The 114,734-nt window shown below is 67.1% G+C and carries 99 protein-coding genes (2 of these 99 only partly in view); 60 read left to right on the forward strand and 39 right to left on the reverse strand.

Annotation, left to right across the window (positions count from 1 at the left end; all coding sequences use genetic code 11):
* The 3 genes from C7416_RS17760 to C7416_RS17770 all read right to left on the reverse strand — a co-directional run.
* Positions 1-390 carry the start of an MBL fold metallo-hydrolase gene (locus C7416_RS17760; protein ID WP_111520244.1) on the reverse strand. The gene continues 543 nt to the left of window position 1, outside the view, so the window shows 390 of its 933 coding nt (coding positions 1-390); the start codon lies at positions 388-390; its stop codon lies off the left edge, out of view.
* A 254-nt stretch (positions 391-644) separates the two neighbouring features.
* The gene (locus C7416_RS17765; RefSeq protein ID WP_111520136.1) at positions 645-1,823 is read right to left on the reverse strand and encodes a chromate transporter; all 1,179 of its coding nucleotides are present in this window, start codon (positions 1,821-1,823) and stop codon (positions 645-647) included.
* A gap of 18 nt (positions 1,824-1,841) precedes the next feature.
* Positions 1,842-2,804, reverse strand: coding sequence for a chromate resistance protein ChrB domain-containing protein (locus C7416_RS17770; protein WP_111520137.1), 963 nt, complete (start codon positions 2,802-2,804; stop codon positions 1,842-1,844).
* A gap of 70 nt (positions 2,805-2,874) precedes the next feature.
* Between C7416_RS17770 and C7416_RS17775 the strand changes: the two genes are divergently transcribed.
* The gene (locus C7416_RS17775; RefSeq protein ID WP_111520138.1) at positions 2,875-3,324 is read left to right on the forward strand and encodes an isochorismatase family protein; all 450 of its coding nucleotides are present in this window, start codon (positions 2,875-2,877) and stop codon (positions 3,322-3,324) included.
* A gap of 114 nt (positions 3,325-3,438) precedes the next feature.
* Here the strand turns inward: C7416_RS17775 and C7416_RS17780 are convergent, their stop codons facing one another.
* From C7416_RS17780 to C7416_RS17790, 3 genes are all read right to left on the reverse strand, one after another.
* Positions 3,439-4,005 carry a DUF6036 family nucleotidyltransferase gene (locus C7416_RS17780; protein ID WP_111520139.1) on the reverse strand — a complete coding sequence of 189 codons (567 nt, stop codon included), beginning with the start codon at positions 4,003-4,005 and terminating at the stop codon, positions 3,439-3,441.
* Entirely contained in the window at positions 4,002-4,667 is a 666-nt protein-coding gene (locus C7416_RS17785; protein ID WP_111520140.1) for a helix-turn-helix transcriptional regulator, read from the reverse strand. The genes C7416_RS17780 and C7416_RS17785 overlap by 4 nt, the downstream gene beginning before the upstream one ends.
* A gap of 332 nt (positions 4,668-4,999) precedes the next feature.
* Entirely contained in the window at positions 5,000-5,230 is a 231-nt protein-coding gene (locus C7416_RS17790; protein WP_111520141.1) for a DUF1484 family protein, read from the reverse strand.
* Between the two features lie 481 nt (positions 5,231-5,711).
* Here C7416_RS17790 and C7416_RS17795 point away from each other — a divergent pair, with 481 nt between their 5' ends.
* Entirely contained in the window at positions 5,712-7,283 is a 1,572-nt protein-coding gene (locus C7416_RS17795) for an MFS transporter (protein WP_111520142.1), read from the forward strand.
* 223 nt (positions 7,284-7,506) lie between these two features.
* Here C7416_RS17795 and C7416_RS17800 read toward each other — a convergent pair whose 3' ends face one another.
* Entirely contained in the window at positions 7,507-8,526 is a 1,020-nt protein-coding gene (locus C7416_RS17800; protein WP_111520143.1) for a Bug family tripartite tricarboxylate transporter substrate binding protein, read from the reverse strand.
* 47 nt (positions 8,527-8,573) lie between these two features.
* Complete coding sequence (gene uxuA, locus C7416_RS17805) at positions 8,574-9,614, reverse strand: mannonate dehydratase (protein ID WP_111520144.1); 1,041 nt, start codon at positions 9,612-9,614, stop codon at positions 8,574-8,576.
* Positions 9,615-9,869: 255 nt separating this feature from the next.
* Between uxuA and C7416_RS17810 the strand changes: the two genes are divergently transcribed.
* Complete coding sequence (locus tag C7416_RS17810; protein WP_111520145.1) at positions 9,870-10,610, forward strand: FadR/GntR family transcriptional regulator; 741 nt, start codon at positions 9,870-9,872, stop codon at positions 10,608-10,610.
* A 127-nt stretch (positions 10,611-10,737) separates the two neighbouring features.
* Here C7416_RS17810 and hchA read toward each other — a convergent pair whose 3' ends face one another.
* Positions 10,738-11,619 carry a glyoxalase III HchA gene (gene hchA / locus C7416_RS17815; protein ID WP_111520146.1) on the reverse strand — a complete coding sequence of 294 codons (882 nt, stop codon included), beginning with the start codon at positions 11,617-11,619 and terminating at the stop codon, positions 10,738-10,740.
* A 193-nt stretch (positions 11,620-11,812) separates the two neighbouring features.
* Positions 11,813-12,778, reverse strand: coding sequence for an enoyl-CoA hydratase/isomerase family protein (locus C7416_RS17820; RefSeq protein WP_111520147.1), 966 nt, complete (start codon positions 12,776-12,778; stop codon positions 11,813-11,815).
* A gap of 713 nt (positions 12,779-13,491) precedes the next feature.
* Here C7416_RS17820 and C7416_RS17830 point away from each other — a divergent pair.
* Both C7416_RS17830 and C7416_RS17835 read left to right on the forward strand, forming a co-directional pair.
* The gene (locus C7416_RS17830; protein ID WP_111520148.1) at positions 13,492-16,266 is read left to right on the forward strand and encodes a winged helix-turn-helix domain-containing protein; all 2,775 of its coding nucleotides are present in this window, start codon (positions 13,492-13,494) and stop codon (positions 16,264-16,266) included.
* Positions 16,267-16,298: 32 nt separating this feature from the next.
* On the forward strand, positions 16,299-16,715 hold the full coding sequence (locus C7416_RS17835) for a nuclear transport factor 2 family protein (RefSeq protein ID WP_111520149.1): 417 nt from the start codon (positions 16,299-16,301) through the stop codon (positions 16,713-16,715).
* Positions 16,716-16,783: 68 nt separating this feature from the next.
* On the opposite strand, the gene actP is transcribed toward C7416_RS17835, so the two are convergent.
* The 3 genes from actP to C7416_RS17850 all read right to left on the reverse strand — a co-directional run bounded on the left by actP (position 16,784) and on the right by C7416_RS17850 (position 20,463).
* Positions 16,784-18,355, reverse strand: coding sequence for a cation/acetate symporter ActP (gene actP / locus C7416_RS17840; protein ID WP_181461259.1), 1,572 nt, complete (start codon positions 18,353-18,355; stop codon positions 16,784-16,786).
* The gene (locus C7416_RS17845) at positions 18,352-18,666 is read right to left on the reverse strand and encodes a DUF485 domain-containing protein (RefSeq protein WP_111520151.1); all 315 of its coding nucleotides are present in this window, start codon (positions 18,664-18,666) and stop codon (positions 18,352-18,354) included. Before C7416_RS17845 ends, actP begins: the two co-directional genes overlap by 4 nt.
* A gap of 66 nt (positions 18,667-18,732) precedes the next feature.
* Positions 18,733-20,463 (reverse strand): fatty acid--CoA ligase, encoded by a 1,731-nt coding sequence (locus C7416_RS17850; RefSeq protein ID WP_373425139.1) that lies wholly within the window; start codon positions 20,461-20,463, stop codon positions 18,733-18,735.
* 214 nt (positions 20,464-20,677) lie between these two features.
* Between C7416_RS17850 and C7416_RS17855 the strand changes: the two genes are divergently transcribed.
* From C7416_RS17855 to C7416_RS17875, 5 genes are all read left to right on the forward strand, one after another.
* Entirely contained in the window at positions 20,678-21,466 is a 789-nt protein-coding gene (locus C7416_RS17855) for an SDR family NAD(P)-dependent oxidoreductase (RefSeq protein ID WP_111520153.1), read from the forward strand.
* A gap of 40 nt (positions 21,467-21,506) precedes the next feature.
* A complete protein-coding gene (locus tag C7416_RS17860) occupies positions 21,507-22,562 on the forward strand; it encodes a phosphotransferase family protein (RefSeq protein WP_111520154.1) in 1,056 nt (351 codons plus the stop codon).
* 983 nt (positions 22,563-23,545) lie between these two features.
* A complete protein-coding gene (locus tag C7416_RS17865) occupies positions 23,546-24,133 on the forward strand; it encodes a hypothetical protein (RefSeq protein WP_111520155.1) in 588 nt (195 codons plus the stop codon).
* Between the two features lie 58 nt (positions 24,134-24,191).
* Entirely contained in the window at positions 24,192-25,784 is a 1,593-nt protein-coding gene (locus C7416_RS17870) for an aspartate:alanine exchanger family transporter (protein WP_111520156.1), read from the forward strand.
* A gap of 52 nt (positions 25,785-25,836) precedes the next feature.
* Positions 25,837-26,832, forward strand: coding sequence for a 2-hydroxyacid dehydrogenase (locus tag C7416_RS17875; RefSeq protein WP_111520157.1), 996 nt, complete (start codon positions 25,837-25,839; stop codon positions 26,830-26,832).
* 158 nt (positions 26,833-26,990) lie between these two features.
* Here the strand turns inward: C7416_RS17875 and C7416_RS17880 are convergent, their stop codons facing one another.
* The 7 genes from C7416_RS17880 to C7416_RS17910 form a co-directional block, all read right to left on the reverse strand.
* Positions 26,991-27,623, reverse strand: a complete 633-nt coding sequence (locus C7416_RS17880) for a glycine-rich domain-containing protein (RefSeq protein WP_111520158.1) — start codon at positions 27,621-27,623, stop codon at positions 26,991-26,993.
* 68 nt (positions 27,624-27,691) lie between these two features.
* A complete protein-coding gene (locus C7416_RS17885; RefSeq protein ID WP_111520159.1) occupies positions 27,692-31,072 on the reverse strand; it encodes a bifunctional diguanylate cyclase/phosphodiesterase in 3,381 nt (1,126 codons plus the stop codon).
* A gap of 311 nt (positions 31,073-31,383) precedes the next feature.
* Positions 31,384-31,947 carry a J domain-containing protein gene (locus C7416_RS17890; RefSeq protein WP_111520160.1) on the reverse strand — a complete coding sequence of 188 codons (564 nt, stop codon included), beginning with the start codon at positions 31,945-31,947 and terminating at the stop codon, positions 31,384-31,386.
* 69 nt (positions 31,948-32,016) lie between these two features.
* Positions 32,017-32,760, reverse strand: coding sequence for an acetoacetyl-CoA reductase (phbB, locus tag C7416_RS17895; protein WP_111520161.1), 744 nt, complete (start codon positions 32,758-32,760; stop codon positions 32,017-32,019).
* A 131-nt stretch (positions 32,761-32,891) separates the two neighbouring features.
* Complete coding sequence (phaP, locus tag C7416_RS17900; protein WP_111520162.1) at positions 32,892-33,455, reverse strand: TIGR01841 family phasin; 564 nt, start codon at positions 33,453-33,455, stop codon at positions 32,892-32,894.
* Positions 33,456-33,613: 158 nt separating this feature from the next.
* On the reverse strand, positions 33,614-33,859 hold the full coding sequence (locus C7416_RS17905; protein ID WP_111520163.1) for a hypothetical protein: 246 nt from the start codon (positions 33,857-33,859) through the stop codon (positions 33,614-33,616).
* A gap of 330 nt (positions 33,860-34,189) precedes the next feature.
* Complete coding sequence (locus C7416_RS17910; RefSeq protein WP_111520164.1) at positions 34,190-35,014, reverse strand: substrate-binding domain-containing protein; 825 nt, start codon at positions 35,012-35,014, stop codon at positions 34,190-34,192.
* Between the two features lie 130 nt (positions 35,015-35,144).
* Between C7416_RS17910 and C7416_RS17915 the strand changes: the two genes are divergently transcribed.
* Entirely contained in the window at positions 35,145-36,047 is a 903-nt protein-coding gene (locus C7416_RS17915; RefSeq protein WP_111520165.1) for a LysR family transcriptional regulator, read from the forward strand.
* A gap of 74 nt (positions 36,048-36,121) precedes the next feature.
* On the opposite strand, the gene C7416_RS17920 is transcribed toward C7416_RS17915, so the two are convergent.
* The 3 genes from C7416_RS17920 to cysD form a co-directional block, all read right to left on the reverse strand.
* A complete protein-coding gene (locus tag C7416_RS17920; RefSeq protein WP_111520166.1) occupies positions 36,122-37,261 on the reverse strand; it encodes a helix-turn-helix transcriptional regulator in 1,140 nt (379 codons plus the stop codon).
* Positions 37,262-37,474: 213 nt separating this feature from the next.
* On the reverse strand, positions 37,475-39,412 hold the full coding sequence (gene cysN / locus C7416_RS17925; RefSeq protein WP_111520167.1) for a sulfate adenylyltransferase subunit CysN: 1,938 nt from the start codon (positions 39,410-39,412) through the stop codon (positions 37,475-37,477).
* Positions 39,412-40,440 carry a sulfate adenylyltransferase subunit CysD gene (gene cysD, locus C7416_RS17930; RefSeq protein WP_258401118.1) on the reverse strand — a complete coding sequence of 343 codons (1,029 nt, stop codon included), beginning with the start codon at positions 40,438-40,440 and terminating at the stop codon, positions 39,412-39,414. Before cysD ends, cysN begins: the two co-directional genes overlap by 1 nt.
* An 81-nt stretch (positions 40,441-40,521) precedes the next feature.
* Here cysD and C7416_RS17935 point away from each other — a divergent pair, with 81 nt between their 5' ends.
* The 4 genes from C7416_RS17935 (at position 40,522) to C7416_RS17950 (ending at position 44,750) form a co-directional block, all read left to right on the forward strand.
* Positions 40,522-41,634 carry a DUF1214 domain-containing protein gene (locus tag C7416_RS17935; RefSeq protein ID WP_111520169.1) on the forward strand — a complete coding sequence of 371 codons (1,113 nt, stop codon included), beginning with the start codon at positions 40,522-40,524 and terminating at the stop codon, positions 41,632-41,634.
* Entirely contained in the window at positions 41,631-42,809 is a 1,179-nt protein-coding gene (locus C7416_RS17940; RefSeq protein WP_111520170.1) for a sulfotransferase family protein, read from the forward strand. The genes C7416_RS17935 and C7416_RS17940 overlap by 4 nt, the downstream gene beginning before the upstream one ends.
* 134 nt (positions 42,810-42,943) lie before the next feature.
* Complete coding sequence (locus C7416_RS17945; protein ID WP_111520171.1) at positions 42,944-43,735, forward strand: SDR family oxidoreductase; 792 nt, start codon at positions 42,944-42,946, stop codon at positions 43,733-43,735.
* 19 nt (positions 43,736-43,754) lie between these two features.
* A complete protein-coding gene (locus tag C7416_RS17950; protein ID WP_111520172.1) occupies positions 43,755-44,750 on the forward strand; it encodes an acetyltransferase in 996 nt (331 codons plus the stop codon).
* On the opposite strand, the gene C7416_RS17955 is transcribed toward C7416_RS17950, so the two are convergent.
* From C7416_RS17955 to C7416_RS17965, 3 genes are read right to left on the reverse strand one after another with little or no spacing between them, the layout of a single operon-like run.
* Positions 44,725-45,825 carry a 3,4-dihydroxy-2-butanone-4-phosphate synthase gene (locus C7416_RS17955; RefSeq protein ID WP_111520173.1) on the reverse strand — a complete coding sequence of 367 codons (1,101 nt, stop codon included), beginning with the start codon at positions 45,823-45,825 and terminating at the stop codon, positions 44,725-44,727. The genes C7416_RS17950 and C7416_RS17955 overlap by 26 nt on opposite strands.
* Positions 45,822-46,796, reverse strand: coding sequence for an alpha/beta hydrolase (locus tag C7416_RS17960; RefSeq protein WP_111520174.1), 975 nt, complete (start codon positions 46,794-46,796; stop codon positions 45,822-45,824). The genes C7416_RS17955 and C7416_RS17960 overlap by 4 nt, the downstream gene beginning before the upstream one ends.
* 47 nt (positions 46,797-46,843) lie before the next feature.
* Positions 46,844-47,659: an SDR family NAD(P)-dependent oxidoreductase gene (locus C7416_RS17965; RefSeq protein ID WP_111520245.1), complete on the reverse strand. Its 816-nt coding sequence runs from the start codon at positions 47,657-47,659 to the stop codon at positions 46,844-46,846.
* A gap of 406 nt (positions 47,660-48,065) precedes the next feature.
* Here C7416_RS17965 and C7416_RS17970 point away from each other — a divergent pair, with 406 nt between their 5' ends.
* On the forward strand, positions 48,066-49,250 hold the full coding sequence (locus tag C7416_RS17970; protein ID WP_025583301.1) for a helix-turn-helix transcriptional regulator: 1,185 nt from the start codon (positions 48,066-48,068) through the stop codon (positions 49,248-49,250).
* Positions 49,251-49,259: 9 nt separating this feature from the next.
* Here the strand turns inward: C7416_RS17970 and C7416_RS17975 are convergent, their stop codons facing one another.
* Entirely contained in the window at positions 49,260-49,604 is a 345-nt protein-coding gene (locus C7416_RS17975; RefSeq protein ID WP_111520175.1) for a VOC family protein, read from the reverse strand.
* Between the two features lie 207 nt (positions 49,605-49,811).
* On the opposite strand from C7416_RS17975, the gene C7416_RS17980 reads away from it, so the two are divergent.
* The 9 genes from C7416_RS17980 (at position 49,812) to C7416_RS18020 (ending at position 60,343) form a co-directional block, all read left to right on the forward strand.
* Positions 49,812-50,960: an LLM class flavin-dependent oxidoreductase gene (locus C7416_RS17980; protein ID WP_111520176.1), complete on the forward strand. Its 1,149-nt coding sequence runs from the start codon at positions 49,812-49,814 to the stop codon at positions 50,958-50,960.
* Positions 50,961-51,119: 159 nt separating this feature from the next.
* Positions 51,120-52,349 carry a flavin-dependent monooxygenase gene (locus C7416_RS17985; protein ID WP_373425072.1) on the forward strand — a complete coding sequence of 410 codons (1,230 nt, stop codon included), beginning with the start codon at positions 51,120-51,122 and terminating at the stop codon, positions 52,347-52,349.
* A gap of 26 nt (positions 52,350-52,375) precedes the next feature.
* Complete coding sequence (locus C7416_RS17990; protein WP_111520177.1) at positions 52,376-54,130, forward strand: FAD-dependent oxidoreductase; 1,755 nt, start codon at positions 52,376-52,378, stop codon at positions 54,128-54,130.
* Complete coding sequence (locus tag C7416_RS17995; protein ID WP_111520178.1) at positions 54,127-54,687, forward strand: flavin reductase family protein; 561 nt, start codon at positions 54,127-54,129, stop codon at positions 54,685-54,687. The genes C7416_RS17990 and C7416_RS17995 overlap by 4 nt, the downstream gene beginning before the upstream one ends.
* Before the next feature lie 18 nt (positions 54,688-54,705).
* Positions 54,706-56,406 (forward strand): FAD-binding protein, encoded by a 1,701-nt coding sequence (locus C7416_RS18000; RefSeq protein WP_111520179.1) that lies wholly within the window; start codon positions 54,706-54,708, stop codon positions 56,404-56,406.
* Positions 56,390-57,154: an SDR family oxidoreductase gene (locus C7416_RS18005; protein WP_018009071.1), complete on the forward strand. Its 765-nt coding sequence runs from the start codon at positions 56,390-56,392 to the stop codon at positions 57,152-57,154. The genes C7416_RS18000 and C7416_RS18005 overlap by 17 nt, the downstream gene beginning before the upstream one ends.
* A gap of 36 nt (positions 57,155-57,190) precedes the next feature.
* Positions 57,191-58,246 carry a ferredoxin--NADP reductase gene (locus C7416_RS18010; RefSeq protein ID WP_111520180.1) on the forward strand — a complete coding sequence of 352 codons (1,056 nt, stop codon included), beginning with the start codon at positions 57,191-57,193 and terminating at the stop codon, positions 58,244-58,246.
* A 1-nt stretch (position 58,247) separates the two neighbouring features.
* A complete protein-coding gene (locus tag C7416_RS18015; protein WP_111520181.1) occupies positions 58,248-59,879 on the forward strand; it encodes a FadD3 family acyl-CoA ligase in 1,632 nt (543 codons plus the stop codon).
* 14 nt (positions 59,880-59,893) lie between these two features.
* Positions 59,894-60,343 carry a nuclear transport factor 2 family protein gene (locus tag C7416_RS18020; protein ID WP_111520247.1) on the forward strand — a complete coding sequence of 150 codons (450 nt, stop codon included), beginning with the start codon at positions 59,894-59,896 and terminating at the stop codon, positions 60,341-60,343.
* Positions 60,344-60,618: 275 nt separating this feature from the next.
* On the opposite strand, the gene C7416_RS18025 is transcribed toward C7416_RS18020, so the two are convergent.
* Entirely contained in the window at positions 60,619-61,485 is an 867-nt protein-coding gene (locus C7416_RS18025) for an SDR family NAD(P)-dependent oxidoreductase (protein WP_111520182.1), read from the reverse strand.
* Positions 61,486-61,718: 233 nt separating this feature from the next.
* Here C7416_RS18025 and C7416_RS18030 point away from each other — a divergent pair, with 233 nt between their 5' ends.
* From C7416_RS18030 to C7416_RS18040, 3 genes are read left to right on the forward strand one after another with little or no spacing between them, the layout of a single operon-like run.
* Complete coding sequence (locus C7416_RS18030; RefSeq protein ID WP_111520183.1) at positions 61,719-62,138, forward strand: nuclear transport factor 2 family protein; 420 nt, start codon at positions 61,719-61,721, stop codon at positions 62,136-62,138.
* A 2-nt stretch (positions 62,139-62,140) separates the two neighbouring features.
* The gene (locus tag C7416_RS18035) at positions 62,141-62,989 is read left to right on the forward strand and encodes an SDR family NAD(P)-dependent oxidoreductase (protein WP_111520184.1); all 849 of its coding nucleotides are present in this window, start codon (positions 62,141-62,143) and stop codon (positions 62,987-62,989) included.
* Between the two features lie 25 nt (positions 62,990-63,014).
* Positions 63,015-63,773, forward strand: coding sequence for an SDR family oxidoreductase (locus tag C7416_RS18040; RefSeq protein WP_111520185.1), 759 nt, complete (start codon positions 63,015-63,017; stop codon positions 63,771-63,773).
* A 43-nt stretch (positions 63,774-63,816) separates the two neighbouring features.
* Here C7416_RS18040 and C7416_RS18045 read toward each other — a convergent pair whose 3' ends face one another.
* A complete protein-coding gene (locus tag C7416_RS18045) occupies positions 63,817-64,716 on the reverse strand; it encodes an NAD-dependent epimerase/dehydratase family protein (protein WP_111520186.1) in 900 nt (299 codons plus the stop codon).
* Positions 64,717-64,758: 42 nt separating this feature from the next.
* Positions 64,759-65,589, reverse strand: coding sequence for an SDR family NAD(P)-dependent oxidoreductase (locus C7416_RS18050; RefSeq protein ID WP_111520187.1), 831 nt, complete (start codon positions 65,587-65,589; stop codon positions 64,759-64,761).
* 199 nt (positions 65,590-65,788) lie between these two features.
* Here C7416_RS18050 and C7416_RS18055 point away from each other — a divergent pair, with 199 nt between their 5' ends.
* From C7416_RS18055 to C7416_RS18160, 22 genes are all read left to right on the forward strand, one after another.
* The gene (locus C7416_RS18055; protein WP_111520188.1) at positions 65,789-66,976 is read left to right on the forward strand and encodes a helix-turn-helix transcriptional regulator; all 1,188 of its coding nucleotides are present in this window, start codon (positions 65,789-65,791) and stop codon (positions 66,974-66,976) included.
* A 207-nt stretch (positions 66,977-67,183) separates the two neighbouring features.
* Entirely contained in the window at positions 67,184-67,900 is a 717-nt protein-coding gene (locus tag C7416_RS18060) for an EthD domain-containing protein (protein WP_111520189.1), read from the forward strand.
* Positions 67,901-68,006: 106 nt separating this feature from the next.
* The gene (locus C7416_RS18065) at positions 68,007-68,903 is read left to right on the forward strand and encodes a VOC family protein (RefSeq protein WP_111520190.1); all 897 of its coding nucleotides are present in this window, start codon (positions 68,007-68,009) and stop codon (positions 68,901-68,903) included.
* Positions 68,904-68,918: 15 nt separating this feature from the next.
* The gene (locus tag C7416_RS18070) at positions 68,919-69,809 is read left to right on the forward strand and encodes a CoA transferase subunit A (protein ID WP_111520191.1); all 891 of its coding nucleotides are present in this window, start codon (positions 68,919-68,921) and stop codon (positions 69,807-69,809) included.
* 15 nt (positions 69,810-69,824) lie between these two features.
* Entirely contained in the window at positions 69,825-70,625 is an 801-nt protein-coding gene (locus C7416_RS18075) for a CoA-transferase subunit beta (protein WP_111520192.1), read from the forward strand.
* Between the two features lie 7 nt (positions 70,626-70,632).
* Positions 70,633-71,523: an enoyl-CoA hydratase gene (locus tag C7416_RS18080; RefSeq protein ID WP_111520193.1), complete on the forward strand. Its 891-nt coding sequence runs from the start codon at positions 70,633-70,635 to the stop codon at positions 71,521-71,523.
* Positions 71,524-71,531: 8 nt separating this feature from the next.
* Positions 71,532-72,611 (forward strand): NAD(P)H-dependent flavin oxidoreductase, encoded by a 1,080-nt coding sequence (locus tag C7416_RS18085; RefSeq protein WP_111520248.1) that lies wholly within the window; start codon positions 71,532-71,534, stop codon positions 72,609-72,611.
* 211 nt (positions 72,612-72,822) lie between these two features.
* Complete coding sequence (locus tag C7416_RS18090; protein WP_111520194.1) at positions 72,823-73,608, forward strand: enoyl-CoA hydratase family protein; 786 nt, start codon at positions 72,823-72,825, stop codon at positions 73,606-73,608.
* Entirely contained in the window at positions 73,598-74,764 is a 1,167-nt protein-coding gene (locus tag C7416_RS18095; RefSeq protein ID WP_025583317.1) for an acyl-CoA dehydrogenase family protein, read from the forward strand. The genes C7416_RS18090 and C7416_RS18095 overlap by 11 nt, the downstream gene beginning before the upstream one ends.
* A 19-nt stretch (positions 74,765-74,783) precedes the next feature.
* A complete protein-coding gene (locus C7416_RS18100) occupies positions 74,784-75,857 on the forward strand; it encodes an acyl-CoA dehydrogenase family protein (RefSeq protein ID WP_111520195.1) in 1,074 nt (357 codons plus the stop codon).
* A gap of 29 nt (positions 75,858-75,886) precedes the next feature.
* Positions 75,887-77,038, forward strand: coding sequence for an acetyl-CoA C-acetyltransferase (locus tag C7416_RS18105; protein ID WP_111520249.1), 1,152 nt, complete (start codon positions 75,887-75,889; stop codon positions 77,036-77,038).
* A 10-nt stretch (positions 77,039-77,048) separates the two neighbouring features.
* The gene (locus C7416_RS18110) at positions 77,049-77,924 is read left to right on the forward strand and encodes an SDR family oxidoreductase (RefSeq protein ID WP_111520196.1); all 876 of its coding nucleotides are present in this window, start codon (positions 77,049-77,051) and stop codon (positions 77,922-77,924) included.
* Positions 77,925-77,935: 11 nt separating this feature from the next.
* Positions 77,936-79,084 (forward strand): acyl-CoA dehydrogenase family protein, encoded by a 1,149-nt coding sequence (locus C7416_RS18115; protein WP_111520197.1) that lies wholly within the window; start codon positions 77,936-77,938, stop codon positions 79,082-79,084.
* The gene (locus C7416_RS18120) at positions 79,081-80,283 is read left to right on the forward strand and encodes an acyl-CoA dehydrogenase family protein (protein WP_111520198.1); all 1,203 of its coding nucleotides are present in this window, start codon (positions 79,081-79,083) and stop codon (positions 80,281-80,283) included. Before C7416_RS18115 ends, C7416_RS18120 begins: the two co-directional genes overlap by 4 nt.
* Positions 80,280-81,083, forward strand: coding sequence for an SDR family oxidoreductase (locus tag C7416_RS18125; RefSeq protein WP_111520199.1), 804 nt, complete (start codon positions 80,280-80,282; stop codon positions 81,081-81,083). Before C7416_RS18120 ends, C7416_RS18125 begins: the two co-directional genes overlap by 4 nt.
* Before the next feature lie 234 nt (positions 81,084-81,317).
* Positions 81,318-81,773, forward strand: a complete 456-nt coding sequence (locus C7416_RS18130; protein WP_111520200.1) for a MaoC family dehydratase — start codon at positions 81,318-81,320, stop codon at positions 81,771-81,773.
* A gap of 13 nt (positions 81,774-81,786) precedes the next feature.
* On the forward strand, positions 81,787-82,989 hold the full coding sequence (locus C7416_RS18135; protein ID WP_111520201.1) for an acetyl-CoA C-acyltransferase: 1,203 nt from the start codon (positions 81,787-81,789) through the stop codon (positions 82,987-82,989).
* Positions 82,990-83,166: 177 nt separating this feature from the next.
* Positions 83,167-84,129, forward strand: coding sequence for a WD40/YVTN/BNR-like repeat-containing protein (locus C7416_RS18140; protein WP_111520202.1), 963 nt, complete (start codon positions 83,167-83,169; stop codon positions 84,127-84,129).
* Positions 84,130-84,157: 28 nt separating this feature from the next.
* Entirely contained in the window at positions 84,158-86,620 is a 2,463-nt protein-coding gene (locus C7416_RS18145) for an efflux RND transporter permease subunit (RefSeq protein WP_111520203.1), read from the forward strand.
* A 22-nt stretch (positions 86,621-86,642) separates the two neighbouring features.
* Positions 86,643-87,884 (forward strand): NADH:flavin oxidoreductase, encoded by a 1,242-nt coding sequence (locus C7416_RS18150; protein ID WP_111520204.1) that lies wholly within the window; start codon positions 86,643-86,645, stop codon positions 87,882-87,884.
* A gap of 75 nt (positions 87,885-87,959) precedes the next feature.
* Complete coding sequence (locus C7416_RS18155) at positions 87,960-89,036, forward strand: 3-ketosteroid-9-alpha-monooxygenase, oxygenase component (RefSeq protein ID WP_111520205.1); 1,077 nt, start codon at positions 87,960-87,962, stop codon at positions 89,034-89,036.
* Between the two features lie 2 nt (positions 89,037-89,038).
* Positions 89,039-89,830, forward strand: a complete 792-nt coding sequence (locus C7416_RS18160) for an SDR family oxidoreductase (RefSeq protein WP_111520206.1) — start codon at positions 89,039-89,041, stop codon at positions 89,828-89,830.
* Between the two features lie 175 nt (positions 89,831-90,005).
* On the opposite strand, the gene C7416_RS18165 is transcribed toward C7416_RS18160, so the two are convergent.
* Positions 90,006-92,399 carry an arylsulfatase gene (locus tag C7416_RS18165; protein WP_111520207.1) on the reverse strand — a complete coding sequence of 798 codons (2,394 nt, stop codon included), beginning with the start codon at positions 92,397-92,399 and terminating at the stop codon, positions 90,006-90,008.
* Positions 92,400-92,629: 230 nt separating this feature from the next.
* Between C7416_RS18165 and C7416_RS18170 the strand changes: the two genes are divergently transcribed.
* The 4 genes from C7416_RS18170 to C7416_RS18185 all read left to right on the forward strand — a co-directional run bounded on the left by C7416_RS18170 (position 92,630) and on the right by C7416_RS18185 (position 99,419).
* The gene (locus tag C7416_RS18170; RefSeq protein ID WP_181461260.1) at positions 92,630-93,823 is read left to right on the forward strand and encodes a helix-turn-helix transcriptional regulator; all 1,194 of its coding nucleotides are present in this window, start codon (positions 92,630-92,632) and stop codon (positions 93,821-93,823) included.
* A gap of 147 nt (positions 93,824-93,970) precedes the next feature.
* Positions 93,971-95,485, forward strand: coding sequence for a DUF1254 domain-containing protein (locus C7416_RS18175; protein WP_240988255.1), 1,515 nt, complete (start codon positions 93,971-93,973; stop codon positions 95,483-95,485).
* 10 nt (positions 95,486-95,495) lie between these two features.
* Entirely contained in the window at positions 95,496-96,977 is a 1,482-nt protein-coding gene (locus tag C7416_RS18180) for a DUF1254 domain-containing protein (RefSeq protein WP_181461261.1), read from the forward strand.
* Between the two features lie 141 nt (positions 96,978-97,118).
* The gene (locus C7416_RS18185) at positions 97,119-99,419 is read left to right on the forward strand and encodes an arylsulfatase (protein ID WP_111520210.1); all 2,301 of its coding nucleotides are present in this window, start codon (positions 97,119-97,121) and stop codon (positions 99,417-99,419) included.
* A 38-nt stretch (positions 99,420-99,457) separates the two neighbouring features.
* On the opposite strand, the gene C7416_RS18190 is transcribed toward C7416_RS18185, so the two are convergent.
* The 4 genes from C7416_RS18190 to C7416_RS18205 form a co-directional block, all read right to left on the reverse strand.
* Positions 99,458-100,771 carry an anaerobic sulfatase maturase gene (locus C7416_RS18190; protein ID WP_240988256.1) on the reverse strand — a complete coding sequence of 438 codons (1,314 nt, stop codon included), beginning with the start codon at positions 100,769-100,771 and terminating at the stop codon, positions 99,458-99,460.
* Between the two features lie 131 nt (positions 100,772-100,902).
* Positions 100,903-102,282 (reverse strand): DUF1329 domain-containing protein, encoded by a 1,380-nt coding sequence (locus C7416_RS18195; protein ID WP_111520212.1) that lies wholly within the window; start codon positions 102,280-102,282, stop codon positions 100,903-100,905.
* A 337-nt stretch (positions 102,283-102,619) separates the two neighbouring features.
* On the reverse strand, positions 102,620-103,747 hold the full coding sequence (locus tag C7416_RS18200; RefSeq protein ID WP_111520213.1) for an acyl-CoA dehydrogenase family protein: 1,128 nt from the start codon (positions 103,745-103,747) through the stop codon (positions 102,620-102,622).
* Positions 103,748-103,760: 13 nt separating this feature from the next.
* Entirely contained in the window at positions 103,761-104,954 is a 1,194-nt protein-coding gene (locus C7416_RS18205; protein WP_111520214.1) for an acyl-CoA dehydrogenase family protein, read from the reverse strand.
* Between the two features lie 360 nt (positions 104,955-105,314).
* On the opposite strand from C7416_RS18205, the gene C7416_RS18210 reads away from it, so the two are divergent.
* The 6 genes from C7416_RS18210 to C7416_RS18235 all read left to right on the forward strand — a co-directional run bounded on the left by C7416_RS18210 (position 105,315) and on the right by C7416_RS18235 (position 111,368).
* Positions 105,315-106,835 carry a class I adenylate-forming enzyme family protein gene (locus tag C7416_RS18210; protein WP_111520215.1) on the forward strand — a complete coding sequence of 507 codons (1,521 nt, stop codon included), beginning with the start codon at positions 105,315-105,317 and terminating at the stop codon, positions 106,833-106,835.
* A gap of 52 nt (positions 106,836-106,887) precedes the next feature.
* The gene (locus tag C7416_RS18215) at positions 106,888-107,859 is read left to right on the forward strand and encodes a Bug family tripartite tricarboxylate transporter substrate binding protein (protein WP_111520216.1); all 972 of its coding nucleotides are present in this window, start codon (positions 106,888-106,890) and stop codon (positions 107,857-107,859) included.
* A 584-nt stretch (positions 107,860-108,443) separates the two neighbouring features.
* Complete coding sequence (locus C7416_RS18220; RefSeq protein WP_181461262.1) at positions 108,444-108,956, forward strand: Imm42 family immunity protein; 513 nt, start codon at positions 108,444-108,446, stop codon at positions 108,954-108,956.
* Between the two features lie 32 nt (positions 108,957-108,988).
* A complete protein-coding gene (locus C7416_RS18225) occupies positions 108,989-109,222 on the forward strand; it encodes a colicin E5-related ribonuclease (RefSeq protein WP_240988334.1) in 234 nt (77 codons plus the stop codon).
* A 6-nt stretch (positions 109,223-109,228) separates the two neighbouring features.
* On the forward strand, positions 109,229-109,552 hold the full coding sequence (locus C7416_RS18230; RefSeq protein ID WP_111520218.1) for a colicin immunity protein: 324 nt from the start codon (positions 109,229-109,231) through the stop codon (positions 109,550-109,552).
* A 112-nt stretch (positions 109,553-109,664) separates the two neighbouring features.
* A complete protein-coding gene (locus C7416_RS18235) occupies positions 109,665-111,368 on the forward strand; it encodes a ShlB/FhaC/HecB family hemolysin secretion/activation protein (protein ID WP_240988335.1) in 1,704 nt (567 codons plus the stop codon).
* A 31-nt stretch (positions 111,369-111,399) separates the two neighbouring features.
* On the opposite strand, the gene C7416_RS18240 is transcribed toward C7416_RS18235, so the two are convergent.
* From C7416_RS18240 to C7416_RS18255, 4 genes are all read right to left on the reverse strand, one after another.
* Positions 111,400-112,266 (reverse strand): HTD2 family dehydratase, encoded by an 867-nt coding sequence (locus C7416_RS18240; protein WP_111520220.1) that lies wholly within the window; start codon positions 112,264-112,266, stop codon positions 111,400-111,402.
* A gap of 42 nt (positions 112,267-112,308) precedes the next feature.
* On the reverse strand, positions 112,309-113,133 hold the full coding sequence (locus C7416_RS18245) for an HpcH/HpaI aldolase/citrate lyase family protein (protein WP_111520221.1): 825 nt from the start codon (positions 113,131-113,133) through the stop codon (positions 112,309-112,311).
* Positions 113,134-113,141: 8 nt separating this feature from the next.
* Positions 113,142-114,524 carry an MmgE/PrpD family protein gene (locus tag C7416_RS18250; RefSeq protein WP_111520222.1) on the reverse strand — a complete coding sequence of 461 codons (1,383 nt, stop codon included), beginning with the start codon at positions 114,522-114,524 and terminating at the stop codon, positions 113,142-113,144.
* 73 nt (positions 114,525-114,597) lie between these two features.
* Positions 114,598-114,734, reverse strand: partial view of a CaiB/BaiF CoA transferase family protein gene (locus tag C7416_RS18255; RefSeq protein ID WP_111520223.1) — the final stretch only. Its footprint extends 1,060 nt past the window's final position; only the last 137 of its 1,197 coding nucleotides appear in the window; the start codon falls outside the window, past its right edge — the gene reads right to left on this strand; its stop codon occupies positions 114,598-114,600.

Raw genomic sequence — 114,734 nt, forward strand, 5'->3', positions numbered from 1 at the left:
CGTGATCACGATATCGGTGATCGCAGCCAGGTCTATTCCCGCCGATTCCAGGCGCATCACCGACCGACCGGCGCGCGTGAAATATTCGAAGCCGTCGCCGACGCCAGAGTCGATCAGGATCAGGCGTTCGCCGCTGCGCACGAGCGCGATATTCAGCGCCCAGTCGAAGGTGTCGCGTTGCAGGAAGCGGCCATCGCACCAGGCGTTGCGGTCAGCCTGGCTTACGTTGGTGGACATGGTCGAGGTCGGCAGCGGCAGGATGCCATCGCTGACCAGTACGACATCGACGTCACCCACGCGCACGGCATAGCGGGAGGGCACGAGTTCGCCGGCACCATCCTTGCCAAGGTTGGCGGTAACCGGCTGCACATTGCGGGTTGTTTCGCTCATCATCGGGAGTCCTGTCAATGGGTGGGAAAACCGCACTCGGCGGCAGGCATGTTCCGCTGCGTTGCGCGGACATCCTTCTCCGACCGTCGCGCGTTCCGTGCGACCATCGTTGCAACCGATTCTAGGCAGGGGGAGCGATTGCCAGTAGCGTCGCGAAGGCCTTCAGTATGTTGAGCGAAGGGCAACAATTTGGCGCCGTGCGGGCGATGAGCGGGGAGTGACAGGGTTTGCAGCCAGGCTGCCTTGTCAGGGGCTCAGTGGTGCAGCATTGGATAAACGGCCAGGCCGATCAACGCGGCGCCGGTGATGATGACCGGCTCAGGCAGCTTCTTGAACTTCATCAAGAGTGCGACCGTGACCAGCGCCAGCACCAGGGTGGGACCATCGACGATCGAACGTTTGGCCAGCACGATCACGGCCCCGGTAATCGCGCCAATCGCTGCCGCCGTGACACCATCGACAAAGGCGAGGATGGCGGGAAGCTTCCCGTATTTCTTGAAGTATGGGGCGGGCAGTACCGTGAACAGGTAGCACGGCAGGAAGGTCGCCAATGCCGCCACGCAAGCCCCGGGCAGTCCGGCCACCAGGTAACCGATGAATCCCACCGTGATGACCACGGGGCCGGGAGTTATCATGGCCACCGCCACCGCATCGACGAATTGCTTTTCGTTGAGCCAGTGGTATTCCGTTACCACGCCGCCGTAGAGAAACGGCACGATCGCAAGACCCGAGCCGAATACAAAGGCGCCCGCCTTGGCAAAGAACACGCCGAGCTGTGACAGCAGCGGCCAGTCTAGCGCGCTGAACAGGCCACTTGCAGCCGGCATCTGCGTGGCCGCCAGCGCATTGGCGCCGCTTTGGCGCACCCACTTCGGGGGCGCACGCCAGAACCAGACCAGTACGCCGGCGGCGAGAAACAGCCAGGCGATCTCGGATTCCGTGATGACGGTCACGGCAGCCAGCGTCAGGTAGATCGCCCACAACAGCTTGTCGCGGCCCACGCTTTTGGTGGTGAGCTTGTATGCGCTGATGGCAATGATGCCGATGACGGCGGCGCCAACTCCATAGAACACGGACTGCATCCAGGCCAGTCCGCCAAAACGGACATAAGCCCAGCCCAATCCCAGCACCATGAGAAATGATGGCAGCACGAATGCCAGACCAACCAGCGTTGCACCCCGGATGCGGTAGTGCACGTAGCCGAGATAAATGGCTAGTTGCGCGGCCAGCGGGCCTGGTGCCAGTTGCGCCAGCGCCAGGCCTTCCTTGTAGTCGCCATCGGTGATCCAGCCACGCCGCTCCACCAGGTCGCGGTGCATATAGCCGGCCAGAGCTACCGGGCCGCCGAAGCCCAGGGTCCCCAACCGAAGGAAATAGGCCACCAACTGCCAGAGGATATAGGCGGGACGGTCAGGGCCTTGCTGTGGTGCCATGGTTTTGGAGAGATCGAGTCAGGGTCTGTTGTTGGCTGAAAAATGCGCGTAGAGCGAATCCAGCACCGAGCTGATTTCCGCCAGCAACGCGTCGTCATCCTGTAGCCGCGCTCGCGCGCCGGCCAGCACGGCTTCGAAGCCGCTGGCTTCCGGCGCCGAGATACCGCCGATATCCAGTGCATGGACAACTCTGGCAAGCCGGCTGAGTCCTCGGTTGGCCTCGAGTCCAAAACTGGCCAGTAGCACTTCAAAGGAAACGCGATCGCCCACATGGGTAAAGGTCGCCCCGTCGAAGTCGAAGCCCAGTGCATCGTCCGGGCAATCGGCGGGGCTTTCCAGCCAGAGGAACCGGGCATGGGGATCGATGAAGCGCCGGATCAGCCAGGCGCTGGACACGCGGTCCGCCCACAGGTGGCGGCGCGTGGCCCAGCGCCGCCCCTGATACTGCGCGGCATCACGGCGCGGGATCGTACGTGTGAGCGGCTGGGGCTCGCCTGGGGACTGAATTGCCTCGACGGCCCGGCTGAAATCATTCCATCCGGCTTCTGCGCGGCGCGACGCCTCATTCGGAAAGAAGTCGATCCGGCGGATCGCTTCATAGGCGCGCTCATGGCGGCGCAGCAGTCGATTCAGTTCGGCGCCGTTCTGGTCGGAAAGCGCCTCAAGCGCTTCGGCCAGCGCAGTCTGCAGTTCGTCATAGTCAGCGCCGCGGTCGAACAAGGCGCGCAACGCGATCTCGTCGTCCGGATTTCCGGCACTGACTTGCAGCAGCCAGGCCTGGCCGTTTTCCTGCCGGGTTTCGTCAGCCAGCTGGTGCAACTGGCCGACCTGCTCCACGCCTCCGGGCAAAAGATAGGCCCCGTCACGCAGGGCGGCGCAACCCATGCTCTTGATCGCACGCCAGATCCGCATGCGCGCGGTGGCGCCGGACGTGGGAAGCGTGACGATCAGAAGCGCCCAGGATGGAGTGGTTGCGGTCATGGGCGGATGTTAGAAGCCTATAACGGCTATTTCAACGTTGTAGAGATATCTACAGTGAGATGTCTTTCGAATCACGTTAGCCGACCGCCCCAACACCGCACTTGTCGTTATCGATCTTCAAAATCAAGTCGTTGCGAACGCATATCGACGTCATGAAGTACTGGGCGCTGTCAACATGCTCATCGAGCGGGCACGCAATGCCGGCGTACCAGTTGTATGGGTTCGCCACGCCGACGAAGAACTAAAGGCGGGCAGCGAAGCCTGGCAGATTGTTGCCGAACTCGCTCCGGCGCCGGGTGAAGCGATTGTCGAAAAAAGCTATCGTGACGCGTTCGAAGGGACCGATCTAGAGTCGGTGCTATCGAGTCTCCGCGCTGGCAAACTGCTTGTGGCCGGCGCGCAGACGGACATGTGTGTTCGCTCAACGATGCATGGTGCGCTGGTGCGCGGCTATGACGCAATTTTGGTGAGCGATGCACATACCACAGATGACAGCGACTTCGTGTTTCTTGGTGCTTGAAGACATCGAACAACCAGTGGAGCCGATGGATGGTCGGCATCCGGCGCAATTCATTGCGTCATCAGAGAAAGTGTGAGCTCGCTGGCGCGCCGATGGCTACCGCTGAAGGGCAAGCTAGGCGTCGTCAGCGGGCACCACATGCCCCTGGTCGCGCAAGGCCTTCGTCCAGCGCTTGATGCGTGCGCGCAGTCGTCCCTGTGCGGCTTTCTCTATTGGCATGTCGTCGACGCGACTGATTGCTGTACGCGGCAAGACATAGCCATGCTGTATCAGGGCCATACAGAAGACTCGGTCCTTGTCACGATCCGCTGCGGCCTTTGCCATGAAGAGGTCAACAAGATCAAGGCAATAGCCGACGCGTCCATTCGTTCCCGTTGTCTGGATGCGCTGCAAACGGCTTTCCCACCCGGCCGGCAGACACGCTGTTTCTGGCCCGACGCCTTGCGCGTAATACCCATACGTCTCGTGAAAGCGTGAGCCTTCGCCAATCGCCGCATCGATCGCATCGGCCTTATGGGTGGCATTGAGTGGATAGATGTCAGCCTCCGCGGACATCGTGAAAACCGCCGGAGGATTGGGAATGGGTCCCAGGATGGATTGGCTGCCAACGACAACGAACTCATATTCATTCGTGATCTCGGCCGCCGCCCGAATGATGTGCTCCAGGTCTTCCCGCTTCATTCCTGGTCCCCAAGGACAACACCTTTTTTCAGCGCCTGCATCTGTGCCAGCACTTGTTGCCGAACGGCATCTGGTAGCAGCGTGGGCAGCGGAGACGCCTGGCGCAGTTCCTGGGCACGCCGGGTTCGGCCCAGCGCTTTGCGCCACGACTGCTTCGCAAGAATCGTTTCCCACTCCGCCCAGAGTGAGTCAGACCGCGAGTCTCCCCGTGCACGCCATCGCCTGAGGACTTCCCGTGCCCGGTTCAGTAGCGCGGGGTCATCCTGAATCAGGCGGATCGCTTCCTTGTGCAGCGCCAGGCTCTGCAAGTCCTGAGCCTCATGCCGGCCTGGATCAGTCCTGACCCGAACCTGAACCTGAGGGATGGCGCGCCTGGATGAGGCGGCGGCCGAGTCCGCTGGCGCCGGTTGGAACGTATCGCTGACCAGCAGGGCAAGGTCACCGGCAACCCCCAACACGGACATGACACGCAGATATGTGCCCATGGTTGGTGCGGGGTCGCCTGCTTCAACGGCAGCAAGAGTCGTCCGGGAGATGCCGACGCGTTTGGCCATCTCGACCGTCCCAAGACCTTGGGCCTTCCGCAGGCGTTTGATGCGGTCGCCCAGTTGCAGGAGCAAATGGCGCTCCAGGACGGAAGTGGTATCGGTAAAGGCTGGCATTTGTCCAGTATTCTAGGCAATTCGCGAAGTTTTGCCTAGAATAATGAACAAAGAGACGTCCCTGAGATCCTGACAGCACAATGCGCCGCAGCCTCACGGCATCGCCGCGCAATCGCTGATACCCGCCCCGCATTCGGTCGAATACAGGACCGGCAAACAAATAGCCCGTCGCCGACGCGACGGGCCTCATTGCTTGCGCGACCGTCAATCAGTCATCCCATTGCACCGGCACGGACCGGAAGCCTGCGCCGTGTTCTGCAACATGTCCGGTGGACGGGAACGCGCCCTGCGGCGTGTCAGCACGGCGCAGGCAGCGCCATGAAGGCCGGGTGTCATAACGTCTCAGCCTCAGGCTGCAACGCCTCGGCCATCTGATCCACCTGCATCTTGATCATTGCCAGCAGGCAATGGACGCCGTGGCATCCCTCGGACCGTTCGCTTTCTACTTCCAGCAGCGACAGGACGCTGCCCAGGCCGGCCTGGATCCGGTCGAGCGATTCCAGGGTTTCGGCCGGAATGCCGACGAAGATGGTGTCGTGCTGCGGATGGGGTTTCTCTTGCATTGCGTTCTCCTGAAGAAGGTTGGGAGACCCGCCTGATGCAAACAGTAGAGGGTGGCGGGCCTGACAGCGGGGGTCGAAGTACCGGATCACCAACGAAGCCCGGCCAGCCTGACGGCTGCCCCGCCCGGCCCGCCATAGTGGAACGACGCGCGCGTGCGTGTGGGGATGGTCGCCTGAGCGACCATCCGTTGATGATAAGCGGGCTTCGACTCCCGATCACCGTTGTTTCGGTGATAGCTCTAGTTTTTGCCTTTTCAGTGTGGATGGCGATCAGACGATTCGCAATTTTTCTTTGGAGCGCGTCGAGGGAAGCGGGACCTCGTCTGGAAAGGAGATGGCCGGAAACGGCGCGCAAGACCTGGCGACGTTTCGTAAGCTAGCCAAGCGATGGATCAGACAAGCGGAGCCGGTTCCTTGCGGGCCTCTGCAATCGTCTACATCCGCTGTGAACATGCGGCTGCCCCTTTCACCCACACTTTCCATGACCCTCGTCCGCCTTCCCAAAAACATACTTGCGCTAGCTGCGGTCTGCCTGACCTCGCTGATGTTCGGTCTCGAAATATCCAGTGTCCCGACGGTCCTCGCGACCATTGAGCATGTGCTGAACGCCGATTTCAGCCAGATTCAATGGATCATGAACGCCTATACACTTGCCTGCACCGCGGTGCTGATGGCGACTGGGGCGCTGGCGGACCGCTTCGGACGCAAACGCATCTATGTGGCCAGCATCGTGCTGTTCGGGCTCACGTCCCTGGGCTGCGGGCTCGCGCAGAGCGCGCCGGTCCTGATCGCCAGTCGGTGTCTTCAGGGAATTGCCGGCGGCGCCATGCTGATCTGCCAAGTGGCAGTGCTTTCGCATCAATTCCCGGAAGGGAGGCAACGCAGCAAGGCATTCGGCGCCTGGGGAATCATCTTCGGCATCGGCCTTGGCTTTGGTCCGATTATCGGCGGCCTGATCGTCGCAGTTGCCAACTGGCAGTGGGTCTTCCTGGTTCATTCGCCGGTCTCTATCGTCGCACTGGCTCTGGTGCTGGCCGGCGTACAGGAATCCCGGGACCCAAATGCGCAACGTCTGGACGCTCTTGGCATCCTGACTCTTTCCGTGTCGTGCTTCGGGCTCGTCTACTTCATCACGCAAGGCTCGGATCTGGGATATTCCAGTCCCGCTGCATTGAGTATCGTCGCCGCGACGGTATTGAGCTTCGTTGCATTTATCTTTGTCGAGAAGCGCAGCCCTCGACCCATGTTCGACTTTTCGGTGTTCAAGATCCGCTCGTTCTCCGGCGCGCTGTTCGGATCAATCGGCATGAACTTCAGCTACTGGCCGTTCATGATCTACCTGCCGATCTATTTTCAGGGCGCCCTTGGCTACACGAGCGTGACCGCCGGATTGTCGCTGCTCGCCTATACGGTACCGACGCTTGTCGTGCCACCGTTTGCAGAGCGACTTGCACTCAGGTTTGAGGCGCGCAGGGTCATTCCGCTCGGCATGTTCACCATCGGCCTTGGCTTCCTGCTGATGATGTTTGGCGCACGCGCGGAGGGCGCGAGCTGGCTCACAATGCTGCCGGGTTGCCTGTTGTGCGGAACGGGGCTGGGCCTGACCAATACACCGGCCACCAATACAGCCATGGGTTCAGTCTCGCCAAACCGCGCAGGCATGGCGTCGGGTATTGATATGAGCGCGAGACTGATCAGCCTGGCGATCAATATCGCGCTGATGGGCCTTATTCTTCTCGAGGGCGTGCATGCTTATCTGACCCGCGCACTTTCCAGTTTTCCAGAAACCTCGTCGCTTCGTTTGCTCGCAGCACAGGTAGCCGGAGGCAATATCGGACATTTCACGCAGAGCGGCGCTGAAATCGCGGCTGTCGACCCGCACGGCGTGATCGCTAATGCGGCTCTCGTACACGGCTTCGGGTTCGTGATGCTGTACGGGGCGATCGGTGCGTGGGCTTTCGCCCTGCTCAGTGTCGCAGTGTTTGACGCTGGCACGCGCGCACATCGCCGGGCACCTGCAGTGGATAACGGTGTCCGCCATCCAACTTCGTAGAGCAATCATTGGAGCGGAAAAGGTTAGCGGCTCACCAGCAAGTTCAAACTCCACTTGCCCGCAAAGGCAGGCGCCCTGGTGCGACGATGCGCGCCGATTCATTTTGCGTCACGAAGACTTACATGAATAGTGGTTCCGCGCATCGCTCATCCTGCGGAGGCTGGTCAACCCTAAAGCCCTCGCGACGCTGGCGACAGGCCGGCATTCACCGGCCTGCGTAGCCTTAATCAGCCGTGATGTTGTTGGCCTTCACCACCTCGCCCCACATCTTGTAGTGGGTGCGGGTCAGCGTTGCGAGCTGCTCGGGCGTGCCGCCGCCGGGCTCGTCGCCGCGGTCGACGATGCTCTTGACGACGGCCGGATCCTTCAGCGCCGTATTCAATGCACCGTTGGCTTTCTTGACGATGTCAGGGCTCAGGCCCGGGGGTCCGTACAGACCGATGAACGAGATGATGGTGAAGTCCTTGATGCCGCTCTCGGTGGCCGTTGGCACGTCCGGGATCATGGCCACGCGCTTGGGTCCCGTGACCATCAGCGGCCGCAACTGGCCCGACTTGATGAAAGGCGCGACGACCGAGGTGGCATCGAACATCGCATCAAGGCGCCCGGCCATCAGGTCGATCATGGCCGGGCTGCTGCCCTTGTAGGGCACATGGTTCATCTTCGGGCCGCCCATGCGCTCGCGCAGCAGTTCCATCGTGACATGCGGCAATGCGCCGGTACCGCCCGAGCCATAGTCGATGGTCTTGCCTGACTTGTCGCGCGCCTTGACCTCCTCGACGAACTGCGCGTACGTCTTGATGGGCGAACTGGCGGGCACGACGAGGACCAGCGGCGACTGCAGCATCACGCCTATCGGCGTCAGCTTCTGCGGATCGACGATGCCAAGCTTGGTGTAGACGTGCGGCATGATCGTCATCGAGCCGTTGCCTACCAGCAGCTTGTTTCCGTCGGGCGCCGCGCGCATGACCTCAATGGAGGCGATATTGCCGTTCACGCCGGCCTTGTTGTCGATGACAAACGACTGGCCGAGCGAACTCTGCAGGCCGTTAAGCAGTGCACGTCCCGCGAAGTCGGTCTGGCCACCGGGCGGAAAGCCCACCAGCAGCGTTACTGGCTTGGTCGGCCAGTTGGTCTGCGCCCAGGCGGTGGTCGTTGCCAGCGCACCAAGGCCAAGCGCTGCGACGCCCAGGATCAACGCGGAACGGCGCGAATTCACGGGCGATTTCTTAGTGATTGTCATGACAGGTCTCCGATTATGTTTTGACTGGGCCGCAGCCCCACGGCGCTTCAGGCCGTCTTTTCCATCGCTTCCCACATCCCGTTGATATAGACCGCGCCGAGTGCGCGGTCATAAAGGCCGTATCCCGGTTTGCCCGTCTCGCCCCAGATCATGCGGCCGTGGTCGGGGCGGTAATAGCCCTGGAAGCCGACGTCGTGGTACGCCTTGACGATCGCGGCAATATCCAGCGATCCGCAGCTCGACAGGTGGGCGGTTTCCTCGAAATCTCCCTCCGGCGTGATCTTGACGTTGCGGATATGGGCGAAGTGGATGCGTCCCTTGCCGCCGAACTCGCGCACCAGCGCCTCGACATTGTTTTGCGGGCCGGCGCCAAGCGAGCCGGAGCACAGCGTCAGGCCGTTTGCCGGCGTGTCGACGATCCCCAGGATGCGTGCCAGGTCGTCACGGTTCTTGACGATGCGCGGCAGTCCGAAGATGGGGCGCGGCGGATCGTCCGGATGAATGGCCATCTTGATGCCGAACTCCTGCGCCACCGGAATGATCGCGCGCAGGAAATGCTCCAGGTGCTCCCATAGCCTGCCTTCGTCGATGCCACGATATTCGGCCAGCAGCGACTGCAGTTCTGCTGGCGCGTAGCTGGAATCCCAGCCGGGCAGGGCGATACCCTGGCTGACGTCGACCTGTTCTACCTCGCGGGTGCTGAAGGCAAGGCAGGTCGAGCCGTCATCGAGCTTCTTTGCCAGTTCCGTACGGGTCCAGTCGAACACCGGCATGAAGTTGTAGCAGATGACCTCGATGCCCGCTGCGGCCAGGTTCCGGATGTTCTGCTGATAATTGGCGATCAACCGGTCGCGCGTCGGCTTGCCGAGCTTGATGTCCTCATGGACCGGGACCGACTCAACTACCCTGAACTGCAGCCCCGCCGCCTCGATGGTGGCTTTGAGCGCCAGGATCTTGTCCAGCGGCCATACCTCTCCAACCGGTTCGTCGTAGATGGCCGAGACGATGTGGGTCATGCCCGGGATCTGCCGGATGTATTCGAGAGGGATGGGGTCGGTCGGGCCAAACCAGCGGAACGACATCTTCATGGGTGGGCTTCCTTGAGGCGATTCTGATGCGGCAGAAGAGAGTGGAATATCCGGTCTGAACCAGCGCGCGTCATGGCCGGTAGGCACGCGCATTGGTGTACCGGATTGGGTAATCTGGTACACCAATTATGAAGAGGTTGCCCAATTTTGCCGTCATGGTTTACCATGGTGTGCATCAGGCACTGTCCAGCCACCCCCTTCTAGTGGCGAGTGGTCAACCGGTGACCACGTTGGGTAGCCGCCGCCTCACCTGCGATGCCACATTCCACCAGCGATCTAGTAACCCGTCCGACAGTCGAGAACTCGGCAGCGGCCAGCGACCGTTCGTACCTGAGCCTGGCCAGCCAGGTGCAGGCATTGATCGCATCCGGAGAGTTCTCCGCCGGCATGCGCTTGCCGTCCGAACGCACGCTGGCCGAGCGGTTCAGCGTCAGCCGCACCCTGGTGCGCGAGGCCATCATCGCGCTGGAGGTGCAAGGACTGGTCGAAGTGCGCGGCGGCTCCGGGATCTACGTCTGCGCAGAAGCGCCCGCGTCCGGTCGCGAGCCGTTCGAGATGCCCTGGCGGCCGGGGCCGATAGAATCGCTGCGCGCCCGGGCGCTGATTGAATCGGAAATCGCCGGCCTGGCGGCCAGCGAGCGCAAGGACGGCGACCTTGATCGTATGTTTGCGGCCCTGAGCCTGATGCGCGAGCACATGGACGACAAGCAGGCCAACGAGGCGGCGGACCGGCAGTTCCACCTGTGCCTGGCCGAATCGACCGGCAACCGGGTCCTGCTGCATATGGTCACCGCACTGTGGGACAGCGGGCGCAGCGATCCGCTATGGGGCAAGATCGAGGAACACTTCCATACCACGGAGCTGCGGGAGGCATCGCAGGAAGACCATCAGCGCATCTTCGCTGCGGTGATGGCGCGCGACGCGACAGCGGCGCGGGCGGCAATGCGTAACCACCTGGAGAGGGTGATCAGCGAGTTTACGCAGGCGTGGCGTTGAGGATAGCCCGTTGGGCGTCGCGCCCGAACCCATACCTCAACAATTGGCGCCGACCACCAAACGGTGTCGGCGCCCTTGCGCGCATGTCCCGACCTGCGTCAGGAGATAACGTCTTGACGACTCACAACTAGCGCCCACCCGTACTCTGCACTTCATCGAGTAGCGCGCGCGCAGCCAGCTTGCCAAGATTGTTGCCAGCGAACGGGCTGTCACCTGTGAGGAGCTTCCGGTCACGGAAAGTACTCCCATCGATTTTGGTGTTTACGATCTCGACTCCCATCGCTGCAAGCTTCTCGCCAAAGAACCAACGCAAGGGGCCGGGCATATAGCCAATATCCGGGGTCTGCTTGTCCATGGAATCTGGAAATGCGCAGATGCGGTAGCCGCGGAACAGATCTCCACCGTTAGGTTCGTCGACGCTTGCGGAAAGCAGGGCGGCAGGCCCATGACAAAGCGTGATGATGAACCTGTCGTTTTGCATGGCCCACTGAAGCGTTGCCTTCATATCTGCGCTGAAGGGTAGCCCCATCAGGGCACCATGTCCACCAGGGATGAAGACGGCAATGTAGTTTGCATCCGTGTTCAAGGAACTGACCACGTCAGCAAGCTTGAGGGGCTGCTGGAACTTTTGCTCGTACTTTGAGTAGAGGGACTTTATCTCGGCGTCCTCGGAAGGGAACGCCCACCATTCGAACTTGGCCGGGTTGCCGGATAACGTGGCAATGTCGAACTCGAAGCCTGCGCGGTCCAGGTGATACATGGGCAGCAGGGTCTCGACGGGATGGTTGCCAGTAGAGAAGAAGGTACCGTTTCCGGTGAGGAGATAGCGCTCGTCCGCAGCGACGAGCAGAACTTTCCAGCGGCCGCCCTGATAAGCGTCCGGATAGTCGGCGTCGGAGAGGTCCGACTTTGGCGAAGTGAATTGTGAGAGTGAGTATGGGGAGGGGAAGAATGCGTTGCGCTCGGCTTGATCAGGCGTCGGCTGCTTGCTGTCGGTCTGGGACGTCATGATGGGCTTCCTTCTAAGGATGAACGGGTTTTTGGTGCTTAGTTTCCACCGGCTTTAAGGATGAGGGGAAATCCCCCAATCACCAGCAGGAGCCATGCATTCCGGCACCTTGCTATGTGCACTGCACTCTCTCGCTCGTATCAACGCTTTTTCGCACCGGCGGGCGATGACCGTTCGGAGGCAGGTAGATCGCCTAATCGGCGGGCGGCAGGTTGGCAGAGAGGTCGGGGAAATGGAGTTCGCCTTCGTAGGTCTCGGCGCCCGCTTTGAGTATCGCCTTCACACGCGCCTGTATCGCTTCGTTGGCTACGCAAAGATCGGCTTCATGCGCTTCGACCAACAACCCTTCGGAGAACGATACGTCTGAGCCCATGTCCACCGCCTTTTTCAGGTGTGCGATGGTGGTGGTGGGGAAGGTCGCAATGCGGCGTGCGAGCCTGTCCACGAATGGCCCCAGTTCATCGGCCGGCAGCGCACGATTGATATAGCCGTAGTGGTCGGCCAGTTCTGCCGAGAAGTCTTCGCCGACGAGCAGCACCTCAAGGGCACGTGCGCGCCCCATGCGCCGCGGCAATCGCTGTGTGTTGCCCCCGCCAGGGACCAGTCCGCAAACGACTTCGGGCTGGCCGAACACAGCCTTGCCGATCGCGGCGAAGCACATGTCCGCGGCCAGCGCGATCTCGCAGCCGCCGCCACGGGCGATGCCCTCAACCTTGGCGATCACGGCTTTTGGCATGTTGCGCAAGCGCTCGCCGAGCATTTGGGTCAGGCGGAAGGTACGTGTATTCGAAGTCGTTTTCGGTGCGGAGCCGACACGGCGCAAGCCCGAGTGAGCGATAAAGAACTTCGGAACGGCGCTCTGCAGGATGATGACGCGCACCCCCGCATCCTGTTCCAGTTGGCGGGTCACGCGGTCGAACTCATCCGACAGTACCTCATCGAGCAGGTTGAGCGGCGCATAGTTCAATGTAACGGTGGCGACGCCGTGGCGGTCCTTGGTGACCTGGATATGCTTGTAATCGGCGTAGTTTGCGCCGGCCCCTTTGGGCAGTGCGGAGCTTTCGGACGCTCCAGCCTCGGCCGAGGCGAGCAACATTCCCGGCGCGAGTGTTGCGGCGCTGATGGACTGGACAAAGGAGCGTCTTGAGATAGTCGACATGGCAGGTTCCTTGGATTCATCTCGCGCTTGCCGAGCCAGGCCTGGCCCGTAGCTGGCGGCGCCGGAGTGCTTAAAGATGCGCGAACCAATCTATGCCTTGCGATTCCCATTTGCGAGAAACTATTAGTGGAAACGCGAGACACGCCGTTCGCATCGCTGACGCAATCATTCCCGTATCGCTGCGGTGTTTGCAAGGAGCCTCCCTAAGTGGGGGGGTACCCAGTACAGGTCCTGGCAATGCTGAAAGCGGCGTTCGGATCAGCCCAGGAGGTATCACCGAAGTACAAAGCAACGCCCGGAAACAGCGGCGAGTGGGCATCGCCGGCCAAGCCCCCCGCCGTCCCCCCCGCTGACGGTATCTCCTGCCCTTGTGGCTTGACTTCCGTTTCGGCGATCATCCGTTACAGTCGCATCCAGACCTGCTCGGCTGATCCTAGTGAAGGAAAGTTAGATGCGAGTGGCAAGAAGACCCTCTTGTCTTGGGGAGAAGCTTCATAAGTGTCCCGAGATGCAGTCGCGGGTAAAGCGTCCGCTGAATAACCAGCATGACCCGCAGGAAATGATCGATGCCATGATCGATGTCATCACCGCCGCGTCGCATCGCTACCGAACCATCACGCCTGATTCAGCCGCCGAGATGGTGCGCCGGGAGCAGGCGGATAAATGGAGTGTGATCGTGTAGTGGTCGCACCCGCCGTTAGGAAGAGCCACGCATGACCCAATCATCGCCGGTCGCCGCTGCGCAACTGCCCCAATGGCGGCCAGCCTTGATCCTGACAAAGCTGGCGCCGCCGAGAACGCGTCACTATATCCGTCGCAAGCGCGCCATCGAGCTGTTGCGCCCTGGCATGGAACGCAAGCTGACGGTTCTGGTAGCCCCCGCCGGCTTCGGCAAGACTTCGCTGTTGAGTGAATGGAAGACGGTCATGGCGCAGGAAGGCTGCGCCGTTGGCTGGCTCAGTATCGACCGAGACGACGACGATCTCTTCCAGTTCGGCGCCTACCTGCTCGCAGCGGCCAGGGATGCCTGCAGCCGGGCCGGCGTTCAGATCCCGTGCGGCCTGGCGCCGGACCCGTTGGCGCCGGCGGACGCAATGTTTGCCGAGCTACTCAATGCGGTCTTGGCGCTGCCGCGCCGGATGGTGCTGGTGCTGGATGATTTCGATCGGCTGGCAGCGCCCGCCATCCACGAGGCGGTGTTCCGGCTGCTGCGCTATGCCCCGGAGAACCTGCATTTACTCGTCGCGGGGCGGGGCGAGCCAGGCTTTCCGCTGAGTTACTTCGAAGCCCGGGGTCAATTGCTGATGCTGGATGCGGAAGCCCTGCGCTTTGACAGCGCCGAGACGCAGGCGTTTTTTTCCGCCGTTTCCGGGCATGAACTGAGCGCTGCCCAGACTGAGGTCCTGCTTCGAGCGACCGAAGGCTGGGCGGCTGGCTTGCAATTGGCGACCTTTGCATTAAGCGCAAGCGACAAGCCAGACGTCTTTGCCGAGCGCTTGCCGTTCGTCCGGCGCAGCGTTGAAGCGTATCTGAACGAGAACGTATTTGTTCACGTCCCCGAGCCGCTACAGACTTTTCTCCTGCAGACCTCGGTGCTGGACCGAATGTCGGTGCCCTTGTGCGAGGCAGTGACAGGCTCCAGCAAGTCGCATGCCACTTTCGAGTGGCTGATGGCTCGGAATTTGTTCGTCAGACCCCTGGACGCCGAGGGCCAGTGGTACCGCTATCACGCGCTGTTTGCCGAATACCTGAGAAAACGCCTGGTCAGGGAGCGTCCGCACGAAGTTGCCGCATTGCATCGCCGGGCCAGTGAATGGTTTGCGGCGCAATCGCTGTGGCAGGAAGCGGTCCGGCACGCCTTGGCCGCGGGGGATGTCGATCGCGCCGCCGGCTGGGTCGAGCAATGCGCGATGACCCTGGTCGAGGCCAGCGACGTGCGGACGGTGCTGAGCTGGGTTGCCAAGCTGCCCCCCGAGGCGGTGCATGGCCGGCTGCGCCTGCGCCTGGCGCAGGCTTGGGCGCTCGCGTTGACGATGCAGACAGTGGCGGCCAAAGCGGTGTTGCAGGCGGTCGAGGAGGACATCGGCCACGGGCGGCTGCCCTTGACCGAGGTAGTGCGCGTCGAGTTGCAGGCGGTCACGGCGCTAATCGCGGGTCTGTCCGATGAAAGCGAACTCTCATTGGAAATGGGCCGCAAGGTGCTGGCGCTCGGCCCCGAAACCGGCTCATGGGAAGAGGGCATCGGGCTGACCACACAGATCTTCGGGCTCAGCTATGCAGCGGGGTTTGACGAGGTCGAACGCCTGCGGCGCACGCTCACCCTCAATACCGGCGCTGATACGCCGATCTACGCCAAGGTGTACCGGCAAAGCATGGTTGGGCTCAGCTTGTTCGTGGAAGGCAGGCTGGGCGAGGCCGTTCAGACCCTGGAGGATGTGCTGCGCGAATCCAACGCGCGCGCCGGCCGGCAGTCTGCCGCATCGGTGCTCCCGGTCGGCTACCTGGCCGCCATCCACTATGAATGGAATGACCTGGACCGGGTCGCCGAACTGCTGGAAGGGCGGCTCGAGATGGCGATGCAATCGTGCTCGCTGGGGCCACTGGTCGGCTTCTGCGTGACGCTGGCGCGCCTGAGGCTGCTGGCGGGGAAGCAGGACGAAGCCTATCGGGTCGTAGAAAACGCGGAAGCCGTTGCCAGAAGCCGCCGATGGTTGCGCATGCAGGTCGCATGCAAGGCCGAGGCGATCCGGATCGGTATCCGGTCCGGCGACCTGGGCCGCGCCACGAGGATCGGCCACGAGTTGGAAGCGCTTGTCGGGCAGCGGCCAGCGGGCTTGCAGGGCAGCTACCTGGAGACCTGGCAGCGTTTCCAGATGGCGCATTGCCGTCTGCTGGTGGCGCGTGGCCGGGCGGCGGAAGCGGTTCCCATCTTGCGGGGCGTGCAGGCTGAGTTGCGTGCGGCGGGCATGCAGTACCTTTCCGCCCAGATATCAGTGATGCTGGCGGTCGCCCTGCACAGTGCGGGCGAGCGTGTGGAGGCTGTGGAGGCCATGCGTGCCGCGCTCACGTATGGCCAGGCTAACGGTCTGTACCGCGTGTTTCTCGATGCCGGGCCTGCGGCCCGGGAAATCCTTGACGCGCTGCGTCAGCAGCAAGACCGCCTGGCCGAGGTTGAGCCCTGGTATGTGAGGAGGCTATGCGCGGGCTTCGATGCGCCGGCACGCGCGCCAGACGCCGCGGATGACCAGGTGGAGCCGGCGTCCGCCAGCAGGCTAAGCGCCCGTGAAGTGGAAATTCTCGACTACGTGGCACGAGGGCTTTCCAACAAGGAGATTGCCCGCGCCATTCGCGTCGCCCCGGAAACCGTGAAGTGGCATCTGAAGAATATCTTTGAGAAGCTGAAAGTGAACTCCCGCATCCAGGCGGTCCGCAGCGGCCTGGGTCGGGACCTGCCTCGGCTCGCGCAGCGCCCTGAAACGCGGAGCTAGCTTGCCGGGGGGTGTTTCCAGGGAGATACGTGATGAACCTGATCGAGATCGTCAAGGCATTCTTCGCCCGCTACCGTGAGCATGACATAGACGGCATGCTTGCCATGTTTTCTCAAGATGCGCGGATCGACTATGTCCCCATGGCAATGGAGGGGCCGGTTGGCGAGGCCGGCAAGGCAATCTGGCGCGCACTGATGGATGGTTTCCCGGACTTGAACAACCAGGTCACCGCGGTCTATGGCGACGATGACCAGCGCACCGCGATTGCCGAGGTGACCATCACGGGCACGCAGGCCCGGGACGTGCTCGGGATCGCAAGCCGAGGCCAGTCCTTCTCGCTGCCGCACGTCTTTATCGTTCGTATGGACACGGATGGCCGGATCGAATTCATGCGAGCTTACTGGGACAACGCGGCGTTCTATGCCGCGCTGACGCCTGCAGCGACCTAGCACGGGGCTACCGCAGCGGGTTGCACCTCGGTTTGGCGCGCAACCCGCGCCGGGTCATGCGCCGGGTTTCAGTGGCTGGACGGTGCCTCTGCTCCATGGCCGGTCTGTGCGCGGACCAGTTGCGCGTCGAAGGCCAGTCGCTCTGCCTCGGCCCTGGCGCTGCGGTCGAAGCGCGAGCACAGATATGTGACCAGGAACGCGAGCGGGACCGTGAACAGGGCCGGGTGGTCGTACGGAAAGATGGCTGAAGGATGCCCCAGCACATTCTTCCAGACGGCGGGGGAAAGTATCACCAGCGCGACCGACGACGCCAGGCCCGACGCCACGCCCCAGACCGCGCCCCGGGTGGTCAGGCCGCGCCAGTACATCGACAGCACCAGCACCGGAAAATTCGCCGATGCCGCTACATTGAAAGCCAGCGCGACCAGGAACGCCAGGTTCTGCCCCTTGAAGGCAATCCCCAGCAGCACCGCGACGATGCCGATGGCGAGCGTGGCCTTTTTGGTGACGGAGACCTCGGCTGCATCGGTGGTAGAGCCGCGCCGCAGGACACCGGCGTAGATGTCATGCGAGATCGCGGAAGCGCCCGCGAGCGTCAGGCCAGACACCACGGCGAGAATCGTGGCAAAGGCGACCGCCGCCAGGAACCCGAGGAACAGGTTGCCGCCGGTCGCGCTGGCGAGATGCATTGCAACCATATTGCCGCCGCCGAGCAGCTTGCCGCCAACCTGGCCGCCTTCGAAGTAGCGCGGCTCGGTACCGACGATCACGATGGCCGCAAGACCGATGGCAAACATGGCGAGGAACATGTAGCCAATGCAGGTGCTGGCCACCAACACGCTCTTGCGTGCCTCGCACGCATTCGGCACCGTAAAGAAGCGCATCAGGATATGCGGGAGTCCCGACAGCCCGAGCACGGTGGCCACGCACAGCGAGAGCGCCGAGACCGGATCGGCGAACAGCGTGCCCGGCGCGAGCAGGGCGGGGCCGCTGCGGTGCACCGCGATTGCCCTGGCAGCCAGCGCTTCAAGGCTGAAGCCAAAATGCCCCAGGGCCAGGAGCATCAGCAACGAGCCGCCGAACAGAAGTAGCACTGCCTTGACGATCTGCACCCATGTCGTGGCGATCATGCCGCCAACAGTCACGTAGATCATCATCAGCGCGCCGACCCCGACGACGGCATAGGCATAGTCGATGCCGAACAACAACTGCACCAACTCGCCGGCGCCGACCATTTGCACGATCAGGTAGAGCAGCACCACCACCAGGCTGCTGGCCGCTGCAATGCAGCGCGTGCTGACGGGATCGAGCCGGTCCGAAATAATGTCGACAAAGGTGAATTTGCCGAGATTACGCAACCGTTCGGCCATCAGGAACAGCATGACCGGCCAGCCGATGAAGAACCCGACGATATACAGCAGCCCATCAAAACCGCGTGCATAGACCAGGCTGACTACGCCGAGCAGCGTGGCAGCCGACATGTAGTCGCCCGCCACGGCCAGGCCGTTCTGCATACCCGTGATGCCGCCGCCTGCGGTAAGGAAGTCATTGGCAGTCCGGGTGCGCGAGGAGGCCCGGTACGTGATGCCCAGCGTCAGCGCGACGAAGAGCAGGAACATGGCAATGGCCTGGAGATTCATTGTCCGGCCTCCGACAGGATCTGCTGCACCATCGTCTCGAGCTTGCCGTTGGCACGGCGCACGTAAAACCATGTCGCGGCCCAGCCCAGCAGCACGATACCGACGGCAAGGACGATGCCAAGGTTGAGCAGTGTTTCCGGATGAAGCGGCTCGGCCAGGCGTTGGGGCTGCATCGCAACCGCAAGCATCAGCGCGAGATAGGGGGCGAGGACCAGGGCCAGCAATACCCGCGAGAGGCGGGCGCGGCGTCGGACCAGTTCGCCGAACCTGGGATGGCGTCTGATGCGCTCTGTGATGGTGGAAGCTTGCATTGCTTTGTCTCCTGAAGCGGTTTTTCTAGTGATAACGCACTTGCCACAGCGGCGTTGGCCGCCGGTTCATGGGTGGGTGCCGAAAGCAGGGGAAAGGGGCGGGGCGTTCTGGTACTTTTCGCGGAGCAGGCGCTTGTTGATCTTGCCCACGCTGGTCTTTTCGATTGCGTCGACAAAGAGCACCCGTTCCGGGATCGCATACTTCGAGATCGCGCCGCTGCGGACGAAGTTGCGCAAATGCTCCTGGATTTCTTCCGTACCAGCGGACTGTCCCGGCCGCAGCACGACCAACGGCAGGGGGCGTTCGCCCCACTGTGAATCCTTGATGCCGATGACGGCCACTTCGCTCACCGCGGCGTGACGCGAAATCAGGTCTTCGAGCTCCAGCGACGACACCCATTCGCCGCCGCTCTTGATTACATCCTTGATGCGGTCGGTGACTTTCAGATAACCGTCGCTGTCGATCGAGCCAATGTCGTTGGTATGGAGGTAGCCACCGGCCCACAGGTGCTCGGACCCAGCCGCATCGCCGAGATAGCCTTGCGTGAGCCACGGTGCGCGGACCACGATTTCGCCGCTGGCTTCGCCATCGTGCGCAATGTCGCGCATCTCGTCATCGACGATGCGCAGGTCGACCAGCGGAACCGGCAAGCCGGTCTTGGTGCGGAGGTCGAGTTCGGTGGCGGCATCGCCAAGCAGCGAGGTCTTCACCTGCGCCAGTGTGAGGATGGGGCAGGTCTCAGACATGCCGTAGCCGGTGAACACGTCGATGCCGCGGTCGATGGCGGCCTGCGCCAGGCCGCGCGGCAGAGCCGAACCGCCCACGATCATCTTCATGCCGCTCAGGTCGACCCCGGCCGAATCCGGGTGCGACAGGATCATGTGGAGCAGCGTGGGCACGCCGTGGGAGAACGTGACCCGCTCGCCTTGCATCAGCCGCAGTAGGTGATCTGCGGCGTAGCGGCCCGGATAGACCTGTTTCACACCAAGCGCCGTTGCCACAAAGGGCATCCCCCACGCGTGCACATGGAACATCGGCGTCAGCGGCATGTAGACGTCGTCCCGATGCACGCGTCCCTGGCTGGGCGCAGCGGCCAGAGCCGCCATGGTGGCCAGCGTATGGAGCACGATCTGCCGATGGCTGAAGTACACCCCTTTGGGCAGCCCAGTGGTGCCTGTGGTGTAGAAGGTCGTGGCCCGGGCGTTCTCGTCGAAATCCGGGAAGGCGTAGTCAGGTGGCGACGCCGCCAGCAGCGCTTCGTACTCGGCGCTGAAGCCATCGGGCAAGGGCGCGTTGCTCAGTGCGAAGGTGTCGTCGCTGACCAGAACGAAGCGATCGACGTTTTCGAGCTGAGCGCGAATCAAGGCGAGCGTTGGCAGAAAGTCGGCATGGACGATCAGCAGCCTGACGCCAGCATGGTTCAGTGTGTAGGCTATCTGTTCCGGCGACAGCCGCACGTTTACCGTCATCAGCACCGCGCCCATCATGGGGATGCCGAAGTAGCTTTCGAGGTAGCGGTGGCTGTCCCAGTCCATGACTGCCACCGTATCGCCCGGTGCAATGCCGAGCGATTGCAGGCCGCTGGCCAGTTGGCCGATGCGGTGCCGCATGGTCCAGTAGCTGTGTCGGACCTGACCGCGGTAGACGATTTCCTGCTCCGGGTTGACCGCCAGCGGCGCGTGCAGGAGCTGCTTGATCAGCAGCGGATAGGCGTACGCCGATGGCGTGCGGGGGATTGGGCTAGGCCGTGTCACGGAGGAACTCCTTGATCGCTGTGGCAGCGGCCTGGGCAGCATGCCCCTGACTTGCATGCAGCGCCAAGGACGCCGGATGCCTGCCAGCGTAAGCGCCATGGCGCGGCTTTCCAGCCCCCCAACAGGGGAGGCACCGGGCATCCCGAGGTTTGCCTCGGGGGGGCATGGTAGGGTGCCTCCCCGTTCGGGTGGCTGGCTTGGCAGGCGCAACGGCCTAACCTGCGCTCCAACGACCGCGTCCAAGGAGACTGCAAGTATGGCTTCCTCACCTCGTCCTCAACCTGTCTTTCCCGATTTGGAGGGCAAAGTGGCGCTTGTGACGGGCGCATTCGGCGGGCTTGGCCGCCACTTCGCGGTGACCCTGGCAAACGCAGGATGCCGCGTAGTGCTTGCCGGCCGCCGACTCGCCGAAGGGGAACGCTTGCTGGCGGAGATCCGGGCGACGGGCGCGGACGGATGTGTGGTTCAACTGGATGTGTGTGATCCCGATTCCGTATCCGGCGCCTTCTTCCGGGCCGAGCAGGCGCAGGGTACCGTGGACATCGTCGTCAACAGTGCTGGCATCGCAACCACCGGGCCCGCGCTAGAGACGAGTGAGCAGGATTGGGCGCGGGTCATCGATACCAACCTGACCGGCGCCTGGCGTGTGGCGCAGTACGCCGCCCAGCAGATGCGCGAAGCTGGCCGGCAGGGCAGCATCATCAACATCGCTTCCATTCTGGGGCTGCGGGTGGCGCAGCAGGTTCCCGCATACACGGCGGCAAAGGCCGGTTTGATACACCTGACGCAATCGCTGGCACTGGAATGGGCACGCCATGGCATCCGCGTCAACGCCCTGGCGCCGGGGTACTTCGCCACTGAGATCAATCGCGCCTTCTTCCAGACAGACGGCGGGCAAGCGATGGTCCGGCGGATCCCTCAGCGGCGCCTGGGACAGCCCTCCCAGCTTGATGGCGCCTTGCTGCTGCTGGCATCGGGGGCATCGGATTACATCACCGGCGCCGTGTTGCCCGTCGATGGCGGGCATCTCGTCAGCACGCTGTGATGCGTCAAGCGATTCTCCACATCAGCCAAAGGACAGCCCAATGAACGATACGACTCACCGCAACTGGGACGCGCTGGCCCGGCTGCTCCTTGCGCGCGGGCTGATCGACCAGGCATCGCTTGCTGCCACCCGGCTTACCGGTGGCCAGTCCAATCCGACTTTCCTGGTCTTCTCCGGTGCACACCGCTACGTGCTGCGGATGAAGCCTGCCGGGCACATCCAGGCCAAGGCGCACGCCATCGACCGCGAGTTTCGGGTCATGAGCGCGCTCCAGGCCAGTAATGTGCCCGTCCCCGCCGTGTACCTGTACAGCGAAGACCTGTCCGTGGTTGGCAGCCCGTTCTACCTGATGGAGTACCTCGATGGCAGGGTAATGGTGGACCAGTCGTTGCCGGGAATGCAAAGCGCCGAGCGCAGGGCCATCTACGCGGAGATGAATCGGGTGATGGCAGCGCTGCATCGCATCGATGTCCGGGCGGCAGGCCTGGCCGACTACAGCCCTGTCGGTAACTACCTGGCGCGTCAGATTGCCGGATGGACGCGCCAGAGCCGTGCCACCGGCGCGCTCGAAAGTTCCGCCATGCAAGCGCTGATGAGCTGGCTCCCAAGGAACATCCCCGCGGGCGAGGAGACGCGTCTCGTCCATGGCGACTTCCGCCTTGACAATCTGGTCTTCCACCCCAGCGAGCCCCGGGTCATCGGGGTGCTGGACTGGGAGTTGTCCGCGCTGGGACATCCGCTCGTTGACTTTGCCTATCATTGCCTGAGCTGGCACATCCCTTCATCGCTGTGGCGCGGTATCGCCGATCTCGACTTCGCAGGCCTCGGTATCCCGAGCGAACAGACATATTTGCAGTGGTATGCCGAAGCCAACGGCACTGCGGGTATCGAACACTGGGACTTCTACATCGCCTACAACCTGTTCAGGCTGGCCGCCATTATGTTTGGTATCGCAGAGCGAGCGCGACAAGGCAACGCTGCCGCCGCGGATGCCGTCGAGACTGGCCGAAAGGCCGGGCCGATAGCCGACCTGGGATGGCATTACGCGATGCGCCATGAGGCCATCCGGCATCGCAATACGCATGCGCTGTCCTGAAGAGGACATGTGCCAACGCCGTCGCACTGGCGCGGGCTGGCTGGCGGCGGGCGTTGCCGCAACTCGCCCACTCGCAGCTCGGGTGGCGCTCACTGTTTGAGCATTCCATACTAGGAGTGTCGCCCGCCGCATGGCCCTAAGACTACGAAATGGTCCAGTCTGACTTGCGCCAGGGTCGAGCAGCGTGCCAGTCACCGAACGTAGAGGAGGAGGCGAAGCTGAAGATGAAAGCGCCAGGCTTGCTCCTCGCCCTGTCACTCGCCATGGGGACTGCGCCGCACGCCGGTGCAGTTGGATGCGAACATGACATGCAATGCAAGGGCGAGCGCATTTGCCGACTGGGCCAATGCGTCTCTCCTGCGTCGACAGGCCCGAACCCAGAACCACCTGTCCAACCACCTTCTGCGACAAAAATCGCTCCGCCACCCGAGCCACCTGCAAGGGTTCGTCCGGCGACGGGGAATGTCCCGCCAACCGGACAGCCAGCGAAGACTGCTCCGGTGAGAAAGAGTGGCCCGGCATCTGAACAACCCGCCCAGCCCTCGGCGGCCAAGAGTGGCCGGACACCTCAGCAACCCGCCGTCGATTCTCCCGCCATGATGAATACTCCGGCACTTTCGACGGAGTTTCGCTCTTGCTGCACTAAAATCGGCAAACTGCCCCTCGACCGAGAGCTGGACCTGGAGGACGTTGCCACTACGCCCCGTGATTTCTGTCGTGGGAAAACCATTGATGGAATCTCTCTCCCAGGTACTCCGTGCAATTGAAGTACTCACTCTGCGGTTCAAGTGAACTGTCTCAGTAAAGCCCGCACAGGAGACACGCCGACCGTGACGTCAGGTTAGTTAAGGCGGACGCATCCGTTGGCCGGAAATTTTTCTTATCTCGTCATCCGAAAAGATTCAGTTCTGATGCGTCCGGGGCTAACGTTAGAGTTCAGAACAAGACGCACATCGGGGCCCGATCAGAAAACGGAGGATGGCATGAAATGCAAGACACTACTGACCGCGGCGGCAATGCTGGTGGCAACCACGGCAACGTGGGCGCAACCCGAAACCCGCGTGGATGTCACGCAGTCACCTGAAGGGGCGACCGCGACCGGCACCGCCAAGCTCACCGCCACGATCACCAAGATCGATGCGCCTACGCGGACGGTCCGGCTGAAATCCGGCGACGGCAAGACCAGGGATCTCGTCGTGGGGCCGGAGGCCAGGAACTTCGAGCAGCTCAAGGTCGGCGACACTGTCACGGTCGAGTACAGGGAAGCGCTGACCATGAGCCTCAAGAAGAGCAGTGGTCCGCTTGCCATGCATGAGCGCGAGATCTCGGAGCGCGCTGCGCCGGGAGCAAAGCCGGGCGGCACCGTCGGCCGGGAAGTGACCGTCACGGCAGAGGTCGTCGCTTTCGACACCAGCGCCAGGTCCGTCACCCTGAAGGGGCCAAAGGGCCGCACCGTGGTCTTGCTGGTAGGGGATCCGACACGCCTCAACGGCATCCAGAAGGGCGACCGTGTCGAAGCGGTCTATACCGAGGCCGTTGCAGTGTCCGTACAGCCGGCTGCGGCCAGGTAGCGCTCCAGGACCGGCCAGGTCCGCCCGCCATGCTCGCAGGCATCAGAAAGGAGCTGCCATGGATGCAGTCCGGACATTGCTCGAAACCCAGCAGCTGCTCACGCTGTTCCTTACGGTTGCACTGGGCTATGTCATCGGCGAGATCAGTATCAAGGGCGTGTCACTCGGTTCGGGCGCGGTGCTATTCGTGGGGCTGGCAATCGGCGGGTTCGCGCCGAAGTCCGCGCCGCCTGCCATCCTTGGCACCCTGGGGCTGCTGCTCTTTCTGTATGGCATCGGGATCCAGTACGGGGAGCAGTTCTTTAAGGGCCTGACCAGCCCCGATGGCATCAAGGCCAACGCCGCCGCGGTCCTTGGCGTGGTTTGTTCCGGACTGGTCGCGGTTGCGTTGGTGCCGCTGGTCGGCGTAAACCTCGACGAGTCGCTGGGCATGTTCGCCGGCGCGGGCACCAGTACGGCAAGCCTGCAGGCCGCGATGGCGGCGATGAAGAGCGACGGCTCAGCAGTGGGCTACAGCGTCGCGTACCCGGTCGGCGTGGCAGGGCCGATCCTGTTTCTGTATGCCCTCACCGCGCTGCTCAAGCCGAATATCGTGCGGCCGCCGCCAAAGCTGATCGAGACCGCCGAGATTGCGCTGACCAACCCGGCGTTTATCGGCGTGCGGCTGTCGGAGGTGGTAGCGCGCCTGCCGGAAGGGGTAGCGATTGCCGCCGTGCGTCGCGCCCACCACAACCACCCGTCCGCCGATGACCTGGTCCTGCAGGCCAACGACGTGCTGCTCGCGACCGCCACCGACCCGGCCTTGCTGCGTGAGGCCACGTCGCTGTGCGGAGAACTGCAGCCAGGCCGCATGACGAGCCATCGCGAAGACCTGGACTATATGCGCGTGTTCGCCTCAAGCCGGCTCGTGGTCGGGCACACGCTGCGCGATATCCGCTTTCCCGAAGGCATGGCCTGCTCGATCGCCCATGTGCGGCGCGGCGATGCGGACCTGATGCCACGCGATGACCTCACTCTCGAGTTCGGTGACCGCGTCGGCCTGCTGGTCAATCGCGCCCACATGAAGCCGATCCGCGCGCTGTTCGGCGACTCCATCAAGGGCACCGCGGAGCTGAGCTTTATCTCGATCGGCATCGGCGCGGCCCTCGGGCTGCTGGTGGGGTTGATCCCGGTGCCGATTCCCGGCGTCGGCACGCTGGCGCTGGGGCTCGCCGCGCTGCTGCTGGTCGCCCTCGTGCTCGGCCGGGTGCGCCGTCTCGGGCCGTTCGTCTGGACCATGCCGCTGTCGGCCAACCTGGTCCTGCGCAACTTCGGGCTGACCATCTTCCTCGCACAGGTGGGCATTGCCTCGGGGCCGAAGTTCTTCGCCACCATCGGCGTGACCGGGGTGTCCTTCCTGATCTATGGCGTCGTGATCCTGCTTGCCCTGCTGCTGATTACTGCGATTTTCTGCCTGTGGGTCTTCAGGCTGCCGTTCGACCTGGCGGTGGGCGTGATCTGCGGCGCGACCGGCAATCCCGCCATCCTTGCCTTTGCCAACCGCGTCGCGCCCACCGACCGGCCCGACCTCGGCTACTCGATGATCTTCCCGTCAATGACTATCGTGAAAATCCTGTTCGTACAGGTCGCCGCCACGCTGGCTGGCGGATAGTGCAGGGCAACCTGGGCGACGCGTGCCATGCGATTCGCCGCGGAGACATATCATGGAAATCGCCGTTTTCAGCGCAAAGTCCTACGATCGCCAACATCTCGATGCCGCGAATGCGGCCGAAGGCCATCAGCTCAGGTACTTCGAAGTTTCCCTGGACAGCGAGACGGTGGGCCTCGCCGCGGGCCACGGCGCCGTGTGCATCTTCGTCAATGACCGGGCCGATGCGACCGTGCTGGAAGCGCTCGGCCGCGGCGGCACCAGGCTGGTCGCGCTGCGCTGCACGGGCTTCAACAACGTCGACCTGAAAGCCGCGCAGGCGCTCGGGATCAAGGTAGTGCGGGTTGTCGACTACTCGCCCAACGCGGTCGCCGAGCACGCGGCGGCCCTGCTGATGGCGGTCAACCGCAAGATCCACCGGGCCTACAACCGCACGCGGGACTTCAATTTCTCGCTTGAAGGCCTGATGGGCTTCGACCTGTGCGGCAAGACCGTGGCCGTAATCGGCACCGGCAAGATCGGGCGCGTGTTCGCGAAAATCATGGTCGGGTTCGGTTGCAACGTGATCGGCTACGACAAGTACCCGTCCCCGGAATTCGAGGCCCTTGGCGGACGCTACGCGGACGAGGGGGAAATCGGCGCAAGCGCGGACTGCATCTCGCTGCACTGCCCGCTCACGCCCGAGACCCATCACATCATCAACGCCGAAACGCTGTCGCGCGCCAAGCCGGGAGCCTTGCTGATCAACACCAGCCGCGGCGGGCTGATCGACACGGAAGCAGTCATCGAAGCGCTCAGGAGCGGGCAACTCGGCGGGCTCGCGATCGACGTGTACGAGCAGGAAGCGGGGCTGTTCTTCCGCGACCTGTCCGGCACCATCGTCGACGACTCCGTGCTGCGACAGCTGATCACCTTTCCTAACGTGATCGTGACCGGGCACCAGGCCTTCCTCACGCGCGAGGCCGTGACCACCATTTGCGAAACAACCTTGCGCAGCGTGACGGAGTTCGAAAGCGGCAAGCCGCTCACGAACGAAGTCGGCGTCAGTTGAACACGTCTGCCGGATCGGTGTCGTCCGGATAAAAAAATGCGCGGCAGAGCCGCGCATTCAAAATCACCTGACAGATAACGGGGAGCGATCCGCAGGTTTGTGTGCCCGGTGTCGCCAGCACACCGGCTAAGCGTGATGAATGCCTGCCTGATCCGAGGTCAAGCAACACCCCGAGGCGAGTTCACCGCGCAATAAGCGGGCCTCGTCGTGACCGTGTGCGCTGGTCCCAGCCCGCCTTCCGCTTCCCGTGCGCAGTAGGCGGCCGCGTCCGTCGCCACGCGGGCACAGTAGGCGGCAGCCGTACTTTCAGCCAGCCGGGCGCAATAAGCGGCATCCTTCTTTTCGCTCATGCGCGCGCAATACGCGGCGTGGTCGGTTGCCGCGCGCGCGCAGTATGCCGCCGAGGTGAGCGGGCGGCCGAACTCGCGCAGGTTCAGCGCATCGCTCGAGGCGGCCATCGCCAGCAGCCGGGCCTCGTCTTCGGGGCCATCGATGCCAACGTAGGGATCGTGATGCAGAACACGGCCGAAGATGCGCACGCAGTCGTCGGCATAGCGCCGGGTATCCAGGATATGGGCGTGCCAGAAGGCATCGACCAGTTCGCTGGGCACTGCCGGTGTTTGCGGATACTTCGCGGCCAGCTTCAGGAACTGGCGGTAGCCGTCCTCGGCCTGCTCCAGGGACGCCGGGGTCCAGTCCCGATGCTGCTGGTGCAGCAGCTTGGCCTTCATCCTCGAGAAATCGAGCGCATCGATGTCTTGCCACATGGCTTGCACAGTACGTTCATGCATGATTCAGTTTCCTCTCTTTTTGTTGGACTGCCTGCAATGCGACGACACGAACGCGCGCCTGGCTTCGGTCAGGCGCGCATCGGTTCCTGGCCCCGCGCGAAATCGGGGCCATGCTCCATGCGGCCGGCGAGGAAGGCAGTGATCTTCGCCGGCGGCAACGGATGGCTGAAGTAATAGCCCTGCACTTCGTCGCAGCCCTCGCGGCGCAGGAATTCGAGCTGTGCCTCGTTTTCCACGCCTTCGGCGACGACCTCGAGGCCGAGCCGGTGGCCCAGGCCGATCACCGCGCTGGTGATCTGCGTGTCGCTGCGGCTCTGCGGGACATAACGGACAAAGCTGCGGTCGATCTTGACCGTATCGATCGGGAAGCGGCTCAGGTAGGCGAGCGAGGAATACCCGGTACCGAAATCATCGATGGCCAGGCGCACGCCGGTGCGCTTCAGGCGCGACAGCCAGTTCGAAGCCTGTTCGGCATCGCGCATGACCATGCTTTCGGTCAGTTCCAGTTCAAGCAGGTTGCCGGGCAGGGCTGCCTGGCGCAGCGCATCGATGATGGTCAGCCTGAGCGCCTTGTCGGCGAACTGCCGGGCGGAGAGGTTGACCGAAACCCGCACCGGCGGCAGTCCCTGGGCCAGCCACGTGGCGTTCTGGCGGCACGCTTCGCGCAGCGCCCACGCGCCGATCTCGACGATGGCGCCGCTTTGCTCGGCGAAGGGAATGAAGTCCGCGGGCATGACCAGGCCCAGCTCCGGGTGGCGCCAGCGGATCAGCGCCTCGACTGCGGTGCAGGTTCCGGATGCCAGCGCGATGCGCGGCTGGTAGTAGAGCACGAACTCGTCATTCTCGAGCGCGCGGTGCAGGTGCGACTCCATGTCGATGCGCCGCTGCAAGGTGGTGCTCATGCCGCGGCAATAGAACTGGTAGCCGTTCTTGCCCAGCTGCTTGGCGCCGTACATGGCCAGGTCGGCATGCTTGAGCAGGGTTTGCCAGTCGTCGCCGTCTTCGGGGAACGAGCTGATGCCGATGCTGGCGGTCATCCGCATTTCGGAATCGTGGACGACAAAGGCGGGTGTGAGCACGGCCTGCAGTTGCGAGATGGTGCGGGCGAGAGTGGTCGAATCGCCCTTGGGGTCGAGCAGCACGACAAACTCGTCGCCACCGAAGCGCGTAATCAACTCCACCTCGGGCAGGCCCTGGCGCAGCCGCTCGGCCATTTCGCGGAGCACGGCATCGCCGGCGTTGTGGCCGATGGTGTCATTGACGACCTTGAATTCATCCAGGTCGACGAAGATCACATGCAGGGCCTGTCCGCCGGCGCGGGCGCGTGCCAGGGCCTTTTCGAACTCGGCCTTGAACATCAGCCGGTTGGGCAGACCGGTCAGGGCATCGTGATTGGCGATGAAACGCAGGTTTTCCTCGGCCTGCCGCCGCAGCAGGAAATGCCCGGTCTGACTGGCAATGCCCACGGCCATCGTCAGCGCATGGACATCGGCGCTGCGCCTGCTTCGGGAATACAGCTCGACCACGCCAAGGGTCACGTGACCCCGGCTCAGCGGAAAGGCGAATACCGTGCGGATGCCACCGCTGGCAAGCCATCCGGCGTGCGCATGCCGGGCCAGGTCATGGAGCCCCGCATACCATTGCGGCGCCGCGATGGCCGTGGCGGCCGCGGTACGGGCAGGGTGTGCGGCGAGCCATGGCTCGAGCGCCTTGGCGCGGCTCAGGCAAACCTGCGGCAGCTTGTTGCCATGCCCGTCGTCCGCCGGCCAGAAGGCCCCGGCCTCCCATTCCATGCCTTCCAGCAGGGTGTGGACGATGTCCTCGAGCACTTCGGCTTCACTGTCGGCCGTGGCAAGGTGCAGGGCGATCTGGTGCTCCTGCGCGCGCGCCTGTTCTGCCGACTTGCGCTGGCTGATATCCTGCGCGGTGCCGCGCAAGGCGGTACCGTTGCCCGCCGGACCCTGCGCGTGGCAGATCAGATGCAACCAGCCGCGCCGTCCACGTTGCGAACGGTAAGGGCACTCGAGTTCGAACGGCTGGCGATCCCGCACGGCTTTTTCCATCCGTTCGCGCAGCACGGCGCGATGGCTGGCCTCGATCGCCTGGAACAGCGTGTCCGGGCTCGGCCGGTGGCCGCGCCAGCCCAGCAGCCGACCCATTTCCCGTGAAAAGTGGGCGACGTCCTTGCCCAGGTCGATGCGCCAGTCGCCGAGCTGGGCGATCTGCTGCGCCTCTGCCAGCGCCGCCTGGCTCTCGCGCAGGCTGTGCGTCATCTGGTCGGCGACGGCTACGGCCCGTGCACGCGAACTCGACAAGGCGTAGGCCAGCCAGCCCAGCAGCACGGTGATGATCATCCCGGAAACGATCACCAGCGTCGGCAGATAGCGTTGCGGACCGCCGATCGCGGTCGAGTCGGCAGCGAAGGCAATGACCCAGCGCCGTCCGCCGAAGTTGCGCTCCACGCTCTTGGTCAGGTCGTCCCGGCTGGCCGCCGCGGCCGCCGCGGCCGCCGGCTCGTCCGCCGGCGCGCGCGTGCGCGGCGCCGCGCGGCCTTGCGCGGCACGGACCGGCTGCGGCGTCGCCAACCCCGTGCGGCTGTCATAGAGAAGGTTGGCGGCGGACAGGGCATCGGCCGGCGCCGCCACGTCGCCGGCATCATGGACGCGAAACCGGATCGGGCGCAGGTTCTGGTTGCTGACCAGGTCCTTGAGCAAATCCGCCACGCGAATGCCGGCACCGACCGAGCCGACGTAAGCGGCCCGGCGCGCCTCCACGGAATCCAGGTTCAGCGCCCTGCGATATACCGGCAGGCGCAGGGCAATACCCACATGAGGATTCTTGGCGTCGCTGAAGATCAGCCGGCCGCTGCTGACCGGGAGCCCGGTATCGCGGGCGCGCTCCAGCGCGGCGAGGCGGCGCGGTTCGGCACCCATGTCGATGCCGATGGAAGGCAGGTTGGTGTCGAGCGGCTCGACATAGGTCAGGACGAAGTAGCCCGGCCTCTGGCCGGCAGGCCGGATGCTGAACGTTACGCCGGCCTCGCGCAGGATCGGATCATTGCGCTGCCGCGCGATAAACGCATCGACCTCTGGCGCCGGCACGTAGGGCGCGTAGTTCAGGGTCTGGAAACCGGGGTAGCGCTGCGGCAGGTTCAGGCCGACGACAAAGTCGCGAAACTCGCCGCGCGAGACATGGTCGCTGGCGCCGAACAGCGCCTGCATCGTGACCAGCACGTCGGTATAGAGCCGGATCCGCGTATCGATCTGCTGGACCACATCGCCGGTATCGCTGTCGAAGCGCAGCCGCACATCCCGTTCCAGCAGATCGGTGCAGAACGCATAGACGACAGCCGTCGTCAGCGCTCCAAGAAGCACCGTGCCCGCCGTGATGGAACGCGACCCGACGCGTCCAAGCGGGCTCGGCGTGCGCGCAAGCACCTGACGCAACATTGTCTCCCCCGGCTCGCGGCGCTCACCACGAGATCGTGGTCTTCGCCGACGGCTGATACCAAAGATGAACTACGGCCAGGCCCTGCTATGCGAACCCGTGGCTCTAAATGTCTTTACAATCTATATCAAACGGCGGTTAACAGAGATTCAATTTTGCAGCGCCAACACCCCACCAAAGCGGGGGGTACGCAGGTGGCGTGGAGACACATCAACGCAGGGTCCAAGGCAACACGACACGCCATCGATGGATGGGTGCGATTTCTGGATGCTGTTGCGTGGTGGGCGGTGGCGCGCGAATCCGGGATCGGCGGCTAGCGAAACCTGAACAGCCCTTGCCAGAATGTCTCGAACGGGCTGGCGGGGATTTCGGTGCGCGCCGTGCTGGCCTCCGCCGGCGCTACGGCTTCGCGCTCGGCGAACGCCTTGCGCGACTGATGCAGTGCATGAACGCTGTCGGCAATTTGTCCGGCGAGCTCGGTCTCGCAGTCCTTGCCCAGCAGGATGCCGAACAGGACGTCGCGCGAATGCCCTGCGTCGGCATAGCGCATGGCGATGGCGACCATCTTCTCGTAATGCTCCTGAGCGACGCGTCTCGCCTGCTCCTGTGCCTGGCGTTCCTCGGCCTCTTGCGCCGCGTGTTCGGCTTCCCAGCGGCGCATTTCGCGTTCGAAGACGTCGTCGTAGACCTGGCGCTGCTCGGCGTCGGACAGGATCGCATAGGCATCGCGAATCTGCTGGAAGGCGGCATGGCTTTCGGCTTCGCGACCGGGATTGCGGTCCGGGTGCCATTTCATTGCCGCACGGCGATAGGCAAGCTTGATCTCATCCAGGGTGGCATCGGCCTGTACGCCAAGCGTCGCGTAGAGCGTGGTCATGGAAAGCGGGGCGGAGGAGAACGTAGGCGTTCATGCTAGCACGCCGCCCCGGTGCGCAGCAGCGAGGCTTCACTGCAAATGCTGTCCGCCGTTGATCGCTATGTTCGCGCCGGTCACGAAACCGGCCTCATGCGAGCAAAGATAGGCGATCAGCGCCGCCACTTCGTCCGGCTCCCCCAGGCGGCCGACGGGGATATGCGGAATGATCTTGGTGTCGAGGATCTCTTGCGGGACCGCCGTTACCATCCTGGTGGCGATAAAGCCCGGCGACACTGTATTGACCGTCACGCCGCTCCTGGCCACTTCGAGCGCCAGCGATTTGGTGAATCCATGCATGCCGGCCTTGGCCGCTGCGTAATTGGTTTGTCCGAAGCCGCCCTTGGAGCCAATGATCGACGAGATATTGATGATGCGGCCCCAGCCGCGCTTGACCATGCCTTCACACACCGGCTTGGTCATGTTGAATACCGAGTCGAGGTTGGTGCGCATGACCGCGTCCCAATTGACCTTGTCCAGCTTCCTGAAGCTGGCATCGCGCGTGATGCCGGCGTTGTTGACCAGGATGTCAGCGGGCCCCACTTCCTCGTGAATGGCCGCAACACATAGCTGGCACGATTCGTAGTCGGCAACGTCGACGGCATAGGCGTGGAATGTTCTGCCGCCTTGTTCCATTCTCGCCAGCCAGGCGTCGACGCCGCTGTTGCCATGCGAATGCGTGACTGCGACGGTGCAACCCGCGTCGTGTAGCCGGACGCTGATCGCTTCGCCAAGCCCGCCCATGCCGCCGGTCACGATGGCGATTTTCTTTGTCATGTCTGCGATCCTCTGTGTTTGGAATATGCGGGACATTTGCCAGGCCGAATACGCCACGGTTCCGGGCGTGGTCCCGGATCCGTGCGGGAAGCGGCCTGGCGGCGGCGCCGGCAAATGCGGCTAGGCGGTATTTACTCAGCCGTGTGCGGGGCGGATGCCGGGCGGCGTCGTGCGCCCTTGGACGTGGCTTCGGCGGCGGAATCGAAGCTGCTTCCGGCCATCTGCATCGCCTGCTTTGCCGTCGCCTGCATGGAGTCGAAGAGCGCGGTGGTGGCATTAAGTGCCTCCTGCCAGGCGACAAACGGCGTCATCGAGGTTGTCGGGGCGTTGCTCAGCGCGGTTTCCATGAATCCCTGTACCTCGCGCTTGCCGGCGGCATATTGCACCTCCAGCACCTTCTCGACGTTGGCCTGTGCGTCGGCAACAATGTCCTGCACATGGCGTCGATACGCCAGCATCGCTTCGGCCGTGGGTTGGAACAATGCCGCCTGCAGTTCAACGAGTCCGTGCGTGTCTTTGGTCGACAAGGCCTTCCTGGCGCATTCCTGCCCGTCTTCCAGGGTCGTTTTCATGGTCTGTAGATTCAGGTCCACCAGCCTGGCGAAGCAATCCAGCGACTTGCTGGCCAGCCCCGCCCAGGCGTCGATGCCGGTGATCTGAAACTTGCTGATCTGCTCAGGGGACCACTTGGTCATGTTGCGTCTCCAGATAAGTTCCGCCCTTCGCAACGATTGCGAGACCGGTGCTGCGCGGAGCGGAGGATCGAGGCACGACGATTGCCATGCCCGCCTTGGCAAGGCCGCCTGCCCCTTGCCGCGAAAGCAGACCGGGGCAGTCGACAGCTCGCAAGGGGTTAAAGCGATGGCCTGAAGGCGGCTTGCTGGCGTGCCTTGCCGCTGCCGGCGCGAACACGGCCGACCGCTTTGAGAAAGGCGTAGCCTTGAATCGTGACTTGCGGATGCGCAACGGTTGGCCCGAGACGCTCGAACGTGATGAACTGCTTTTCCAGCAGCGACTGCATGTCGGCGTCGTCCAGCTGGTTGGCGTCGGAGCGGTCGTTCACCAGGACCAGCGTGGCGATTTCATGATGACTCAGCACAGTTGTCTCCCAAGCTATAGGTCTGTTCTTGCTACGGGACTACACTACACCGCAGGCCTGCCTGGATCGGAAGTCCAGTCATCGCAGACCACAGACTGGGCAAAGGCAAGCTTGCCGCTCGCACCAGAAGCTCCATCTTAGGTGCCCATCACCGGGGCTTCAATGTTCTTGTCATCGGTCTCGGGTATTTCCTGCCCATGGTCCCATGGGCCCTGATGCAGTGCCCGAACAGATTGGCAGAGCGCTACCCCCCGGTGCGTTGTTAGCCCGACCGGTCGGTCATCCAAACCACCAGCAGGATCGTTGCAAAGTCGTAATCAATGCGCGGCATCAAGGCTTCGCCGGTTGCCCCAGCTTTGGCGGTGCCGGTGGCGGCAGCGGTGTCGCCACCGGTTCCAGTCCGGTGCTGCTCACGATTGCAGCCGCGGCAGGCGAGGCCAGGAAACCGACGAAGCGCGAGGTGGCCGCGGTCTGCCGGCCCGCGATCGTTCCGGCCGAGAAGAAGACCTTTTGCTGCAGCTCGTCAGGCAAGGGGCCGACGTAATCCAGTTCCTGAAATGGCAGCAGTTCGCTGACCTGCTGGAAGCCGATTTCCGCATCGCCGCGCGCCACCACGGCGCCGACACGCTCGCTGTAGATCTTGTGGGCCTTGTCCTTGATCTGGTCGGCGACACCGAGCCGGGGAAACAGCTCGTTGGACAAATAGGTGCCGCTGGCGCTGGCGGAGTAGGCGATCGAGCGCGCGTTGAGCAGCGTCTTCCTGAGGGCGTCGGTGTTGCCGATATCCGGCCTGGGCGTCCCCTTGCGTACCGACATGCCGATCAGCGAACGCGCGAGGTCGACGCGGCTGCCGGCCAGGACCTTGCCTTCGGCGGCGAGTTTCTCGAGTCCGCTATCCGCCAGGATGACCACGTCGAAGGTCTCGCCGCGCGCCAGCCGGCTCGGAATGGAATCCGGCGCATTGCCCATCGATGCGCCGTAGGCGGTGATGACGCGATCCTGCGTGGCGGCCTCGTAAAGCGGGACCAGTTTCTGGTAAGCCGCCGTGAATCCGCCCGAGGTAATGACACGGATGTCATCCGCCCAGGCTGGACCGACCAGCCCCAGCAACAGGACCAGCACGGTGTGCCGGGCGGCAGAGGTTGCGGACTTCATATCGTCTCCTTGCTGAATGCTGACTTGTATTTATGCGCTTCACTGCACGTCATGGCGCCTCGTCGAGGCATTGCCAGCTTAATGGGCAGCGTATTAATCTGTGAATTGCAACTTATTCAAGAGCTGATGCATGCCGCGCATTAATTTTGGGCTGGAAGACCTGCAGGCCTTTGTCGCCACCGCGGAACAAGGCAGCTTCCGCATGGCCGCGGAGGCCCTCCATATTTCCCAGCCCGCGCTGAGCCGGCGCATCGACAAGCTCGAGCGCACGCTTGGCTCACGCCTGCTCGAGCGGACCACGCGACGCGTGCAGCTGACCAACATTGGCCGGCAGTTCCTGGAGGAAGCGCGTGCTGCGCTGGCCATTCTCGACAGCGCGGTGCTGCGGCTCGGTGACGAGGTCACGTTGCAGCGCGGGCTGGTGACCGTGGCCGCGATACCGTCGGCGGTGCTGCATTTCCTCCCCGACGCGATTCGTGAGTTCGGCTGCCGGCACCCCGGCGTGCGCGTGCGGGTGATTGACGAAAACGCCAACGACGTGCTGGCCAGCGTGATGTCCGGCGAGTCCGATTTCGGGCTCAATTTCATGGGGGCGCAGGAGCCGAACCTCGAATTTCGCGCAATCCGCGCCGAGCCTTACCGGCTGGTGATGCGGCGTGGCCATCCCTGGTCGGGGCGGGATGCCATCGCCTGGGATGAGCTTGCAGGCGAGCGGATGGTGAGCGTCTCGAAGCAAAGCGGCAACCGCGCCTTGATCGAGAATGCCATCGCCCACCTCAGGCGACGCCCGACCATCCACTACGAAGCCAACCACGTGGTCGGGGTGCTGGGCCTGGTGGAGGCCGGACTGGGCATGGCCGTGCTGCCCGGCATGGCGCTGCCGCACGATCATCCCCGGCTTTGCGGCGTGCCGCTGGTGGAGCCTTCCGTAGACCGGGTCCTTGGCCTGATACGGCGCCATGACCGGCCATTGCAGCCTGCCGCGCAGGCGTTGTATGGCACCCTGATGGCAGGCGCCGTGCCGGCGACGTGATCTCGCAGGGCAGGGGGCAAATCACAATGAGTGTGGGCTGCGCCGTGGAAGCGCGCTCAAGGCCGGCACCTGCCTTACCCCATCCCCACCACACTGGACAACAACATCTTCACCAGCACCGCCTGCCGCGTCGCCCCCGTTTTCGCAAAGATCCCCCGCAAATGCGCCCGCGCCGTGTTCTTCTTCACGCCCAGCCGCGCCGCGGCCTCATCGAGGGTCAGCCCGTCGACCATCAGCAGCGCCAGTTCGATCTCGGTGGGGGTCAGGTGGAACAGCTTGCGCAGGCTGGCGTGGGTGTTGCGGGGCGAACCCGCGGGATCGCGGATAAAGACCGCTACCGCGGGGCGGCGGGCCTTGTCCTCGCTGCGGTAGCTGAGCGGGATGGGCCGCACCAGCACGCTTAGCGGCGTGGGCGCGGCGGGCCGGCTGAGCGTGGTGACTTCGCTGCGGGGCGTGGCCAGCGCATGGGCCTGTGCGGCGCTCTCCAGGATCTTGCGGAACCTGCGGTTTTCCATCGGGCAGTGCGCATGCAGCGCGCCGTCTGCCAGGTAGAGGCCGTCGCGGGCGCGCAGCAGGCGGCCGGCGACGTCGTTGCTGCGGATGCAGCGGCCGTGCTCGTCCAGGATGACCGTGCCCACCTGCATGCGGTCGACCGCGTCGGCGTAGAGCGACCGTTCGGAGGCCAGCACGTCGAGCGCGGCATGCAGGTCGACGGCGCGCTTCAGGTGGGGCAGCAGGTCCTGCAGCAGGGCCTTGTCGGCACTGCCGAAGTCTTGTCCCGCCGCGGTGCGGCTGATGAACAGCGCGCATTCGACGCCATCCGGCGTGACCAGGTTGGCGGCCAGGATGTAGCGCAGGCCGAGCGGCTGCAGGTATTGCACGTAGAACGGATGCGCCAGCCAGCCGGCTTCGCCGAACAGTTCGTCGGCGCTGAAGAGCCGGTCGGGGTGCAGGTCCAGGAAGGGGCACAGCGCGTAGTACTGCTCGCTGTATGACGGCTCGCCGGGAAGATGAGGGCCGTAGTCGGAGGCGTTGACGATCAGGCCCGGGCGGTCGGTGGCGGGGTGGCGCAGCACCAGCGTGACGAAGGCGGCGGCGAGTCGCTGGCGGAGGCTTTCGAGGAAGGTGGCCCAGGGGACGGGCTCGGTGGGGCCCTGGTAGAGCTGGGCGAGGAGGGCGCTGAGTTCGGCGGCGGGAAGGGAAGCTGGCAGCATGGTCGAGGCGATTCGGTGGGCCGCCGGCGTGCTCCCCTCTCCCGCCTGCGGGAGAGGGGCTGGGGGAGAGGGCAGGCGGTGGCAATGCCGACGGGCTGCGCTTCGTCGAGGCGCTGGCCCTCACCCCGGCCCTCTCCCGCAAGCGGGAGAGGGAGTACGCAATCGGTCAGCTTTTCCCATCGTACCCACCCCCACCACCGTCTCATCGTCCGTTCAGCCTAGGGCCTGTCCCTGAGCCTCATCCCTGAGCCACGCCACGATCCGCTCCGCCGCCTGCTCGGCGCTGTCGCCGGTGGTGTCGATGCGGATTTCCGGGTGCTCGGGCGGCTCGTAGGGCGAATCGATGCCGGTGAAGTTCTTCAGCTCCCCGCGGCGCGCCTTGCGGTACAGGCCCTTGGGGTCGCGCTGCTCGGCCACCGCCAGCGGCGTGTCGATGAAGACTTCGATGAACTCGCCGTCGCCGGCGAGCGCGCGCGCCATCTCGCGTTCGCAGCGGAAGGGGGAGATGAACGACACCAGCACGATCAGCCCGGCATCCAGCATCAGCCTGGCGACTTCGGCCACACGACGGATATTCTCGATGCGGTCGGCTTCGGAGAAACCCAGGTCCTTGTTCAGGCCGTGGCGCACGTTGTCGCCGTCGAGCAGGTAGGTGTGGTGGCCGAGGGCGTGCAGGCGCTTTTCCACCAGGTTGGCGATGGTGGACTTGCCCGCGCCGGACAGCCCGGTGAACCAGACGATGCGCGGCGACTGGTGCTTGAGCGCGGCATGCGCGCGGCGGTCGACGTCGATGGCCTGCCAGTGGACGTTCTGCGCGCGGCGCAGCGCAAAGTGCAGCATGCCGGCGCCGACCGTGTTGTTGGTCAGGCGGTCGATCAGGATAAAGCCGCCCAGCTCGCGGTTGCGCGCGTACGGGTCGAACGCCACCGGCTGGTCCAGGTGCAGGTTGCACACGCCGATCTCGTTCAGCTCCAGCGTGCGCGCGGCCAGGTGCTCGAGCGTGTTGACGTTGACCTTGTACTTGGGCTGCGCCACGGTCACGCCGACGGTGCGCGTGCCGAGCTTGAGCAGGTAGGGGCGCCCGGGCAGCATGGCGTCCTCGTTCATCCATACCAGCGTGGCCTCGAACTGGTCGGCCACCGCGGGCGGGTCGTCGGCGCAGGCCAGCACGTCGCCGCGGCTGACGTCGATCTCGTCGGCCAGCGTCAGCGTCACTGCCTGGCCGCGCATGGCCTGCTCGCATGCGCCGGCTGCGCCGACGATGCCGGTCACGCGGCTTTCGCGGCCCGAGGGCAGCGCGCGCACGCGGTCGCCACGCCGGATCACGCCGGCGCTGACCGTGCCGGCAAAGCCGCGGAAATCCAGGTTGGGGCGGTTGACCCACTGCACCGGCAGCCGGAACGCCTCGGCCTGCGCGGGCACCTGGTCGATCGGCACGCTCTCGAGGTGGTCCATCAGCGTCGGCCCCTGGTACCACGGCGTATTGGCGCTGGGTTCGGTGATGTTGTCGCCGCGCAGCGCCGACATCGGGATGCAGACGATATCGGTCAGGCCGATCTGCCGCGCGAACTCGCGATACTCCTTCTCGATGCGCGTATGGACCTCGCGCGAATAATCCACCATGTCGAGCTTGTTGACGGCCAGCACCACGCGCCGGATGCCCAGCGTGGCAACGAGGTAGCTGTGGCGCCGCGTCTGCGTCTGCACGCCGCGGCGCGCGTCGACCAGCAGGATGGCCAGGTCGGCGGTGGAGGCGCCGGTGACCATGTTGCGCGTGTACTGCTCATGGCCGGGCGTGTCGGCGACGATGAACTTGCGCTTGTCGGTGGCGAAGAAGCGGTAGGCCACGTCGATGGTGATGCCCTGTTCGCGCTCGGCGGCCAGGCCGTCCACCAGCAGCGCGAAGTCCAGGTTCTCGCCCTGCGTGCCCATCTTCTTCGAGTCGACCTCGAGCTGCGCCAGCTGGTCCTCGAACAGCATCTTCGATTCATACAGCAGCCGGCCGATCAGCGTGCTCTTGCCGTCGTCGACGCTGCCGCAGGTGATAAAGCGCAGCAGGCTCTTGTTCTGCTGGGCACGCAGATACTGAGCGATCTCGCTCTGCGTGCCGGCGGGTTGCGCCATCGGCGCGTTGTCGATCAGGGTTGCCATCAGAAGTATCCCTCCTGCTTTTTCTTCTCCATCGAACCGGCCGAATCGCTGTCGATCAGCCGTCCCTGGCGCTCCGACGTGGTCGCCCGCAGCATTTCCTGGATGATGCCGCCGAGCGTGTCGGCGTCGCTCTCGATCGCGCCGGTAAGCGGGTAGCAGCCCAGCGTTCGGAAGCGGACCTTGCGCAGTTGCGGCGTTTCACCAGGGCGCAGCGGCAGGCGCTCGTCGTCGACCATGATCAAGGTGCCGTCGCGCTCCACCACCGGCCGCTCCCTGGCGAAGTACAGCGGCACGATCGGGATCTGGTTCAGGTAGATGTATTGCCAGATATCAAGCTCGGTCCAGTTCGACAGCGGGAACACGCGCAGGCTCTCGCCCTTGCGCTTGCGCGTGTTGTACTGGCGCCAGAGTTCGGGGCGCTGCATCTTGGGGTCCCAGCGGTGCTGCGCGGTGCGCACCGAGAACACGCGCTCCTTGGCGCGGGATTTCTCTTCATCGCGCCGCGCGCCGCCGAAGGCCGCGTCGAAGCCGTAGTGGTCCAGCGCCTGCTTCAGGCCCTGCGTCTTCCACACGTCGGTATGGACGGCCGAGCCGTGCTCGTGCGGGCTGATATTGCGTGCCAGCCCTTCGGGGTTGATATGCACGCGCAGGTCCAGCCCTAGCCGGGCCGCAGTCTGGTCGCGGAACGCGATCATCTCGCGGAATTTCCAGGTGGTATCGACATGCAGCAGCGGGAACGGCGGCCGCGCGGGATGGAAGGCCTTCATCGCCAGGTGCAGCATCACCGCGCTGTCCTTGCCGATCGAATAGAGCATGACGGGGTTTTCGCATTCCGCCACCACCTCCCGCATGATGTGGATGCTCTCCGCCTCCAGTTGCTCCAGGTGGGTCAACATCGGGGTCTCCTCTTGGTTTGCCGGCGCCGCGCAGGGTTGTCGCGGCCATCTGGCATGGGCAAAAGGTAGCGAGCGGGGGGCCTGCGCCACTTCGTCCGGGCGGACTAAGAAATCGCTGGCCGCGGCGTGCATTTCCTAGTCCACCCGGACGAGGAAGGCGCCGCCCCGCGCTGGGTATCGTTGCTGCGCCGACCAACCACGGGAGCAGGCAGAATGGCGACCTCCGCCGAAGACCAATTGCTGAGCGGCCAGACCTGGGCCGAGTTTTGCGAAGTGCTCAAGCGCAGCGGGCAGCAGATCCTGCGCGCGGAAGCGCCGGCGGACGCGCTCACGCGCGCCGAGGGCTTCCGCTACCTGAGCCGCCTGCTGCGCATTGCGCTGGAGATGCATGTGGAATTCGCCGATCCGGCGTTCCCCGGCTTCTTCTCGCCGTCGCACGAGACCGCCAAGATCGGCGCGGACAATCCGGACAACCTGTACCGCTACGCGCGGCTGGACGGCAACGCGGCGTACCGCATCCGCGGCCGGCGCGGCACGGTGGCGTACCTGAGCTTCGGCACGCAGAAGGGCGGCTACGAAACCGACGGACGCATGGTCCAGACCGGCTTTATCGACAGCAACAATCTGGCGGTGGCGGCGGACGGCAGTTTCGAGATCGTGCTCAGCGCCGAGCCGCAGCAGCAGGGCAACTGGCTGCGTATGGAGCCAGCCACCAATGCGCTGGTGGTGCGCCAGACCTTCCTCGACCGCAAGGCGGAGACGCCGGCGGAATTGCAGATCGAGCGACTCGACGCCAACGGCAAGCCGCCAGCGCTGAGCGCGGAGCGTATGCACGCTGGCCTGCTGCGCGCCGCCGGTTTTGTCGAGGGCACCGCGCGCATCTTCGCCGATTGGGCCGAGGGCTATGGCGGCCATGTCAACGCGCTGCCGCCCGCGGACCAGGCGGTGTGCCAGGCCGCGGGCGGCGATCCCAATATCTTCTACTACCACTCGTGCTGGCAACTGGCCGATGACGAGGCGCTGGTGGTCGAGGTCGACCGGGTGCCCGAGTGCGAGTTCTGGAACTTCCAGATCAACAACTACTGGATGGAGTCGCTCGACTACCGCTACCACGACATCTGCCTCAACAAGCACGGTGCCCGGCTCAACGCCAACGGCGGCGTCACCGTGATCCTCAGCGCGCGCGACCCGGGGCTGCCCAACTGGCTGGAAACCGCCGGCCATCACAACGGCACCATGTGCTGGCGCTGGGTCGGCGCGGCGCAACCCGCGCATCCGCGCACGCGCGTGGTCAAGCTTGCATCGCTCAGGGAGAACAACGCATGAATGCCATCAACGTGGAACGCCTGCTGGCGCAGGCGAGCGAGCAGGCCGGCGGCCTGGACGACTTCGGCCCGGGCAACTATCGCGAGGCGCTGCGGGTGCTGTCGGATTCGCTGGCACGCGAGGCCAACCTGTCGCCGCAAGGCGCGCAGATGCTGCAAGGCAAGCTGCAGGCCCAGCTGGTCAACCGGCTGGTGATCCAGGACTACTGCCGACGCCATCCGGAAATCCTGCAGGAGCGCGTGGAAGACCCGCTGGTCATCGTCGGCCTGCCGCGCACCGGCACCACGCTGCTGCAACGCATGCTGGCCACCGACGCGCGCTTCAGCTCGGCGGCGTGGTGGGAGACCCGCTATCCGGCCCCGCTGCCGGGCGAGGACGTGCGCGATCCCAGCCAGCGCATCGCCGCGGCGCGCGAGGAAGTCGCGCAGATGATCCGGTTCATCCCCGACATCCTCGCCATCCACCCGCTCGACGCGATGGCCGCCGACGAGGAATTCATGCTGATGGAGCATTCGTTCCTGTGCGCGATGGATTCGTACGCCAACGTGCCTGCCTACACCGGCTGGCTGGCGCAGCAGGACCACACGGAAGTCTATGCCTGCCTGAAGACCATGCTGCAGTTCCTGCAGTGGCAGAAGCGCCAGCGTGGGGAGAAGCCGGCACAGCGCTGGGTGCTGAAGACCCCGCAGCACCTGCATACGCTGGAGGTACTGTTCCGGGTGTTCCCGGGCGCGCAGGTGGTGCTGACCCACCGCGACCCGCTGCAGACCATTCCGTCGATGGCGAGCATGGCGCATACGCTGTGGAAGCTGTATGCCGACGATCCGGATCCCGTCACGGCCGGCCGCCAGTGGAGCGAGCAGATGCGGCGCGGCACCGACCACGCCATGGCCGTGCGCGATGCCATGCCGGCCGAGCGCTTCCTCGACGTGCGCTTCGAGGACACGGTGCGCGATCCCTTCGGCGTGGCGCAGGCGGTCTACCGCTTCGCCGGCATGCCGCTGACCGAAACCGCGCGCGCCGGCATGTGGGCCTGGATGGAAAGCAACCCGCGCAACCAGCGCGCGGCGCATGCCTATACGCCGGAACGGTTTGGGCTGAGCGAGGCGCAGTTGGAACGCGATTTCGCGGGTTACCGGGCGCGGCACATCTTGAACCGCAAGCCACCCGAATGATCGGCAGCACCATCACTCGCCTTGGGCCTTCCAAACTACCGCTTGCGTACTCCCTCTCCCGCAAGCGGGAGAGGGGAGAAAACGCCAGGCCCTTCTGACAAGCACTCAACATCACCAAAACAGGAGACACCAGCATGCTGCTGAAAGACAAGATCGTCATCGTATCCGGCATCGGCCCCGGACTGGGCATCAAGCTCGCTGTAGAGGCCGCGCGCGAGGGCGCCCGGGTCGTGGCCATCGCCGCGCGCACCGAAGCGAAACTGGACGAAGCGCAGGCCCGCATCGACGCCCTCGGTGCCGATTGCGAGGTGCTGAAGGTGGTGACCGACATCACCGACCGCGCCCAGTCGCGCCACCTTGCCAGTGAGACCCTGCGCCGTTTCGGCCGCATCGACGCGCTGGTCAACAGCGCTTTCCAGCACGGCAATTTCCCCGAGCCGGTGGAAGCCGCCGACCTGGACGTGTGGCGCCAGGTGTTCGACACCAATGTTCTTGGCACCATGACGCTGACGCAGGAGGTGGCGGCGCTGATGAAGCCGCAGGGCGGCGGCGCCATCGTGATGATCAACACCCAGGCCACGCGCAAGCCGATGCCGGGCGAATCCGGCTACGCCGCCTCCAAGGGCGCGCTGGCGGTGGCGGTCAAGTACCTGGCGCGCGAGCTGGGGCCGCATGGCATCCGCGCCAACAGCATCTTCATGGGCTGGATGTGGGGCGCCCCGGTGCAGGGCTATGTGCGCCACGCCGCCGCCGAGCAGGGCGTGAGCGAAGACGCGGTGATCGCGCCGGTGACCGCGCAGATCGCGCTGGGCCGCATGCCGACCGACGACGACTGCGCGCGCGCTGCGCTGTTTCTCGTGTCAGACTACGCCAGGGCCATCACCGGCGCCTCGCTGGACGCCAACGGTGGCGATTTCATGCCCTGAGCCCACGGCACCGCATGCCATGACAAGCTACTATGCCTTCAACGGCGATGCCGACGGCCTGTGCGCGCTGCAGCAACTGCGCCTGGCCGGCGGTTCGCACGCCAGCGACGCCACGCTGGTTACCGGCGTCAAGCGCGATATCCGGCTGCTGGAGCGCATCGACGCACGTGCCGGCGATATCGTGACGGCGCTCGACATCTCGCTCGACCAGAACCGCGATGGCCTGCTGCGGCTGCTGGCCGCCGGGGTGGAGGTGGACTACTTCGACCACCACCACGCCGGCGACGTGCCCTCGCATGCCCGGCTGCGCGCGCATATCGACGAGGCGGCGCAGGTCTGCACCAGCATGCTGGTCGACCGCCACCTCGGCGGGCACCACCGGCGCTGGGCGGTCACCGCGGCCTTTGGCGACAACCTTGGCGACGTGGCGCGCGCGATGGCGGCGCGGCTTGGCCTGGACGCGGGCCAGACCGCGGTGCTGGAACGGCTTGGCACCTGCCTGAACTACAACGCCTACGGCGAGTGCGTGGCCGACCTGCATTGCGATCCCGCCGCGCTGGCGCAGCACATGCTGCCGTTCGCCGACCCTCTGGACTTCGCCGCGCAGTGCGCCACCTTCGCGCTGCTGTGCGACGGCTACGAGGACGACATGGCCCGGGCGCGCCGCCTTTCGCCCGTGCATGAGGTGCCCGGCGCCGCGCTGCTGGTGCTGCCCGATGCACCGTGGGCACGGCGTGCGATCGGCGTGCTTGCCAACGAGCTGGTGCGCGGGCGTCCCGGCGATGCCATCGGCCTGCTGTCGCCCAGGTCCGGCGGCGGCTTTGCGGTCAGCGTGCGGGTGCCGGCGCACAGCGCTACCGGCGCGGCGGACTTCTGCCGCGGCTTCGACACCGGCGGCGGCCGGCGCCTGGCCGGCGGCATCAACCACCTGCCCGACGCCGACGTGGAGCGCTTCACGCGCAGCTTTGCCGACTGCTTCGGCGCGCCGCTCAGCCCGGCGGGACAAACTCCGTAACTTCCAGGTCGAAGCCGGTGACCGCGCGGTACGGCACCGGATGGCTCAGCAGGCGCAGCTTGTGCGCGCCCACGTCGCGCAGGATCTGCGCCCCGACGCCGAGCGCGCGCTGCGCAAAAGCGGGCGCGGGCGCGGCGGCGTTCGGTGCGGCCAGCCGGTCCAGCCGCTGCTGCGGTGACTCGCGCTCGTCCAGCAGCACCAGCACGCCGCATCCCTCGGCGCCGATCCGTTCCAGCGAGCGCTCCAGGTTCCACGCCGGCTGCGCGGGCGTGCCGAAGGCCAGCACGTCGCGCTGCATCTCCACTGCCTGCACCCGCGTCAGCACCGGCGTGTGCGGGTCGGGGTGGCCCAGCACCAGCGCCAGGTGCAGCGCATCCACCGGCGCGTCATGGTAGGCGTGCACGGTGAAGCGCCCGAACGGCGTGGCCAGTTCGGTCGAGCGGGTGCGGCGCAGCGCGCCCTCGGTCAGCAGCCGGTGGTGGATCAGCGCGCTCACTGACACCGCCGGCAGCCGGTGGCGTTGGGCAAAGTCCAGCAGCGCCGGTCCGCGCATCAGCTCGCCGTCATCGTCGAGCACCAGCGCATAGGCTCCGGCCGCAACGCGCCCGGCCAGCCGGGGCAAATCAGAGCACGCTTCGGCAAAGCCCGCGCGGCGCAGCACGCCGTCCGGCTGCGCCACCACCGGGAAGATGTGGCCAGGCTGGACCAGGTCATGCGGCCGGGCGCGCGGCGCGGCCGCGACGCGCAGCGTCAGCGCACGGTCGGCGGCGGAGATGCCGGTGCTGACGCCGCTGGCCGCCTCGATCGACACGGTGTAGCGCTCGCGCTGGCGCTGGCTGGCGGCCATCGGCGGCAGCTGCAGCAGCGCGCGACGCGCCTCGGTGATGGCCATGCACACCAGGCCGCGCGCCTCGGCGGCCATGAAGTTGACATCGGCCTCGGTGGCGCGCTCGGCCGCCACCAGCACGCAGCCGGTGGCTTCCGCAGTCTCGTCTTCCAGCACCACCACGCGCTCGCCCGCGGCGAGCGCGGCCAGCACCTCAGCCATCGGCGCCAGGAGGTTGGCCGCGCTCATGCTGCCTCCTGCCGGCTGCCCGCGCCGAAGGCCTGGCGCAGCGACTCGGCGGCCGCGTCCAGCACATGGCTGGCGGCATCCATCACCCCTTGCATGCTGGCGAAGCCATGGATCTGGCCGGGCCAGCGGCGCACGGTCGCATTGCCGCCGGCGCGCTGCAGCGCCTCGCCGTAGGCCTCGCCCTGGTCGCGCAGCGGATCGAACTCGGCGGTAATGATGGTGGCCGGCGGCAGGCCGTGCAGGTCGCGCTGGTGCAGCGGACTGGCGCGGATATCGCCGGCGTCGGCGGGCGTGGCCAGGTACTGCGCGCGATACCAGTCCAGTTCCGCGGCGCTGAGGAAATAGCCCTGCGCGCAGTCGCGATAGCTGGCGCTGGACGTGGCGGCAGCGCTGCAGTCCAGCCAGGGGTAGAGCAGCAGCTGGTGCCGCAGCGCGATGCCGCTGCCGCGCAACTGCTGGCACACCACCGCGGCGAGGTTGCCGCCGGCGCTGTCGCCGGCGACGGCAAGCCGGGTCGGGTCGGCACCCAGTTGCGCCGCGTGCGCTGAGGCCCAGCGCACCGCGGCGACGGCATCGTCGGCCGCGGCCGGGAAGCGCGCCTCCGGCGCGAGGCGGTAGTCGACCGACAGCACCAGCGCGTCGCTGCGGCGCGCCAGGCTGCGGCAGATGTTGTCGTGCGAATCGAGGCCGCACAGCACGAAGCCGCCGCCGTGGAAATAGATCACGAGCGGCAGCGCCGCGTTGCCATCGGCTTCATTGTGCGCGTGGGGCCGGTAAAGGCGCGCCTGCAGTGGACCGGCCGGGCCGTCCAGGGTGAGGTCTTGCTGCGCGGCGATGGCATCGCCGGGCGCGAAGCCGGGCATGGCGGCCAGCGCGGCGCGGTAGTCGGCGGCGCGCAGCGTGGAGAAGTCGGGGCTGGGCATGGCGGCCATGGCATCAAGCATGGCACGGGCCTGGGAATCGAGCGGCATGGTGTCTCCTGGATGGCGAGGAATCGAGTAGTGAATCCGGCGGAAAATCAAACCTGCATCGCGAACGACGGCGCGCTGCCCGCGGCAATGCCCTGCGCGCGCGCCAGCGCCGCGTGGGCGGCCTGTTCGTGCGGCAGGATCCAGAACTGGCCGGCCGACACGCCGTCGAGAATCACGCGCGCTGCCTGGTCCGGCGTCAGGCCGGCGGCGATGCCGTTGCGCAGCGCGCCGTTCATCTGGTGCACCTCCTGCGGCGCGGCGCCGTCCAGGTCCGCCGCGATGCCGGTGGCAACCGGGCCGGGGCAGACCACCGACACCTTGATCGGCAGCCCCGCCGCCTGCAGCTCCAGCGCCAGCCCTTCGCTCAGTGCCACCACGCCCTGCTTGGACAGCGTGTAAGGCGCCAGCCACGGCCCCACGGCCAGCCCTGCCATCGACGCGACATTGACGATATGCCCCGAGCCCTGCGCCACCATGCGCGGCACGAAGCAGCGCAGCGCATGCAGCACGCTCCACAGGTTGACGCGCATCACCTTGTCGAACACTTCGGGCGGCAATTCCCAGCAGCGGCCGGTGGCGAGCACGCCGGCGTTGTTGAACAGCAGGTCGACACGGCCCAGCTGCCGGAAGCTCTCGTCGCAAAGGTGCGTGATCTGCCGCGCGTCGCCTACGTCGGTGGGCACGGCGACGACGGTGGCGCCGTCGCGCGCCAGCGCCGCGCGTGCGGCTTCGAGCGCATCGGCATCGATATCGGCCAGCGCCAGCGCGTAGCCTTGCGCGGCCAGCGCATGGGCCAGCCCCAGCCCGATGCCGCCGGCTGCCCCGGTGATCACTGCGGCCTGCTGCCGCGGGTTTGCCGCCATGTTGAAGGTCTCCTGAAAAACGGCGGCGTCCATCGCCGCGCATGGCTCCTTGTAGCGGCGACGCCGGGCGCGGGCATCGTCTGTTTGGGTGGGATGCCGCTGCGCTACCGGTTGCATAGGGGTTTGCCCTTGGCGGGCGGGCATGGGTCTGTCCTTAGTCTGTTTGGAGTATGTGTTTGCGCCGCCGCCGCGTGACGATGGGCCTGTCCCGCGGGACTAGTCCGGCCGGCATGTGTGACCCACCTGTGTGGCCGGACTGCCTAGGGCAAACCATGAAGGCGGGGGGCAAGCCGCGACCCCTTCGCCGTCCCTATAATCGGGGCACAAAAAAGGGCCACAGAGCCCGCACAAGCCAGCGGCCCGGCCAGTCCGGAGCGCTGAGCACGCCACAATGGAGACAGAGGAAATGCTGATGGAGGTTAGCCAGAGCCAGGCGGCCGCACACCTGTTCGCGCAGGCGACGGTGTCGCTGTCGGAGTTCAGCGCATTGCTGGGCAATATCTACCAGGGCCCGATGGAGCAGGTGCCCTGGGGCAAGGCGCTGGAGCAGATCCGGCGCCAGCTCAATGCCAATTACGCCACGCTGATCCTGCGCTCGCCGGCCACCGATCGTCCCGGGCTGATGATCAACGCCTCCGAGCATGGCTCGACGCTGCCGGGCGAGACCTCCTACAACAACTATTACTACGCGCTGGACCCGTTCATCGGGCTGCCGTCGGACCGCGTGGTGACGATCGACGAGCACCTCGGGCACGGCGTGTGGTGCAAGAGCGAGCTGTACCTGCAGTTTCTCAAGGACGTCGGCATCCGCTATATCCTGGGCGCCGACCTGCGCACCGACGATGGCGTGGAATGCCGCTTCCGCGTGTGCCGCGACCATGACGGCCCCGATTTCTCCGCCGCGGACAAGGCGCTGTGCACCTCGCTGCTGCCGCACCTGAAGCGCGCGGTGGACCTGCACTCGCGCCTGGACGTGGTCGAGTCCGAACGCACCGTCTACGCCAGCGCCATCGACCGCATGCTGGTCGGCATGGTGATCCTGGACGAGTCGGGCACCATCATCAAGACCAATGCCGCCGCCGATGAAATCCTCGGCGCCAAGGATGGCATCCGCGTTGCCAAGGGCGGGCTCGATGTCGAGTACGGCCAGGAGAACCGCAAATTCCAGCGCCTGTTGCGCCAGGCCATGATGGGCCACCTCGGCACCGCGCCGGCGCTGATGGAAGCGATGTCGATCACGCGCCCGTCCGGCAGTGCCAGGCTGGGCGTGCTGATCCGCACCATTCCGCTGAGCGAGTGGTCCGAGGACAACCGCAAGCGCCCCGCGTGCGTGGTCTTCATCCGCGATCCCGAGCGCCGCTCGCAGGCCTCGCACGACGTGGTGCGCCAGCTGTTCGACTTCACGCCGGCCGAGACGCAGCTGGCGCTGCAGCTGGCCAACGGCCTCACGCTCGATGAAGCCGCGGACGAACTCGGCATCAGCAAGAACACGGCGCGCGCGCACCTGCGCGCGATCTTCTCCAAGACCGGCGTGACCCGCCAGGCCACGCTGGTACGCATGCTGCTGAGCAGCGTGATTTCGCTGGGCTGAAGCAAGGCGTCAGGGCTTTGCGCTGAGCACCAGCGCAAAGCCCTCCGGCGTGCGCAGTACCGCGCGCGTCTCGTGCGGTCCCTGTGCCGCGGGCTGCGCCACGGTGGCGCCAGCCGCCACCAGCCGCGTGATCGCCGCGGCAATATCGTCCCCCTCATCCACCTTGAAGGCCAGCGCCGGCTGGTCCACCAGCCGTTCCTCGCCGGCCACCAGTGCCAGCGTCAGCGCGCCCGCATCGAGCGCGCAATAGCGGTCGGCGTCGCGGAACTTCACCGGCAGTCCCAGTGCTTCGGTGAAGAACGGCAGCGCGGCGTCGATGTCCGCAACGGGGTAAAGCAGCAGCCTGGCTTGCATGGTGTCAGTTCCTTTCGATCAGCGCGGGCGGTTTGCCCGGTGCCCATGATAGGGACGCGCCCGGCGCGGCTCATAATCCAATCAGACGATGTTGCGACGTCTTGCGCCGACCACACTGCGATCACGCAGGCCGCTTCCGGCCCAAGGCGCAGCGCCTCGCAGTGCCCCGGATGCGGTCTTGTACCGACCAAGCGAGAGGGGACTGCAATGCGTTTTTCGTTGATCTATGAAGCCCAGACCGTCGATGCCTCGCGCGCCGGCGACCACAAGGTGTTCGATGAAATCATGGAACAGGTGGTGCTGGCCGAGGACATGGGCTTCGACGTGGTCTGGGCGGTGGAACACACCGCGCTGACCAATTACGCGCACATGAGCGCGCCGGAGACCTTCCTGGCCTTCGTCGCCGGGCGCACACAGCGCATCGGCATCGGCCACGGCGTGGTGTGCCTGCCGCCGGCGATGAACCATCCGGTGAAGGTGGCCGAACGCATCGCCACGCTCGACATCCTGTCCGGCGGCCGCGTGCACTTCGGCGTGGGCAAGGGCGGCACCCAGCAGGAGGCCGGCACCTTCGGCTACGACCTGAACACGCTGCACCCCATGATCGACGAATCGATGTACCTGATCCCGAAGATCCTGACGCAGGACGAGATCGAGCACGACGGCGAGTTCATCAAGATCCCGCGCCGCCCGATCCATCCCAAGCCGCGCCAGGACCCGCATCCGCTGATGTACCTGGCCTGCACCAATGCCGACACGCTGCAGCGCGCCGGCGCACGCGGCATGGGCGCGCTGGTGCTGGGCTTCGGCGGGCCGGAGGATGTCGCCAAGAAGAACGAGATCTACCGCGCCGCGTGGGAAACGCGCAAGCCGGAAGACCAGGTGGGCTTCCGCCCGCACCAGCACCTGGCGGCGCTGTGCCCGACCATCGTGCTGGAAGACGGCCTGGCGGCGCGCAAGATCGGCATCAAGGGGCAGCGCTATTTCATGGAGTCGCTGTCGTACTGGTACGCCGGCGGCGAGCGTCCCGACCCGTCGGCGTGGGACGACGAGCATGTCACGGCCACCGATGCGCAGGGCAAGGCGGTGATCAATACGAAGTTTGCTTCCGAGAAGGTGTCGGTGGACTTCAGCGATCCGTCGATGATGATGCTGAACCCGAACCATGCCTACGGCACGGTGGAGGACTGCATCGGCTACGTGCAGCGGCTGATCGATGCGGGCGCCGATGAAATCCTGTTTATCTGCCAGATGGGCACGGTGCCGCAGTGGGCGCAGCTGGAGACCATCCGCAATATCGGCGAGCACGTGATTCCGCATTTCCGCAAGCAGGGCCACAAGCTGCGCGTGGCCTGACAGGCGCTGCTTGCTCTCCGACGGTTTTTCTCCCCTCTCCCGCTTGCGGGAGAGGGGCGGGGGAGAGGGCCGGCGCAACCACGAAGTGGCACATACGGGTCCGCGATAACAGCTAGTCCCAACAGACGATGGCACGCCGCCGCGCCGGTGCAAACATCGATGCCAGCCACAAAACAGGCCAACAAGGAGACCGCGGTGCATCACGACAACAATCCCAAGGAACTGGCCGCGCGCCTGATCGCGCGTGCCGAGCAGATGATCCCGGCGCTGGCCCGGCGCGCCGCGCAGGCCGAGGCCGACGGGCGCATTCCCGCCGAGACCATTGCCGAGATGCAGGCCGCGGGCTTCTTCAAGGTGCTGCAGCCGCGCCGCCACGGCGGTTACGAGCTGGATCCGCAGACCTTCTTTCGCATCCAGATGGCGCTGGCCAAGGGCTGCATGTCTACCGCCTGGGTCTACGGCGTGGTCGGCGTGCACAACTGGCAGCTGGCGCTGTTCGACGAACGCGCGCAGCAGGAAGTGTGGGGCAACGATCCCGCCACGCTGATCGCCTCGACCTACATGCCGGTGGGCAAGGTCACGCCGGTGGAGGGCGGCTACCGCTTCTCGGGCCACTGGAAGTTCTCCAGCGGCAGCGAGCTGTGCGACTGGATCTTCCTGGGCGGCCTGGTGCCCCCCGCCGAGCCGGGCGGCGCCTATGACTACCGCACCTTCCTGCTGCCGCGCTCCGACTACAAGATCGTGCGCAACTGGGACGTGCTGGGCCTGCGCGCGACCGGCAGCCACGACATCGTGGTCGACGACGTATTCGTTCCCGACTACCGCACCCACCGCGCCGTAGACGGTGCCATGGGCACCAGCCCGGGGCTGGCCGTCAACGACGTGCCGCTGTACCGGCTGCCGTTCGCGCAGATCTTCGTGCGCGCGGTCTGCACCGCGTGCATCGGCGCGCTCGAAGGCACGCTGGACGACTTCGTCGCCTACGCCGACGGCCGCGTCAGCAGCAATGGCGGCGGCAAGACCGCCGAAGACGGCGGCGCGCAGATGGCGGTCGCCAGCGCGCAGGTGGCCATCGACGAGATGCGGACCATCCTGGAGCGCAACTTCGACGAACTGCTGGCGGTGGCCCGCGACGGCGGCCAGCTCGAGACCCCGCGCCGCCTGCATTTCCGCTACCAGTCCGCGCAGGTGGCGGAGCGCTGCGCGCAGCTGGCCAACGGCCTGTTGCGCTACGCCGGCGGCAACGGCATCTACCGCAGCAACCCGATGGTGCGCCGCTTCCTCGACCTGCATGCGGCGCGCGCTCACTACGCCAACAACATGGACCGCTTCGGCCAGAACCTCGGTGGCGTGATGATGGGCCGCGCCAACACGGACTTCTTCATCTGAGCCACGCACCGGCACGAGGACCCAACATGAGCCAGAGCAGAGCGCGCATGCAGCCCGGCGAGTTTGACGTCGTAGTGGTCGGCTCCGGCGCCGGCGGCATGCTGGCCGCCTGCCGCGCCGCCGACCGCGGCCTGTCGGTGGTGGTGCTGGAGAAGAGCAGCCAGTACGGCGGCACCTCGGCGGTATCCGGCGGCGGTATCTGGATTCCGCTGAACCACCATATCGCGCCGGCGGGCGGGCAGGACGACTACGCCAGCGCGCTGGAATACGTGCTGGCCTGCACCGGCGAGCACGGCGACCCGCAGCGCATCCGCGCCTATCTCGAACAGGCGCCGCGCATGCTGCAGTACCTGGAGCAGCAGGCCGGCGTGCACTACTACACGCTGCCGCGCTACGCCGACTACTTCCAGAAGCTGCCGGGGGCGATGCCGGGCTACCGCGCGCTCGACCCGATGCCGTTCGACGGCGCGCAGCTGCGCGAGGAGTTCGACCGGCTGCGGCCGCCCTCACCGGGCACGCTTGTCGGCGGCCGCGTGGCGGTCACTTCCGGCGAGGCGCACGCGCTGCTGTGCCGCTCGCCCGGCTGGTTCGGGCTGGCGCTGCGCCAGTTCGCCCGCTACTGGCTCGACCTGGGCTGGCGCCGCAAGACCCGGCGCGACCGCCGCCTCACGCTCGGCAACAGCCTGGTCGGCGGCCTGCGGCGCGCGATGATGGATCGCGCGATCCCGCTGTGGCTCGATACCGCCTTGCAGGACCTGGTCGTCGAGGACGGCGCCGTGCGCGGCGTGCGCGCCGTGCAGGACGGCCGCGTGGTGGAGATCCGCGCGCTGCGCGGCGTGATCCTGGCCGCGGGCGGTTTCGAGCGCAACCAGGCCATGCGCGAACAATACCTGCCACAGCCGACCCGGGCCGCCTGGAGCGCGACGCCGCCCAACAATACCGGCGACGCCATCCGCGCCGCGCAGGCGGCCGGCGCCGGCGTGGCGCTGATGTCGCACGTGTGGGGCGCGCCCACGGTGCAGGTGCAGGGCGAGGAAAAACAGCGCGCGCTGTTTATCGAGCGCGCCATGCCGGGCTGCCTGGTGGTGAACGGGCAGGGCCGGCGCTTCGTCAACGAGGCCGCGCCGTATTCCGAGTTCGTGCCCGCGATGTACCGCGACCACGAACAGACCGGATGCAGCGTGCCGGCCTGGATGGTGTTCGACGCCACCTTCCGCCACAAGTACCCATGTGGGCCGATCCTGCCCGGCTCGGTGATGCCGGACCGCAGCATCCCGGCCAGCCTGTCCGGCATCCTGGTGCGCGCCGATACGCTGGCGCAGCTGGCGCAGAAGATCGGCGTGGATGCCGATGGCCTGGCCGCCAGCGTCGCGCGCATGAACGACTACGCCGCCACCGGCGTGGACGCGGAGTTCGGCAAGGGCGACAACCTGTTCGACACCTACTACAGCGACCCCGCGGTGCGGCCCAACCCCTGCCTGGCGCCGATCGGCAAGGCCCCGTTCTACGCGGTGCGGCTCGACGCCGGCGATATCGGCACCAAGGGCGGACTGGTGACCGACGCCAGCGCGCGCGTGCTGCGCGATGACGGCAGCGTCATCGCCGGCCTGTTCGCGATCGGCAATACCAGCGCTTCGATGATGGGCACCAGCTATCCCGGCGCCGGCTCCACGCTGGGCCCGGCGATGACCTTCGGCATGATCGCCGCGGACGTGATCTCGCAGCATGCGCGGCAGCCCGCCGCCACGCACCCCGCTCAACCTGTACAGGAGGCTCTATGAGCGCCAGACCCCAACCCAGTCCGGATTCCGGCGCAGATTCCAGCGCGGAAGCCGGTGGCGCGCTGCGCGATGACATGCTCAAGGCGATGCGCCGCATGGCCCGCTCCGTTGCCGTGATCAGCTGCCGCCACGGTGAGCGCCGCTATTCGATGTCGGTGACCGCGGTCGATTCGCTGTCGGCCGATCCGCCTTCGCTGCTGATCTGCATCAACCGCAATTCGTCGATCTACCCGCCGCTCGATGCCGGCGCGGACTTCTGCATCAACCTGCTCGCCGCCGACCATCGCGATATCGCCGTCGATTGCAGCGGCCGGCTCAAGGGCGAAGCGCGCTTCACCAGCGGCGAATGGGAAGACGACCTGCTGGGCGTGCCGTCACTGCGCGATGCCCAGGCCAACCTGTTCTGCCAGCAGGACGGCCGCTTCGACTATGGCACCCATGCGGTCTTTATCGGCCGGCTGCGCGAGGTCAGGCTGGCCGGCGAGGTCTCGCCGCTGGTCTACGTCGACGGCGCCTATACCACCTCGGCGCCGCTGCGCGCGCTGTGTTCGGCCTGACCCGGAGCAAGCGCCAGCATGGCTTACGACGCCGTCACGCCCGTCCATGCCCCGTTGCGGCTCGATGACCCCGACGCGCATCCCTGGCAGGCCGCCTGCGATGCCGTGGTGGTCGGCTTTGGCGCCGCCGGCGCCTGCGCCGCGCTGGAAGCCGCGCATGGCGGCGCGCGCGTGATCGTCGCGGAACGCTTCGAAGGCGGCGGCGCCAGCGCCAGGAGCGGCGGCGTGGTCTATGCCGGCGGCGGCACGCCTTACCAGCGCGCCGCGGGCTATGACGATACGCCGCAGGCCATGGTCGCCTACCTGCGCCGGGAAACCGAAGGGGTGGTCAGCGACGCCACGCTGCAGGGCTTCTGCGAGCATAGCCGCGCGATGCTCGGCTGGCTGGAGGCGCTGGGCGTGCGCTTTGCCGCGACCGTGCCGCCGCGCAAGACTTCGTATCCGGCACAGCCCTATTATCTGTACTACTCCGGCAATGAGGCGGTGCCCGCCTACGCGCAGCATGCCGCGCCCGCTCCGCGCGGGCACCGCGTCAAGGGCCCCGGCATGTCCGGCCGCACGCTGTATGGCGTGCTGCGCCGCGCGGTGGAGGACAACCGGCAGATCACGGTGATGCGCCAGTGCGCGGCGCGGCGGCTGATCCTGGACCGCGACGGCGCGGTGGTCGGCGTCGAACTGTGGCAGCTGCCGCCGGGCCGTCACCAGAAGCGCCATGCGCGCCTGGCACGGCTGGCCGAGCGCCTGCACAACGCCCTGCCGACGCTGGCCGACCGTCTGCGCGCGCTGGTGCTGCAGCTGGAGCTGCGCCATGCACAGCCGGTCGCAATACGGACCGGCGCGGTGGTGCTGGCCACCGGCGGCTTTATCTTCAACCGCGCCATGGTGGCGCGCCATGCCGGCAAGTACCAGCAGGTGTGGCGCCTGGGCGCGACCGGCTGCGATGGCAGCGGCATCCGCCTCGGCGAGTCGGCCGGCGGCGCCACGCGCCACCTGGAGCGTGTCTCGGCGTGGCGCTTCATCAATCCGCCGTTCGCGTGGGCGCGCGGCTGCGTGGTCGACGCCCACGGCGCGCGCATCGGCAACGAGGAAACCTATGGCGCCACCCTCGGCCACGCCATCTGCGAACGGCACGGCGGGCGAGCCTGGCTGGTGCTGAACCGCGCGCTGGCGCGCGAGGCCCTGCGCGAATGCCTGGGCGGCCGGCTGTGGGCATTCCAGGCCGTGCCCGCAGCGCTGCTGCTGCTTGCCGGTGCGCGCCGCGCCGCCAGCGTCGAGGCGCTCGCCGGCAAGCTAGGCATGCCAGCGGCTGCGCTGCGCGCGACCCTCGATGCCTATAACGCCGCGGCCCGCGGCGAAACACCCGATCCGGCCGGCAAATCGGCGGCCATGTGCGCGTCGCTCGAGACCGGGCCGTGGCTGGCCATCGACATCTCGGCCGGCAGCCGGGTCTTTCCATGCCCGGCGATCACGCTGGGCGGGCTGGCGGTGGAGGAAGCCAGCGGCCGGGTCCTGGCTGCCGCGGGCGGGGCACCGATACCCGGGCTCTACGCCGTGGGCCGCACCGCCGTCGGCATCGCCTCCAATCACTACGTGAGCGGCCTGTCGCTTGCCGACTGCATCTGGTCGGGACGCAACGCGGGCCGCCATCTCGCACAACAGCCTGCCGGTGGACGGCAGGCGCATATCCACCAGGAGACTAACCATGAGCCGACGTACTGAAGGAAAGATCGCCATCGTCACCGGGGCCGCCAGCGGCGTCGGCAAGGAAGACGCCTTGCTGCTGGCGCGCGAAGGCGCGCGCGTGGTGCTGACCGACGTCAACGAGGAAGCGGGCCACGCGCTGGCGCGCGAGATCGGCGAGACTGCGCTGTTCGTGCCGCACGACATCGCCAGCGAAGCCGGCTGGCAGCAGGTGATGGCGCGCACCGAGCAACGCTTCGGCGCGCCCAGCGTGCTGGTCAACAACGCCGCCATCCTGATGCTGGGCACGGTCGAGGAAGCCACGCTGGAGCAGTGGCAGCGCGTGATGCGCATCAACGCCGACGGCTACTTCCTGGGCTGCAAGTACGGCGTGGCCGCGATGAAGGCGGGCGGCGGCAGCATCGTCAATATGTCGTCGGTGGCGGCGCTGGGCGGCATGGGCGCGTTCTGCGCCTATAGCGCCAGCAAGGGCGCGGTGGCCGCGCTGACGCGTGCCGTCGCGGGCCATTGCAAGCAGAGCGGCTACCGCATCCGCTGCAATTCGATCCACCCGGACGGCATCCTGACGCCGATGACCGCGGCCTTCCTGCCCGGCGGCGCCACCGCGCTGCCGGAGGAAGTCGGCGGCGCCGAGCCGATGCAGCGCATGTGCCATCCGCGCGATGTGGCCAACCTGGTGCTGTTTCTGGCCTCGGACGAATCGCGCTTCATCAACGGCGCGGAACTGCGCATCGACAACGCCCAGACCATCATGGGCGTGGCCTGAGCGCGCGCCGGGAAGCAACGACGAAACAAGGACATCATGGCGCCAGTGCAATTCCATCGGCTGCAGATCGCCGAAGTGGTCGCGGAGACGGACCAGGCGCATTCACTGGTATTCGCGTTGCCGGATGGGCTGCGCGAGACCTTCGCCTACCGCCCGGGCCAGTTCCTGACGCTGCGTGTGCCGGTCGACGGCGTGCCGCTGCAGCGCTGCTATTCGCTGTCCAGCACGCCGGGCGTGGACGGCGCGCTGCGCGTGACCGTCAAGCGCGTGCAGAGCGGGCGCGTCTCCAACTGGATCTGCGACCATCTCGGCGCCGGCGACACGGTCGAGGCAATGCCGCCCGCCGGCGTGTTCACGCCGCCGGCGCTGCAGGGCGATTTCCTGCTGCTGGCGGGCGGCAGCGGCATCACGCCGGTGCTGTCGATCGCCAAGGCGGCGCTGCGGCACGGGCGCGGCGCGGTCACGCTGGTGTATGCCAACCGCGACGAACGTTCCATCATCTTTCGCGAGGCGCTGGCGGAACTGGCGCGCAGCCATCCCGGCCGCCTGCGCGTGATCCACTGGCTGGACAGCGTGCAGGGCCCGCCCACGCAGCGCCAGATCGAGGAACTGGTGCGGCCGTGGAGCATGGCGCAGTGCTTTGTCTGCGGGCCCGGGCCGTTCATGGACGGCGCCCAGGCCGCACTGCAGGCGCTGGGCGTGCCGCGCGGCCAGCTGCATGTGGAGCGCTTCGTGTCGTTGCCCGATGCGCCGGCGGCCACGGCGCCGGTCAGCGTGGCCGTGACCGAAACCGTCGTCTCCGCGTCCGCGATGCACGGCGCCGCGCTGACCGTGGAGCTGGACGGCGCGACCCACCAGGTCGGCGTGGCGCCCGATGAAACCGTGCTCGACGCGCTGCAGCGCGCCGGCGTGGCGGCGCCCAATTCCTGCCGCGCCGGCTTGTGCGGCGCCTGCATGTGCCAGGTGACGCAGGGCGACGTGACCCTCGGCGAAAACCATGTGCTCGACCGCGCCGACCTGGAGGCGGGCTGGACCCTGGCCTGCCAGGCGCGCCCGGCCAGCAGCGAGATCCACCTGAAGTTCCCGGATTGACATGACTCCATCTGACACCCTCGACGCCATTGTGGCACCGGCCGGCATCGAAGCCGCGGCCAACGACGGCATCGCCGAGACCATTCCCGAACTGCTGCGGCGTGCGACCAGCCGCCACGGCGAGCGCATCGCCATCCAGGAAGACGGGCTGCGCCTGAGCTACGCCGCACTCGACGACAGCCGGATCCAGGCGGCGCGCGCGCTGATGGCGCTCGGCGTGCAGCCCGGCGACCGCGTGGCCCTGTGGGCGCCGAACTTCTCCGAGTGGATCATCGCGGCGCTGGCCACGCACAGCGTGGGCGCGGCGCTGGTGCCGCTCAATACGCGCATGAAAGGGGCCGAGGCCGGGGCGGTGCTGGCCGACAGCGGCGCGCGGCTGCTGTTCTGCGTCGACGGCTTCCTTGGCGAAAGCTATCCGCAGATGCTGGCGCCGCATCGCCCCGCCACGCTGGAGCGGCTGGTAATCCTGCGCCCGGGGCAGGGCCGGGCCGCCGGCGCGGACGAACTGGCATGGGACGACTTCCTCGCGCTGGCGCCGCGCACCGACATGGCCGCGTTTGCCGCGCGGGAGTCCGGCGTGCGCGGCGACACGCCGATGGACATCATGTTCACCTCCGGCACCACCGGCCGGCCCAAGGGCGTGATGACCGCGCACGCGCAGAACCTGCGCGCCATCGACGGCTGGGCCGCCATCACCGGGGTGCGGGCAGGGGACCGTTACCTGATCGTCAATCCGTTCTTCCATACCTTCGGCTACAAGGCCGGCTGGCTGGCGGCGCTGTCGCGCGGCGCCACGGTGCTGCCCCACCTGGTGTTCGACGCCGAGGCCGTGATGACGCGCGTGGAGAACGAAGGCATCACGGTGCTGCCCGGCCCGCCGACGCTGTACCAGACGCTGCTGAACGCACCGCGGCTGCGCGAATTCGACCTGTCCTCGCTGCGCGTGGCGGTGACCGGGGCCTCGGCGATCGCGCCGGCGCTGATCCAGCGCATGCGTGACGAACTGGGCTTCGACACCATCATCACCGGCTACGGCCTGACCGAATCGTGCGGCTTCGCCACGCTGACACGCGCGGGCGACGACGCCGAGACCGTCGCCGCCACCTCCGGCCGCGCCATGCCGGGCATCGAGATCCGCTGCATCGACGCGCAGGGCGAGCCGGTGGCCACCGGCGAGCCGGGCGAAGTGCTGGTGCGCGGCTACAACGTGATGCAAGGCTACTTCGGCTTGCCCGAAGCCACCGCCGAAGCCATCGACAGCGACGGCTGGCTGCATACCGGCGACGTCGGCACGCTCGATGCGCGCGGTTACCTGCGCATCACCGACCGCATCAAGGACATGTTTATCGTCGGCGGCTTCAACTGCTATCCGGCCGAGGTGGAGAAGCTGCTGGTGGCCCATCCGGCGGTGGCACAGGTGGCGGTGGTGGGCATGCCGCATGAGCGCCTCGGCGAGGTCGGGCGCGCCTACGTGGTGCTGCGCCACGGCGCGCGTGTCGACGCCGATACGCTGATTGCCTGGGCGCGCCGGCACATGGCTAACTACAAGGTGCCGCGCGAGGTGCTGTTCGTGACGTCGCTGCCGGTCAGTGCGGCGGGCAAGGTGCTGAAGTACCAGTTGCGGGCATCCTGATGGGGGAACACGACATGACGGACATGAAGTCACTTGCCGAACGGCTGGACCGGCTCGAGGCCGCCGATGCGATCCGGGCGCTCAAGCTGCGCTACCTGCGCGCCTGCGACGACAAGGACCCCGAGGCCATGCGGGCATGCTTTGTCGCCGAGGGAGCGCATATCCACTATGACCGGATCGGGACCTTTGCTGGCCGCGATGCGCTGGTGCAGTGCTTTGTGGAACTGGCCTGCCGGCCTACGCTGCGGGAGATGCATTTTGCGGGTCAGGGGGATATTCGCATGCGGGAGGATGGCACGGCGGAGGGGAGCTGGGATCTGGCTTACCTGGCGCTGGATGATGCCAGCGGGACGCGGACATTCCTGACCGGGCGATATGTGGACGTGTATGTACGGGTGCAAGGGGCCTGGGTGATTCGGTCGACGGTGTTCACGACGGGGTTGTTGTCTGTGGGGGCTGGCTGACGCTTGCCGATTGTTTGCTCCCCTCTCCCGCTTGCGGGAGAGGGGCGGGGGTGAGGGCAGGCGCATGCAATAGCGACGGCCTTTACTTCGTTGATGCTCCGGCCCTCTCCCCAACCCTCTCCCGCAAGCGGGAGAGGGAGTACACAAGCTGAAGTTGGAAAGCCCGAGGTCGTTGATGATGCTGCGAGCTTGCTCCCCTCTCCCGCTTGCGGGAGAGGGGCCGGGGGAGAGGGCCGGAGCGTGCCAAGCATCGCTGCGTCTGCCAGCCTCCGACGCTATTCCACAATCGCCGGATGCACCGCCGGCGGCCCGCCCAGCGCCTGCCGGTACGACGGCGGCTGCACGCCCTCCGCGTCGACGATGCCATAGTCCAGCGCCGCTTCCGCGCCGATCAGCACCCGCCCGGACTTGTCCATCAACGCCGGATCGCGGTACAGCGCGTCGATGATGCGCCCCGTGAATTCCGGCGTTTCCGCTACCGGCGCAAACGCCGCGTACTTGTCCGGATGCTCTTCCCATACCCGCAGCGTGCGCGCGGTGCGCAGCGGTCCCATCCACAGCGACACCGCAGCCACGCCGTACGGCCGCAGGTCCACCGCCATGTCGTGCGCGAACTTGTCGATGCCGGCCTTCTGCGCGCCGTAGGCCGGCCCATGCATATAGCAGTTGGCGCCGAACGACGAGGTGAACACGATCAGCCCGCGCCCCTGCGCCGCCATCACCGGCGCGGCGTGCCAGCTGGCGACGTAGCCGGAACGCAGCCCCACGTCGAGGATGCCGGCCATCTCCAGCGGCTTCTGCCAGAACGGCCCCGGCTGGATCAGCTCGTCATGCAGGAAGGTGGCGTTGTTGACCAGGATGTCCAGCCGTCCCGCCTCTTCGCGCACACGGCGGAACAGCGCAGCGACCTGGGCGTCGTCGCCGTGGTCGCAGGCAACCGCGATGCCGCGCCCGCCGAGGGCATCGATCTCGCGCGCGGTGGCATGGATGGTGCCCGGCAGCGGCGCGCTGCCTTCCTGTTCGGTGCGGCCGGTCACGTAAACCGTGGCGCCGGCCGCGCCGAGCGCCAGCGCTATGCCCTTGCCGGCCCCGCGCGAGGCGCCCGTGACGACCGCGACGATGGCCTGTTCCGCCTGCTTCATGTCTGTCTCCTGTCTGGGTGATATGCGGGCGCCGCAGTGGCTGCCCGGGCTACGGAAGCTTGGGGCGGGCATGGCCCCGCAACATCCTTCGTTCGGACTAAGCGGCGCCACGGCCGGCTACCTCAGGCGGACGATGGCCACCGCTGCGGCAAGGCCGACGATATTCGCCATCCCAACCACCGGAAGGGTGCCGCATCGGCGCCGCCGGTCACAACCAAGGAGTGAGCCTGGCCATGTCCGAACTGGAGCACAAGCAAGCCATTCACGCGCTGACCTGCCGCTACGCGCAGGCGGTGGACCGGCGCGATTTCCCAAGCCTGGCGGAACTGTTCAGCCCGGATGCCCGGCTGAGCGGGCCGGGCTTCCGCATGGACGGCGCGCAAGCCATCGTTGAGGGCATGGCTGCGCTCGGCCAGTACAGCGCGACGCAGCACCATGTACACCAGCAAACGGTGGCGCTCGCTGGCGATACCGCGACCGCGGAAACCTATTGCGTGGCCAATCACCTGTATGAACAGGACGGCGTGCAGCGCAAGCTGGACTGGGGCATCCGTTACCAGGACCGCTTCGAGCGCTCGCAGGGCCGGTGGCGCTTTGCCGCGCGCGAGCTGGTGGTCGACTGGACGCAGGACCTGCCGCTGCGGGGGGCGTGACCATGACTCGCGTACTCGAAGGCAGGACCGCACTTGTCACCGGCGGGGCGGGCGGTATCGGCGCGGCCAGCGCGCTGGCGCTGCTGCGCGATGGCGCGGCGGTAGTCCTGATGGGGCGAAGGCGCGAAGCGCTGGAAGCAGCACGGCGCAGCTTGCGCGAGCAAGTGGCCGGCGCCACGGTTGAAATCAGCGTCGGTGACGCATGCCGCGAGCATGACGTGCAGGCCGCGCTGCAGCGGGCCTGGGCGCTGGGGCGCCGTCTCGACATGGTGGTGGCGACCGTTGGCGGCGGCGGCTTCCGTCCCCTGCTGATGCACGACACCGCGTCGCTGATGGCGGAACTGGAGCTGAACATCGCCAGCGCCTTCCTGGCGATCCGCCACGCCTCGCCGTTGATGGCGCCGCACGGTGGCGCGATCGTTTGCATCTCGTCGAACGCGGCGCGCATGACCTGCCGCTGGCTGTCGGCCTACTGCGCGGCCAAGGCGGGCCTGGATGCATTGGTGCGCGCGGCCGCGGAGGAACTGGCCGGATGCGGCATCCGCGTCAATGCGGTGCGGCCGGGACTGACCCGTTCCGGCGCGACCGGGCCGATGTTCGACAACCCGGCCGTGCTCGGCAAGTTCGTCGCGCAGATGCCGTTGGGCCGCGCCGGCGAGCCGGACGACATCGCCAGCGCGGTGCGCTACCTGGCCGGGCCGGAATCGGGCTGGGTCACCGGCCAGAGCCTTGCCGTCGATGGCGGCAGCGAGCTGCGCGGCAATCCCCTGCTCGATGAAACCGTGGCGGCCGTATATGGCGATGCGGCGCTGCGCGCGGTGCTGGCCGGCCGCATTCCCGACGCCACCTGAAACGAGCCATCCAGGGAGAGAGGCGATGAATCAAGTCAAGGGCAAGGTCGCGCTGGTCACCGGCGCGGCCAGCGGGGTAGGGCGCGCCGACGCGCTGCTGCTGGCGGCGGAGGGCGCACGCGTGGTGCTCAGCGATGTGAACGAAGAGGCCGGGCAGGCACTGGCCCGCGAGATCGGCGATGCGGCACGGTTCGTACGTCACGACATCGCCAGTGAAGACGACTGGCGCAAGACCATGGCCGCCGCGCAGGACCGCTTCGGCCGGCTCGACGTGCTGGTCAACAATGCGGCCATTTGTCCGCTGGGTTCGATCGAGGACACCTCGCTCGACACCTGGCGCCAGGTCATGCGGGTCAATGCCGATGGCTATTTCCTTGGTTGCAGGTTCGGCGTGCAGGCCATGAAGGACAACCCGGCCGGCGGCTCGATCGTAATGATGTCGTCAGTGGCGGCGCTGGGCGGGTTGCCGATGATGTGCGCGTACAGTGGCGCGAAAGGGGCTGTGACCGCGCTGACGCGCAGCGTGGCCGTGCACTGCAAGCGCAACGGCTACCGCATCCGCTGCAATTCGATCCACCCCGACGGCATCTGGACGCCGATGACGCAGGCGCTGGTGCCTGACCTGGATGCGGCGGCGCTGGGTATCGGCACGGATCCGATGGCACGCATGTGCCAGCCGGAGGATGTGGCCAACCTGGTGCTGTTTCTGGCTTCGGACGCATCGCGCTTCATCAATGGCGCGGAACTGCGCATCGATAACGCGCAATTGATCTCGGGTCTGTAAGCCCGAGGCGGCGGCCTGCTTGCGCGGGCCGCCGCGCTGCCTTCTAGCGGTACTGCGCCACGATCTCGCTGACCGTGCGCAGGATGTCGCGGCGGCGATAGCCGAGCAGGGCTGTTTCGGCCGCGTCCGGCTCGTAGTAGAGCGTGTTGCCCCGGCCGAAGCAGAGCGCCGAGTCCGGCAGTAGCGGATGCTCCTGGTCGATGACCGGCGGAACCGGGCGGCCGGCAGCGCGGAAGAATGCGCCGAAGTAGTCCTGGAAAGTCAGGTTCTCGTCGCCGACGAGATAGGCCTTGCCGTTCTCGCCCCGCAACAGCGCACCTTCGATCGCTTCCGACAGAGACCTGGCCGAGATGAAATTGACGCCGCCCGGCGGTGCGAAGTCCGGCATCGGCGCAAAGCTGCCCCTGGCATATTCGGTATAGGCCTTGAACATAGGCACAGTCAGGCCCGGCACCGTGCCGACGACGAACGGGGCATTGACGCTGTTGACGCGGAAGTCATCGGTGGCCAGGACCCGCACGCCTTCGTCGGCCAGCTTGCGCGAGCGGATATAGGCGTTGTCCTCGGCCAGGCGCGGCGCCGCCTGCGGGTAGAAGCTGCCGACCAGCACCGCGGTCCGGATGCCGGCATCGCGCGCGGTGCGGAAGAAGCGCGGCACGCCTTCGACGTTGGCGCGCTCCCAGTGCGCCGCTTCGTCGCCGCCAGGCGGGACGTGGCGCACATCGTTGCCGGCGGCGAACACCAGCGCGTCGAAGGCAGCCAGCCGCGCCGCGGGCAGGTCATTGGCGATGTAGTCGCAGCGCAGGAAGTCCAGTTCGCCCAGCGGCGTGCCGGCGACGGGGCGGTTGCGTCCCGCGATGGTGACATCGTTGCCGCGGCGGCGCAGGTGCAGGGCCGCATGGCCCCCGATCATGCCGGTGCCGCCGACGATCAGTATCTTCATTATTGTCTCCTTGGTTGGTGGGGTGGCCGCGGAGTGCGGCCATCAGAGGTTCATGCCGTTACCGGCGATGACTGGCATGTTGGTCCACGCCCCCCGGGGGTCGCGGTACCAGCCGGCGGCGGCCAGGGCGCCGCCGTTGACATGCAGGGCCGTGCCGGTAATCCAGGCAGCGCGTGGGCTGGCCAGGAACAGGATGCCGTCGGCAATGTCCTGAGGCGTGCCGAAGCGGCCCAGCGGGATCCAGCGCGGGATATGGTGCCGATGTTCGGCCGCGACCATCTGCGACACGGGAACCTGCGGGGTTTCGGTAGTCTCGGGGGCGATCAGGTTGACGCGGATGCCTGCCGGCGCCAGTTCCAGCGCCAGGCTCTGCGTGAAACCTGTGATGGCAGCCTTGAAGGCGCCGTAGACGCTGCAGTACGGGATGCCGCGGAAGGCCTCGATCGACGAAACGCTGACGATGTTGCCCGCTTCGCTGCGCCGTAGCAGCGGCAGCATGGCGCGCGTGACGGTGAAGACGTGGCCGAGATTGGCTGCGTAGAGGCTGGCGATCTCGCCGTCGGTGTAGTCCTCGAACGGCTTGGCGATGCGAAGGAAATCGCCGACGTTGTTGACCAGGATGTCGAGCCGTCCGAAGCGCTGTTCGATCTGCGCGCCGAGTTCGCGCACAGCGGTGGCGTCGGCAGCGTCACCCTGCAACACCAGCACCTCGGCGCCGGGCTTTGCCAGCAGTGCGCGGGTATGGTCGGCGCGTTGCGCATCGATCTCGATGACCGCCACGCGTGCACCCTGTTCCAGAAAGGCCTGCGCGGTGGCGAGCCCGATCCCGGCGCCACCGCCGGTGACCAGCACGCACTTGTCGGTGAAATTCATCTCGCTTTTTCTCCTTGGGTTGCACTGCGGGAATGCAGGCATTGGAAAGGCCGGGCGCGGTACCGACATCGTCCGATTGCAGGTCAGGGAAAACACCGAGGGCCGCGCAGCGGCGGACAGCGTCCCTATAATTGCGCTGCCCCAGGTGCCGCAGAGCGCCGGCAGGCATGCACAGTGGTGTGCAACCAGGAGACGGAGAATGTTGATGGCGACCGTTGAGGCGCGGGAAGTGGCGTCGCCCTTGCCTGTGCAAGCAGGCCTGAGCGTCACGGAATTCAGCGCGCTGCTGGCCGCGGTCTATGAAGGGCCGATGGAGCCGGTGCCGTGGGGCCACGCCCTCGAGATGCTGCGCAAGCAACTCGGTGCCAGCTATGTGAGCTTCATCCTGCGCTCGCCTGCCAGCGACCGCAGCGGCCTGGCGGTGCATGCCTCGGCGCACGGCACCTCGCTGGAGGCCGAGGCTTCCTACAACAGCTACTACTACGCGATCGATCCCTTCATCAACCTGCCCACCGAGCGGGCGGTGACGGTCGACGAGGCGCTGGGCGCCAGCAACTGGTGCCGCAGCGAGATCTTCCGCCAGTTCCTGCAGCCGCTCGGCATCCGTTACCTGCTGGGCGCGGACATCCGTACCGAGGATGGTGTCGAGTGCCGCCTGCGCATTTGCCGCCAGCACGACACGCAGGACTTCTCCGAAGCGGAAAAGACGACCTGCGCCGCCATCCTGCCTCACCTGAAGCGCGCGATCCGGCTGCATTCCCGCCTCGATGTGGTGGAATCGGAGCGCTCGCTCTACGCGGGCGCGATCGACCGCATGCTGGTGGGCATGGTGATCCTCGACGCCGCCGGCGCCGTTCTCAAGCGGAATGCCGAGGCCGAGGAGATCCTTGCGGAGAACGACGGCATCCGCCTCAACGGCAATACCTTCGAGATCGCCTACGCCCACGAAAGCCGCAAGTTCCAGTACCTGCTGCGGCGCGCGCAACTGGGACACCACGGCAGCGAGCCGGCGCTGGCGGAGGCCATGTCGATCACGCGCCCGTCGGGGCGCGGCAAGCTGGGCGTGCTGATCCGCACCATTCCGCTCAGCGAATGGTCGGAAGAAAACCGCCATCGGCCCGCCTGCGCGGTCTTTATCCGCGATCCCGAGCGCAAGTCGCGCGCCTCGCACGAGGTGGTGCGCAAGCTGTTCGACCTCACCCCCGCCGAAACCGCGCTGGCGCTGGTGCTGGCCGACGGCATGACGCTCGACGAAGCCGCCGAGGCCCTCGGCACCAGCAAGAACACGGCACGCGCCCACCTGCGCGCGATCTTCGCCAAGACCGGCGTGACGCGGCAGGCCACGCTGGTGCGCATGCTGCTGAGCAGCGTGGTGACGCTCGGCTGAGCGCCAGCGCCGCACCACATCGCTCTAGTCCGATCGGAGGATGAGCACCGCCATCGACTCGCCTAGCATGCACAGGACCAGCGGGCGCGGCGAACAGATGGCACGTCAGGCGGATACGGCAATGCATGCGGTCCGCGCCCGTTCCTGTTCCGCGCACGCTTCAACCCGTCCGGCCACGGCCGGCACCTGTACCAGGGAGCGTGGAGCATGGAGAAAGTCATTTATATCGTCTGGCGCGATTCGCGCACCGAGCCGGCGGAATTCGCGCGCCGGCTGCGCACGACACTCGCGGACCAGCTGCTGGCACTGGGCGCACGCGGACTGCAGGTCAACGTCGCCGATGACGCCGTACTGCCTGCCGCGGGCCTGCGCCAGGCCAAGACCCGCCCGCAGATGGAAGGGCTGGTCTCGGTCTGGATGGACAGCGCGGTCGACCGCCTGCGCCAGCCGTTCGACCAGGCGCTCGAGGCAGCGGCCGGCCGCATCGCCGGCTACCTCGTGACCGAGTCCCAGCCGATCCGCAATACGCGCTTCCCGGCCGCGGCGGGCGAGCGCACGCCCGGCTTTGCGCAGCTGGCGTTCCTGACGCGGCCGCCCCGGCTCACGCCGCAGGCGTGGCTGGACATCTGGCACAACCACCACACGCAGGTGGCGGTCGAAACCCAGGACAACTTCCTCTATGTGCAGAATGTGGTGGTGCGGCCGCTAACCTACGCTGCGCCACCTTGCGACGCCATCGTCGAGGAGTGCTTTCCCGATGCGGCAATGACCGACCCGCACGCGTTCTTCGACGCGGTCGGCAATGAAGAGAAGTTCCAGCGCAACCTCCAGGCCATGATGGCGAGCTGCCAGCGTTTCATCGACTTCGACAAGATCGACGTGGTCCCCACCAGCCAGTACATCGTCCGCCCCGCCAGCGCCTGAATCCGGGCCTGGATCGGCTAGTCCCACTGGACGATGTGCCGCGTAGCCGCGCGCGGAAGAATAGGTCTCACCAGCCAGCAGTGGCAACGAACCTGAGGAGACCCGCATGTTGGATATCCGTGCGCTTGGCTACATCGTGGTCGAGTCCACCGACCTGGGGCAATGGCGGCAGTATGCGGAGCAGGTGCTCGGCATGACCTGCGCCGGCGCCCCCGGCGGTGCGCTGTACGTGAAGATGGACGAGCGCGACTACCGCTACCTGGTGGTGCCGGGTACGCGCGATCGCTACCTGGCATCGGGCTGGGAGCTGGCCGACGAGCCGGCCTATCGCCATGCGCTCGAGACGCTGCGCCAGGCCGAGGTCGAAGTCGTGCACGCCAGCCCCGCCGAGCTGGCGCAGCGCCGGGTGCAGGCGATGGCCTGGTTCACCGATCCGTCCGGCAACCGCCACGAGGTCTCGTGGGGCATGCGCTCCGACTTCCTGCGCTTCGTCTCGCCGGTGGGCGTGCCGCGCTTCATCACCGACCCGATGGGCGCGGGCCATACCGTGCTGCCGGCGCCGGTCTTCGACCGGACCTATGCCTTCCTGCGCGACGTGATGGGCTTCGGCCTGTCCGACATCTACCGCGTGCGCTTCACCAGCGACCCCAACGAGCCGGAAAAGCGCATCCATTTCATGCATTGCGCCAATGCGCGCCACCACAGCCTGGCGATCTTCGAGATGCCGTCCGAGGCCGGCTGCATCCACGTGATGGCCGAGGTGCCCGACATGGCCGAGGTGGGCCGCGCGCTGGACCGGGTGCAGCAGCACGGCGTGAAGCTGTCGGCCACGCTGGGGCAGCACTGCAATGACCGCATGACTTCCTTCTACATGAAGACCCCCGGCGGCTTCGACCTCGAGTTCGGCCACGGCGGGCTGGAGGTGGACTGGAGCCGCCACGCCGCCTACGAGGCCACGCGCGTCAGCCTGTGGGGCCATGACTTCAGCATCGGATACCGCTAAGCGCGGCACAGACCTATGACCAAGACCATCGACAAGACCATGAGCGCGGCCGACGTGGTCGGCCAGCTCGCCGACGGCATGACCATCGGCATCGGCGGCTGGGGGCCGCGCCGCAAGCCCATGGCGCTGGTGCGCGAGATCCTGCGCTCGCCGCTGAAAGACCTGACCGTGGTGGCTTACGGCGGCCCCGAGGTTGGCATGCTGTGCGCCGCCGGCAAGGTGCGCCGGCTGGTGTTCGGCTTTGTCTCGCTCGACGTGATCCCGCTCGAGCCGTACTTCCGCCAGGCGCGCGAGCGCGGCCTGCTGGCGGTGACCGAGCTGGACGAAGGCATGCTGCAGCTGGGCCTGCGCGCGGCCGCGGCGCGGCTGCCATTCCTGCCGACGCGCGCCGCGCTGGGCACCGACGTGCTGGACCGCAACCCGCACCTGAAGACCGTCCGTTCGCCGTACGACGATGGCGAGGTGCTGCTGGCGATGCCGGCGATCCCGCTGGATGCGGCGCTGCTGCACGTGAACGAAAGCGATGTGCTGGGCAACACCCGCATCGACGGCCCCGATCCGTTCTTCGACGAGTGGTTCGCGCGCGCCGCGCAGCGCTGCTATGTCAGCTGCGAAACGCTGCACCCGCGCCTCGAAGACACCGACCTGGCCCGCGCCCGCAACAACCCGTTCGAGCGCGCGCTGGTGACCGGCGTGGTGCACGTGCCGGCGGGAGCTCATCCCACTTCGTGCGCGCCGGCCTATGGCTGGGACCTGCCGGCGCTGAAGTCCTATTGCGCCAGCGCCGACGCCGAAGACGGCTTCCGCGCCTACCGCGACGAGGTGGTGGGCGACAGCGAAGCGCATTACCTGGCGTGCATCGGCGGCCTTGGCCACGTGCACGACCTGCCGCTGCCCGTACTTTGATCCCAAGGAGCGACCGTGAGCGCCACTTATGAATTTACCCGCGCCGAGCTGATGATCGCCATCGCCGCCCGCGCCTGGCGCGACGACGGCGAGGTGCTGGCCACCGGCATCGGCACCGGCCCGCGCATCGCCGCCGGCCTGGCGCGGCTTGCGCACAACCCCGGCCTGCTGCTGACCGACGGCGAGGCCTACCTGGTCGAAACGCCCGTGCCGCTGGGCCCGCGCGAGCCGGACTACCAGGTGCGCGCCAGCGGCTGGATGGGCTATGCGCGCGTGTTCGACTGCCTGTGGGGCGGACGCCGCCATGCGCTGGTGATGCCGACGCAGATCGACCGCTTCGGCCAGGCCAATATCTCCTGCCTGGGCGGCACCCATGCGCAGCCCAAGACCCAGCTTCTGGGCGCACGCGGCTTCCCCGGCAACAGCATCCATCACGCCAATTCGTATTTCGTGCCAGGGCACAGCACGCGCTCGTTTGTCGCCGGCGAAGTCGACATGGTCTGCAGCGTCGGCTACAACCCGGCGCGCCAGATCGAAGGCATGCGCAGCTTCGTCGACCTGCGCGCGATCGTCACCGACCTGTGCGTGATGGATTTCGGCGGACCGGATCACGCCATCCGCGTGCGCTCGCTGCACCCCGGCATCAGCCTGGAGCAGGTGCAGGCCGCCACCGGCTTTGCACTGGCCAACACGCCCGGCGAAGCGTTGCCGGAAACGGCGGCACCGACGCCGGAAGAACTGCGGCTGATCGCGCAGCTCGACCCGCACAACCTGCGCGCCGCGATCGTGCGCGGCAACCCTTCCGGACGCGCCTGAGACTGCCATGACATCGCCTGCCATCGAACCCATCAGCCTCGGCCCGAACGCCGAGGTGCTCTACCAGGTCGCCGACGGCATCGCCACGGTGACCATGAACCGGCCGCAGTTCCACAACGCGCAGAACTCGAAGATGACGTATGCGCTGGACGAAGCCTACCGGCGCGCCTCCGCCGACGACGCGGTCAAGGTGATCGTGCTGCGCGGCGCCGGCAAGCACTTCTCCGCCGGGCACGACATCGGCACGCCGGGGCGCGATATCAACGAGACCTTCGAGCGTGCCTCGCTCTGGTATGACCACGTCAACAAGCCCGGCGGCGAGTTCCTCTATGCGCGCGAGCAGGAGGTCTACCTGGGCATGTGCCGGCGCTGGCGCGAGCTGCCCAAGCCCACCATCGCCATGGTGCACGGCGCCTGCATCGCCGGCGGGCTGATGATGGCCTGGGTGTGCGACCTGATCGTGGCTTCCGACGATGCCTTTTTTGCCGATCCGGTGGTGCGCATGGGGATTCCCGGCGTCGAATACTTCGCGCATGCGTACGAGCTGCACCCGCGCATCGCCAAGGAATTCCTGTTTCTGGGCGAGCGCATGAGCGCCGAGCGCGCCGAGCGCATGGGCATGGTCAACCGCGTGGTGCCGCGCGACGCGCTCGAGGACACGGTCTACGGCATGGCCGCCAAGGTCGCGCAGATGCCGCGGCTGGGCCTGACGCTGACCAAGCAGGCGGTCAATCACGTCGAAGACCTGCAGGGCAAGCGCACCGCGATGGATGCGGTCTTTGCCTGGCACCACTTCGCGCATGCGCACAACGAGCTGGTCAGCGGCGACAAGCTGGGCGGCTACGACGCCCGCGCGATGGCGGCGTCGCAACGCACCAGCAGCGAGGAGAAGGCATGAACCCCGGCATGAGCACCGCGAGCCTGCACACGGTGCTGTGCGAGCTGCTTGGCTGCCGCTATCCGATCGTGCAGACGGCGATGGGGTGGGTGGCGGACGCGAAGCTTGTGGCCGCCAGCGGTAACTCCGGCGCCTTCGGCTTCCTGGCCGGCGCCACCATTCCGCCGGGCGAGGTCGAACGCGAAATTTTGCGCGTCAAGTCGCTCAGCGACCGGCCCTTCGGCATCAACTTCCACATGTTCCAGCCCAACGCGCACGAGGTCATCGAGATGGCGATCCGCCACCGGCTGCGCGCGGTCAGCTACGGGCGCGGGCCGGACGCGAAGATGGTCGGCCGGCTCAAGGCGGCAGGCATCGTCTGCATGCCGACGGTGGGCGCCGCCAAGCACGCGGCCAAGGCCGTCGAAATGGGCGCGGACGTGGTCACGGTGCAGGGCGGCGAGGGTGGCGGCCATACCGGCGGCACGCCGACCACGCTGCTGCTGCCGCAGGTGCTGGACAGCGTCAGCGTGCCGGTGGTGGCGGCGGGCGGCTTCTTCGACGGCCGCGGGCTGGCCGCGGCGCTGGCCTACGGCGCCGCCGGCGTGGCTATGGGCACGCGCTTCCTGATGTCGGCCGAGTCGCCGGTGCCGGCGCAGACGCTGGAGCGCTACGTCAAGGTGCGCGACCCGGGCCAGATCCGCGTCTCGCTGGCGATAGACGGGCTGCCGCAGCGGATGATCGACAACGACCTGCTGGTCGGGCTGGAAAGGGCCGGCCCGCTGCGCCGCACGTGGCTGGCGCTGGCTGCCGCGCGCAAATGGCAGGCGCGCACCGGCATGCGCAGCACGCAGCTGCTGGCGACCGCCTGGCGCGCGATGCGGGAGCAGGACTACAGCGCCGCGCAAACGCTGATGGCCGCCAATGCGCCGGTGCTGATCCAGCGCGCGATGGTTGAGGGGTGCCCGGATGAGGGCGTGCTGCCCAGCGGGCAGGCGGCCGCGGCGATCGGCGCGATCGAGTCGTGCGAACAGATCGTGGCGGGGATGGTGGTGCAGGCGCGAGCTCAGCTTCAGGCGCTGGCATCACGGCAGGCTGTACTTCGTTGATGCTCCCGGCCCTCACCCCGGCCCTCTCCCGCAAGCGGGAGAGGGAGCACCCCGACCCGAGCGGTCAGGACTGCAGGCCTTGCAGGCGCCGCCGGTGTGCTCCCCTCTCCCGCTTGCGGGAGAGGGGCAGGGGGTGAGGGCAGGCGCTTCCAATGCGAGGAATCATCAAAGCCAACACAACGCCCAAAAAACCATGACAAGCCAACCCACCATGAACACCACCGACCAACCCTTCCGCATCGACACCGCCGACGGCATCGCCGAGCTGGTGATCGACCACCCGCCCGTCAACGCGCTCGACAACGCCGGCTGGCATGCATTGGCCGCGGCCATCGACCGCCTCGGCGCCGATCCCCTGGTACGCGTGATCGTGCTGCGCGGCGAAGGCCGCGGCTTCTGCGCCGGCGTCGACATCAAGGAGCTATCGGCGCATCCGGAGCGCATCGTCGGCGTCAATGCCGGCAACTACGCCACCTTCCGCGCCGTGCACCGCAATCCCAAGCCGGTCATCGTCGCCGTGCACAGCTTCGTGCTGGGCGGCGGCATCGGCATCTGCGGCGCGGCCGACATCATCGTGGCCTCGGAGTGCGCGCGCTTTGGCGTGCCCGAGATCGACCGCGGCGCCATGGGCGGCGGCGCGCACCTGCAACGCATGTTCGGCGTGCAGAAGGTGCGGGCGATGTACTTCACCGGCGAGATGATCGACGCCGCCGAGGCCTATCGCCTGGGCGCGGTGGAACGCGTGGTGCCGCGCGCCGAACTGAAGGACGCCGCCATCGCGCTGGCGCGCCAGATCGCCGCCAAGAGCCCGGCCATGCTGCAACTGGCCAAGGAAGCGCTCAACGGCGTGGAAGACGGCAACCTGGAAGACAAGTACCGCTGGGAGCAGGGCTTCACGCTGCAGGCGTACATGAGCGCCGATTCCGGCGAGGCGCGCGCCGCCTTTGTCGAAGGCCGGGAAGCTTCTTTCGCACAGGGAGCGCGCGATGCAGCTTGAATATACCGACGCCCAGCGCGCCTTCCGCGCCGAGGTGCGCGACTGGATGGCCGCTCACGTGCCGCGCACGCCGCTAGAAAGTTTCGATACCGAGGCCGGCTTTGCCCAGCACCGCGCCTGGGAAGCCACGCTCAACCAGGGCCGCTGGAGCATGGTCACCTGGCCGGCCGAACTGGGCGGGCGCGGCTGCGACCTGATCGAATGGCTGATCTTCGAGGAAGAGTACTGGCGCGCCGGCGCGCCGATGCGCGTCAACCAGAACGGCATCTTCCTGCTGGGACCGACGCTGATGGAATTCGGCACCGAGGCGCAGAAGGCGCGCTTCCTGCCGCGCATGGCCGCCGGCGAGCATATCTGGGCGCAGGGCTGGTCCGAGCCCAACGCCGGCTCCGACATGGCGGCGATCCGCTGCAGTGCGATCCGCGACGGCGACGACTATGTGATCAACGGCCAGAAGATCTGGTCGACGCGCGCGGTGTGGGCGGATTGGCTGTTCGGCCTGTTCCGCACCGACCCGGCGTCGACGCGCCATCATGGGCTGACCTTCGTGCTGGTGCCGCTGGATACGCCCGGGATCACCGTGCGTCCGATCCGCCAGCTTAACGGCCAGACCGGCTTTGCCGAGATCTTCTTCGACGACGTGCGCGTGCCGGTGGAAAACCGGCTGGCGGCCGAGGGCGCCGGCTGGCAGGTGGCGATGGCCACGGCCGGCTTCGAGCGCGGGCTGATGCTGCGCTCGCCCGCCCGCTTCCAGGAAACCGCGCGCGCGCTGGTGCGGCTGTACCAGGCCAACCGCGAGGCCGCGGACCGCGACCCGTCGCTGCGCGAAGCGGTGCTGCGCGCGTGGATGGATGCGGAAGCCTACACGCTGTCGACCTACGCCACCGCAAGCCGGCTGGTAAAGGGAGGCCATATCGGCGCGGAGTCGAGCACCAACAAAGTGTTCTGGTCCGAGCTGGACATCCATATGCACGATACCGCGCTGGCCATCCTGGGGCAGGCCGCCGAAGTCGCGCCGGCCGGCCAGCCGCCGGGTTCGCTCGGCCACTGGCTGGACGGCTTCCTGTTCGCGCAGGCCGGGCCGATCTACGCCGGCACCAACGAGATCCAGCGCAACATCGTCGCCGAGCGCCTGCTCGGCATGCCGCGCGCATGACGGCACCCGGGGAATAGACATGGATTTCGCATTGACCGAAGAGCAGGAACAGTTTGCCGAGGCGATCCGGCGCTTCCTGATGACCGAGATGACGCCGGAACTGACGCGCGAGCTGTGGGCGACCGAGACCGGCCGCTCCGACGCGCTGTGGCGGCAGCTGGCCGAGCAGGGCCTGTCCGCGGTGATGGTGCCGGCGGAGCAGGGCGGGCTCGGGCTGGGCGAGCTCGAATGGGCGCCGCTGGCGCAGGCGTGCGGCTATTTCGCGCTGCCGGAGCCGTTGCTGGACACCGCGCTGGTGGCGGCAGGCCTGCTGCGCGATGCACTCGAAGCCGCGCCCGACGACGCAACGCGCGCGCGTTGCGCTGCGCTGCTGGAACGCATCGCCGCCGGCGAGGCGCGCGTGGCAGTGGCGCACCCGCAGGACCGTCTGGTGGCGGACGCCCATGTCGCCGACGCCATCCTGTGCGCGCATGAAGGTGCCGTGCACCTGCTGCGGCCGGAGCAGGCCACGCTGACCGCGCGCACCGGCCTCGATCCGTCGCGCCGGCTGTTCGAGCTGGCGTGGACGCCGAGCGCCGAAACCGAGCTGGTGCCGGCCGCAGCTGGTGCCGGCCTGTGGGACGCGGCGCTGAACCGCGGCGCGCTGGGCGTGGCAGCGCAGCAGTTGGGCCTGACCCAGCGCATGCTCGACCTGGCGATCGACTACAGCGCGCAGCGCAAGCAGTTCGGCAAGGCCATCGGCGCCTACCAGGCGGTCAAGCACCTGCTGGCCGACGTGGCGATCCAGCTGGAGTTCGCCAAGCCGGTGCTGCTGCGTGCCGCCGCCGCGCTGGCGCATGGCCTGCCGCATGCGGGGCTGCATGTCTCGCATGCCCGCGTCGCCGCCGCGCGCTGCGCGTGGAGCGCGGCACGGCAGGCGATCCAGGTGCATGGCGCGATGGGCTACACCTGGGAACTGGACCTGCAGATCTTCACCAAGCGCGCCTGGGCCCTGGCCGGAAGCTGGGGCGACCGCGCCTTCCACAAGGCACGCCTGGGCGCGCACATCCTGGACGGCGAGCACGCGATCGGCGCCGGCGCCACCTTTGCCTGAATCGCCCGATCCCAAGGAGACCTATGACCATGAAACACGCCTATATCGTTGATGCCTTGCGCACGCCCACCGGGCGCCGCAAGGGCGGACTGTCGCACGTCCACGGGGCCGACCTGGGCGGCTTCGTGCTGGCCGAGCTGGTGCGCCGCAACGGCATCCCGGCCGAGGACTACGACGACGTGGTGTTCGGCTGCGTCGACACCATCGGCCCGCTGGCCGGCAATATCGCGCGCAGCGCTTGGCTGGCGGCCGGGCTGCCGCTGACGGTGCCGGGCGTGACGGTGGACCGCCAGTGCGGCTCGTCGCAGCAGGCCGTGCACTTCGCCGCGCAGGCGGTGATGAGCGGCACGCAGGACGTGGTGATCGCCGGCGGCGTGCAGACCATGACGCAGATCCCGATCTCTTCCGCGATGCTGGCCGGGCAGGCGCTCGGCTTTGCCGACCCGTTCTCGGGCAGCAAGGGCTGGCAGGCGCGCTTCGGCGATGCGCCGGTGTCGCAGTTCCACGCGGCGCAGCGCATTGCCGAGCACTGGAAGCTGTCGCGCGAGGCCATGGAGGCCTATGCGCTGGAAAGCCACCAGCGCGCGGCCGCGGCGATCGAGGGTGGCCGCTTCGCGCGCGAGATCGTGCCGTGCGAAGGCGTGACCCGCGATGAAACCCCGCGTGCCGACACCACGCTGGCCAAGATGGCGGCGCTGGAGCCGCTGATGCCGGGCAGCTCGCTGACCGCGGCGGTGTCCAGCCAGACCGCCGACGCCGCCGCGGCGCTGCTGATCGTTTCGGAGGACGCGCTCAAGCGCTACGGCCTGACGCCGCGCGCGCGCATCGCCCATATGAGCGTGCTGGGCGACGACCCGCTGTGGATGCTGACCGCGCCGATTCCGGCGACCAAGCGCGCGCTGGAGCGCAGCGGCCTGCGCCTGGCCGATATCGACGTGGTCGAGATCAACGAAGCCTTCGCCTCGGTGGCGATGGCGTGGCTGGCCGAGACCGGCTATGCGCCGGAGCGCACCAACCCCAACGGCGGCGCCATCGCACTGGGCCACCCGCTCGGCGCCACCGGCGCGCGCCTGATGACCACGCTGCTGCACGAACTGGAACGCAGCGGCGGCCGCTATGGCCTGCAGACCATGTGCGAGGGCGGCGGGCTGGCCAACGTCACCATCATCGAACGGCTGTAAGGAGAGCGCCATGGGAATCTGCAAGGGACGCACCGTCATCATCACCGGCGCCGGCGGCGGGCTGGGCCGCGCCTATGCGCTGGCCTTCGGCGCCGAGGGCGCCAACGTGGTCGTCAACGACATCCGGCGCGACGCGGCCGAAGCGGTCTGCGCGGAGATCCGCGCCGCCGGCGGCAGTGCGCTCGCCAGCGATGACGACATCACGCAGCTGGCCACCGCGCAGCGCATCGTCGCTGCCGCGGTCGAGGCCTATGGCGAAGTCCACGTGCTGGTCAACAACGCCGGCATCTGCCGCGACCGCATGTTCGTCAGCCTGACCGAGTCGGACTGGGACGATGTCATGCGCGTGCACCTGCGCGGCCACTTCTGCCTGGCCAACCTGCTGGCGCGGCGCTGGCGCGATGCCGCCAAGGCCGGCCGCGCGGTCGACGCACGCATCATCAACACCAGCTCCGGCGCGGGCCTGCAGGGCTCGGTCGGGCAATCGAACTACGCCGCCGCCAAGGCCGGCATCGCCGCGCTGACGCTGGTGCAGGCCGCCGAGCTGGGCCGCTACGGCATCACTGCCAATGCGCTGGCGCCGGCTGCCCGCACCGGCATGACCGAAGACGTGTTCGCCGACATGATGAAGGCGCCGGAAGACGGCTTCGACTACTACGACCCGGCCAACGTTGCGCCGCTGGTGGTGTGGCTGGGCAGCGCGGAGTCCGCGCAGGTCAACGGGCGCATGTTCGAGGCGGCCGGCGGCATGGTGTCGGTGGCCGACGGCTGGCGCACCGGGCCGAAGGCCGACAAGGGCGCACGCTGGCAGCCTGCCGAATTGGGCGCTGCGGTGACCGGGCTGCTGGCGCAGGCCGAGCCGCCCCAGCCGGTCTACGGCAGTTGAGCACGACGGCCATGGATTTCTCCCTTTCCGTCGAACACCAGATGGTCCGCGACAGCGCGCGCGACTACCTCGCCGCCCACAGTGATTCGGCGGCGGTGCGGCGCGCGACCGAGGCCGGGCCGGCTCACGACGACGCCCTGTGGCACGCGATCGCGAGCGAGCTCGGCTGGTGCGGCATCGCGCTGCCTGAAGCCGCGGGCGGCGCCGGCCTGGGCGCGCCCGGGCTGGTGCTGCTGCAGGAGCAACTGGGCCAGCGCCTGGCGTGCGTGCCGTTCTGGTCGACGGCATGTGTGGCGGCGCCGTGGCTGCTGGGCAGCGTCGGCGACAGTGGACCGTGGCTGGAGCGGCTGGCCGCGGGCGAGTGCCGCGCCGCGGCGGTCCTGCCGGACGATGGCGGCTGGCACTACGACGGTGTCCCGGTCACTGCGCAGGCAGGGGCGGACGGCTTCGTGCTGCACGGCAGCGCCGCCCAGGTGGCCGATGCCGCCGGGGCCGACTGGCTGCTGGTGCCGGCGCGGCTCGGCGATGGCGAGCCGGCGCTGTTCCTGCTGGAGCCCGCCACGCTGGCGCAAGACGCGCGCTTCGCCATTGCGCCGCTGGACACGCTCGACCGCACGCGGCCGCTGGCGTCGCTGCGGATCGACGGCGTGGCCGTTGCCGCAAGCGCCTGCCTGGCGCGCGGCGATGCCGCCGTCCAGGGCCTGGCCCAGGCGTGGTGGCACGGCAAGCTGATGCTGGTCGCCGAGCAGCTCGGCGCCGCGCAGCAATGCCTGGACCTGACCGTTGCCTATGCCGCCGAGCGCATCCAGTTCGGCCGCGCCATCGGCTCGTTCCAGGCGGTCAAGCACCGCTGCGCGCAGATGATGGTGCTGGTCGAGGCGGCGCGCTCGGCGGTGTATGGCGCGGCGCAGGCGTGGGAGACAGCGGCCGTCGCCGACGCGCGGCTCGAGGTTTGCGCCGCCGCCGTCGCCGCCGACGACGCGCTGCGCTTCTGTGCGCAGGAAGCCATCCAGCTGCATGGCGGGGTCGGCTTCACCTGGGAATACGACCCCCAGCTCTATTTCAAGCGCGCGCAGGCCGCCAACCAGTGGCTGGGCGGCGCCGGCGCCGCGCTTGCCTACATCGCCGCAAACGGCCCGCAGGCATGGAGGACAGCATGAACACGAATGACGAGTCGGCATTCCGCGCCGAGGTTGCGCGGTGGCTTGCCGAAAACCTGGCCGGTGAGTTCGAATGCCTGAAACATCGCGGCGGCCCCGGCGATGAAGAGGCCTATCCCGAACTCCGCAAGGCGTGGGAGCGGCGGCTGGCCGAAGGCGGCTGGACCGGGCTGGGCTGGCCCCGCGCGCATGGCGGGCGCGAGCTGCCGGTGATGCAGCAGGTGATCTTCCACGAGGAATACGCGCGCGCCGGCGGCCCCGGCCGCATGGGACATATCGGCGAGGGCCTGATCGGCCCGACCTTGATCGCCTTCGGCACCGAGGACCAGCAGGCGCGGCTGCTGCCCGGCATCCGCAACGGCACCACGTTCTGGTGCCAGGGCTATTCGGAACCCGGCGCGGGCTCGGACCTGGCCAATGTGCGCACGCGCGCGGTGCGCGATGCCGGCAGCGGAGACTGGCTGGTGAGCGGGCAGAAGGTCTGGACCTCGCTCGCGCATGAGTCCGACTGGATCTTCGTGCTGGCGCGCTGCGAGCCCGGCTCGCACGGCAGCAAGGGGCTGATCTTCCTGATGCTGCCGCTGGACCAGACCGGCATCGAGATCCGCCCGATCCGGCAGATGGGCGGCGGCGCCGAGTTCAACGAGGTGTTCTTCGACGGCGCGCGCGCCGCGGCCGCCGACGTGCTGGGCGAGCCCGGCGACGGCTGGCGCATCGCCATGGCGCTGCTGGGCTTCGAGCGCGGCATTTCCACGCTGGGCCAGCAGATGCAGTTCACGCATGAGCTGGAATGGGTGGCACAGGCCGCGCGCGACAACGGCAGCAGCCGCGACGCGCTGGTGCGCCAGCGCATCGCGCGCGCCTGGGCCGGCCTGCGCGTGATGCGCGCCAATGCGCTGCGCATGCTGGCCGGCGCGGCGCAGGCAAGCGAGGACGGCGGCACCGCGCTGCAGCGCGAGGCGCTGATCTACAAGTACTACTGGTCCAACTGGCACCGCGACCTGGGGCAACTGGCGCTGGACGTGCTGGGCCCGCTGGCCAACGTGCTCGACACGAACGACGCACGCCGCACCCGCCTGCAGCAGATGGCGCTGTTTTCGCGCGCTGACACCATCTACGCCGGCACCAACGAAATCCAGCTCAACATCATCGCCGAACGCGGGCTGGGCATGCCGCGCGAAGCCAGAGGACAGTCATGACCCTTCACGCAGAAATCCCCAGCGCCCCGGCCTATGTGCCGGGCCACCAACTGCTAGCCGGCAGGAGCGTGCTGATCACCGCCGCCGCGGGCGCCGGCATCGGCTTCGCCGCCGCGCGCCGCTGCGCGGAAGAGGGCTGCCGCGCGCTGATGATCTCCGACATCCATCCCAAGCGCCTGGACGAGGCGGTCCAACGCCTGCGCGCCGAAACCGGGCTGCAGGCCATCCATGGCCAGCTGTGCGATGTGTCCGACGAAACGCAGGTGCGCGCGCTGGTGGCCGCGGCGGAAGAGGCACTCGGCGGCACCGACGTGCTGATCAACAACGCCGGCCTGGGCGGCTCGCGCCGCCTAGTTGATATGGACGATGCCGAGTGGTCGCGCGTCATCGATATTTCCCTCACCGGCACCTTCCGCATGACGCGCGCGATGCTGCCGCACATGCAGGCCCGCCGCCGCGGCGCCATCGTCAACAACGCCTCGGTGCTGGGATGGCGGGCACAGAAGGAGCAGTCGCACTACGCCGCGGCCAAGGCCGGGGTGATGGCGCTGACGCGCTGCAGCGCGATGGAGGCCGCCGAGTTTGGCGTGCGCATCAATGCGGTGGCGCCGAGCATCGCGCTGCACGACTTCCTGAAGAAGTCGGCGCCGGCGGACCTGCTGCGGCAGCTGAGCGAGCGCGAAGCCTTCGGGCGCGCGGCGGAGGTGTGGGAGGTGGCCAATGTGATGGTGTTTCTGGCCAGTGACTATGCGTCGTATATGACGGGGGAAGTGCTGCCGGTGAGTAGTCAGCGGGCTTGAGGGGCGGCTGACCGCGCCTGTGCTTGCCACCGCCGCTGGCAAAAGCTCCCCTCTCCCGCGCGCGGGAGAGGGTGGGGGAGAGGGCCGGAGCATCAACGAAGTAACGCGCGCCGGTATGCCAGCGCCTGCCCTCTCCCCCGGCCCCTCTCCCGCAAGCGGGAGAGGGGAGCAAACAAGCGGGATGCAGGACTCACCGGTGAAGCTTGCACCGATGAGGAATCGAAGGAAACAGCAATGCCAAGAATCTTCCGTTCCCCCGAAGACATCCACGCCGCCGTCGGCCAGGACCTCGGCGCCAGCGCCTGGACGCGCATCACCCAGCAACAGGTCGACCAGTTTGCCCATGCCACCGGCGACCACCAGTGGCTGCACGTCGACGCCGAACGCGCCGCGCAGGGCCCTTACGGCGCCTGCATCGCGCACGGCTACCTGACGCTGGCGCTGGTCAACCAGTTCCTGCCGGAACTGGTCGCGGTCGAAGGCATGAAGTTCGGCGTCAACTACGGCTGCGACAAGGTGCGCTTCCCGGCGCCGGTGCGCGTCGGCGCGCGCGTGCGCGGCGTGGGCGAGGTGGTGCGCGCCGAGACGCTGGATGGCGGCGTGCAGTCGGTGGTGCGCATGACCGTCGAGATCGAAGGCGAGCCCAAGCCCGCCTGCGTGGCTGAAACCATCAGCCGCTACTACTTCTGAACAGGAACACAGCATGAAAGACGCAGTCATCGTCGCCGTTGCGCGCACGCCGATCGGCAAGGCCTTCCGTGGCGCCTTCAACGATACCGAAGCCCCGGTGCTGGGCGGCCACGTGGTGCGCGCGGTGGTGGAGCGCGCCGGCGTGGACCCGGCCGAGGTCGACGATGTGCTGATCGGCGCGGCCGCGCAGCAGGGCACCCAGGGCTACAACCTGGGCCGCCTGAGCGCGGTGGCGGCGGGCCTGCCCGACAGCGTGCCGGGCATGACCATGGACCGCATGTGCGGCTCCGGCCTGATGACGATTGCGGCCGGTGCGCGCGCGATTCAATGCGGCGAGGCCGACATCATCGTCGCCGGCGGCGCCGAGTCGATCTCGCTGACGCAGAACAAGCACAAGAACAGCTATCGCGCCCAGTCCGAAGCGGTGCTGGCGCGCCAGCCGGCCGCCTACATGGCGATGATCGAGACCGCCGAGGTGGTGGCGCGCCGCTACGGCATCAGCCGCGCCGAGCAGGACGCCTACGCCTGGCGCAGCCAGCAGCGCACCGCCGAAGCACAGCGGCGCGGCGCCTTCGATGACGAGATCGTGCCGCTGGAAACGCGTCGCGCGCTGTTCGACAAGGCCGGCGCGCTGACCGGTCACGAGATCGTGCGGCTGGCGCAGGACGAATGCAACCGGCCCGACACCACCGCTGCCAGCCTGGAGGCGCTCAAGCCGGTCTGGAGCGGCGGTCAGGCCGTGGCCGCGGGCGAGCACATCACCGCCGGCAACGCCTCGCAGTTGTCCGACGGCGCTGCCGCGGTGCTGCTGATGAGTGCCGACGAGGCGCGCCGCCGCGGGCTGCGACCGCTGGGGCGCTACCGCGGCATGGCGGTGACCGGCTGCGCGCCGGACGAGATGGGCATCGGCCCCGTGTTCGCGGTGCCGAAGCTGCTGGCGCGCCATGGCATGACGGTGGCCGACGTGGGCCTGTGGGAGCTGAACGAGGCCTTTGCCTGCCAGGTGCTGTATTGCCAGCAGAAGCTGGGCATCCCCGATGCGCGGCTGAACGTCAACGGCGGTGCTATTTCGATCGGCCATCCGTTCGGCATGTCGGGCGCGCGCATGACCGCGCACGCGCTGATCGAAGGCCGCCGCCGCGGCGTGCAGCAGGCGGTGGTGACGATGTGTATTGGGGGCGGTATGGGCGCGGCGGCGCTGTTCGACGTCTTGTAAAGAACCGCGGGTTTTCTCCCCTCTCCCATTTATGGGAGAGGGGCGGGGGAGAGGGCGGGAGCATCGACGAAGTGAAGTGCGTCGGTATGCCGGCGCCTGCCCTCTCCCCCGGCCCCTCTCCCGCCAGCGGGAGAGGGGAGCAAACAAACAACATCACTCCAACCCGGAGGAGACATCATGAAACGACTGATCGGCATCGCCATGTCGCTGGCCGTGCTGGCCACCGCGGTATGGGCCTTCGCGCCGCGTCCGCTGCCGCCGTTCCCGGCCACCGCGCTGCGCCCCGACGGCCTGCAGGTCAACGGCATCGCCCGCGCCGGCGAGCGCCTGGTCGCCGTCGGCGAGCGCGGCAAGATCCTGTTCAGCGATGACCTGGGGCGCAGCTGGCGCCCGGCAGCGGTGGATAAGCCGCAAGGCGCCACGCTGACGCAGGTGGCCTTTGCCGACAGCCGCCGCGGCATCGCGGTCGGCCACAGCGGTCAGATCCTGCGCACCGAAGACGGCGGCGCGCACTGGCAGCAGGTTGCGTTCGATCCGGAATCGTCGGATCCGCTGCTGGGTGCGCTGGCGCAGGCCAGCGGGCCGTGGTTCGCGGTGGGCAGCTTCGGCCGTTTCCTGGTGTCGCGCGACCAGGGCCGGCACTGGGAAGAGGCCGGCGGCAAGGCCATGCAGGACCGCCACCTCAACGCCATCGCCAGCGACGGGCAGGGGCGGCTGATGCTGGTCGGCGAGGCCGGGCTGGTGCTGCGCTCGACCGACGGCGGCAGCCAGTGGGAGCCGGTCAAGACCCCTTATGAAGGCTCGCTGTACGGCGTGCTGCCGCTGCGCGACGGCGCCTGGCTGGCCTACGGCATGCGCGGCAACGCCCTGCGCAGCGAAGACTTCGGCACCACCTGGCGCGCGGCGCAGACCGGCCTCAGGACTTCGTTCTTCGGCGGCGCCGAGCTTGCCGACGGCCGCATCGTGCTGGCCGGGCAGGGCGGCGTGCTGGTGATGTCCGCCGACGGCGGACGCCGCTTCACGGTGCTGCCGGCGGGCAGCCCGCAGACCCTGGCCGCGCTGGCCGCCACCGGCAAGGACACGCTGGCGCTCGGCGGCAATGGCGGCCTGGCCGGCGCCACGCTCGCCGCCAATCCCTGAACCCAACCGACCGGACGCGAGAACCATCATGACCCGCCCCCAATCCCCCGGCCGCCTGGGCCGCTTCGTCGACGCCTGCGCCGGCGTGCTGATGCGCCGGCGCCGGCTGCTGCTGTTGCTGTGCCTGGCCGTGACCGTGGCGCTGGGCTTCTCCGCCACGCGCCTGCGGCTCGATCCCGGCTTCAACAAGATGATCCCGCTGCAGCATCCCTACATGCAGGTGTTCACCAGGTACGCCAGCACCTTCTCCGGTGCCAACACCGTGCTGGTGAGCCTGCGCTGGAAGGGCGACGGCGACATCTACAACGCCGCCTTCATGGACAAGCTGCGCCACGCCACCGATGAAGTGTTCTTCATCCCCGGCGTGGACCGCTCGCGCGTGTTCTCGCTGTTCACGCCCAACGTGCGCTACACCGAGGTCACCGAAGCCGGCTTCCGCGGCGACGTGGTGGTGCCGGGGCGCTTTTCCGGGGCGCCGGACGAGCTCGACAAGGTGCGGCGCAACGTGGCCCGCTCCGGCCAGATCGGCCGGCTGGTCAGCAATGACCTGAAGTCCGCGCTGATCCGCGCGGAACTGCGCGAGACCGACCCGGCCACCGGCAAGACCATCGACTACGGCTCGGTGGCGCGCCAGCTCGAGAAGATCCGCGCGCAGTTCGGCGGCACCGACGTCGAAGTCAATATCGTCGGCTTCGCCAAGCTGGTGGGCGATGTCGAGGACGGCATCGCCGGCGTGATGGGCTTCTTCGCGCTGGCCTTTGCCGTCACCGCGCTGCTGCTGTGGCTGTACACGCGCTCGCTGCGCATCACCGCGCTGGCGCTGGTGGTGGCGCTGCTGCCGGTGGGGTGGCTGCTGGGGCTGCTGCCGCTGCTCGGCTACGGCATCGACCCGATGTCGATCCTGGTGCCGTTCCTGATCTTCTCGATCGGGGTCTCGCATGCCGTGCAGATGACCAATGCCTGGAAGCAGGAGGTGGCGCAGGGGCATGGCCCGCTCGACAGCGCCAGCGCGGCCTTTCGCAAGCTGTTCATTCCCGGCACCGTGGCGCTGCTGACCAATGCGCTGGGCTTCATGGTGATCATGCGCATCGAGATCGATATCGTGCGCGAGCTGGGCATCACCGCCTGCCTGGGCGTGCTGCTGATGATCGTGACCAACAAGGTGTTCCTGCCGATACTGCTGTCGTACACGCGGCTGGAGCCGTCGGCGCTGGCGCGGGCCACGCGCGCGGCGCACGCAACGGGACAGGGCAGCCTGTGGCACAAGTTCGGCGCGCTGGCGCGCCCGGCGCCGGCACTGGGCGTGTTCGTCGCGGCGCTGGCGCTGCTGGCCTACGGCGCGATCGAGTCGCGCGACCTGAAGATCGGCGATGTCGGCACCGGTGCGCCGGAGCTGCGCGCGGACTCGCGCTATAACCGCGACAGCGCCAGCATCGTCAGCCAGTACAACATCGGTTCGGATGCGCTCACCGTGGTGGTCGAGCCCACCGGCTTCGACGATGGCTGCCTGCACTACCCGGTGATGAGCGCGGTGGAACGCTTCGAGATGCATATGCGCGGCGTATCCGGGGTGCAGTCGGTGGTCAGCGTGTCGTCGCTGGCCAAGGTGGTGATCGGCGCCTACAACGAGGGCAATCCGCGCTGGGAGGCGCTGCCGCGCAACAGCGCCGGCCTGAGCCAGGGCGCCAAGGCCTTCGACCCGGACAACGGCATGAATACGTCGAACTGCCAGGCGATCCAGGTGCTGATCTACACCGCCAACCATGAAGGCGCGACCATCGCCCACATCATCCGCGAGATCCGCCGCTTCGAAGCCAGCGACAAGACCCCGAACGTGGCCTTCCGCCTGGCGGGCGGCAATATCGGCGTGATGGCGGCAACCAACGAGGCGGTGGAAGAGGCCGAGGTGGCGATGCTGCTGGCGATCTTCGGCGCGATCACGCTGCTGTGCCTGCTGACATTCCGCTCGTGGCGCGCGGTGCTGTGCATCATCGTGCCGCTGACGCTGGTGTCGGCGCTGTGCAATGCGCTGATGGCGCGGCTGGGCATCGGGCTGAAGGTGTCGACGCTGCCGGTGATCACGCTGGGCGTGGGCGTCGGCGTGGACTACGGCATCTACCTGTACGAGCGCATCCAGCACCAGATCCGCGAGGAAGGGCAGGCGCTGCCGCAGGCCTTCGCCGAGGCCATGCGCCAGCGCGGCTCGGCGGCGCTGTTCACCGCGCTGACGATGTGCATCGGCGTGGGCACGTGGGCCTTTGCCGCGCTCAAGTTCCAGGCCGACATGGGCATCTTGCTGGCGTTCATGTTCCTGGTGAACCTGTTCGGCGCGGTGTCGCTGCTGCCGGCGCTGGCGGCATGGCTCGGCGTGGAGCAGGAAGAGCGGGCCCGCGCCCGCGGCGCGGCCGCCCGGCCGGCCGGGGCTGCCACCGCGGCCGAGTCGAGGCCGGTGGCGCATGGCCTGGAGTCCCTGAAGTCAGACACGGCCTGAACCCCGTAACCGGAGAGACTGCATGCCCGAGATCCAGACCTCCGCGGCGCCGGCCTTCACGCCGCTTCGCCTCGGCCCGCTGACGCTGCGCAACCGCTTTATCAAGGCCGGCGCGAATGAAGGCATGACGCCGCAAGGCCTGCCTACCCGGGCGCTGGTCGAGCATCACCGCGCCATGGCCGCGGGCGGCGTGGGCATGACCACGGTGGCCTACGCGGCGGTCGCCGACGACGGGCTGACCTTCGCGCACCAGCTCAGCATGCGCGCGGAGCAGGTGCCGCACCTGCGCGTGCTGACCGACGCGGTCCATCGCGAAGGCGCGGCGGCCTGCCTGCAGATCACGCACGCGGGCTCGTTCACCACCATGCGCCACGGCGGCAGCCGGGCGCCGGGCAGTGCCTCGTCGGGGCTCAATGCCTTCGGCATGATGCACGGCGTGTATTTCCAGCGCGCCATGCGCGCGCCGGACATGGAGCGCGTGGCCGGCCAGTTTGCCGCGGCGGCGCGGCTGGCGCGCGACGCCGGCTTCGACGCGGTCGAAATCCACATGGGGCACGGCTACCTGCTCAACCAGTTCCTGTCGCCGCTGAGCAACCGGCGGCGCGATGCCTTCGGCGGCAGCGTGGAGAACCGGAGCCGCTTTCCGGCCGCGGTGCTGCGCCGGGTGAAGGACGCGGTCGGCGCCGACCTCGCGGTGTGCTGCAAGCTCAGCGTCAGCGACGGCGTGCCCGGCGGCAACCAGCCCGCCGACTCGGCGCTGACCGCGCGCCTGCTGGAAGCCGAGGGCGCCGACCTGCTGACCCTCAGTGGCGGACGCAACGTGGAAAGCCCGTGGGCCTTGTTCGGCAGCCCGATGCCGACCGCGCAGATGAAGGCCGCCGCGCCGACCGCGCTGGCGCGCCTGGGCATCACCATGCTCGAGAAGCGCACGCCACGCGACCTGGCCTTCCGCGAACTCTATTTCCTCGAAGCGTCGCGCGTGGTGCGGCAGGCGGTGCGGATGCCGCTGGCCTATATCGGCGGAGTCAAGTCGCTCGACAACGTGGCGCAGCTGATGGGGGAAGGCTTCGACGCCGTCGCCCTGGCGCGCGCGCTGATCCACGACCCCGCGCTGGTCGCCGGCTGGCGCGCCGGCACGTTGCAGCGTTCGGCCTGCGACAGCTGCAACGGCTGCGTGGCGCGCATCTACGATCCCGCCGGGGTCAGCTGCGTGCATGGCCCCGGCAACGACCCGGCGCTGACCCGTCTGGTTGCGCTGCAGTAGTCCGATGGGACGATGAGGGCCGGGCCGGACGCCCCTATCTTGAAGGTCCCACGGGATTTCAAGGAGACAGACGCCATGAGCGTACAAGGCTACAAGATCGAATCGCGCCCGCCCGAGGCCCGCTACGCGCGTGGCTGGCATTGCCTGGGCCTGGCCGACAGCTATCGCGACGGCAAGCCGCACACGCTGGACATCTTCGGCAGGCGGCTGGCGGCATTTGCCGACTCAACCGGCGCCATCCGCGTGATCGACGGCCATTGTCCGCACATGGGCGCCGACCTCAGCACCGGCACCGTGCAGGGCGACAACCTGGTATGCCCGTTCCACGGCTGGCAGTGGGGCGGCGACGGCGCCTGCAAGTCCATCCCCTATTGCAAGCGGGTGCCGCCCAAGGCGCGCATCGGCGCCTGGGAAACCTGCGAGCAGAACCGCCTGCTGTTTATCTGGCACGATCCCGAAGGCCGTCCGGCACCGCAGGAAGTCGCGATCCCGCGCATCGATGCCTGCTTCTCTGACGCGTGGTCCGACTGGGCCATCGACGAGATGGTGATCCGCACCAACTGCCGCGAGCTGGTCGACAATATCTCCGACATGGCGCATTTCGGCACCGTCCATGGCGCGCCGGTGGACTACTTCGCCAACCTGTTCGAAGACCACAAGGCCACGCAGCTGATGATCGGGCGCAGCGCGCGGCTCTCCGGGGACTCGCAGCTGACGGCCCTGTCCACGTACTTCGGTCCGGCCTACCACATCACCGATATGAGCGGCCGCATGGGCGACCAGGAAATCCATTCGGTGCTGCTGAACTGCCATGTGCCGATCGACCTGAACAGCTTCGTGCTGCGCTACGGCGTGCTGGTGAAGAAGGTGCCCGGGCTGTCCGACGAACAGAACCGGGCCATGGCGCAAGCCTATGTCGACCAGGCCCGCGCCGCGTTCTACGAGGACGTGGCGATCTGGGACAACAAGATCCGCATCGACAACCCGCTGCTGTGCGAAGGCGACGGGCCGATGTACCAGATGCGCGACTGGTACCAGCAGTTCTATACGGACGTCGAGCAGGTGCGGCCGTCCAGCGTGGCACGGCGCGTGGTCGAGATGAACCCGGGCAATATCGAGCCGCCGGCGCTGCGCCACGTGTTCGAGGACTGACCATGAAAACCGTGATCGTTACCGGCGCCGCGTCCGGCATGGGCGCGGCGGTGCGCCGGCGCATGCTGGCCGACGGCTGCCGCGTGATCGGGGTCGACCTGCGCGACGCCGACATCCTGGCCGATCTTTCCACCGAAGCAGGCCGCGCCGCGGCGATCGATGCCGTGCTGTCGCAGTCGGGCGGCCGCATCGACCAGCTGGTCTGCTGCGCCGGCCTGGGCCCGCATGTCGACCCGGCCACGCTGGTGGCATCGGTCAACTACTTCGGCGTGGTGGCGTTGCTGGATGGCTTGTTCGACGCGCTGCGCGCGGGCACGCAGCCGTGCGCCGTGGTGGTGTCTTCCAACTCGGCGACGCTGCAGTCATGGGACGGCAGCCCGCTGCGCGATGCCTACCTCGCCGGTGACGAGGCCGGCGTGCTGGCCATGCTGGCCGCCGCCGCGCAGGCCGAAGCCACGCGCGACCAGGCCGGGTACATTGCCTACGCCAGCTCCAAGCATGCGGTGACCGCCGCCGCGCGGCAGCGGTCGGCGGCGTGGGGAAGGGCCGGGGTGCGCCTCAATGTGGTCGCGCCGGGCGCGGTGGAAACGCCGCTGCTGCAGGCCGGGCTGGCGGACCCGCGCTACGGCGATGCCATCCGCGATTTCGTTGCGCCGCTGGGCCGCCGTGCGCAAGCGGAGGAGGTGGCGGCGCTGATCGCCTTCCTGTGTGGGCCGCAGGCGGCCTATATGCACGGCAACGTTGTATTTATCGACGGCGGCCTCGATGCCGCGCAGCGTCCGCTGACGTTCTGAGCCGCGAATCCGGGCTCTGCTCTGCCCACGGTGTACTCCCTCTCCCGCTTGCGGGAGAGGGTTGGGGTGAGGGCGGGAGCGTCAGCGAAGTAAGGCCTGCGGTATGCCACCGCCGGCCCTCACCCCCAACCCCTCTCCCGCTTGCGGGAGAGGGGAGCAAACCATCGCCCACACCCTAACGCAAATCAAACGCGACGTTGTCGATCTCACCGGTAAAGCCATAGTCCCGCGGGTATGCCCCCACCGGCGATTGGCTGTCGGTGCCAACATCGAACGGTTCGCTGATCGAAAAAAGCGCCGGCACGGTCCGCTCGATGCGGGCCTGGCCCGCGGGGCGGCCGTTGACCAGCAGCGTTGCCACGCCGCCCTTGCCGCGCCCTTTGCCGTCATAGGCAAAGTCCACACGAACCTCGGCATCCCCCGCTGGCAGGCGCACGTCGCTGCTCAGCGTCGTACGCTTGCCGGCAAACACATAGGTGTACACGGGCAGCCCGCGCTCGTTCACGTACAGTGCCCAGCCTGAACCGGAACCGCCTTGCGCGGCAAGCACGCCATGCACGCCGGCCGCGGGCACCCGCACTCTTGCGGTGATGGTGTGGGAGCGGTTCTTCAGGTTTGGCGCACTGGCTTCATTGATGCCGACCGCGCCCGGGTAGTAGACAAAGCGGTTGCGTCCCGCGGTCAGGCTGGGGCGCAACTGCGCCTGTCCGGCATCGTTGGTCAGGGACAGGCGCTCGGCGAAGCGGTCGTCCAGCGGCAGGACCTTGTTCCGTGCCGCTTCCTGCCAGAACAGCCGCTGCAACTGCCGCAGCCTGGCGGGATGCTGCGCGGCGAGGTCATGCGCCTGCGTGAAATCCTTGTCGAGATGATAGAGCTCCCACTGCTCGGTACCCAGCGCGCTCGGGCCCCTGGCCAAGACGTTCCACGGCATGTGCGCCGGCCGGGTCGATGCCATCCAGCCATCCTGGTAGATCGCGCGGTTGCCGACCATCTCGAAATACTGGGTGCGGCGGCGTTGCAAAGCATCAGCGCCTTGTGGGGCATCAAAGGTGTAGAGCAGGCTCTGTCCATCCACGCGCTGCTGGGCGACACCGTTGACCTGCTTCGGCACGGGAATCCGCGCCGCTTCCAGGATGGTCGGCATCAGGTCGCTGACATAGCTGAACTGGGAGCGCAGCCCGCCCGGCGAACGAATCCTAGCCGGCCAGCTGATCACCATCGGATTGCGGGTCCCGCCAAGGTGGGAAGCGACCTGCTTCATCCACTGGAAGGGCGTATTCATGGCCCACGCCCACGGCGAGGCGTAGTGCGGCAGGGAGGCGGGGCTGCCGATATCGTCGAGGCGCCCGGCTATGACGGCGGCATCCTCGGCGACGCCGTTGAAGCTGTCGATCTCGTGGAAGTGGCCATGCAGGCCGCCTTCGGCGCTGGCGCCGTTGTCGCCGACGATGTAGACAAAGAGCGTGTTGTCGAACTGCCCCATGCGTTGCAGGGAAGCGGCCAGGCGTCCTACCTGGGCATCGGTATGGGCCAGGAAGCCCGCATACGTTTCCATCAGGCGCGCCGCGACTTTTCTTTCATCGGCGGAAAGGCCGTCCCACGCGGGCAACTCCTTCGGCCGTGGTGTCAGCACGGCATCGGCGGGTACCACGCCTTGCGCTTTCTGCCGCGCGAAGATCTCTTCACGCACCTTGTCCCAGCCCTGGTCGAAGCGTCCCTTGAAGCGATCGATCCAGGGCCTGGGCACTTGCAGCGGTGCGTGCGTGCCGCCAGGTGCCCAGTACACGAAGAAGGGCTTGTCCGGCGCCACCGATTTCTGCTGTTGCATCCAGGCGATGGCGCGGTCGGCCAGGTCCTCGGTCAGGTGGTAGCCGGGCCGGTCGGGCCGGCGTGCCGGTGCGGTGTTGTCGACCAGCGCGGGCTCGTACTGGTCGGTCTCGCCGCCGAGGAATCCGTAGAAGCGCTCAAAGCCCTGCCCGGTGGGCCAGTGGTCGAACGGCCCGTTGAAGGATGACTCCCACACCGGGGTGTTGTGCCACTTGCCCCATGCCGAGGTGGCGTAGCCGTGCTGGCGCAGGATCTCCGCGACGCTCGCGGCGCTCCTGGGGATGAGGCCAAGATAGCCGTCGTATGGCGTGCTCAGCTCGCTGACCACGCCCCAGCCGACCGCGTGCGGATTGCGCCCGGTGAGCAGCGCGGCGCGCGTGGGCGAGCACATGGCCGTGGTGTGGAAGCGGTTGTAGCGCAGGCCGCGGCTGGCAAGCGCATCGAGTGCCGGCGTTGGGACCAGGCCGCCGAAGGTGCCGGCGGCGCCGAAGCCGACATCGTCAAGCAGCACCACCACCACATTCGGCGCGCCCGCAGGGGCTTTTTGCCACTGGCGCGTCGGCGCGGTCGAGTCCTTGAAGGTGTGGCCGATGATGCCGGGGCTCGTCTCGATGTCGGCAAGCGGCAGGGTCAGCCGATCCGGCAGGGTGCCAGCGTGTGCCGGCACGGTCACGGTCGAGTAAAGCAGGGCAAGGCAGGCGAGGGCGCCGGCCTTCGGCCGGCAAGGGGCTGGTGGACGCATTGATGGAATCTCCAGGCGAGGTTATGCCGGGAGACGATAGGCGGGGGCGCCGTCGGCGCACCACCTCGGAATGGAGTAGACGGCCCCTGCCGACATGGACGATGCGGGACGAGGGCAAACGAGCGGTGCATGCCGGCATGCCTTCGGGTGAACGCCAATAGCGCTCGCCATGGCGGGCGTGGAACAATCCCGTCGGCAAATTTTCACCTGGACACGAGAGGGACAAGTTGATGGCGACTACCGGGCACTTGGTCGAGCCGTCAATCTATGCATTGGCGGGCTTTTCCGTAGCGCAGTATGGCGAACTGCTCGACGCCATCTATCGCGGGCCGCTCGAGCCAGCCCCATGGTCCGGCGCGCTCGAGTCCGTGCGCGTGCTGCTCAACGCCTGCTCGGCGACCCTGGTCCTGCGCCCGCCCACGTTCGACCGCCCCGGCTCGATGTTCAACATGCCGCCGCGGGACACCTACCGGCGGCAAGGCGTCACGTACAACAGCTACTATCACTCGCTGGACCCGTTTGTCGACCTGCCGCCGGGCACGGTGACCACGGTGGACAGGTTCGTCGGCGCCGAGGCATGGTGCCGCAGCCCCATCTACCAGGAACTGCTCAAGGACCTGGACATGCGCTATGTGCTCGGCGCGGATATCCAGACCGCCGACGGCGTGGTGTGCCGCTTCCGCCTGTGCCGGGGCCATGACGCGCACGACTTCTCGGAGAAGGACCAGGCCGTCTGCCTGGCGCTGCTGCCGCATCTCAAGCGCGCGGTCGACCTGTATTCGCGCATCGACGTGGCCGAGTCCGAGCGCGGCCTTTACGAGTATGCGGTGGACCGCATGCTGATCGGCATGGTGCTGCTCGACGACCAGGGCATGGTGCTCAAGGCCAATGCGGCCGCGCGCACGCTGCTGGGCGAGAACGACGGCATCCGCCTGCGCGGCGGCAAGTTCGAGTTTGCGGATACGCGCGAGCGCGGGCGCTTCCGTGAGCTGCTCAGGCGCTCGATCGATTCGATCTCGGCCACGCCGGATGACGGCGCCGCCGCGCCCATGGTAGAGGCGATGTCGCTGGCCAGGCCTTCCGGCACGGGCCGGCTGGAGGTGCTGATCCGCGCCATCCCGATGCGCGAATGGTCGGACGAGAACAAGTGGTGCCCGGCCTGCGTGGTGGTGATCCGCGACCCGGCGTGCAGCGCACAGACCTCAGTCGAGGTCTTGCGCCAGTTGTTCGACTTCACGCCGACGGAGGCATCGCTGGCACTGCTGATGGCCAACGGCGCTTCGCTGGAGGCCGCGGCCGAAGCGCTGAAGGTCAAGACCAATACCGTACGCGCCCATCTGCGCGCGGTCTTCCAGAAGGCGGGCGTCACGCGGCAGGCGGAGCTGGTGCGCACGCTGCTCAACAGCGTCGTGTCGCTCAGCTGAGCCATGCACGTGCCGCGTCGCGGCGCCACCCCTATTTGTAGTAGAGGCCTCTTGCTCAGGCAGACGATGTCGGCCGTCGGCGTTGCCGGGACACTGGCATGCGTGGCGGCGCAGCGTGCCGCCTTCTTTTGCTCAAGGAGCCTGCCGATGTACGCCAACTGGATGCGGCACGCCCGCATCGCTGTCCTTGCCCTTGCCCTCGCCTGCCTGCAGTCCCACGCCCGGTCCGCGCCGGCGCCGGCACCACTCCCCCCCGCTGGCATCGATGCCCGCATCACGCCCGCACAAATCGAAGCGCTGACCCGGCAGGCCTACTTCTGGGGCCTGCAGCAGACCGGCTTCTACGAGCTGCGCTACGTCTTCACGCAGGCGCAGCAGATGCCGGCCTACCGCGGCATCAACCGCCTGGCGCAGAACCGCCAGCTCTTTACCGCCAGGGAGCGCTTTGCCACCACCCCGAACGCCTCGACGCTGTATTCGGGCGGCTTCTTCGACCTGTCGCAACAGCCGGTGGTGGTGACCTCGCCCAGGGTCGACGATAGCCGCTACTGGAGCATCCAGGCGCTGGACCAGTATGCCGACTGGTTTTTCATGGTGGGCAGCCAGTTCACCGGCAACGCGGCGCAGCGCTACCTGATCGTCGGGCCGGACTGGAAGGGCACGCTGCCGGCGGGATTCCGCGGCACGGAGGTGGTGCGGGCGCCTTCCAACGCGTTTTCGATCACGCTGCGCGTGGCGGTCACCACGCGCGACGCTGCCGACTTCGCGGCCGCGCACCGGCTGATGGACGGCGTCAGTGTCGAGCCGCTGGAGCGCTGGCAACGCAACGGCGGCAAGCCGGTGCCGCTGGACGAGGTGCCGACGCAGCCGGCGAACTACCGCACCTTTGCACGCATGGCGCAGATTCCGGATGTGGCCAAATCGATGACCGCGACCGACTACCTGCAGCTGGCCAGCCTGGTGATCAACGACGACACCCTGACCCAGCGCAGGGACTCGGTGACCGAGCGCGAGACCCTGCGCGCGCTGGCGCCACTGGGCCTGCGCAAGGGCGTACAGTTCGACCCGCAGCGGCTCACGCCCGCACAGCGCCGCGCCGTGCAACGGGGCTTCGACGCCGCGCGCGCGCAGGCACGCACGGCATTCAGCGCGGCGCAGGTCGACATGAACGGCTGGAAACTGCAGAGCAGCCTGTTCTACGACCCCAACGACTACAAGGTCAGGGCCGGCGCCGCGGACATCGCCTGGGGCAGCCCCGTGCCATACCAGTCGCACACCATCGCCTACGCCATGACCGACGCGCACGGCAAGCCGCTGGACAGCGGCCGGCGCTACACCATGACGCTGGACATGAACAACCTGCCGCCGGTCACCGAGTTCTGGGAGCTGCCGGTCTACGACGACAACGGCTACTTCGTCGACAACCCGATCGACCGCTACAGCGCGACCAGCTACCAGGTCGCGGCCGGCCAGTTCGCGGTGCGGGACGGCAAGCTCACGCTGTACTTCCAGCACGACAAGCCAGCCGACGCGGCGCAGGCGCGCAACTGGATGCCGCTGCCGGCCAAGGGGCCGTTCAGGCTGGCGGCACGTTTTTATGGGCCCACCGCGCCGCTGGTCGACGGGACTTACGCCATGCCGCAACTGGTGCGGCAGGACTGAGGAGATGGCAATGAGATGGCAAGAACCGGCGCGGCTGGCGGCGGCCTTTGTTGCCTTGGCAAGCGGCCTGGCCCACGCCGAGGGCGGCAGCGCGGCCACGCCGGACGGCACCCTGGCCTTTGCGGCTTCGCACTATCCGGACGGCGATACCGCAGCGCGGCTCTATGACGAGCTCGACTACCAGCGCGCGGTGCAGGCCTATATCTGGGCGCAGCCGCTGGTCGGGCTCGCTGCCATGGCCGAGGGCGCGCGCCGGATCGGCATCCGGCCGCTGGAGCTGTTTGTGTTCGACCAGCTGGAGCAGGTCAACCAGCGGCTGCAGACCGGCAACGACGACGTAGTCTATTCGTTCAGCTATTTCGACCTGCGCGACAGCGGCCCGCTGGTGGTGGAGATTCCGGCCGGCAACCAGTACGGCGTGATGCTGGATGCGTGGCAGCGGCCGATCGAGGATGTCGGCCGGATCGGGCCGGATGCCGGCAATGGCGGCCGTTACCTGATCGTGCCGCCCGGTTATCGTGGCGAGCTGCCGGCGCAGGGGTATCTGGTGCGCCGGTCGCCGACACATCATGGCATGCTGTTTCTGCGCGCGGTGCGCAGGCCGGGCGAAGCCATCGAAACTGCCGTGGCACGGCTGGCACAAGCCAACCTGTATCCCTACGCGGCACACGCCGCGCCACCGCCGCCGCGCATGCGGCGCATGGGCCTGGACGACTACGACGGCCTCACACCCCAGGGCCTGGATTTCTTCCGGCTGCTGGCGCAGCGCGTGCGGGAAGAGCCGGGCGAGGAGCGCGACCGCATGATGCTCGGCATGCTGGCCACGCTGGGCATCGAGCCGGGCAAGCCGTTCGCGCCGGATGCGCGCCTGTCCGCGCTCCTGGAGCGCGCCGCGCGCACCGGGCGGATGATGGTGGCGAACCTGGAATTCAACCCGCGCAAGCCGCGCGGGCAGATGTTCAGGGACACCCAATGGCGTACGGCCACGGGCATGTCGCACTACAGCCAGGAACTGGGCCCGCGCACCGAGATCGACGAACGCGCGGCGCTGTTCCGCTTCGGCTTCGGCATGCACAAGTTCCTCGCGCCCGGCTACAAGCCGCTGGTGGGCAAGGGGGCGATCTATGGAACCACCTATCGCGATGCCGGCGGGCGCTTTCTGCAGGGCTCGTCCACCTATCGGCTGCGCGTGCCAGCGGACGTGCCGGTCCAGGATTATTGGTCGGTCTCGGCCTATGACGCCGACACCTTCAGCTTCGTGGAGACCGACCAGCGCCGCCCGTCGCTGTCGTCGCTCAGGGAACTGAAGCGGAACGCCGATGGTTCGGTCGACCTGTATTTCGGACCCGCGGCTCCCGCGGGCATGGCATCGAACTGGATCCAGACCGTGCCGGGGCGCGGCTTCTTCCTGCTCTTCCGCCTGTACGGGCCTACCGAGGCGCTGTATGCGGGCAAATGGCAGCTCGGCGATGTCGCGCCGGCACAGCTCTAGCGGCATCGCGGCCGGTGTTCGTCCGCGGGGATAGTCCGGGCGGACGATGCCCGCCTCGCAGGGTGATGGGAACAATGCGGAAACCATGCCGGGCGGCAATGACATGCCGCCGCGCCGGCCAACGGATATCGCACCACGCCTATGCCATTTTCCCGAAAGTTCATCGCCACATGCCTGGCGTTGGCCGCCACGCCGACCTGCATGCCGGTCCACGCGCAGCCGGGCCCAGCACTTGCCGGTACTGCAATCAGTCCGGCCTACCAGGTCAAGGCGCCGGCGGGCGCGCCCAACGTGGTGATCGTGCTTCTCGACGATGTCGGCTTCGGTGCGGCCTCGACCTTCGGCGGCCCGGTGCAGACGCCGGTGCTGGAATCGCTGGCGCGCGAAGGCCTGCGCTACAACAACTTCCATACCACGGCGATCTGCTCGCCTACCCGCTCGGCACTGCTGACCGGGCGCAACGCGCATGCGACCGGCATCGGCGCGGTGGCGAACGTTGCCGACGAGCGCCCGGGGTACAGCAGCTTCCACACCAAGGACACCGCCACCATCGCGGAGGTGCTGCGCCAGAATGGCTACAACACCGCGGCGTTCGGCAAATGGCACCAGACCCCGGACTGGGAGCTGTCGCCAAGCGGCCCGTTCGACCGCTGGCCGACCGGCGAAGGGTTCGAGCGCTTCTATGGCTTCCATGGCGGCGAAACCGACCAGTACGAGCCTTCGCTCTATGACGGCACCACGCCGGTGATGCGCCCGCCCGGGCGCGACTACCACCTCACCGCAGACCTTGCCGACAAGGCGATCGACTGGCTGCGCGTGCAGCACGCGGTCACGCCGGACAAGCCGGTGTTCCTGTACTTCGCCCCGGGTGCCGCGCACGCGCCGCTGCAGGCACCGAAGGCGTGGATCGAGGCCTACCGCGGCAAGTTCGACCAGGGCTGGGACCGGCTGGGCGAAGAGATCTTCGCGCGGCAGAAGGCGCTCGGCGTGATTCCGGCCAATACGCAGCTGACCGCGCGCATGCCGGACCTGCCGGCGTGGGACACGCTGACACCGGACCAGAAGCGGGTCGCGTCGCGGCTGATGGAGGTCTATGCAGGCTTCCTGGCGCATGCCGACGCGCAGGTGGGCAGGCTGGTCGAGGCGCTGAAGGCGAACGGACAGTTCGACAACACGATGTTCTTCTACATCGTCGGCGACAACGGTGCCAGCGCCGAAGGCGGCCTGCTCGGCAGCGCCAGCTACTTCGCGCCGGTGCAAGGGTTGCCCGAAAGCGATGCGACGCGGCTGGCGCAGCTCGACGCGCTGGGCGGGCCCGGCACCTATCCGCACTATCCCGCCGGCTGGGCCTGGGCGCTGGACACGCCGTTCAAATGGACCAAGGCGGTGGCGTCTCACCTGGGCGGCACGCGCAATCCGATGGTGGTGACGTGGCCCAGGCATGTCGCCCCGCGCGGCGGGCTGCGCAGCCAGTTCGGCCACGTCAACGACATCGTGCCGACCATCCTGGAAGCCGCGAGACTGCCGGCGCCCGCGGTGGTCAACGGCATCGCGCAGAAGCCGATGGATGGCGTGAGCCTGCTCTACAGCTTCGCCGATGCCAGCGCTGCCACGCGCCATACCACGCAGTACTTCGAGGTATTCGGTCATCGCGCCCTCTACCAGGATGGCTGGATGGCGTCGGCCTTCCACAGCCGCCGCCCGTGGACCGTGATCGACTATGGCCAGAAGAAGTTCGAGGACGACCAATGGGAACTCTATGACCTGAACAGCGATTTCTCGCAGGCCCGTGACCTAGCCCAGCGCGAGCCAGAGCGGCTGGCGCGGATGCAGGCATTGTTCCAGAGCGAGGCGCAGCGCAACCAGGTGCTGCCGCTGCGCAACATGTCGCCGAACCAGGCCGGGGCATTGCCGTCGTTGTCAGCGGGCCGCACCAGCATGACGTTCGCGCAAGGCGTGGTCGGCGTGCCCGAGTCGGCCTTGCCCAAGACCTATAACCGCTCGTGGAGCGTGTCGGCCACCGTCGATGCCGGTGAGCGCGCGCGCGGCGTGATCGCCACGCTGGGCGGGCACAGCGCGGGATGGTCGCTTTACCTGGATGACGCCGGCGTTCCGGTGTTCAGCTACCGCCTGTTCAACCTGAAGACCGTGACGCTGCGCGGGCCGGCGCCGCTGACCGCCGGGCGCCACCAGCTGCGCTTCGATTTCCGCTATGACGGCGGCGGCTATGCCAGGGGCGCGGACGTGCAGCTGCTGGTCGACGGCAAGCCCGCCGGCACGGACCGCTTGCCGGCGAGCCCGCCCGGCTTCTACACCATCGACGAGACCTTCGATGTCGGCATCGACCATGGCTCGGCCGCGGGCGATTATCCCGCTGACGCGCTGCCGGGCTATGCCTTCAGCGGCGGGCGCATCGAGCAGGTCTCGCTCGACCTGCGCTAGCGGCTGCGGCCGCTAGCGGCCCCTGTGCGAGCCCTGCGCTACGGCGTGGCCGGCGCACGGAGAACGACGGCGCGGGTGATGTCGCTGGCCGGCCTGCCAGCGCGGCTCAGTCCGGACATGGTGCGCAGGTATGGCGCCACGTGGCCGAAGAAGCGGTAATAGCCGTCGCAGAGGTAGTTCAACCCGGGCTCGCCGTCGCGCGTCGTGGTGAAGCGGTGCTTCGGGCAGCCGCCCCAGCAGCCCTTCAGCATCTTGCACCCCGCGCATTGCCGCGGCAGCGAGCGCAGCTTGTCCTGGCCAAACGCCTGCTGGGCCGGTGAATCGACCATCTGCTCCAGCGACGCGGTGCCGAGGTTGCCGAGCCGGTACGCCGGATAGACGTAGTGGTCGCAGGCATAGACGTCGCCGTTGTGCTCGACCGCCACGGCGCGGCCGCAGGTTGGCTGGTGATGGCAGGCAGCGCCCGGCTCGCCCATGTAGTTCGCCAGCGCCCATTCGAAATTCATCACGTGGACGGTGCCGACATCGCGGCGCACCCACACGTCGAAGATGGCATTGAGGAAGTCACCGTAGCCACCGGACGGTACCGACCATTCGGTCACGCTGCCGGCGGCGCCTGGCAAGGCCGGCGCCAGCACCTTGCCGCCCGGGCCATGCAGCGTGAGGCCGATGGCGCTGTCGGCCGCGTTGGGGCGGCGTTCCACCACCGGAATGAACTGGATATGCCTGACGCCGTGGGCGCGCAGGAACTCGTAGATCCGCAGCGGCTCGGCCGCGCTGCGGCGGTTGACGCAGGCCAGTACGTTATGGCGGACGCGATGCGCCTGCAGTGTTGCCAGGGCGCGCATCACCAGCGCGTGGGTCGGCTGGCCACCGGCCGAGACGCGGTAGGCATCGTGGATATCCGCCGGGCCATCGAGTGACAGGCCCACCAGGAAGTCGTGGCTGGCGAAGAAGGCGCACCATTCGTCGTCCAGCAGTACGCCGTTGGTCTGGAAGCTGTTCCGGATGGACCGGCCTGCGCGCCACTGCTGCTGCAGGTGGATCGCCCGACGGTAGAAGTCCAGGCCCAGCAGCGTGGGCTCGCCGCCCTGCCAGGTGAAGACGACTTCGGCGCCCGGGGGATGCGATGCGATGTAGTTGCGCACATAGGCCGCCAGCACATCGTCCGGCATGCGGCGCTTGCGTTCGCCGGGGCCCAGTTGATACAGCGCGGCTTTTTCCAGATAGAAGCAATAGGCGCAGTCCAGGTTGCAGTCGGATCCGCTGGGCTTGGCCATCGCATGGAACGGCCCGGACTGTTGCGCGTGGGGAGGCGAGGTGGAAGGCGAGGGGGCAGGGAAGGTGGTCATGGCGCTTGGCCACGCCGGCGCCAGCCGTGACGGTGAAGCGCGCGGCCTGTGGCGAACTGGATTGTGGAGGGGACAGCGCAGGAAGCAGGCCAGGCCGGGCGAAGTCGCGCCCGGCCCGCATCACGATCCGGTCAGGTACCCGATCCGCGCGCCGCGTCCGGCGAGAAGAAGGCCTCGCTGAACTCCGGGCTGTTGTTCAGCTTCGGCATCGGCCCTTCGTTGGTCAGGCGGTCGGCCAGGTACGCGCCCGAGATCAGGTCATGGTAGAACGTGGTGGTCGGGTAGTAGCGGCGCGCATCGTAGGCATAGACGGAAGCCTGCAGGTTGGTGCGCCACAGCTGGCCGCGGCCGTCGTAGTTGTCGGCGGCCAGGGCCTGCCAGGTGTCTTCGTCCAGGAACAGCACGCGCTTCGCATACTGGTGGCGGAAGCCGGACTTGAGCGTGGCCTCCAGGATCCATACGCGGTGCAGCTCGTAGCGCATCACGTCCGGGTTGGCGTGGCCGTTGGTCAGCAGGTCCTTGTACTTGACCGAAGCGCTCAGCAGCTTGTAGTTGTGGTACGGGACATAGATTTCCTTCTTGCCGACGATCTTCCAGTTGTAGCGCTCGCCGGAGCCGTTGAAGAGGCGGTCGTCATCCACGGTGCGGAAGCCGCCGGGGCCCTGCGGCTGGTCGAAGCCGAATTCCGGCGCCTGGCGCACACGGCGCGTGCCCGGGTTGTAGATCCAGGTGCGGTTGGTGTCCGAGCCTTCCTGGTCCCATACCGCATAGCCCACGATCACCTGGCCGCGGTCGCGCAGCGGCAGGTCGGTGGCGGTGCGGAAGAAGGAGCGGTCGTTGAGCTTGTTTTCCGGGTCGAACTTGCCGTGATTGCGCGGCGAGAAGATGTTGTACGAGACCCGGCCCCAGGCGATCGAGCCGTTGGGATAGACCACGGCCTGGTCATACTGCGCCTTCTCCGCGCCGATGGCCGACGAGAAGCGCTGGTTCCACAGCAGCTCCATCGCGGTCTTCGGGATCGGATAGGGCACCTGCGGTCCCGCGTCCTTCAGGCCGTTGGCGTCGGGGGTCATGCTGACGGTGGTGGCGTAGGTGCGTATGTCCTTGTAGGCCGCGTCTTCGTAGCGGAAATCGCGATGGCTGGGGTACACCGGCATCTTGAAGGTGTCGGGGTACTTCTTGAACAACGCCTTCTGGCCTTCGGTCAGCCGCTCGGCATACTGGGCCATGTTCTGCGCGGTGATGACGAACAGCGGCTTCTCGTCGCCGTAGGGGTCCGCATAGCGCTCGCCACGTTGGTATTTGACCTGGGGCGGCGTACCCAGCCACTTGCCGCTCCACGCCGGCACATCGCCGTCCTTGCTGGCGGCGCGCTCGGCGCCCATCGGCGTGAGGTTGCCGTCAAGCTGCTTGAGTTCTTCCGGGGTGACCTTCGCCCACGATGCCGCGGCCAGTGCCATGCTGGTCACCAGCAGGCCGCCGCGCAGCAGTCGATGTGTAGTGGATGTCATTGCAGTCTCGCTCCTTGGGAATGGCCGGCGACGTCCGTGCCTGTGGACACAGGGTAGTGACGGCGCCGCGGCCGGGAATCGTTGGAACGGACTAGTGGATTTCCCCTAGGCGGGGGAGCAGGGGCAATAGAAAAGGCCGGGCAAAGTGCCCGGCCTTCGGAGTTCTCACAGCGTATCGCGTGTCGTTGGGTTGCTCCCCCTTTCCCGCTTGCGGGAGAGGGGCCGGGGGAGAGGGCAGGCGCGTGGAAAGCATCGCGACGCTTCACTTCGTGGAGACTCCTGCCCTCTCCCCTGCCCCTCTCCCATAACTGGGAGAGGGGAGAAAACAGCTGGATGATCAAGCCTCCATCACTTCGCCAAAACGCTGCAGGTGGTAGTCGCTGTCCCCCAGCAGCTGGTCCAGCATGGTCAGGCGCTTGAAGTAGTCGCCCACCGACAGCTCGTCGGTCATGCCCATGCCGCCATGCAGCTGCACCGCCTGCTGGCCGACGAAGCGGCCGGCGCGGGCCACCGTGACCTTGGCGGCCGACAGCATGCGGCGGCGCGCGGCGGGGTCGGTCTCGTCCAGCGCCTGCGCGGCGACGTAGGCCATCGACAGCGCCAGTTCCTTCTGCACCAGCATGTCGGCCATGCGGTGCTGCAGCGCCTGGAAGCTGGCCAGCGGCTTGCCGAACTGCTGGCGCGTGCCCAGGTATTCGCCGGTGATCTGGATCAGCTTTTCCATCGCGCCCGCGCCCTCGGCGCACAGCGCCGCGATGCCGTGCTCCAGGCCGACGCCCAGCGCCGCCAGGCCGTCCGCGGGCTGGCCCACCAGCGCGCTGGCCGGCACGGCAACGTTCTGCAGCGACAGGTCGGCGGCGCGCAGGCCATCGATGGTCGGGTAGGCGGTCACCGTCAGGCCCTTGCTGTCGCGCGGCACCAGGAACAGCGCGATCTCGTTGCTGCCCGCGATGCGCGCGGTCAGCAGGTAGGCGTCGGCGGCGGCGCCGTGCCAGACCACGCTCTTGGTGCCGCTGATCAGGTAGCCGTCGCCGCTGCGCTCGGCGCTGGCGCGGGCCGATTCCGGGCGGTAGCGCGTGGTCGGCTCCAGGTAGGCCAGCGTGACGATGCGCTCGCCCGAGGCGATCGCGGGCAGCCACTCCTGCTTCTGCGCGTCGCTGCCGCAGGCGGACAGCACGGCGGCGGCCATCACGCCGCTGGGCGTGACCGGCTCCAGCACCAGGCCGCGGCCCAGCTCGCGCTGCACCACCAGCTGGCTGGCGGGGCCTTCGCCGAAGCCGCCGAAGTCGGCCGGCACGGTCAGGCCCAGCACGCCCATTTCGGCCAGCTTGTTCCACACGCCGCGGTCCAGGCTTTCACCCTGGCGCGCGCTCTTGCGGCGGGCCTCGAAGGTGTATTCGGTATCGATGAAGCGACGCAGGCTGTCCGCCAGCATCTGTTGCTCTTCGCTGTAGGTGAAGTCCATGTCAGCTATCCCTTCAGAAACCCAGGATCATCTTGGAGATGATGTTCTTCTGCACTTCGGTCGCGCCGCCGTAGATCGAGGTCTTGCGCATGTCGTAGTAGGTGGAAGCGGCGGGGGCGGCCCATTCCGGACCGGACACCGGCTGCGTCGCGCCGGGCTCGAGCCAGTCCGGCGAATACGGCCAGGCATTGGGGCCGGCAACTTCCATCATCAGCATGGCCAGGTCCTGCTGCACCTCCGAGCCGCGGATCTTGACGATCGAAGCTTCCGGCCCCGGCGTGCCGGCGGCCTGCGTGGCCACGCGCAGCAGCAGCATCTCCAGCGCCATGATGTCCATCTCGACGCGCGCGATCTTGTCGCGCATGCGCACGTCCTCGATCAGCGGGCGGCCGGCGCCGTCGGTGGCCTGCGCGGCGTAGTGCTTGAGCTGGCGCAGCTCGCGGTGGCAATGGCCGATGCCGGCGATGCCGGTGCGCTCATGGCCGAGCAGGTACTTGGCGTAGGTCCAGGCGCGGTTCTCTTCGCCGACCAGGTTCTCGACCGGCACTTCGACGTCCTCGAACCAGGTCTCGTTGACGTCGTGGCCGCCGTCGAGCGTGGTGATCGGGCGCACCGTCACGCCGGGCGACTTCATTTCGATCAGCAGCATCGAGATGCCTTCCTGCGCCTTGGCTTCGGGATCGGTGCGCACCAGGCAGAAGATCCAGTCGGCGAAGTGGGCCATCGTGGTCCAGGTCTTCTGGCCGTTGACGATGTACTTGTCGCCCTTGCGCACCGCGCGGGTCTTCAGCGAGGCCAGGTCGGAACCCGAACCCGGCTCGGAGTAGCCCTGGCACCAGAAGTCTTCCACGCCCGGGATGCGCGGCAGGAAGCGCTGCTGCATCTCGGGGCTGGCGTACTTCATCAGCACCGGGCCGATCATGGTCAGGCCGAACGGCAGCAGGCGCGGCGCGCCGGCACGGAAGGTCTCGATCTCGAAGATCAGGCGCTGCAGCGCGGTCCAGCCGGTGCCGCCCCATTGCTTGGGCCAGGTGGGCGCGCCCCAGCCCTGCGCCTGCAGGATGCGGTGCCAGCGGACGTAGTCGTCCTTCTCCACGCGCTGGTGGTTGAGCACCTTGTTGCGGATGTCTTCCGGCAATTTTTCCTGCACGAAAGCGCGGACTTCCTCGCGGAAGGCCTGTTCCTCGGCGGTGAAACGCAAATCCATCTGAATGTCCCCTGTGGTACGCGGGCTCCGCGCTGCGGCGTGCAAACCGGCGATGTTGCCGGTTGTGCAGCGCGCCATGGCGCCAGCCCTTGCTGTGCCGGCCGATTGTATTGGCGGCCCGGGATTCGTTGCTTTATCAATCCGGAAGGCGTCCTTCGCGCAGGTGGAACCAGCCGCACCCGCCATGCCTGCGCATGGGCGCCAGCGTCAGGACCCCGGCGTGGACGAACACGACCTTAGTGAATTCCAAATGGCTGCGGCGCGGGGCTTGCCGCAAACTGATGCGGCCGGTTTTGATGTGGCCGGGTGCATTCCGCCGCATATCCGACTCCGCTCGCATTCGAGAGATCCTCCAGCACCATGTCTTCCTTCCGCCCCCAATTCATCCACGAGATCCCCGCCCACTGGGCCGCGCAGACGCCCGAGGCCCCATGCCTGTACGAGAACGGCGCCGTCATCAGCTATGGCGAGCTGTGGCGGCGCATCGAAGCCGCGCGTGACTGGCTGGCCGGGCAGGGCGCAGGCGAGGGCGACCGCGTCATGGTCGTGGGCGAGAACTGCAACGAGATGGTGGTCACGCTGTTCGCCTGCAGCCTGCTGCACGCCTGGCCGATCAACGTCAACGCGCGCCTGTCCGCGCGCGAGATCGACAATATCCGCGACCACGCGCAGCCGGCGCTGGTGCTGTTCACCGGCCATGTTTCAGACGTGGCCGCGGCGCACGGCGAGCGGCTGGGCGCGCAGGCTACCGGCTGCGCGGTCTATGACCACGGCATGCGCGTCGTCCGTGCGGACAGTGCACCCAAGCGCGAGCCTGCCGAACTGGCCCGCCGCGTCGCCACGCTGATCTATACGTCCGGCACCACCGGCGCGCCCAAGGGCGTGATGGTGCCGCACGCCGGCCTGACGCAGTTTGCGCGCATCTCCGCCACCTCGCGCGACATGGGCCCGGCCGACGTGGCCTACGGCGCGCTGCCGATGTCGCATATCTTCGGCATTGCCACGGTGCTGATGGCCACGCTGTACGCCGGCGCCGGGCTGTTCCTGCGCCCGCGCTTCGACGCCAATGAAGTGTTCGAGGCCCTGGCCGAGCCCGGCGTCACCATCCTGCAGGGCGTGCCGACCATGTTCACGCGCATCATGGCGGTGGCGCCCGCGCTGGGCGCGAAGCCCGGCGCCTATCCGCGCCTGCGCTACCTCTATACCGGCGGCGCCCCGCTCGATCCCACGCTCAAGCGCGACGTCGAGACGCTGTTCGGCCAGCCGCTGCACCACGGCTACGGCATCACCGAATACGCCGGCTCGCTCTTCATCACGCGCATGGACGCGCCGCGCGCCGATTGCTCGGCCGGCTATATCGTCGAAGGCGTGGAGATCGCCATCACCGATGCCGAAGGCAAGCCGCTGCCCGCGGGCGAACGCGGCCAGATCCGCGTGCGCGGCCCGGGCGTGATGGTCGGCTACTACCGCAATCCCGAACAGACCGCCGAGGCACTGTTGCCGGGCGGCTGGCTCAACACCGGCGACCTCGGCTATCTCGACGCCGACGGCGCGTTGTTCATTTCCGGCCGCTCCAAGGACCTGATCATCCGTTCGGGCTTCAACGTCTACCCGATCGAGGTGGAGTCGGTGATCAACGCCTTTGCCGGCGTGCGCCAGTCCGCGGTGGTGGGGCGCAGCACCAACGACGGCAACGAAGAGGTGGTGGCCTTCATCGAATTGCAGGAAGGCGCCGAGCTCGACCGCAAGGCGCTGGACACCTACCTGCGCGACAGCCTCGCACCGTACAAGCGGCCCGCCGAAGTCCGCACCGTCGACGTGATTCCGACCACGGCGAGCGGCAAGCTGCTCAAGCAGCCGCTGCGCGCCATGCTCGATTAAGCCCCCGGGGCACGCGGCCCCGGGCAATAAGCCATCCTGGAGGAGAACACAAATGAAAACATGGAAGACGCTGGCGGCGCTGACCGCCACGCTGCTGCTGCAGGGCGCGGCATGGGCCGCGGACGCCTACCCGTCGCGCCCGGTCAAGCTGCTGGTCGGCTACGCCCCCGGCGGCCCGGTCGATACCGCCGCACGCATCTACGCCGAGCAGCTCGGCCGCGTGCTCAAGCAACCGGTGGTGGTCGACAACCGCGCCGGCGCCAGCGGCGCAATCGCCGCCGACATGACCGCCAAGGCGGCGCCGGACGGCTACACGCTGTACTTCGTCGCCAGCCCGACCATGACCATGACGCCGCTGATCCAGCACTCGGTCAACTTCAATCCGGTCAAGGACTTCAGCTACATCGGCCTGATCACGGACTACACCAACGTGCTGCTGGTCAACAAGGACTTCCCGGCGAAGAACGTGGGCGAACTGGTCGCCTACGCGCGCAAGAACCCTGAGGGCGTCTCGTTCGGCTCCGCCGGCGTGGGCGCGTCCAACCACCTGTCGGCCGAACTGCTGGCGCAGATGAACAACGTGAAGATGCTGCACGTGCCGTACAAGGGCAACGCGCCGGCGATGGCCGACGTGATGAGCGGCAAGGTCACGTTCATGTTCGACATCACCGGCACTGCCATCGGCCATATCAACGGCGGCAAGGTGCGCGCGCTGGCGGTCACGTCCAAGACCCGCAACCCGGCGCTGCCCAACGTGCCGACCATGATCGAGTCGGGACAGAAGGACTATGACCTGACCGGCTGGTATGCGCTGGTAGGACCGCAGAAGCTGCCGGCCGATGTGGTGGACAAGCTGGTCAAGGCGCAGAAGGCGGTGGGGGAGGATGCCGCCTTTCGGCAACGGATGACTGCCGGTGGTTATGACGTCAATATCAGCACGCCCAAGGCGCTGGGGGACCGGATCCAGCGGGAGCTGGCGTTGTGGGGTGGGGTGGTGAAGAAGGCGAATATCCAGGCCGATTGAGGGCTAATGGATACTGCGGAGAGGCCGGCTGAAAGCCGGCCTTTTTATTTTTTGGGGCGGCGGAATTCGAGGGGGCGTTGTGTTGGTCGGATGTTCTCACTTTCGCGAGTCACCCCATTCGAAATTGGTTTTTGTAAATCAGAAATTTCCGGATGAAATTCGCCGTTGTCGCATCGAAAATATTCTGCGTGTTCCGAGTAACGCACGCGGATCTGGGCAGCAATTATCCCGATCCATCGCCTGGAGCCAACGTTTTCATTGTTTTGGAATTTTTAAGGCAAGTCTGATAGACGCATTAGTCTGGAAAACGGTTAATTCGTTCACCGCCGGCAATCACATGTGTGGAATCGGCCGAACGCCGGAGCCGAACCTGGTAATTCCCTTGAACTGTTCAACCGTTCGATTTCAGACGGTGATAAAACGCGGTATGCCCTGGATAGCAATGGAAACCTGAACCGCTACTCTTCTGATGGAAATGGAATCTACCACTGGTCAGGTTCGACAGGCGATCCACGTAACCCACTCCGGGGTGACTCTATTCCCATCGATGTTCGAAGGGCTCTTGGATACAAGGGGAAATAAAATTGATTATTGGTAATCCTCAGCAATTTGCCATTTGGCTTGATGAAGTCACCCATTGGTCAACCTCGAGATTTTCCAATGGTTGCCTTGCATATATTATCGACGAGATGATGTACCCATTCAACCCATTCTTGTCAACGATCGGGGATGATATTGCTTCAATGAAGCGATTCGCGTGCTTGCAACGTGAAATTGGGGACGGCAACCTCGCTGGCAAGGATTTGCAGGAATCTTTCAAGCAGCTTTATTCACTGGCCTTCCCGTCAACGGATTCAGGCGCCCAATGCAGTGACTATACGCATCTAGTCTCCCCGCAGAGCCTTGTCGATGCCGGCTACATATTCTTCCTTCTGCAAGAACCCGAAAATGATCGATTGCTCTTTGCCATGCTGAAAGACGAGGAAGTCGTACGAGAGTTCAAGCTTCCTAAGGGGTCATTTATTTACACCGTCGAACAAGCTATCAAAGCTTGGGATCAGTTTTTGTTGTCGAAACAGACGAAGCCGCCAGGGTGACTCCAGAAACTTGCCAGACCTGCGATGTCTTTATGTGGACTGTAAGCGACATCAAGGATGTGATTGCAGCGGGCCCCGCAGGAAGCACTACAGATAATCGATCGGGTGCAAAAACGCCAGACGGAGTGCCACGAAGTGACACCGCTTCCGTTTATGGTTCAAAGAGCGGATATGTTGTGATTAATGACAGGACTGGCGAGGTTGTTCAGGTGAGTGGTAAGAATGACCCAGGCTGGATTCCTGATAGCCGGATTAAGTGGAAGTGAGACCTTATGAAGAACATTGATCCTCTGCAACGCTACGATTCCGCCGACGCGTTCTTCATGCTCGGTGGCAGCGTGCTCATGAAGTTGTCGGCGGATGCCGCAATTACTGTCTGCACCACTGCGGCAGCTTATGGGCTCGTCGTCACGAGGGTTGAAGGCGGGGTTTGGCACCACCCCGGGTTTGAAGCGCGAGTGGATTGCATTTGGGACGGCGTTGATCCACCAGTAACCCTAGAGGCCTTGGAACAAAATAATCGAAAAGCCTCAGCGTTCATTAGCACGGAGCTATCAGAGCATGATGTCTTCGTGCTGACAACGCAACCTGCGTAGATTGCTGCGCAGTTGTGCTATCTCGCAATGTGGTTGCCATTGAATGAACAAGAAGAATCTGCCTAAACAGCTGTTCCTGGAACTTGGGGTTTTGTCGATTCTTGCCGCCCCTATGGCACTCGCTCAAGTAGTGCCCAATAGCCCAGGTCAATCTCCTGCGACAACGGCCTCTGAGCAGGAGCAACGCACCCGCCAGCAACAGGAAGCGCGCGAGCGCGCTCAAGCGGTACAAGCGCCTGGCATCCGTGCGGAAGATGCTGCGCCAGCGGAATACCCAACCCTGCCAACTGAAGCGCCGTGCTTTCGCATTGACCGCTTCACGCTGGAGGTGCCCACCGACCTGCCGGAGGCAGCCCGAGTGCAAGGCGCCTCGGCCCTGCCGCAGGACCCATTTGCATTCGCCCTCGCATGGCTCGGCCACTACCAGGGCGCCTGCGTCGGCAAGCAAGGCGTGGACCTCCTGGCCAAGGGAGTTTCGCAGGCCATCCTGAGCCGCGGCTATGTCACCACCCGCGTGCTGGTCCCGCCTCAGGATCTGAGCACCGGCGCGCTGCGCCTGGCATTGATCCCCGGCCTCATCGGAGAACTCCGCTTTGCCGATCCCGAAACACGCGGCACCTGGAAGTCCGCGTTCCCGTCTCGCTCTGGAGATCTGCTCAACCTGCGCGACCTAGAGCAAGGGCTAGAGCAAATGAAGCGCGTGGCCAGCCAGGACGCCGACATGCAGATCGTGCCGACCGCAGCGCCTGGCGTCAGCGTTGTGACGATTACTGTCAAGCGATCCAAGCCGTGGGCGTTCGTCGCTTCCGTGGACAACTCCGGCACTCGGTCCACTGGCCGACCACAGGGCAATCTGAGTCTGGCTATCGACAACCCGCTAGGTCTTAACGACCTCTTCAACGTCGGCTATAGCCAGGACCTGGAGTTCAGTGACAAGAGCCGAGGCACGCATGGCTGGAACGGCTTCTATTCGGTGCCGTGGGGCTACTGGACCGGCACGCTGTCGGCCTATTCCAACACCTATTTCCAGCAGATCGCCGGCGTCAACCAGACCTTCGTGTCCAGCGGCGATTCGCGGACGGTCGACCTTAAGCTGCACCGCGTGATCCGGCGCAGCCAGAACGATGTGTTGGGACTGCAGTTCCGGCTGTCGCGCCGCTTCGGCCACAGCTTTATCGAGGACACGGAGATTACCCAGCAGCGGCGCAACAACACCGTGCTGGAGGCAGGATTTACCGACCGCCACTATTTCGGTGCGGCGCAATTTGACGGCACCGTAGCGTACCGCCAGGGCATTGGCGGATTCGGGTCGCAGGATGACGCCCTGACCGCGATCGGCGGGCCGACCTGGCGATTCCGGATGCTTGTCGCGGATGCCAACCTGTCGGTGCCGTTCAAGGTGGCTGAATATCCGCTGCGCTATGTCACGACCTTTCGCGGGCAGTACACCAATGACCGGCTTTACTCGTTGGACGCCATGACCATCGGCAGCCGGTACACCGTGCGTGGTTTTGACGGGGATCGGCTGCTGGCCGGCGACAGCGGCTTCTATTGGCGCAATGAAATGCAGCTGCCGCTTGGCGCAACCGGTCAGGCGCTGTACGCGGGTCTCGACTATGGCAGCGTTTTCGGGCCGTCGACGGCCGGCCTTGCCGGTACGCGCCTGGCCGGCGCGGTGATTGGGGTGCGCGGCGGGTTCGGCTCTGGCTTTGGCCGGCTGTCCTACGATCTGTTCGCGGGCACGCCGGTGTATAAGCCGGCGGCCTTTCATACCGCCAGCGTGTCAGGCGGATTCCAGTTCGTCTACCAGTACTGACGGGGGCGCTGATCGCTCGGAGCCCCTGCCTTTACCCCTCCACCTCCGCCCACCCCTGCATCGCCTGCCCGCCAGCATCATCCCCCGTCCACAGCACCAGCCGCCCCGGCTGCGCCGGATCGGCCGCGCCACCGACCGTGATGGTGTCCTGGTCGAACAGCGGCGCCAGCCCTCGGAACCCGAAGCGGCGCACGCGCGCCTTGGGCTGCTCGCGCGCCACCAGGTCCAGCATCAGCATCGCCTGCATCGGGCCGTGCACCACCAGGCCGGGATAGCCTTCGACGTCGCGCGTGTACTGGCGGTCGTAGTGGATGCGGTGGCCGTTGAAGGTCAGCGCGGAATAGCGGAACAGCATCACCGGGTCGGCCTGCAGCGTGCGCTGCCATTGCGCGGTCTGTTCCAGCCGCGGGCGCGGCGGTTGCGGCTTGGTGGGGTCGGGCATGGCGCGGTAGACAATGTCGTGGCGCTCGTTGACCGCGGTGTTGCCGTTGACGGTCAGTTCGTGGTCGACGGCGACGAACCAGAGCTCGCCGGTGCGGCCGGTCTTGTACTGCACGTCGCGGATGGTGGAGGTGCGCGTGACGGTGTCGCCGATATGCAGCGGATGGTTGAAGCTGACTTCGCTGCCGGCCCACATGCGGCGCGGCAGCGGCACCGGGGGCATGAAGCCGCCGAGGGTGGGGTGGCCGTCGCGGCCGAGTTCGCGCTGTGGCGCGCGCGGCAGGAAGTAGAGCCAGTGCCATAGCGGCGGCAGCGGGCCGGAGGCGACGGCTTCGGGATCGAGGTCGAAGGTGGCGGCCAGGCCGGCGACCGGTTCGGGCGACAGCGTTTCGGTGCGCGTTTCGCTGCGGCCGATCCAGCCGCGCAGGCGTTCGAGTTCAGAAGTGGCGTCAGTCATGGCAGGTGGCCTTCAGATGCATGAGGGGAGTCGGATGGCGCGCTATTGCGCCAGCGCCAGCAGCCGGCGGGCCTGCTCGATCACGGGGCGGTCGACCATCTTGCCGTCGACCTGCACCGCGTGGCTGCCGCTGGCGGTGGCGGCGAGCACGCGCCGGGCCCAGTCGAGCTGCTCGGGGCTGGGCAGGAAGCCGGCGCGGACCGCGCCCAGTTGTGCCGGGTGGATGCAGAGCTTGCCGGCAAAGCCGAGTTCGCGCGCGTAGGCAACGTCGCTGGCGAGCACGGCTTCGTCCTTGAGCGCGGTGGTGACGCCATCGACCGGCGGTGGCAGCCCCGCCACGCGCGAGGCCAGCACGATGCGTGCACGGGCAAAGGCGAGGGCATCGCGGGTATGGCTGCAGCCCAGGTCGACGGCATAGTCGAGCGAGCCGAAGGCCAGGCGCGCCACGCCGCTGGCGGACGCCACGGCGTCGATCTGGTGCAGGCCGAGCGCGGTTTCGATGATGGCGACCAGCTCGCCCTGCGGGTTGATGGCTTGCAGGGCCTGGGCGATGGTGTCGAGCGCGGCGGCATCCTCGGCCTTGGGCACCAGCAGCCCGGCCAGCGTGGTGCCCTGGGGCAGTGCGCGCAGCCAGGCCATGTCGGCGGCAAAGGCGGGCGAGGCGCAGTCGTTGATGCGCACGAAGGCGTTGGCGCCGGGCCGGCCGGCCAGCCATGCGGCGATGGCTTCGCGCGCGGCGGGCTTGGCGTCCGGATGGACCGCGTCCTCGAGGTCGAGGATCATCACATCGGGGCCGGCGGCGGCGGCCTTGTCGAAGCGTTCGGGCCGGTCGCCCGGCACGAACAGGTAGGTAACGGCGGTGGACATGGCGATCCTCAGCGCGCGGCGGGCAGCCAGTCGTTGACGTCCGGGGCCTGCTCCAGTGCCCACACGCGCTGGATGATGGCGCGCATCTCGGCCTCGCTCGCGCCCTGGCGGAATGCGCCCAGCTGCAGCGCCTTGGCTTCCAGTTCCGGGCGCGAGAGGGTGTTGTCGGGATCGCCCTTGGGCACGTCGACGCGTGCGGCCAGGGTGCGGCCGTCGGTGGTCTTTGCCGTCACGCGGCCGATCCACTGGCGCGGGTAGGCGGCGTTGATCTCGGCATCCAGCTCCATGTCGACCTTGCCGCGGAACGCGGCCACCGCCGGGTCCTGCAGCGCATGCTGCTCGAACTCCCCCAGGCCGGCGTGGCCATGCACGGCCACCAGCCCCAGCACCGTGCCCATCGAGAACTTGGCCTGGTGGATGGTGGCGGGATTGACCACGGGGCCAAGCACGTCGATGGCGCCCTGGTGCACGTGCGTGGTGACGCTGGCGATCTGGTCGGCGGCAACGCCTTCGCGCTGCATCAGCGCCTTCAGCGCATCGGCGGCCGGGTGGGTATGGCGGCACGAGGCGAAAAACTTGAACGACGTCTCCGCCGTGGCCCAGCGCGTGCCCAGGCCATCGGTCAGGCAGGCGGGGTTGGCATCGCTCGACATGCCGGCGGCCATGCCCTGCGCGCCCTCGAGGATCTGCTTCGCGCCGGTGAAGCCGGCGCGCGCCAGCCAGGCTGACTGCAGGCCATCAGCGGCGGCCTTGGCGGTGTGCAGCTGCTTGGAGTCGGCGGCGTCGCGCAGGAATTCCCACAGACCCGCGGCCTGCGTGCCGGCCGAGCCCAGCGCCTGGTTGACGCCTTCGGCATCGAGGCCGAACAGCTTGGCCACTGCCGCGGCGGCGGCCAGCGTGCCGACGGTGCCGGTGGTGTGGAACACGCGGTAGTGCGAGCGGCCCATGAACTCGCCGATGCGGATGCCGGCTTCATAGCCGGCGATCGAGGCCAGCAGGACCTCGGCGCCGGTCTTGCCCTCGGCCTGCGCGGCCGCGACCACGGCGGGGAATACCACCGCGGCCGGATGCAGCACCGAGCCGTTGTGCACGTCGTCCTGCTCGACCACGTGCGAAGACGCGCCGTTGATCAGCGCGGCGAAGTAGGGCGAGGTGCGGCGGCGGTCGACCAGCACTTCGGCGGCGCCGTCGGACGGGCCCATGGCCGCGGCGAATTCCTGCAGCTTGCGCACGGCCGGGGCGTCCTTGCCGGCGATGGCCGATGCGATCCAGTCGAGGAACAGGTCCTTGGTGCGCTCGATCACGGGCGCGGGCACGTCGGCCAGCTTGAGGTTGGCCAGGAATTCGCAAAGCTGGCGGGTCGGGTAAGTGGTGTCTGCGGCTTGGCTCATGCCGGCTCCGGAGATTGAACAGTGCTTGCGGAAAGAGAAGGGCCCCGGGCTAGCCGCGGGCGCCCGTGTCGGTTCAGATGGTGCGCTTGTCGGCCAGGGCGTCGATGTCGGTCTCGCCGTAGCCCAGCTCGGCCAGGATGCTGCGGCTGTGCGCGCCCAGCGCCGGCACGTCGCCCATCACGGGCTCGACGCCCGACAGGTTGGCCGGCG

Source organism: Cupriavidus phytorum (genome assembly GCF_003254285.1).
Classification (GTDB): Bacteria; Pseudomonadota; Gammaproteobacteria; order Burkholderiales; family Burkholderiaceae; genus Cupriavidus; species Cupriavidus phytorum.

Bases quoted from the DNA above. Each gene is read 5' to 3' on its own strand.
- C7416_RS17765 (WP_111520136.1), bottom strand. From the start codon at position 1,823: ATGGCACCACAGCAAGGCCCTGACCGTCCCGCCTATATCCTCTGGCAG.
- C7416_RS17770 (WP_111520137.1), bottom strand. From the start codon at position 2,804: ATGACCGCAACCACTCCATCCTGGGCGCTTCTGATCGTCACGCTTCCC.
- C7416_RS17780 (WP_111520139.1), bottom strand. From the start codon at position 4,005: ATGAAGCGGGAAGACCTGGAGCACATCATTCGGGCGGCGGCCGAGATC.
- C7416_RS17785 (WP_111520140.1), bottom strand. From the start codon at position 4,667: ATGCCAGCCTTTACCGATACCACTTCCGTCCTGGAGCGCCATTTGCTC.
- C7416_RS17790 (WP_111520141.1), bottom strand. From the start codon at position 5,230: ATGCAAGAGAAACCCCATCCGCAGCACGACACCATCTTCGTCGGCATT.
- C7416_RS17795 (WP_111520142.1), top strand. From the start codon at position 5,712: ATGACCCTCGTCCGCCTTCCCAAAAACATACTTGCGCTAGCTGCGGTC.
- C7416_RS17800 (WP_111520143.1), bottom strand. From the start codon at position 8,526: ATGACAATCACTAAGAAATCGCCCGTGAATTCGCGCCGTTCCGCGTTG.
- uxuA (WP_111520144.1), bottom strand. From the start codon at position 9,614: ATGAAGATGTCGTTCCGCTGGTTTGGCCCGACCGACCCCATCCCTCTC.
- C7416_RS17810 (WP_111520145.1), top strand. From the start codon at position 9,870: ATGCCACATTCCACCAGCGATCTAGTAACCCGTCCGACAGTCGAGAAC.
- hchA (WP_111520146.1), bottom strand. From the start codon at position 11,619: ATGACGTCCCAGACCGACAGCAAGCAGCCGACGCCTGATCAAGCCGAG.
- C7416_RS17820 (WP_111520147.1), bottom strand. From the start codon at position 12,778: ATGTCGACTATCTCAAGACGCTCCTTTGTCCAGTCCATCAGCGCCGCA.
- C7416_RS17830 (WP_111520148.1), top strand. From the start codon at position 13,492: ATGACCCAATCATCGCCGGTCGCCGCTGCGCAACTGCCCCAATGGCGG.
- C7416_RS17835 (WP_111520149.1), top strand. From the start codon at position 16,299: ATGAACCTGATCGAGATCGTCAAGGCATTCTTCGCCCGCTACCGTGAG.
- actP (WP_181461259.1), bottom strand. From the start codon at position 18,355: ATGAATCTCCAGGCCATTGCCATGTTCCTGCTCTTCGTCGCGCTGACG.
- C7416_RS17845 (WP_111520151.1), bottom strand. From the start codon at position 18,666: ATGCAAGCTTCCACCATCACAGAGCGCATCAGACGCCATCCCAGGTTC.
- C7416_RS17850 (WP_373425139.1), bottom strand. From the start codon at position 20,463: ATGCTGCCCAGGCCGCTGCCACAGCGATCAAGGAGTTCCTCCGTGACA.
- C7416_RS17855 (WP_111520153.1), top strand. From the start codon at position 20,678: ATGGCTTCCTCACCTCGTCCTCAACCTGTCTTTCCCGATTTGGAGGGC.
- C7416_RS17860 (WP_111520154.1), top strand. From the start codon at position 21,507: ATGAACGATACGACTCACCGCAACTGGGACGCGCTGGCCCGGCTGCTC.
- C7416_RS17865 (WP_111520155.1), top strand. From the start codon at position 23,546: ATGAAATGCAAGACACTACTGACCGCGGCGGCAATGCTGGTGGCAACC.
- C7416_RS17870 (WP_111520156.1), top strand. From the start codon at position 24,192: ATGGATGCAGTCCGGACATTGCTCGAAACCCAGCAGCTGCTCACGCTG.
- C7416_RS17875 (WP_111520157.1), top strand. From the start codon at position 25,837: ATGGAAATCGCCGTTTTCAGCGCAAAGTCCTACGATCGCCAACATCTC.
- C7416_RS17880 (WP_111520158.1), bottom strand. From the start codon at position 27,623: ATGCATGAACGTACTGTGCAAGCCATGTGGCAAGACATCGATGCGCTC.
- C7416_RS17885 (WP_111520159.1), bottom strand. From the start codon at position 31,072: ATGTTGCGTCAGGTGCTTGCGCGCACGCCGAGCCCGCTTGGACGCGTC.
- C7416_RS17890 (WP_111520160.1), bottom strand. From the start codon at position 31,947: ATGACCACGCTCTACGCGACGCTTGGCGTACAGGCCGATGCCACCCTG.
- phbB (WP_111520161.1), bottom strand. From the start codon at position 32,760: ATGACAAAGAAAATCGCCATCGTGACCGGCGGCATGGGCGGGCTTGGC.
- phaP (WP_111520162.1), bottom strand. From the start codon at position 33,455: ATGACCAAGTGGTCCCCTGAGCAGATCAGCAAGTTTCAGATCACCGGC.
- C7416_RS17910 (WP_111520164.1), bottom strand. From the start codon at position 35,014: ATGAAGTCCGCAACCTCTGCCGCCCGGCACACCGTGCTGGTCCTGTTG.
- C7416_RS17915 (WP_111520165.1), top strand. From the start codon at position 35,145: ATGCCGCGCATTAATTTTGGGCTGGAAGACCTGCAGGCCTTTGTCGCC.
- C7416_RS17920 (WP_111520166.1), bottom strand. From the start codon at position 37,261: ATGCTGCCAGCTTCCCTTCCCGCCGCCGAACTCAGCGCCCTCCTCGCC.
- cysN (WP_111520167.1), bottom strand. From the start codon at position 39,412: ATGGCAACCCTGATCGACAACGCGCCGATGGCGCAACCCGCCGGCACG.
- cysD (WP_258401118.1), bottom strand. From the start codon at position 40,440: ATGCACGCCGCGGCCAGCGATTTCTTAGTCCGCCCGGACGAAGTGGCG.
- C7416_RS17935 (WP_111520169.1), top strand. From the start codon at position 40,522: ATGGCGACCTCCGCCGAAGACCAATTGCTGAGCGGCCAGACCTGGGCC.
- C7416_RS17940 (WP_111520170.1), top strand. From the start codon at position 41,631: ATGAATGCCATCAACGTGGAACGCCTGCTGGCGCAGGCGAGCGAGCAG.
- C7416_RS17945 (WP_111520171.1), top strand. From the start codon at position 42,944: ATGCTGCTGAAAGACAAGATCGTCATCGTATCCGGCATCGGCCCCGGA.
- C7416_RS17950 (WP_111520172.1), top strand. From the start codon at position 43,755: ATGACAAGCTACTATGCCTTCAACGGCGATGCCGACGGCCTGTGCGCG.
- C7416_RS17955 (WP_111520173.1), bottom strand. From the start codon at position 45,825: ATGAGCGCGGCCAACCTCCTGGCGCCGATGGCTGAGGTGCTGGCCGCG.
- C7416_RS17960 (WP_111520174.1), bottom strand. From the start codon at position 46,796: ATGCCGCTCGATTCCCAGGCCCGTGCCATGCTTGATGCCATGGCCGCC.
- C7416_RS17965 (WP_111520245.1), bottom strand. From the start codon at position 47,659: ATGGCGGCAAACCCGCGGCAGCAGGCCGCAGTGATCACCGGGGCAGCC.
- C7416_RS17970 (WP_025583301.1), top strand. From the start codon at position 48,066: ATGCTGATGGAGGTTAGCCAGAGCCAGGCGGCCGCACACCTGTTCGCG.
- C7416_RS17975 (WP_111520175.1), bottom strand. From the start codon at position 49,604: ATGCAAGCCAGGCTGCTGCTTTACCCCGTTGCGGACATCGACGCCGCG.
- C7416_RS17980 (WP_111520176.1), top strand. From the start codon at position 49,812: ATGCGTTTTTCGTTGATCTATGAAGCCCAGACCGTCGATGCCTCGCGC.
- C7416_RS17985 (WP_373425072.1), top strand. From the start codon at position 51,120: ATGCCAGCCACAAAACAGGCCAACAAGGAGACCGCGGTGCATCACGAC.
- C7416_RS17990 (WP_111520177.1), top strand. From the start codon at position 52,376: ATGAGCCAGAGCAGAGCGCGCATGCAGCCCGGCGAGTTTGACGTCGTA.
- C7416_RS17995 (WP_111520178.1), top strand. From the start codon at position 54,127: ATGAGCGCCAGACCCCAACCCAGTCCGGATTCCGGCGCAGATTCCAGC.
- C7416_RS18000 (WP_111520179.1), top strand. From the start codon at position 54,706: ATGGCTTACGACGCCGTCACGCCCGTCCATGCCCCGTTGCGGCTCGAT.
- C7416_RS18005 (WP_018009071.1), top strand. From the start codon at position 56,390: ATGAGCCGACGTACTGAAGGAAAGATCGCCATCGTCACCGGGGCCGCC.
- C7416_RS18010 (WP_111520180.1), top strand. From the start codon at position 57,191: ATGGCGCCAGTGCAATTCCATCGGCTGCAGATCGCCGAAGTGGTCGCG.
- C7416_RS18015 (WP_111520181.1), top strand. From the start codon at position 58,248: ATGACTCCATCTGACACCCTCGACGCCATTGTGGCACCGGCCGGCATC.
- C7416_RS18020 (WP_111520247.1), top strand. From the start codon at position 59,894: ATGACGGACATGAAGTCACTTGCCGAACGGCTGGACCGGCTCGAGGCC.
- C7416_RS18025 (WP_111520182.1), bottom strand. From the start codon at position 61,485: ATGAAGCAGGCGGAACAGGCCATCGTCGCGGTCGTCACGGGCGCCTCG.
- C7416_RS18030 (WP_111520183.1), top strand. From the start codon at position 61,719: ATGTCCGAACTGGAGCACAAGCAAGCCATTCACGCGCTGACCTGCCGC.
- C7416_RS18035 (WP_111520184.1), top strand. From the start codon at position 62,141: ATGACTCGCGTACTCGAAGGCAGGACCGCACTTGTCACCGGCGGGGCG.
- C7416_RS18040 (WP_111520185.1), top strand. From the start codon at position 63,015: ATGAATCAAGTCAAGGGCAAGGTCGCGCTGGTCACCGGCGCGGCCAGC.
- C7416_RS18045 (WP_111520186.1), bottom strand. From the start codon at position 64,716: ATGAAGATACTGATCGTCGGCGGCACCGGCATGATCGGGGGCCATGCG.
- C7416_RS18050 (WP_111520187.1), bottom strand. From the start codon at position 65,589: ATGAATTTCACCGACAAGTGCGTGCTGGTCACCGGCGGTGGCGCCGGG.
- C7416_RS18055 (WP_111520188.1), top strand. From the start codon at position 65,789: ATGTTGATGGCGACCGTTGAGGCGCGGGAAGTGGCGTCGCCCTTGCCT.
- C7416_RS18060 (WP_111520189.1), top strand. From the start codon at position 67,184: ATGGAGAAAGTCATTTATATCGTCTGGCGCGATTCGCGCACCGAGCCG.
- C7416_RS18065 (WP_111520190.1), top strand. From the start codon at position 68,007: ATGTTGGATATCCGTGCGCTTGGCTACATCGTGGTCGAGTCCACCGAC.
- C7416_RS18070 (WP_111520191.1), top strand. From the start codon at position 68,919: ATGACCAAGACCATCGACAAGACCATGAGCGCGGCCGACGTGGTCGGC.
- C7416_RS18080 (WP_111520193.1), top strand. From the start codon at position 70,633: ATGACATCGCCTGCCATCGAACCCATCAGCCTCGGCCCGAACGCCGAG.
- C7416_RS18085 (WP_111520248.1), top strand. From the start codon at position 71,532: ATGAGCACCGCGAGCCTGCACACGGTGCTGTGCGAGCTGCTTGGCTGC.
- C7416_RS18090 (WP_111520194.1), top strand. From the start codon at position 72,823: ATGAACACCACCGACCAACCCTTCCGCATCGACACCGCCGACGGCATC.
- C7416_RS18095 (WP_025583317.1), top strand. From the start codon at position 73,598: ATGCAGCTTGAATATACCGACGCCCAGCGCGCCTTCCGCGCCGAGGTG.
- C7416_RS18100 (WP_111520195.1), top strand. From the start codon at position 74,784: ATGGATTTCGCATTGACCGAAGAGCAGGAACAGTTTGCCGAGGCGATC.
- C7416_RS18105 (WP_111520249.1), top strand. From the start codon at position 75,887: ATGAAACACGCCTATATCGTTGATGCCTTGCGCACGCCCACCGGGCGC.
- C7416_RS18110 (WP_111520196.1), top strand. From the start codon at position 77,049: ATGGGAATCTGCAAGGGACGCACCGTCATCATCACCGGCGCCGGCGGC.
- C7416_RS18115 (WP_111520197.1), top strand. From the start codon at position 77,936: ATGGATTTCTCCCTTTCCGTCGAACACCAGATGGTCCGCGACAGCGCG.
- C7416_RS18120 (WP_111520198.1), top strand. From the start codon at position 79,081: ATGAACACGAATGACGAGTCGGCATTCCGCGCCGAGGTTGCGCGGTGG.
- C7416_RS18125 (WP_111520199.1), top strand. From the start codon at position 80,280: ATGACCCTTCACGCAGAAATCCCCAGCGCCCCGGCCTATGTGCCGGGC.
- C7416_RS18130 (WP_111520200.1), top strand. From the start codon at position 81,318: ATGCCAAGAATCTTCCGTTCCCCCGAAGACATCCACGCCGCCGTCGGC.
- C7416_RS18135 (WP_111520201.1), top strand. From the start codon at position 81,787: ATGAAAGACGCAGTCATCGTCGCCGTTGCGCGCACGCCGATCGGCAAG.
- C7416_RS18140 (WP_111520202.1), top strand. From the start codon at position 83,167: ATGAAACGACTGATCGGCATCGCCATGTCGCTGGCCGTGCTGGCCACC.
- C7416_RS18145 (WP_111520203.1), top strand. From the start codon at position 84,158: ATGACCCGCCCCCAATCCCCCGGCCGCCTGGGCCGCTTCGTCGACGCC.
- C7416_RS18150 (WP_111520204.1), top strand. From the start codon at position 86,643: ATGCCCGAGATCCAGACCTCCGCGGCGCCGGCCTTCACGCCGCTTCGC.
- C7416_RS18155 (WP_111520205.1), top strand. From the start codon at position 87,960: ATGAGCGTACAAGGCTACAAGATCGAATCGCGCCCGCCCGAGGCCCGC.
- C7416_RS18160 (WP_111520206.1), top strand. From the start codon at position 89,039: ATGAAAACCGTGATCGTTACCGGCGCCGCGTCCGGCATGGGCGCGGCG.
- C7416_RS18165 (WP_111520207.1), bottom strand. From the start codon at position 92,399: ATGCGTCCACCAGCCCCTTGCCGGCCGAAGGCCGGCGCCCTCGCCTGC.
- C7416_RS18170 (WP_181461260.1), top strand. From the start codon at position 92,630: ATGGCGACTACCGGGCACTTGGTCGAGCCGTCAATCTATGCATTGGCG.
- C7416_RS18175 (WP_240988255.1), top strand. From the start codon at position 93,971: ATGTACGCCAACTGGATGCGGCACGCCCGCATCGCTGTCCTTGCCCTT.
- C7416_RS18180 (WP_181461261.1), top strand. From the start codon at position 95,496: ATGAGATGGCAAGAACCGGCGCGGCTGGCGGCGGCCTTTGTTGCCTTG.
- C7416_RS18185 (WP_111520210.1), top strand. From the start codon at position 97,119: ATGCCATTTTCCCGAAAGTTCATCGCCACATGCCTGGCGTTGGCCGCC.
- C7416_RS18190 (WP_240988256.1), bottom strand. From the start codon at position 100,771: ATGACCACCTTCCCTGCCCCCTCGCCTTCCACCTCGCCTCCCCACGCG.
- C7416_RS18195 (WP_111520212.1), bottom strand. From the start codon at position 102,282: ATGACATCCACTACACATCGACTGCTGCGCGGCGGCCTGCTGGTGACC.
- C7416_RS18200 (WP_111520213.1), bottom strand. From the start codon at position 103,747: ATGGACTTCACCTACAGCGAAGAGCAACAGATGCTGGCGGACAGCCTG.
- C7416_RS18205 (WP_111520214.1), bottom strand. From the start codon at position 104,954: ATGGATTTGCGTTTCACCGCCGAGGAACAGGCCTTCCGCGAGGAAGTC.
- C7416_RS18210 (WP_111520215.1), top strand. From the start codon at position 105,315: ATGTCTTCCTTCCGCCCCCAATTCATCCACGAGATCCCCGCCCACTGG.
- C7416_RS18215 (WP_111520216.1), top strand. From the start codon at position 106,888: ATGAAAACATGGAAGACGCTGGCGGCGCTGACCGCCACGCTGCTGCTG.
- C7416_RS18225 (WP_240988334.1), top strand. From the start codon at position 108,989: ATGTGGACTGTAAGCGACATCAAGGATGTGATTGCAGCGGGCCCCGCA.
- C7416_RS18230 (WP_111520218.1), top strand. From the start codon at position 109,229: ATGAAGAACATTGATCCTCTGCAACGCTACGATTCCGCCGACGCGTTC.
- C7416_RS18235 (WP_240988335.1), top strand. From the start codon at position 109,665: ATGGCACTCGCTCAAGTAGTGCCCAATAGCCCAGGTCAATCTCCTGCG.
- C7416_RS18240 (WP_111520220.1), bottom strand. From the start codon at position 112,266: ATGACTGACGCCACTTCTGAACTCGAACGCCTGCGCGGCTGGATCGGC.
- C7416_RS18245 (WP_111520221.1), bottom strand. From the start codon at position 113,133: ATGTCCACCGCCGTTACCTACCTGTTCGTGCCGGGCGACCGGCCCGAA.
- C7416_RS18250 (WP_111520222.1), bottom strand. From the start codon at position 114,524: ATGAGCCAAGCCGCAGACACCACTTACCCGACCCGCCAGCTTTGCGAA.